This window comes from Microbacterium oxydans, assembly GCF_000956525.1.
In the GTDB taxonomy this organism is placed as follows: Bacteria; Actinomycetota; Actinomycetes; order Actinomycetales; family Microbacteriaceae; genus Microbacterium; species Microbacterium oxydans_A.
Map to the genome: position 1 here is coordinate 339,746 of NZ_JYIW01000026.1, position 113,275 is coordinate 453,020.

Below are 113,275 nucleotides of genomic sequence, written 5' to 3' on the forward strand. Positions count from 1 at the left end.
TCTGCCGCGAGCGCGTCGAGCGAGTCGACCAGCGAGTTCGGCACCTGCGGGATGCCCTTGGCCTCCTCGGGGGGAAGCTCGTAGAGGTCCTTGTCGACGGGCTCGTGGGGCTCGATGCGGTTCTTGATGCCGTCGAGGCCTGCCATCAGCTGCGCGGCGAATGCGAGGTACGGGTTGCCGGAGGCATCCGGAGCGCGGAACTCGATGCGCTTGGCCTTCGGGTTGGAACCCGTGATCGGGATGCGGATCGCGGCGGAGCGGTTACCGGCCGAGTACACCAGGTTGACCGGTGCCTCGAAGCCCTTGACCAGACGGTGGTAGCTGTTCAGCGTCGGGTTGGTGAAGGCGAGCACAGCCGGAGCGTGTGCGAGCAGGCCGCCGATGTACCAGCGAGCGATGTCGCTGAGCTGGCCGTAGCCTGCCTCGTCGTAGAACAGCGGCTTGCCGTCGTTCCACAGGGACTGGTGCGTGTGCATGCCAGAGCCGTTGTCGCCATAGAGCGGCTTCGGCATGAAGGTCGCGACCTTGCCCCACTCTTCACAGGTGTTCTTGACGATGTACTTGAACTTCAGGATGTCGTCCGCCGAGTGCACCATGGTGTCGAAGCGGTAGTTGATCTCCTGCTGGCCCGCGGTGCCCACCTCGTGGTGCGAGCGCTCGAGGATGAACCCGGCGTCGATCAGCTTGAGCGTGATGTCATCGCGCAGGTCTGCCGTCTTGTCGACGGGGGAGACGGGGAAGTATCCGCCCTTGTACGGGGTCTTGTTGGCGAGGTTTCCGCCTTCTTCCTCGCGTCCGGTGTTCCACGCGGCCTCTTCGGAGTCGACCTTGTAGAAGCTCTCGCCCGAGGTGACCGAGTAGCGCACGTCGTCGAAGATGTAGAACTCGGCCTCGGGGGCGAAGAACGCGGTGTCGGCGATGCCGGTGGAGGCGAGGTACTTCTCCGCCTTCTTCGCGACCTGACGCGGGTCCTTCGAGTAGATCTCGCCGGTGCGCGGGTTGTAGATGTCGAAGATCATCACGAGCGTGCTCGCCTCGCGGAACGGGTCGACGTATGCCGTCGTCACATCCGGGATGAGCTGCATGTCGGACTCGTGGATGCTGGCGAAGCCGCGGATCGACGAGCCGTCGAACAGCTGACCCTCCGTGAAGAACGCCTCGTCCACCGTCGACGCAGGAATGTTGAAGTGCTGCTGCACGCCAGGGAGATCGGTGAAACGGATGTCAAGGAACTTGACGTCGTTCTCCTTGATGTAGCTCAGGACTTCGGACGAATCTTTGAACATAAACGACTCCTGTGTAGCGGAACGATGGCTTCACGGCCATTCTGCACAGTACGGCTGAGTGATTTCTCCTGGGTGTCCGCTTTGTTTCGAGCTTGTTACGGCGAAAGAGGGAGTCAGGCCCTCGGTATTCTGGAGAGGTGACGGATGCTGCTGCGAACATGTACCCCGGTGAGCGACTCGGGCTCCCGGAATCAGGACCTCGAAGCATCGGCCGTCCCGGACGCCGGATCGGCGCCCTGCTGATCGACTACGTCGCCGCGACGATCGTCGCCACCGGTTTCCTCGGGTTCGACCAGTTCGCACTGCCGTCCGAAGCCGGCCTCACGCAGTTCGCGCCGATGTTCGTGTTCGCGCTCCTGCAGATCATCTTCATCCCGGTCGTGGGCGGGAGCCCTGGCCACCGCATCCTCGGCATGCGCGTCGTGCGCATCGACGGCAGCTGGATCGGCCTGTGGCGCCCGATCGTGCGCACCCTGCTGCTGGTCCTCGTGATCCCCGCGGTGATCTGGGACGGCGATCAGCGCGGTCTGCACGACAAGGCCGCCGGCACGGTGCTCATCCGCGCCTGAGGGGCTCGCTCAGTCCCGACGACTCACTCCTTGCCGCGGTTGCGTCGACGAGCCTCGCGCGGTGCACGGCCGCCGAGGAACGACCGGGCGGGGTCGACGGTGTAGCCGTGCCGGAGCGCTTCGCGGCCGATCAGCATTCGGAAGCCCATCTCGTCGCGATTGCTCAGCGTGACCTCCGCGAGCACCTCGCGGTCGACCAGACGGAGCAGCAGTTGCACGACGATCCGCTGCTGCGCGTGACCGGATGAGCTTCGCACGGCGCGTCGATCGTGGATCGGGGTCTCGACGACGACGGCATCCTCCTGGCTGTCCTGCCAGGGCTTCACGCGGAAGCGGACCCACGACTCGCCGTCCTGCTCGAACTCGACGATGTCGAAGGCATGCAGCGAGGAGGTGCGTGCTCCCGTGTCGATCTTGGCTTTGATCCAGTCGACGCCGAGATCTGGGAGCGCCACCCATTCTCGCCACCCCGTAAGAGTGTTTGAATGGGATGTCTTCGTCACTCGATACATCCTGGCAGGAATTCCCCGTGAAGCTCGCAGTACTCTCCCGTGCGCCGCAGGCGTATTCCACTCAGCGACTGCGTGCTGCCGCGCTGCAGCGCGGTCACAACGTCAAGGTGCTGAACACCCTGCGCTTCGCGATCGACCTCACGGCGGATGAACCGGACCTGCACTACCGCGGCAGGCAGCTCAGCGACTACGACGCGATCCTGCCTCGGATCGGCAACTCGATCACGTACTTCGGCACCGCAGTGGTGCGCCAGTTCGAGCAGATGGACGTGTACACGCCGAACACGGCGAACGGCATCTCGAGCGCCCGCGACAAGCTCCGTGCCAACCAGATCCTCTCCCGTCACAACATCGCCATGCCGCCGACGGCGTTCGTGCGCAATCGAGCCGACGTCCGACCTGCCATCGAGCGGGTCGGCGGCGCTCCCGTCGTGATCAAGCTGCTCGAGGGAACGCAGGGCATCGGCGTGATCCTGGCACCGCAGGTGAAGGTCGCAGAGGCCATCATCGAGACGCTGCACTCGACCAAGCAGAACGTGCTGATCCAGAAGTTCATCTCCGAGAGCCGGGGGCGCGACATCCGTGCGCTGGTGGTCGGCGATCGGGTCGTCGCCGCGATGCGTCGTTCTGCGGCCGGCGACGAGTTCCGTTCGAACGTGCATCGCGGCGGTTCGGTCGAGGCGGTCGAGCTCGACCCCGTGTACGAGCGCGCTGCAGTGCGTTCAGCGCAGATCATGGGTCTTCGCGTCGCCGGTGTCGACATGCTCGAGGGCGATGACGGTCCGCTGGTCATGGAGGTCAACTCCTCGCCTGGTCTGCAGGGCATCGAGACCGCGACCAAGCTCGACGTGGCCGGAGCGATCATCGACTACATCGCCGGACAGGTCGCCTTCCCCGAGATCGACGTGCGGCAGCGCCTGACGGTCTCCACCGGCTACGGCGTCGCCGAACTCATGGTGCACGGCGCGGTCGATCTGGTGGGCAAGACGCTGGGCGAGGCCGGGCTCTGGGAACGCGACATCACGGTGCTGACCCTGCACCGCGGGGTCAGTGTGATCCCGAACCCGCGCAAGCACGTCGTGCTCGAGGCCGACGACCGGCTGTTCTGCTTCGGCAAGCTCGACGAGATGCGGGGCATGGTCCCGGAGCGCCGCCGACGCCGGGCCAAGGTGCGTCGTCTGCCGCGGCAGCCGCTCTCTGAATGAGCACTGGCCACTGCGCGAGCACGGCCCGGTGAACGCAGAAGCGCGGCCGCCCCGAGAGGGACGGCCGCGCTTCTGCGTGGAGGCTACGGGTCAGCGCGGACGCTGGGCGCGCACCTTGGTCGGGTCGATGCCCTTCGGGATCGGCAGCGACGACAGCGACTGCGAGACCGACTCGATGCGACGGATGACGGCACCCATGGTCGCCTTGTCGATCGTCTTCGGAAGCTTCTTGATGGTCTTGGCGAGGTCGGCGATCGTGACCTCGTCATCGCCGTGGCCGACGTACAGCACGGTGACGGGTACGCCGTTGGCGACGCGCTGGACCTTGCTGCGCTCTTCGTTCACGAGACGCGTGAGACGACCGCGGGCACCTTCGCCGACGATCACGACACCGCCGCGGCCGACGGTGCGGTACACGGCTTCCTGCGTCTTCGGGTTGATGCCGACCGGCGTCTCGGATGCCTGCCAGCGGCGTCCGAGGCTCGTGCTCAGCACGTGACCGGTCGCGCCGGGCATGCCGTCGATCTTGGCGTACATCGCCGTGGTCGAGAGGCGGGTCATCAGGAACATCGCGCCGAGCACACCGAGCATGAGACCGGTGATACCCCACAGCACGAGGGTCCAGATCTGGAACGGGGGGATCAGATACCCGGCGATGAGTCCGAGCAGGACACCGCCGATGAGGATGCCGATCTGTGCCCAGGGCAGCCAGGAGTACACCTCACGCGTGAACCGGAAGAGGGACTTGATCTGGGAGAAGAACCCAGGACGCTTCTCGGGTTCGGGAGCACGTTTTGCCATAAGGTTCAGCCTACCGATTCCTGGGCGCTCTGATGGCGTCGTTCGCGCCCAGCGGAGGGCAGATGGGGGTCTCCGCACTCATCCTGCACACCGCGACATCTGCGGGGATGTGATTCACAGCCTGCCTGATGCACTCCATGATCGAGCGCGACCGGGTCAGATGGAGGCATGACGCGCACACCGGAGACTGACCAGGCACCGCTGCTCGGTCGTGCGCATCGAATGATCCGCGTGCTGGACAACGGTGACGGGCCGTTCCCCGGTGCGCTGGTGACTGATGGAGACACCGTCGCAGTGGCCAGGGATGCTGTGGCGCTCGGCGGATGGGAGGCGTGGCGGTTCGCAGGATCAGAACACGTCGCAGCACCGATGGATCTGGTGCGTCGTGCAGACGGTCACGACGTGCTGCTTCCCTGGTGCACGGAGCGAGTGGGCGTGTTCGTGGGGCGGCGCGCTGGGGCTGGGGAGCCGCTGACGCCGGGGGAGAGCAGCACGCTGGTGGTGAGTCTGCTGCGCGCGCTCGCGGAGCTCGGAGCGAACGACTGCACCGATGTCCGAGGCACGTGGTGGCTCACCGACGAGGGCAGGCCGGTCTTCGTGATCGGCGAAGGGGAACCGGCACGTGCAGAGGTCGCGTCACTCGTGATGCGGCTCGGCGAGCAGAATCGCGACCGGGCGCTGGGGCGTCTGCTCGCGGTGATGCACGCGGGGCTGGGGAAGAGCGTCGCCGAGCACCCTGGTATCCCGCCACTCCTGCTCGATCGGTGGGAGAACGAGATGCTCGAGATCGCGTCTCCGCGCGCGCTCCGGCGTGATGTGCTCGCGCCGGAACCGGCACAAGCAGTCACCAGGCCCGGCACCGTCGGGCGGTTGCCGGTGCCACCACGCAGAGTGGCGAGCCGGGTGCGCGCGAGATCTGGGGCTCGCGCGCGCTCGTCTCGACTCGTCACGACCTTCCGGCAGGCTGCGTCGGATCTCGTCGAGCGAACCGTCCGTGTGATCGCGCCGATCATCCGACGCCGGCATTCGACCGCGCGTCGTGCGGTGCCGATGGAGCTGGTCGCACAGTCCGCTGAGGCTGTCGTCGTCCCCACGAGTCGACGCCGTCCCCTCGTGTTGGCCGGAGCGGCCGCGGCGGTCGTCCTCGCGGTCGGCGTGCTGTGGCCGAGCGACGGCGACGACGATGCGGCGGCGGGGAACGATCGGATGCCTGCCGCGACGAGCTCGGAAAAGGTCGTGGAGCCGCTCGTGGCGACGCCGACATCGAGCGCGACGGCCGTCGATGAGGCGGTGACGAACACGAACGCGTCGAACGAGAGTGCTGACACGGCAGTCGATGACACGGCAGTCGATGACCCGGCAGTCGATGACCCGGTGCAGGCGGCGGCGGTGCTCTGGGAAGAGGCGGGCACGTGCCGGAAGGCGGAGGATGCCGTGTGCGATCGTGCGACCGTTCCTGGGGCGGTGGGTGTGATCGAGGCTCTCGACACCGGCCTGAAAACGCCGCCCGTCTTCGCGATGATCGATCAGTACGGCGATATCGCCGTGGTGCGAGCTGAGCAGGTCGGTGGTGAGCCGTCGCAGGAGTCGGGGGAGGGCTCTGGGGAGGCTGATGCGGCGGCACCGATCGGGAAGGTGCTCGTGCTCGCACGCCTCAACGAGAAATGGCTGATCCGCGACGCCTATGACGTCGCGGATCAGCCAGGATGACGCGGTGTGTCAGGCGCCGAGCTGTGCAGCGAACTGCGCGGACTCGAGGCGAGCCTTCACAGCGCCGAGGAAGCGAGCAGCGTCGGCACCGTCGATGATCCGGTGGTCGTACGAGAGTGCGAAGTACACGTACGAGCGGATCGCGATGGCGTCGGAGCCGCCGACCTTGACGAGACCGGGGCGCTTGACGACCGTGCCGGTACCGAGGATCGCCGACTGCGGCAGGAACACGACCGGCGTGTCGAACAGCGCTCCACGCGAACCGGTGTTGGTCAGCGTGAACGTGCCGCCGGCCAGCTCGTCGGGCTTGAGCTTGTTGTCGCGGGTGCGGGCGGCGAGGTCAGCGATCTCGTGCGCGATCTCCGCGATGTTCTTCGAAGCGGCGTCGCGCAACACCGGCGTGAGCAGTCCACGCTCGGTGTCGACGGCGATCGAGAGGTTCTCGGTCGCCGGGTACACGATCTTGTCACCGTCGACCGTGGAGTTCACGATCGGGAACGCCTGCAGCGCCTCAGCGGCAGCGAGCGCGAAGAACGGCAGGAACGACAGCTTGTCGCCGGTCTTCTCGAGGAAGGATCCCTTGACGCTGTCGCGGTACTCCGCGAGGGCGGTGACATCGATCTCGACCACCGTGGTGAGCTGCGCGGTCTGCTGCATCGATGCGACGGCACGCTCGGCCAGGACCTTGCGCAGTCGAGACATCGGCTGCGTGGTGCCACGCAGCGGCGAGACCTCGAGCGGAGCCGGAGCAGCGGGCGCCGCGGCAGCAGCCGGAGCGGATGCAGCGGACTCTGCTGCCTTCAGCACGTCCTCTTTGCGGATGCGGCCGCCGACACCGGTGCCGGTGACCGACGCCAGGTCGACACCCTGCTGGGAAGCGAGCCGCCGAACGAGCGGCGTGACGTACAGGTTGTCGCTGTCGCCAGCGGCCGGAGCAGCCGCAGCCGGAGCAGCGGGTGCGGGGGCAGACGCGGCGGGAGCCGGAGCAGCGGCGGGAGCCGGAGCAGCGGCGGGAGCCGGAGCAGCAGGTGCGGGAGCAGGGGCAGCCGGGGCCTCTGCGGCAGGTGCCGGAGCTGCGGCGGGAGCCTCAGCGGCAGGTGCTGCAGCCGGAGCGGCACCCGAGCCGACGCGTGCGAGCACAGCACCGACGGCGACGGTCTCGTCCTCGCCGGCGACGATCTCCTGGAGCACGCCGGCAACGGGCGAAGGGATCTCGGTGTCGACCTTGTCGGTGGAGATCTCGAGCAGCGCCTCATCGACCTCGATCGAGTCGCCGACCTGCTTGAGCCAACGGGTCACAGTGCCCTCGGTGACGCTCTCGCCGAGCTCGGGAAGCACGATGTCGGTCGCGTCGCCTGCCGGCGCAGCCTCTGCGGCGGGGGCGGGCTCAGCGGCAGGCGCCGGAGCAGCCTCCTGCGCGGGCGCAGCCTCAGCGGGAGCCGCCTCAGCCTCGGGCGCCGCGGCGGCCGGAGCATCCGCTGCCGGTGCTGCTGCGCTGCCGTCGCCGATTCGCGCCAGCAGGGCACCGACCTCGACGGTCTCGTCCTCGGCCACGAGGATCTCCTCGATGACGCCGCTGACGGGCGAGGGGATCTCGGTGTCGACCTTGTCGGTCGAGATCTCGAGCAGGCCCTCGTCAGCCTGCACGGTGTCTCCCACCTGCTTGAGCCAACGGGTGACCGTACCCTCGGTGACGCTCTCTCCGAGAGCGGGGAGGACCACGGATGTGCTCATGACTGAGTCTCCTTCAAGAAGTTGTATGACGCTTGTCTAGCTTAGTGACTCGGGCACCGGTTGGTGCTCAGAGGGCGTGCAGGGGCTTTCCGGCCAGAGCGAGGAAGGCTTCACCCAGTGCCTCGCTCTGGGTGGGGTGTGCGTGGATGAGGGGCGCGATGTCTTCGGGGTGGGCCTCCCAGGCGACAGCGAGCTGCCCCTCGGTGATGAGCTCGCCGACGCGGTCGCCCAGCAGGTGTACACCGAGGACGGGGCCGTCCTTGAGTCGCACGACCTTCACCAGGCCACTGGTTCCGATGATCTCGCTCTTACCGTTCCCGGCGAGGTTGTATTCGTAGGCGAGCACCGCATCTGCACCGTGCTCGGCGATCGCAGCGGCCTCGGTCACGCCGACCGACGCCACCTCCGGGCTGGAGTACGTGACCTTCGGGATCTGCGAGTCCGGGATGTTCGCGGGGCTGAGACCGGCGATGCGCTCGGCGACCGCGATGCCCTGCTGGAAGCCGCGGTGCGCGAGCTGCAGGCCGGGGACGATGTCGCCGACCGCCCAGAGGCCCTGCACGCCGGTGCGGAGCTCCTGGTCGACCGTGACGAATCCGCGGTCGAGCGTGACGCCTGCCTCCTCGAATCCGAGGTCGGCCGTCACCGGACCACGACCCACGGCGACGAGCAGATAGTCCGCCGTGAACTCCTTGCCGTCTTCGAGGGTCACGGTCACGGAGCTGTCGTCCTGCACCGCCGTCTGGAACCGCACGCCGAGCGAGTACTGGATGCCGCGGCGGCGGAACGCTCGCTCGAGACCCTTGCTCATCGCGATGTCCTCGTTGGGGACGAGGTGGGGCAGCGCCTCCACGATCGTCACCTCGGAGCCGAAGGAGCGCCAGACGCTGGCGAACTCGACGCCGATGACGCCGCCACCGAGGATGAGCACCCGCTCGGGGATGACGTCGAGGGCGAGCGCCTGCTCACTCGTGATGATCCGGCCGCCGATCTCGAGACCGGGAAGCGTGCGGCTGTACGACCCCGTCGCGAGGATCACATCGGTGCCAGCGTAGACGTCGTCGCCCACGCTCACCGTGCGGTCGGCGTTGAGGCGTCCGGTGCCGGCGACCGTCGTGATGCCGCGTGCCTTCACCAGCCCCTCGAGGCCCTTGAACTTCTTCGCGACGATGCCCTCACGATACGTGCGGACACCGACGGGGTCGACGCCGCCGAACGTCGCCGTCACACCGACGGACGCCGCGTCCCGCACGTGATCCGCGACCTCGGCCGCATGCAGCAGCGCCTTGGTCGGGATGCAGCCGCGGTGCAGGCAGGTACCACCGACCTTGTCCTTCTCGATCAGGGCGACCGACTTGCCGAGCTCACTGGCCCGGAGCGCGGCTGCATAGCCGCCGCTGCCGCCGCCCAGGACGACGATGTCGAAGGTGTGTGTGGTCATTGGTCATGCCTCCTGGTGGGATGCGTCTTCGGCGAAGGCGACGATCGATCGGACCATCGCCCCCGTTGGGCCCTTCTCCGTGAAACCGTACGGCGCGCCGGCGTGCTCGCCGGAACCCGCGATGTCGAGGTGCACCCAGGGGATGCGCGGCGCGTCGTCGGCATCCGACACGCGACCGACGAATCGACGAAGGAACAGGCCGGCGAACGATGCGCCTCCGGCCCGGTCGCTCATGTTCGCGTTGATGAGGTCCGCGATGGGGGAGTCGAGCGTGTCCTCCATGTACTCCGGGAGCGGCATCTGCCAGGCCGGCTCGTCGACCGAGCGAGCCACGTCGAGGAAGGTCGCGACGGTGTCGTCGTCGCCCATGACGCCGGTGTGGCGGTGGCCGAGCGCCATCACGATCGCGCCGGTGAGCGTCGCGACGTCGATGATCACGTCGGGGTTCTCGCGGCTCGCGGCGACGAGTCCGTCTGCCATCACGAGGCGACCCTCGGCGTCGGTGTTCAGAACCTCGACCGTGGTGCCGTCGAGCATCCGCAGCACGTCGCCCGGACGCGTGGCGCGCCCTGACGGCATGTTGTCGGCGATGCACAGCCAGGCGGTGACCCGCACCGACAGACCGAGTGTGGCGATCGCGCGGAGCGCGGCGAGGCTCGTGGCTGCGCCCGCCATGTCGAACTTCATGCCGACCATGGAGGCGGCGGGCTTCAACGAGAGCCCGCCGGTGTCGAAGGTGATGCCCTTCCCGACGATCGCGATGTGGCGGCTCGCGTCTGCGGGCGCGTAGTCGAGCCGGACCAGGCGCGGGGGACGGTCGGAACCCTGGCCGACGCCGAGGATTCCGCCGAAGCCCTGTGCTGCGAGTGCTGTCTCGTCGAGGATCTCGACCGTGACGGGCAGGTCCGCGACGCTCTCCGACGCACGTTCCGCGAGCTGTGCCGGGCTCTGCCATTCGGCTGGCACGTTCACGAGGTCCTTCACGAGTGCGACGGCGTCGCCGATGGCCTGTGCGCGCTGGATGGTCGCATCGTCGAGCTCTGCATGCACGGTGACGGCGGTGGCGCGGCCCTTGCCCTTCTCGGACCGGTACCCGTCGAAGCGGTGACCGCCGAGGACCGCACCCTCAGCTGCTGCCGCACCGAAGGACCCGAGTCCGGGGGCGAGCGCGACGGAGAGGTGGTCGAAGCCCGTGAAGCTGCGCACCGCGGCGCCCACTGCATTGCGCACGGCGAGTGCGTCGGCCTTCGAGCCGGCGCCGACGACCGCGAACGGCACCGAGGAGACCTCGGGCGCGTGCACCCGGGTGAACGAGGATGCGGAACCGGTGAATCCGATTCCGGCGAGGATGTCGGCGAGGCCGGGATATCCGTCGAGCGATGCCTGCGACTCCGAGATGTCGGGGACGACGAGCACTGCGGCATCTGCAGCGCTTCCGGGGAACTGATCGGTTGTGTGCGAGAGCACGGGAAGCGTCATGCTTCCATCCTAGGGATCGTCGCGTGTGCCGGGGCGCGAGGGAGTGCCCGCGTGTTCGCTCTCAGCATGACGTCACCCACCCCTGGGTCTGGAGTGCCTCGTAGCATGGAGGAATGCCCCCCTCCGGTGAGATCCATGAACGAGTAGCGAACGCCCCGGCCGTCCCCCGCGGACTCCCGCTGGTGGTGCTTCTGACCGGCTTCACGGATGCCGGCAACGCCGTGTCCGGGCTCATCGAGCACCTCCGTGAGACGGCCTCTCCCGAGCCGATCGTCGTCTTCGACAACGACGTGCTCCTCGACTACCGCGCCCGCCGCCCCGTCATCTCGTTCGATCAGGACCACTTGACCGAGTTCCGCCCGCAGAAGCTCGACCTCTCGTTGGCGAAGGACGCTCTCGGACAACCGTTCCTGCTGCTCTCCGGATACGAGCCCGATTTCGCCTGGAACGCCTTCGCCCGCACTGTGCTCGACCTCGCGACCGAGTTCGAGGTCGCGGGTGTCAGCTGGGTGCACTCCATCGCGATGCCGGTGCCGCACACCCGTCCGATCGGCACGACGGTCAGCGGCAACCGTCGTGACCTCACGGTGGCGCATTCCGTGTGGCGACCCCGCACGCAGGTCCCGGCGACCGCTGGCCATCTCCTCGAATTCCGTTTCGCGGAGCGCGGCGATCGAACGGTCGGTTTCGTGCTGCTCGTGCCGCATTACCTCGCAGAGACCGAGAACCCGGATGCCGTGATCACCGCCGCGCAGCGGCTCATGGCGGCGACGGGACTCGTGCTGGTGCTCGACGCGGTGCAGGAGCGTCGAGAGGACTACCTCGCCCGCGTCGACGAGCAGGTGCTGGGCAACGACGAGCTGCAGCAGATGGTGCAGAACCTCGAACGCCGGTACGACGCCTACATGGCTGGGCGCAATCCGGACGACGACTCCTACGACGAGGGCGGATTCAGCGAACGGGACCTCCCGAGTGCGGATGAACTCGCCGCAGAGCTCGAGCGTTACCTCGCCTCACGTCCCTCGGATGAGGACAAGCCGGGCCGCGGCTGAACGGGATCCGGACGAACTTCGTCCGAATGCGACTGCATCGGCACACGTGTGCGATACTAGGAGTCCGACCCGTTGTCAATCAGTGCTTTTCCAGACTGGACTTGACAAGGGTCTTACTAGTGTCCGAAATGTCCCGGGGTGGTCCTGCCGCCCCGTGAAAGGCGAAACGTGACTCCTGCCACGACAAACAAATCCCGGACGACGAAGAAGGCCGCCGAAGAGACGGCAGTCGACGCCCAGGTCGAGTCGAAGGATGCAGCCGAGAAGCCTGCGCCCCTGAGCGCAGCGAAGCGCGCAGCGGCCAAGCGTGCCCCCGTCAAGAAGAAGAAGGCCGATGACGTCGTCGAAGACGACGAGGCTCCCGCAGCGGGGACCGTCGAAGACGGTGCAGACGACGACGAAGACAGCAAGCCGAAGTTCACCGAGCCGCTGCCGACCGGCGCGATCGTCATCTCGTCGAGCGACGATGAAGACGTCCCCGTCTACTCGACGCAGATCACCGGCGCGACCGCCGACCCGGTCAAGGACTACCTGAAGCAGATCGGTAAGGTCGCCCTGCTGAACGCGGCCGAAGAGGTCGAGCTCGCGATGCGGATCGAAGCGGGTCTCTTCGCCGAAGAGAAGCTGTCGACCATGACGGCCGCCGAGAAGGCCGGCCAGCTCGGCCTCGACCTGCAGTGGGTCGCTCGCGACGGTCAGCGTGCCAAGAGCCACCTGCTCGGAGCGAACCTCCGACTCGTCGTCTCGCTTGCGAAGCGCTACACGGGCCGAGGGATGCAGTTCCTCGATCTCATCCAGGAGGGCAACCTGGGTCTCATCCGTGCTGTCGAGAAGTTCGACTACACCAAGGGATTCAAGTTCTCGACCTATGCGACCTGGTGGATCCGTCAGGCGATCACCCGTGCGATGGCCGACCAGGCGCGTACGATCCGTATCCCTGTGCACATGGTCGAGGTCATCAACAAGCTCGCCCGCGTGCAGCGTCAGATGCTGCAGGACCTCGGCCGCGAACCCACCCCCGAGGAGCTCAGCCGCGAGCTGGACATGACGCCCGAGAAGGTCGTCGAGGTCCAGAAGTACGGCCGCGAGCCCATCTCGCTGCACACGCCCCTCGGTGAGGATGGCGACAGCGAGTTCGGTGACCTGATCGAGGACACGGAAGCGGTCGTCCCGGCCGACGCCGTCGGCTTCACGATGCTGCAGCGTCAGCTCGAGCAGCTGCTCGACTCGCTCTCGGAGCGCGAAGCCGGTGTGATCCGCATGCGCTTCGGCCTCGGCGACGGACAGCCCAAGACGCTCGACCAGATCGGCGACACGTTCGGCGTGACGCGTGAGCGCATCCGTCAGATCGAGTCGAAGACGATGGCCAAGCTGCGCCACCCGAGCCGCTCGCAGTCGCTGCGGGACTACCTCGAATGAGCCAGGAGAATGAAGGCACCGCGAACGACGGCAAGGCGCTCGAGACGAGCGTCGACGGCACGAGGTACGCACGCATCCCGTTGCGTACCCGGGTCGTCATGCCTGACGACGACCTCGACGCCATCATCACCGAGTACGCGAAGGATCATGTGCAGGCGGGAGACCTCCTGTTCGTGACCGAGAAGATCGTCGCGATCACGCAGGGGCGGTCCTACCGTCTCGATGAGATCCAGCCGCGCAAGCTCGCGTTGTTCCTGTCGAAGTACGTCACTCGCACTCCGTACGGCATCGGTCTCGGCATGCCGGAGACGATGGAGATGGCGTTGCGCGAGTGCGGCACGCCGAGGATCCTGTTCGCTGCCGCGGTGTCGGCTGTCACGAAGGCCTTCGGTCGCCGTGGCGACTTCTACCGCGTCGCCGGAGACAAGGCGCGCGCGATCGACGGCCCGACCAAGCACACGATCCCGCCGTACAACCAGGCCGTCGTGCTGGGCCCGAAGAACCCCCGTGAGGTCGCTGCGCGTGTGAAGACGCTCATCGGCGGTTCCGCAGAGGTCGCGGTGGTCGACATCAACGACATCGGTGGAAACATCCTCGGATCGACGCTCGACAAGGACGGCGAACGCCGCCTGGTCAAGATCCTCAAGGACAACCCGCTCGGCCAGGGACTCGAGTCCACGCCGCTCGGCATCGTCCGGGCGGTCTGATCCCGCCGAACCACCCCCTTGAAGCCGAACCGGCCCCTTGCGTCTGGACGCAAGGGGCCGGTTCGTCTGTAAGGGGCCGGGTCGGCGGCTGTCGGCTCGGGATCAGAAGCCGATGACCTCGCGGTAGCGCGGCTTGTGACCGGTACGGATGCCGGTCACGCTCGGCTTGTTCTCGTACACACCGGCGCCCCAGTTGCCTTCCACGAGCACGGGGCCGTCGGGGGACACCACGATGTCCCAACCCACGTACTGCACCTGCGGGACGACGCGGGCGACCTGGTCGATGAACGCGCGAACCTCTTCCATATAGGGGAGCTGGAAGTCCGCGATGCGGAAGCCGGAGTCGGGGTGCGTCTCGTGGACGTGACCGTGCGAGTCGTACCCGGCGCCGACCGCGTGCCCATTCTCGTCGAGCATCGTGTAGAAGCCGCCGAAGGTCATCTGGTCGCTGACCGCGCCGCGGCCGAACTTCTGCGCCATCGCGAGGATGTGCGCCTTCTCACCGTCGAAGAACGCGGTGATGCGCGTGGTGTTGACCGTGCCTGGGCACACCGCCGCGAGGGCATCGTGCTGACGGATGACCTCTTCGATCAGCAGTTCGCCGCGGTCGAGGAGGCCCCGGTGGAACTCGGTCCAGTCCTCGACGTCTGCGGCGTGGTAGCGATGCACGCCCGTGCCGGCCTGGCCCACCGGCTCCTTCGTGACGATCGTGCCGAGGCGCTCGGTGAGCTCGCGCACGGCATCCGCGTTGCCCTCCTCGACGACGAGCCACTCACGGTGCAGGTGCTCGGAGAAGAGCTTGTCGAACTCGACCTTGTCCTGGAAGATCCAGCGGAAGTCCGGATGGTCGTACCGCTGAGACAGCTGATTCGAGACCGGGTGCGTCATGTACGTCTCACGCTCGGCACGGGTGAGCATCGCGAAGTCGTAGTCGATGTAGTCCTGGAACCCGACGTTGTGCCGTGCGGCCGACCAGAGCATGTCGACGACGATGCCCGGCACCGCCTTGTGGTGCTGAGCCGATGCCTCCTTCGCACGCTCGACGACCGATCCGACGTCGATGCGGCGGGCGCGGCCGAGCAGATAACGGATGCGGGGCGCGAGGGAAAGACGTGACATGGAGCTCCGAAGGGTTGGGGTTCCACCAGTCTACGGGGGCTCCACAGAGAAGCTGAGAGGACGGAAGCTAGGGTGGAACACGTGTGTGAGACGACTTCGAGCGCCCGGCCGCGCGCGGTGATCTCCCGTTCGGCCCTGGCGACAGCGGCGAGGCTCGCGGTCGACAGCGGCGGCGGACTCGCCGACCTGCGTCGCGACGCCTGGGGCCACGGGGTGCTCGCCGTCGCGCATGCCGTCACGGCTGCCGGCGCGGTGCAGGTGCTGGTCGACTCGACCGGCGAGGCCGAGGCGCTGGCGCTGGAGGGCATCGATGCGGTCGTCTCCGGGGAGCCCGATATCGAACCGGCTCGGCTCTACGGCCTGCCGGAATCCGATGGCACCCTGGTGACGCGCCCCGTGCTGCGTCTGGTCGGACACGTCCTTTCCACGAAGCGGCTGCGTGCCGGCGATGCCGTGTCGTACGGCTACACGCATCGTGCTGTCGTCGATACGAAGGTGGCGCTGGTCACCGGCGGGTACGCGCAGGGGATCGTGCGTGCGCTGGGGAATCAGGCGCACGTCGAGATCGAGGGGACGCAGCGACCGATCATCGGGCGGGTCGCCATGGACGTCTGTGTCGTCGATCTGGAAGGCGCCGACGTCGCAGTCGGCACCGAGGCGACGTATTTCGGCGGGACGGGTGCTGCGGCTCCCGCGCTCGCGCGCTGGGCGCAGGTCACCGGCCTCTCGATCGGCGAGCTCGTGACGGTCGCAGGCGCCCACGCCGAGAGAGGCTGGGAAGCATGATCCGCCCTGAGCTGCGTCTGAGTGCCAGCACGTTCCGCGACAACATCGATGCCGTCCGCGACCGCATCGCCCCGTCGATGCTGCTGCTCGTCGTGAAGGACGACGCGTACGGCCACGGGCTCGCGTGGGCCGTGGCCGAAGCCACCGCGGCAGGTGTGGAGTGGTTCGGGAGCTACGACATCCCGACAGCGCTCCGTGTTCGACGTGCGGCTGCGTCCGGCGCGCGGATCTTCGCCTGGGCGACCTCGACGGATACCGAGATCGACGATGCGCTCCTGAGCGACATCGACCTCGGCGTCGGAAGCGCGGAGTATCTCGAGCGGGTGATCGCTCGTGCGTTCGAGCTGGGGCGCCGCGCACGCGTGCACCTCAAGATCGACACCGGCCTGCACCGGAACGGTCTGCTGCCGGAGCAGTGGGATGCCGCGGTCGCGGTCGCTCGTGCGGCAGAGGCATCGGGTGCCCTGGAGCTGGTGGGGATCTGGAGCCATATCGCCGAAGCGAGTGATGCGGAGGACGACGACGCCCAGCTCGTGTTCCTCGACGCGATCCGTGTTGCGTCCGAGTCGGGTGCCACGCCGTCGCTGCAGCACCTCACCGCATCTGCGGCTTCGTGGTGGCGCCCGGAGCTGCGCGGCTCGCTCTCGCGCATCGGCGCGTTCTGCTACGGCGTGCGATCCGCAGACGGCCCCGAACTCGACGGTATCCGTCCCATCGCGTCGCTCGTCGCGAGCGTGGTCGAACTCGACGGCTCGGATGCGGTGATCAGCATCGGAAGCTTCGACGGGCTCCCCTCGACGCTCAGCGGGTCATCGGTGGGCACGCCGGCCGGCGCACGCGAGCTCCGCCGGATCGATCCCACCTCGAGCATCGTCGAGGGCTGGCCGCACATGGCCGTCGGCGACGAGGTGCGGATCTTCGGCGCGGGTGATCTCGGAGAGGTCAGCGCGACGACGCTCGCCGAGCGCATCGGGACGGTGGGCGAGGAGATCCTCACCCGCCTGAGCACAAGAGTGCGCCGGACCGTCAGCGACTGACGTTCCGGCGCAGGTGACGTGCGGCGCCCCTGCTCGGGGCGCTCTGCGTCAGACGGCTTCGATGAGACGCGAGGTCTCGTCGTGCCAGCTCGTTGCGACGCTGCGAAGCTTCTCTTCGTACTTGCGACCGTGGTGTGCGCAGAAGAGGAGTTCGGAGCCGTTGACTTCGGCGGCGATGTACGCCTGCGCGCCGCAGGAATCGCAGCGGTCCAAAGCCGTCAGTCGGAACTCGACGGTAGAGGTCTCACGTTCGGTTGTAGCGTTCATCTCGGTGCCTCCTCGAGGTGTCGGGTTCGCTGTTGGAGCGTGCTCAATACAACCACGCACAAGCTGCATGCATGCCCGGATCACGGCGTGTTTCGCTCAGCGCGTACGCGGAGCACCCCAGGTCGACCGTGCTGAGGAGTGTCTGCAGGCCGGAAGGCCCGGTCGAGAATAGACTCGGAGATTGTGACCGCCGAGTATTCCGCCCATCATCTCCAGGTGCTCGAAGGACTCGAAGCCGTCCGCAAACGTCCCGGTATGTATATCGGTTCGAACGGATCGCCCGGGCTCATGCACTGCCTCTGGGAGATCATCGACAACGCCGTCGACGAAGCCGTTGCGGGCAACGGCACCAAGATCGACATCATCCTGCACGCCGACGGCAGCGTCGAGGTGCACGACTTCGGCCGTGGCATCCCCGTCGACGTCGAACCGCGCACCGGCTTGACCGGTGTCGAGGTCGTCTTCACCAAGCTGCACGCCGGCGGCAAGTTCGGCGGCGGTTCGTACGCGGCCTCCGGTGGTCTGCACGGTGTCGGCGCATCCGTCGTCAACGCGCTCTCGGAGCGCCTCGATGTCGAGGTCGACCGTGGTAGCAAGACCTACGCCATGTCGTTCCACCGCGGAGAGCCCGGCATCTTCACGGATTCGGGGGAGAAGCGTCCTGACGCTCCGTTCCGTCCGTTCCAGGATGGGAGCGAGCTCCGGGTGGCGGGCAAGGCGCCTCGCGGCGTCACCGGTACCAGGGTGCGCTATTGGGCCGACCGTCAGATCTTCACCAAGGATGCGGCCTTCCAGCTCGGCGAGCTGGAGAACCGGGCACGCCAGACGGCGTTCCTGGTTCCCGGCCTCGAGATCGTGATCCGCGATCACCGCGGTGAGGAGCACATCGAGACCTCGTACCGCTACGACGGTGGCATCTCCGAGTTCGTCGACTATCTCGCATCCGATCCGCCCGTCACCGACAACTGGCGTATCCAGGGCTCCGGCACGTTCAAGGAGACCGTTCCGGTGCTCCAAGCAGACGGCCACATGATCGCGACCGAGGTCGAGCGCACGTGCGAGGTCGATATCGCCCTGCGCTGGGGAACCGGCTACGAGACGTCGATCCGCTCGTTCGTCAACATCATCGCGACGCCGAAGGGCGGTACGCACCAGCAGGGCTTCGAGCAGGAGATGCTCAAGGTGCTGCGGGCGCAGGTCGAGCAGAACGCCCGGCGCCTCAAGGTCGGCAACGACAAGCTCGAGAAGGACGACGTCCTGGCCGGCCTCACCGCCGTGCTCACCGTCAATGTCCCTGAGCCCCAGTTCGAGGGGCAGACCAAGGAGGTGCTCGGCACGCCGGCCGTGCGCCAGATCGTGGCGCAGGTGCTCCGCAAGGACCTCGGGCAGCGGTTCAGCTCGACCAAGCGAGACGACAAGATCCAGTCCACGCAGCTGCTCGACAAGATCGTCGCCGAGATGAAGGCCCGTGTCTCCGCGCGCGCTCACAAGGAGACGCAGCGGCGCAAGAACGCGCTGGAGTCGTCGACGCTGCCGACCAAGCTCGTCGATTGCCGTACCAACGAGGTCGAGCGCAGCGAGCTGTTCATCGTCGAGGGCGACTCGGCACTCGGGACGGCCAAGAACGCGCGCAACAGCGAGTTCCAGGCGCTGCTGCCCATTCGAGGCAAGATCCTCAATGTGCAGAAGGCCTCGGTCGGTGACATGCTCTCGAACGCCGAGTGCGCATCGATCATCCAGGTGATCGGAGCCGGCTCAGGGCGATCGTTCGACATCGACGCGGCACGGTACGGCAAGGTGATCCTGATGAGCGACGCCGATGTCGACGGCGCGCACATCCGTACGCTGCTGTTGACGTTGTTCTTCCGCTACATGCGTCCACTGATCGAGCATGGACGAGTGTTCGCAGCCGTGCCACCGCTGCACCGTGTGATCGTGATGAACCCGGGGTCGAAGCCGAACGAGACGATCTACACGTACAGCGAGCAGGAGATGCACGCCCTGCTCACGAAGCTGCGAAAGGCTGGCAAGCGCTGGCACGAGCCGATCCAGCGCTACAAAGGACTCGGTGAGATGGATGCCGAGCAGCTCGCCAACACCACCATGGACCGATCGGGGCGGCTCCTCCGCCGTGTTCGGATGGAGGATGCCGAAGCCGCCGGACGAGTGTTCGAGCTGCTGATGGGCAACGAGGTCGCGCCTCGTCGCGAGTTCATCATCGACTCGTCGGACCGGTTGTCGCGCGAGGCCATCGACGCCTGATCCGCGTCGGAGGCTCAGCGTCGGCTGATCCGCGCGGCGGGATCAGCGCTCGCGGTTCAGCGCGTCGCTGTCGGCTGTGCGATCAGGCGATCGTGCGGCCGATGCTGCCGATCACGCCCTCGATGGGCTGACCGGAGGCGTCGCGGCGTGCCCCTGCGTCGGGGAGTCGGCGGACGGCGCCGGTGGGGTCGACCGCCTGCGCCGGAGCGGGGCCCGCCCAGGCCACGGTGAGTCGATCCTCGCCCTTCAGGAACGAGTGCGCTCGCACGCCGCCGGTCGCACGGCCCTTGGCCGGGTACTCGGTGAACGCGGTGACCTTCGCCCTGCCGGCATCCGTGCCCGGCAGAATGCCCTCGGCGCCCGAGACCGTGGCGACCACTGCGGTGTCGGGGGCGTCCACGACGCCGAAGAACAACACAGACGATCCCGAACCGAGCTTGATGCCGGCCATGCCGCCCGCGGGGGCACCCTGAGGGCGAACGGTCGAGGCGGCGAAGTGCAACAGCTGCGCATCCGTCGTGATGAAGACGAGCTCAGCGTCGTCCGGCGCCTGCGCGGCACCGACCACGACGTCGCCGGCCTTCAGCCCGATGACCTCGATCTCGGGACGCACGGGCAGCGTGTTCGGCACGATGCGCTTGACGGTGCCCTGGAGCGTGCCGAGCGCGATCGGCGTCTCGCTGTCGAAGCGCAGGAAGCCGATGATCCGTTCGCCGCGCGTGGTGATGTTGAGGTAGTCGCGCAGCGGAGTACCGGCGGCCAACTGGACGGACGACGAGGGGACGGACGGGAGATCGACGGGGGAGAAGCGCACCACTCGCCCCGCGCTCGTGAGCGCGCCCACCTCGGAGCGCACTGTGGTCTCGAACGTCGTCAGGATCGCGTCGTGCTTGCTGCGTCGCGCGGGGACCGTGAGCTCCTGGCCCTCGCCGAGATCGATGCGCACGGCGCGCCCGGTCGTAGAGAGCACCAGGACGGTCGGCGCATCCGCGATCTGCAGGTCGACGGCGCCCTTGGAAGCGCGGGGCTTGGGCGGGGCGGCGTTCATGAGCAGCGTGCGACGCGGAGTGCCATAGGCCTCGGCCGCGGCGTCGAGCTCGGTGGCGACGGCGTTGCGCAGCAGAGCCGGGCTGCCGAGGAGCTCCTGGAGCTTCGCGATCTCGGCCTTGAGCGCATCGCGCTCGGCCTCGAGCTCGATACGCGAGAACTTCGTCAGGCGGCGAAGGCGCAGCTCGAGGATGTACTCGGCCTGGAGCTCGCTGAGATCGAACACCGAACGCAGTCGGCTGCGCGCCTGCTCCGAGTCGTCGGAGGAGCGGATGACCTGGATGACCTCGTCGATGTCGAGGATCGCGATCAGGAGGCCCTCGACGAGGTGCAGGCGCTCCTCGCGGCGAGCCAGGCGGTATCGGCTGCGTCGGGTGATCACCTCGAGCCTGTGGCCCACGTAGACGCTCAGCATCTCCTTGAGGCCGAGCGTGCGCGGCTGACCGTCGACCAGGGCGACGTTGTTGATGCTGAAGGAGTCCTCCAGCGGCGTCAGCCGGTAGAGCTGCTCGAGCACCGCGTTGGGGTCGAACCCGGTCTTGATGCCGATCGCGACACGAAGGCCGTGGTTGCGGTCGGTGAGGTCGGTGACATCGCTGATGCCCTGCAGCTTCTTGGACTGCACGGCGTCGCGGATCTTCTCGATCAGGCGCTCTGGACCGACCATGTACGGCAGCTCAGACACGATGATGCCGGTGCGCCGTGGACCGAGCGGTTCGACCGAGACCTTGCCGCGGACCTTCAGAGCGCCGCGTCCTGTCGCATAGGCATCCTTGACGCCGTCGAGGCCCATGAGCACGCCGCCGGCCGGGAAGTCCGGGCCGGGGACGAACTCCATCAGGTCTTCGGTCGTGGCGTCGGGGTGCTCGAGCAGATGCGTGGCGGCCGCGACGACCTCGATGAGGTTGTGCGGTGCCATGTTGGTCGCCATGCCGACCGCGATCCCGCTCGCGCCGTTGACGAGCAGGTTCGGGAACGCCGCAGGCAGCACGGACGGCTGCTGGAACTGGCCGTCGTAGTTCGGGATGAAGTCGACGACGTCCTCGTCGAGGTTCTCGGTGAGCGCGAGCGCAGCGGCTGCGAGGCGTGCCTCGGTGTACCGAGCGGCTGCCGGACCGTCGTCGAGCGAGCCGAAGTTGCCGTGTCCGTCCACGAGAGGCACGCGGAGCGCCCACTCCTGCGCCAGTCGCACGAGCGCGTCGTAGATCGCCGTGTCACCGTGGGGGTGGAGCTTTCCCATGACCTCGCCGACGACGCGGGCGCTCTTGACGTGACCGCGGTCCGGCCGAAGGCCCATCTCGGCCATCTGGTACAGGATGCGTCGCTGCACCGGCTTCAGGCCGTCGCGGGCATCCGGAAGTGCGCGCGAGTAGATGACCGAGTACGCGTATTCGAGGAACGAGCCCTGCATCTCGCTGGACAGGTCGATGTCCTGGATGCGTTCCTCGACGGGCTCGGGCGGCGGAGTTTTCGGCATGGACTTCCTGAGGGCGTGACTGGTGGCCTGTGTCAGACTGGCACGGATGTCACTCATGCTACCGTCCGAGTCGCCGTCGACCCGGAGCGTGGTCGGGGTGGCGGACGACCTCTTCTCGTCTCTGCGCGGCGAGTCCACCGAGCTGCCGGCGGCTCGTTCGGTCGTGCTCGTCGTGGTCGACGGCCTCGGCGCGATCAGCCTCCGTGCGCACGCGGGTCACGCCAGGGCGCTGACCTCCGGGATGGCGAAGAAGGATGTCGCACGCAGCGTGTTCCCGTCGACGACGGCTGCCGCGCTCACGAGCATTCTCACCCGCGAGCACCCGGGAGTTCATGGCCTCGTCGGGTACCGCGTGCTCGACCGCGGCCGGGACAGGCTGGTGAACCAGCTGACCGGATGGGAGACGGACGGGCTGGACCCGATGACGTGGCAACCCGTGCCGACGATCTTCGAGCAGGCCGCTGCAGCGGGGCATCCGTCCTTCGCCATCGGGGTCGCCGCCTACGCCAAGAGCGGCTTCACGAGGGCGACGCTCCGCGGTGCCGAGTTCGTCGCCGCCGAGACTCCTGCGGAGCGCGTGCAGGTCGCGTACGAGCTGGCTGAACGGCATCCCGGCGCACTCGTGTACTGCTATCTGCCCGAGGTCGACAAGGCGGGGCACAAGCATGGGATCGCCTCGGCGGAGTGGGTCGCCGCGCTCGAGGACATCGATGCGGCGCTCGCGCTCCGTGCTCCCGCTGGCGTCGGCGTGCTCGTGACCTCAGACCATGGCATGGTCGATGTGCCCTCACGGCGCCAGATGATCCTCGACGAGGGGCACCTCGCAGGGATCCGGCATGTCGGAGGGGAACCGCGGATGCTGCACGCCTACCTCGAGCCGGATGCCGACCACGAGGCGGTGCTCGCGCGCTGGCGCGCAGACCTCGACGGCGTCGCCGACGTCATCACGCGCGACGAGGCGGTCGCCGCAGGACTGTTCGGCTCGCGGGTCACCGACGCAGCAGCCTCGCGTATCGGCGACGTGCTCGCGATCGCTCGTGGCGTCTGGGCGATCTATGACGGGACCGCCGCCGACCAGCGCGGGCGGGGCATGGTCGGACAGCACGGCGCGCTCACGCCGGAGGAACGCACCGTCCCGCTGCTGCGACTCGGCGCTTTCGCGCGCTGAGCTCGCTGCGGCGACTACTCGTCGGTCTTCGCGCCGAAGACGATCTCATCCCACGACGGCATCGCATTGCGACGACGACGGCGTGCTCCGGAGTCTGACGGCGACTCCTGAGTCTCCGTCCGCTGCGTTTCCTCGACCGGCTCGACCGGTGCCGTCTCGAAGGCGTCGAAGAGCGCGATCGGCGCAGCCTCGGGAGCATCATGGGTGTCCGAGGCGTCGATCAGTGGAGCATTCTCGCGCTGTCCGCGGCGCCGCCGCAGTGCCTCGAGGAGGTCGGCCGTCTCAGGGTTCGTGGATGCCGATTCGGGCGCGCGCTTGATCGCGGCGTGCTGTGCTGCGGCGTTGGAGCGTTCAGGCAGCGACGGGTCCTCGACGTCAGCCTCGGGCGAGGGCACCAGGCGAGGACCGAAAGCGCCGGAGTCGAATCGGCTCTCGTCCTTGTACGGCGACGTGGTGCGTTCTGCATCGACGGCGCGCAGACGGGGGATCAGCCCCTCGGGGAGAGCTCCCTGACGGGACAGCTGCGTGGCATCGGCGTTCAGCGGCGACAGCGCGCTGCGGCGCGGGTCGAAGCTCCAGCGTGCGTCATGCTCGACCTCGCTCGCGGTGAATTCGAGCTTGACGATCCAGCCGGACTCGTCCTTCCAGCTCGCCCAGCGTTCGTCCGTGGCGACGACATCGGCCAGCTTCGCGCGCACTGCGGCGCCGAAGGTCGGCTGTGCGTCGGGTTCGACCTCGCTGCCGATCAGCACGGGGACGGCGAGTGCCTGCCCGATGATGTGCTCGCGCTCGGCGAGGACCGGGCCTTCGAAGCGGATGACGTCCTCGACGGTGATCCCGAGCAGTTCGGACACCTCGGGAGCGGTGAGTCCGGCGCGGATCTGAGCCTGGATGTCGCGAGGACTCGCGGCGAGGCGCTGGACGCCAGGCTCGGCCTGACGAGTGGCTCGTCGGATCTCGCGCTGCAGGACATCGTCGATGGGCAGCGCGAAGCGCTCGCCCGACTCGGTGGCGAGTACGAGCAGTCCTGCCTCTGTGCCGACGATCGTGACGTTTTCCATGCGAATGCCCCTCTGATGGGTGTCCGTTCATGGTGTCACGCGAGAAGGGCTGAGGGCGGGAATAGTCTGGGCGTGCCGTGAGTTTGCTCTGTCGCACCCGTCAGCATTTGCGTATTCGCTTCGGGTCGTGCAAACTGTGGCCGCCGAATACCCGACGGCGCACCACCCACTCGCACCATGAAAGTGGAGATCTACCGCATGGCAACCGACTACGACGCTCCCCGAAAGAGTGAAGACGACTCAGAGTCGATCGAAGCCCTCAAGGAGCGTGTTCCGGACAAGTCCTCCGGATCCTCCGGGGACGAAGACTCCGACAACCCTTCGAACTTCGACCTCCCTGGAGCCGACCTCTCCGACCTCGAACTGGATGTCGTCGTGCTGCCCGCGCAGCAGGACGAGTTCACCTGCATGAACTGCTTCCTCGTGAAGCACCGTTCGCAGCTCGACCACGAGGGTGCTTCCGGCCCCATCTGCAAGGAGTGTGCTGCCTGAGCACGCACACGTGAATCGCAACGCGCCCCCGACCTTCCGGTCAGGGGCGCGTCGTCATTTCCGGCCGTGGCTGCCGACTGCGTCGTCGCTCAGGACTGCGATGCGCGGATGGCGGCGGCCAGGCGGTCAGGGGTGCGGGTCGAGATCGTCCACGATTTCGCCGGGTCGTCGGGGTCGATGTTCGGCACCACCACGATGCCGTCGATGCCGCCCCGGATGACGTGCCAGCCTCGTGCCGGGAGGCCGGGTCCGCGAGCCTGTCGTGCCTCTTCGCCGGTCAGCGCGACCGGTTCGCCGAGGAATCTGGTGTCGATGTGCGCGCGTCCTGCGCGCAGCTCTGCGCCGTCGACGGCGACCACTGGGGTCGCTGCGATGAACAGGATGACGAGCAGCGCCGAGACGGCGGCGCCGGCCACCAGAGCCACGGTCGAGCCGACCGGGACGAAGATCAGCGAGACCATCGGACCGGCGAGTGCGACCGTCACCAGCAGCCTGAGGCTGGGGGAGAGCCGTTCGCGGTAGAGCGTCCGTGTACCTGTCGTGGGGTTCTGCATTAGCCTCATGGGGTGACCGATTCCGTTGATGTCCCCATTATCGCTCCTGTTCTGGATGGTGATGTCGTGGTCCCCGGATATGCGCACCCCGGCGACGCCGGTGCCGACCTCGTCGCGGCGGAAGCGCTGCGGCTCGAGCCTGGCGAACGCGCGCTCGTCGCGACCGGTGTCCGCATCGCGCTCCCGGAGGGGTATGTCGCCTTCGTCGTGCCGCGCAGCGGCCTGGCGGCGAAGCACGGCATCTCGATCGTGAACTCGCCCGGCACCGTGGACGCCGGTTATCGCGGCGAGATCAAGGTGAGTCTGATCAACACCGATACCCGCAGCGCGTACGATGTGGCCGTCGGCGATCGCATCGCGCAGCTGATCGTGATGCCCGTGTCACGAGCGACGTTCATTCCGGTCGACGAACTGCCCGACAGTGTTCGTGGCGAAGGCGGTTTCGGATCAACCGGATATCAGGCAGGGAAGAGCAATGACTGACAACACCCCCAACCCCGCGAAGTCCGCACCGGTCAACCGGGCGACGGACGGTCCTTTCGATGACTCGGAGGCGAATCCGGTTCGTCCGTACATCGACCTCGGCGGCATCAAGATCCTTCCGCGTGAAGGCCTGAACCTCCGCCTCGAGGTCGAGGAGCAGTCCAAGCGCATCGTCGCGGTCGGTCTCGACTATGCGGACTCCTCGTTGCAGGTGCAGCCGTTCGCCGCTCCGCGCTCCGGTGGCCTCTGGGACGAGACGCGAGTGCAGCTGCGCGACCAGGTCAAGGCGCAGGGCGGCCGTGTCGAGGAGCGCGATGGCGCGCTCGGCAAGGAACTCCTCGCGGAGGTCCCGGCGACCGCGAGCGAAGGTTCCGGCCTGCGTCTCGCACGCTTCATCGGCATCGACGGTCCTCGGTGGTTCCTTCGCGGCGTGATCGGGGGAGCCGCGGCATCCGACCCCGACGCGGCCGAGAAGGTCGAAGATCTCTTCCGGTCGATCGTCGTCGTGCGCGGTGGATCGCCCATGCCGCCGCGTGACCTGATCCCGCTGAAGATGCCGGCGACTCCCGGTTCCGCGTGAGCGTCCCAGAACCCGGCGCGGAGAAGGAGCAGTCGGCGTCCGACATCCTGGGCGCAGCTCTCGGTGGGGCCGCTCGTCGTGCCGGACTCGATCCGTCAGGCGAGGGGAGCACCTCGAAGGTCGTCTGGTCCGCGATGGGCGGTTGGCGCGGCATCCTCGAATCGGTCCTGCCGAGCCTCGCATTCGTCATCCTGTTCACCCTCAAGCCGCAGCCGCTGATCCTCGCGCTCGGCGTGTCGGTCGGGCTCGCCGCCGTCTTCACGATCGTCCGGCTGATCCAGAAGTCGCCACCGTCCGCCGCGATCGGTGGTCTCGTCGCAGCAGCCGCGGCCGCCGGACTCGCGCTGTGGACGGGCCGCGGCGAGGACAATTTCGTGCCGGGCCTCATCACGAATGCGGTCTACGGTTCGGTGCTGCTGGTCTCCGCGCTCATCGGCTGGTCGCTCATCGGCGTCGCCGTCGGCTTCCTGATGGGGGAGGGCACCGCGTGGCGTGCGGATCGCCGCAAGCGACGGGCCTTCCTGTGGCTCGGCATCGCCTGGGCTGCACTGTTCTTCGCCCGCCTCGTCGTGCAGCTGCCGCTGTATCTCGCGGGCGATGTGACCGCACTCGGCACCCTGAAGCTGATCATGGGTCTTCCGTTGTTCGCACCGCTGATCGCGGTGACGTGGCTGGTCGTCCGCGCGCTGTATCCCCGCGCGCCGAGTGACGAGGCCGTCTCCCCGGCGTGATAGATTTATCTTGATGTCAAGATAAATCGCAGGCTTCTGCCGCGGGGCGGAAAGGCGCAGACTGTTAGGTACGCCTTGCTAGCCGCAGAGCCTCCGAGGCGACCAAGATGGAAGCGCCTGTCGCTCCCATCAGATCAGAAGGAGACGGATCCGTGTCCACGGTGAACAGCTTCGGTGCCAAGAGCACCCTGACAGTCGGCAGCACCGACTATGAGATCTTCCGCATCGACACGGTGCCCGGTTTCGAGAAGCTCCCCTTCAGTCTCAAGGTTCTCCTGGAGAACCTGCTTCGCACCGAGGACGGCGCGAACGTGACGAAGGCGCAGATCGAGGCGCTGGGGTCGTGGGATGCTGCGGCAGAGCCCAACACCGAGATCCAGTTCACGCCGGCCCGCGTGGTCATGCAGGACTTCACCGGTGTGCCGTGCATCGTCGACCTCGCGACCATGCGCGAAGCCGTCACCGCTCTCGGCGGCGATGCGAACAAGATCAACCCGCTCTCGCCCGCTGAGATGGTCATCGACCACTCCGTGATCGCAGACCTCTTCGGCTCCGAGAACGCACTCGAGCGCAACGTCGAGATCGAGTACGAGCGCAACGGCGAGCGCTACCAGTTCCTCCGCTGGGGCCAGACGGCGTTCAGCGACTTCAAGGTCGTTCCTCCCGGAACGGGCATCGTGCACCAGGTGAACATCGAGCACCTCGCCAAGGTCATCTACGACCGCGACGTGAACGGTGTCCTGCGCGCCTACCCCGACACCTGTGTCGGCACGGACTCGCACACCACCATGGTCAACGGCCTCGGCGTGCTCGGCTGGGGCGTCGGCGGCATCGAGGCAGAGGCCGCGATGCTCGGCCAGCCCGTGTCGATGCTCATCCCGCGCGTCGTCGGCTTCAAGCTGAGCGGCGAGATCCCCGCCGGCGTGACCGCGACCGACGTCGTGCTCACGATCACCGACCTGCTGCGCAAGCACGGCGTCGTCGGCAAGTTCGTCGAGTTCTACGGTGAGGGCGTGGCATCCGTGCCGCTCGCGAACCGCGCGACCATCGGCAACATGAGCCCCGAGTTCGGGTCCACCGCGGCGATCTTCCCGATCGACGACGTGACGCTCGACTACCTGCGTCTCACCGGTCGCAGCGATGAGGCAGTCGCACTCGTCGAGGCGTACGCCAAGGAGCAGAAGCTCTGGCACGACGCCGCGCACGAGCCGACCTTCAGCGAATACCTCGAGCTCGACCTCGGCACCGTCGTGCCGTCGATCGCCGGCCCGAAGCGCCCGCAGGACCGCATTCTCCTCTCCGAGGCCAAGACGCAGTTCGAGCACGACATCCTCAGCTACGCTTCGGCATCGACGTCGGATTCCGTCGTCGACCTCGAGTCGAAGCACTCCTTCCCGGCATCCGACCCCGGTTCGGTGCCCGGCGAAGAGGAGCCGACCACCACCCGCCCGGTGCACATCAACAGCGGTGCACCCGCGAATGCGTCGAAGCCGGTGCCGGTCACGACCCCGTCCGGCGAGAAGTACATTCTCGACAACGGTGCCGTCACGCTCGCCGCCATCACGTCGTGCACCAACACGTCGAACCCTTCGGTGATGATCGCCGCCGGTCTCGTCGCTCGCAAGGCGCTCGAGAAGGGCCTGAAGCAGAAGCCGTGGGTCAAGACCACGCTCGGCCCCGGCTCGAAGGTCGTCACGGACTACTACGAGAAGTCCGGCCTCGACAAGGACCTCGAAGGCCTCGGCTTCTACACCGTCGGCTACGGCTGCACGATCTGCATCGGCAACTCGGGTCCACTGATCGAAGAGGTCTCCGCGGCCATCAACGACCACGACCTCGCTGTCACGGCGGTCCTCTCCGGAAACCGCAACTTCGAGGGTCGTATCAGCCCCGACGTGAAGATGAACTACCTCGCCAGCCCGCCGCTGGTCATCGCCTACGCGCTGGCCGGTTCGATGCACTTCGACTTCGAGAACGACTCGCTCGGCAAGGGCACCGATGGTGAAGACGTCTTCCTGAAGGACATCTGGCCCACCACGGCCGAGGTGCAGGAGCTCGTCGACTCGTCGATCTCGCGTGAGCAGTTCATCAAGCAGTACTCGACCGTCTTCGAAGGCGACGAGCGCTGGAAGAGCCTGCCGACGCCGGACGATGCGATCTTCCAGTGGGACGAGCAGTCGACCTACGTGCGCAAGGCCCCGTACTTCGATGGCATGACGATGGAACTCACCCCGGTGAAGGACATCGAAGGTGCGCGCGTGATGGCGACGCTCGGCGACTCGGTCACGACCGACCACATCTCGCCGGCCGGAAACATCAAGGCGGGCACCCCCGCCGCGCAGTACCTCACCGAGCACGGTGTCGACCGCAAGGACTTCAACTCCTTCGGCTCGCGTCGTGGCAACCACGAGGTGATGATCCGCGGCACGTTCGCGAACATCCGCCTGAAGAACGTCATGGTCTCGGCGGTCAACGACGGGCAGGTCGTCGAGGGTGGCTTCACCCGCGACTTCACGCAGCCCGGCGGCCCGCAGTCGTACATCTACGACGCGAGCATGAACTACCAGGAGCAGGGCACGCCGCTCGTCATCTTCGGTGGCAAGGAATACGGCTCCGGCTCGTCGCGCGACTGGGCGGCCAAGGGCACGAGCCTGCTGGGCGTCAAGGCGGTCATCACCGAGAGCTTCGAGCGGATCCACCGCTCCAACCTCATCGGCATGGGCGTCGTCCCGCTGCAGTTCCCCGCAGGGGAGAGCTGGGAGTCGCTCGGCCTCGACGGCACCGAGATCGTCTCGATCACGGGTCTCGAAGAGCTCAACACCGGTGTGACGCCGAAGACCGTCAAGGTCACGGCGACCCCGAGCGAGCACTCGCCCGAAGGCAAGCAGGTCGTGGAGTTCGACGCAGTCGTCCGCATCGACACCCCCGGTGAGGCTGACTACTACCGCAACGGCGGCATCCTGCAGTACGTGCTGCGTTCGCTGGTCTGATCTCTCAACAGTGAAGCGCCCCGTCAGGCCTCGGCCTGGCGGGGCGCTTCGCTGTTCGCGCTCGGGTGTTACGAGAACATCTGACGGAGGACGTCGATGTCGCCAGCGTCGAGCGCGTGAGAGATCACGTCGCTGTCGGCCTGGATGGTGAACATGCCGGCAAGACTGTCGGCCCAGCTCGCACGCATCGTGCCGATGTCGCTTGCGTCGGCCGCGGCGCCCATCGCCTCGACGGCCTGCTGGTACGGAATCTGCTGGAATCCACCGGGTGCGTCTGCCGGGTTGTGGTACGGCACCCAGGCGACGGCGGGGTCTGGGTCGAGGCGCAGCACTTGGCCGGGGTGAATCGTCCGCACGTGGTTGAGCGTCGGGATGTCCAACCCGTTCTGGATGCAGAGCCGCTCGCCGATCACCGCCGGCACATCACCGGCGGCGACGGTGTACGACGCGATGGTGCCGTCGTCGTCGACGCCCACGGTGCCGGCGGCGAGGTCGCGTGAACCTTGATCCTCGATCTCTCCACTGATGTCCGCATTCATCCTGGTGATGCGGATCCAGGCTGGATTCGTGCAGATGCCTGGCGCGGCGGACGGTTGCTCGATGATCGGATCGGCATCGGCTGGAGCAGGTGATGCCGTGATCGGCGAGTCAGCCGGTCCGTCAGCGGGCGCGACCGTGCAGGCGGCGAGCGAGGTGGCGAGCGCAGCGGCGGCGACCGTGAGTGCGAGCGTGCGGAGGTGCATGGTCACACTCTGGCAGCGGCCAGGACGATGTTCCAGTCCGAGCTGTCGAGAGGATCCGGCATCTTAGGCCGGGTCCCCTTCGTCGTGCCAGGGGGTGCGTCTCCAGGCTGATCCCCGGGGGAGCGCGATAGGATCGACGGGACGCTCGCGGCTCTGCGGGCGCCTCTGACGGAGCATGTAGGAGGTGCAGATGCCGATTCTTCCGAGCATCTCAGGACCCCGAGATCTGGACGCGCTGTCCGAGGATCTGCTTGTCGAACTCGCGGCCGAGATCCGCGACTTCCTGGTCGAGAACGTCTCCCGCACCGGCGGTCATCTCGGCCCCAACCTCGGCGTCGTCGAGCTCACGATCGCTCTGCACCGCGTCTTCTCCTCGCCGGACGACCCCTTCATCTTCGACACCGGTCACCAGTCGTACGTGCACAAGCTGCTGACCGGCCGTCAGGACTTCTCCAAGCTGCGACTCCGCGGCGGCCTCGCCGGCTACCCGCAGCGCAGCGAGAGCGCGCACGACGTCGTCGAGTCGTCGCATGCCTCCAGCTCGTTGAGCTGGGCTGATGGCGTCTCCCGTGCCCTCACTGCGACGGGACGCGCCGACCGGCACGTGGTCGCCGTGCTCGGCGACGGATCGCTGACCGGCGGCATGACGTGGGAGGCGCTCAACAACATCTCCGATGACAACGACCGCAACCTCGTGATCGTGGTCAACGACAACGGACGCTCCTACGCCCCGACGATCGGCGGCATGTCGCGCTACCTGAACCGCGTTCGGACGGCGGCGGCGTACAAGGAACTGCACCACAAGTCCGATCGACTGTTCCGCGCTTTCGGTCCCGTCGGTCGAGCGGTCTTCCGGGGCGTCCGAGGCGGAACCCACGGATTCCTCTCGCGCTTCACGAACAACGAGGCGCTGTACTCCAACCTCGACATCAAGTACCTCGGGCCGGTCGACGGGCATGACCTCCCTGCTCTGCTCGAGACCCTCGAACTCGCGAAATCGTACGGCGCCCCGGTGATCGTGCATGCGATCACCCAGAAGGGGCGGGGCTACCAGCCGGCGCGCGACGACGACGCCGACCAGTTCCATGCCGTCGGCAAGATCGACCCCATCACGGGAGAGACGCTCGGCACGGGCGGACGCGGGTGGACGGATGTCTTCTCCGAGGCGCTCGTCGGCGTCGGTGAGCGCCGCGATGACGTGATCGCGATGACCGCCGCGATGCTGCGCCCGACGGGGCTCGCTCCGTTCGCCGAGCGCTTTCCCGACCGTGTGTACGACGTCGGCATCGCCGAGCAGCATGCAGTGGCATCGGCTGCCGGCCTCGCTTTCGGTGGTCTGCACCCGGTCGTCGCCCTCTACGCCACGTTCATGGGTCGCGCCTTCGATCAGGTGCTGATGGACGTCGCCCTGCACCGTGCGGGCGTGACCTTCGTACTCGACCGCGCCGGTGTCACGGGCCCGGACGGCCCGAGCCACCACGGCATGTGGGACCTCGCGATGCTGCAGATCGTTCCGCACATCCGTATCGCCGCACCCCGTGACGGCGCCCGCCTGGCCGAGGCGCTTGACGAGGCCGTACTGGTCGACGACGCGCCCACTGTGATCCGGTTCCCGAAGGGCGAGGTCGCAGCGGATCTGCCGGCCGTCGAACGGCTGCACGACGGCGTCGATGTGCTCGAGCGCGGTGAATCGGAGGACGTGCTGCTCGTGGCCATCGGTCCGTTCGCGACGCTGGCGATGGATGTCGCCTCCCGTCTGCGGGCACAGGGGATCGGCGCCACCGTGATCGACCCGCGCTGGGCGATCCCGGTGCAGCCCTCGGTCGTGGCACTCGCGGCACGCCACCGTCTCGTGATCACCCTGGAGGACGGCATCCGCGTGGGCGGTATCGGCACGCGTGTCCGTCAGGTGCTCCGCGAGTCGGGCATCGACACGGCGGTCGACGAGCTCGGTCTTCCCGACGAGTTCATCGACCACGCGTCACGCGACGAGATCCTCGCGGACGCCGGATTGACCGCGTCGAAGATCGCGCAGGACGTCGTGTCCCAGGTGCTCGGTACCCGCATCCCGATCGCCCGCAACGCGGGCGAGACCGGCACGATCGACCTGCCGCTGCGCGAACGGCACTGAGTCGGAGCTCAGGCGGAACGCTCGGCGCGAGAACGTGCGAACGTCCACGCCCAGCCGCCAGCGACCGAGACGATGCACACCGCGACGATCGCGAGGGCGAGCGGTGCGCCCACGGCAGGGCTCGTCGATCGGCTGAGTACCTGCGTGACTGCGATCACCGCTGCGCCCACGCCGCCTCCCAACCCGGCGTATGCGGCCAGGTGCCTGGCGACGGAGTCGGTCCGCAGGAGGAGACGGCTGATGCCCCACGCGATCGGAGCGCCGAGGAGCATCGCGATGAGCGAGATCGCGCCGCCGATCGGCACGCCGTAGAAGAGCATGAGAAAAGCGAGCGCGAACGGGGAACCGTACGACCCGTCGACCTGCACCAGCCCGACGATGACGAGGGCAGCGGTCAGCGAGAGCATGAAGATGCCCCATGCAGCCCACGCGCCGCGCCAGAAGTCGCGCCTGGTGAAGTCCATCCGCAGACGCGCGGCGTCGCTGGGCGAGGCCAGCAGCACGTCTGGAGTCGCGCTCACGACCGCACCTCGGCGATGAGGCGGAGGAGTTCACGCGTGCTCGTATGGACCCCCGGCACCCGGACGAAGGGGAGCGCGATCGTGAGCAGCCGCAGACCGGCATCCATCAGGCGCGTCGTCTTCTCCTGGTCTGGTGAGCCGTCATAGGTCCACCGCAGGACGAGAGCGAGGTAGGTGACGAACAGGGCGTCGGGGAGCAGGGCGGCGATGTCGGCGGGCAGCCGATGCTGCGCGCCGTCAACGGCCTCGCGGAAGAGCGCGACGGTCATGTCGCGCGCCGTGTCGGAGTCGGCGGACATCGGGTTGATGGGGGAGTCCGGGGCGATCATGGCGCTGAGGAACCCGGGGGCGCTGCGCTGATACGGACCGAGGGTGTCGAGCCCTGTCTCGAAGACCACCCTGAGGCGATCGACGAGGCCGCGTTGTGCGGCCAGCGGTGCACGAGCTGCCTCTGCGTGTTCGCGCTGCACGCGCACATACAGATCCTGGACGAGATGGTTCTTCGACGGGAAGTAGTAGTAGGCGTTTCCGGATGAGACGCCTGCCCTCTCGGCGATCAGGCGCATGGTGGTGTCGGCGTAGCCGCGTTCGATGAAGGATTCGATCGCGGCCTCGCTGATCCTGGCTCGGGTGCGCTCGCTTTTGGACGCCGGAGGCTCGGTTTCGAACATGTTCAAAACACTACACGCCAAGATGCCCCCAGCGGCGTCGCGGCAGGTTCCCCAGCCCGTCGCTTCACTCGAGGGCGGCGAGGGCCTGTGCGACGATCGTCTCGACGCCTTGGCGCGCCCGCTCTCTGTCGGACTCGACCAGTCCGATGCGGGTGCGTCGATCGAGGACGTCATCGACGGTCATGGCGCCCTCTGTCCGAACGGCGAACTCGATCTGCGCCGACGATATCCCGGTGTCAGCGTGGACGTCGGCCGGGTACACGTCGCCAACGAGGGTGAGTGTCGCCGTACGACTCGGCGGTGCAGTCAGCCCACGCACCCTGACCGCCAGGTCGACGGCATCCTCGGCCATTCGGCGATAGGTCGTCAGCTTGCCGCCGAGCACCGTGACGAATCCGGCATCCGCTGTCGTCACCAGATGGCGACGAGACACGTCGGCCGACGATGCCGAACCGGTGTCGACCAGCGGCCGCAGCCCCGCGAAGGCGCCGCGTACCTGTTCGCGCCGCACCGGCACCTCGACCACGCGGTTGAGACTGGCCAGCAGGAACGCGATCTCCGACTCCGAGGGCTCGGCGACGTCGGGGATCGCGCCCGGCACGTCTTCGTCGGTCAGTCCGACGATCACCCTGCCCGACTGCTGCGGAAGCGCGAACACGTAGCGACTGATGGAGCCCTCATGCGGGATCGTCAGCGCAGCGGTGGGGCTCCCGAGGTCTCGTGCGTCGAGCACGATGTGCGTACCGCGGCTGGGACGCACCGTGATCGAAGCATCGAGTCCGCCTGCCCAGACGCCGGTGGCGTTCACCACGCTGCGTGCGCGAAGCTCGAAGCGCTCACCGGTGAGGGCCTCCTCGACGCTCGCGCCATCACCGCGGAGCTCGCGAGCTCGCACTCTGGTGAGGATCCGGGCACCCAGCCCGGCAGCCGTTCGGGCGACGGTCAGGACCAGCTTCGCGTCATCTGCCAGCTGGCCGTCGTACGAGAGCATGCCGCCGCGCAGCCTGTGCGGGTTCAGTGCCGGCGCCAATCGCAGCGCAGTGCGGGTGGAAACCGCCCTGGGTGCCGGAAGCACTGCGCGAGGCGTCCTGGCGTGCATCCGCAACGCATCGCCCATGGTCATCCCGAGTGCGCCCGCTGCCCGCTGCTGCAGCGTGACGCCTGGGCTGAAGGGCAGTAGCTGGCCCAGCGGGCGGATGAGATGCGGAGCGATCGTGGTCATCAGCAGGTGGCGTTCATGGGCGCTTTCGCGCGCGGTGGCGATGTCGCCGGTTGCCAGATAGCGCAGGCCGCCGTGGACGAGCTTCGAGCTGAATCGGCTCGTACCGAAGGCGAGGTCGTGCGCCTCGATCAGGGTGACGCTGAGCCCGCGCGCGGCAGCATCGAGGGCGACGCCCACGCCGGTGATGCCACCGCCGACGACGAGGACGTCTGCGACGTCGTCCGCCGCCAGCCGGAGCTCCCGGCGCCGACGCTCGGCGTTGAGGTCGGTGGAAGCGCTCGTCATGGTCGAAGGTGCCCGTCGAGAGCGGCGCGGAGCTCGCGCTCCCATGTCTGCTCGTCGATGAGATCGGCGACGGTGCCGTGCGACAGCACTGCGGACTGTGCGATCAGGAGCAGCATCACCGAGATCTCCGAGGGTTCGCCCTGTCGCACCGAGCCGTCGCGCTGCGCTGCCCCGATCGCGGCCGTGAGCCACTGCAGGATCATCCGTTGGCTGGAGCCGACGCGCTGCAGGGTGTATCGGGTGAAGGACTCGGGCTCGGCGTCGAGCAGCTCCCCGTACACGGCATCCGTGCGGAACAGCTCGATGAAGCGGAGGATGTCATCGACGAGCAGGGTCCGCGTCACGGCGGGCGCAGGGAAGCCGTCGAGGATCACGGTGATGCGACGGAGGAGCGCTGCGCGGACCACATCGTCGGCGTCGTTCCAGCTGCGGTAGATCGTCGGACGACTGAGCTCGGATCGGCGGGCGAGCTCGGCGATCGTGACGCCGCTCATCCCTCGACGCCGGATCAGGTCGTCAGCCGCATCGAGCACACGCGTCTGGGTTGCGTCCCAGGTCGGAGCGGCGAGGAGGATTGCTTGACGTTCTTCCATGATCTGTCACACTGTAACGCATGGATCACGAGAACGGCACGGTCGATGCTGACCGGCTGATGCGCTGGAACGGTTGGGGCGACCCTGCGAAGGCGAAGGATCTGCCGCTGGCCGTGCGCACACTGCTGCCGCTCCTGCTCGGCAGGATCCGCAAGCCTGCCGCCCCGGTCGAGCTCGTCGACGTACGGATCGCCGAGACCGCGCTCGACGCGGACGACATCGCCACCCTCGCAGTGATCGTGGGAACCGAGCACGTCGACGGCTCGGCACAGGCCAGGATCCGGCATGCCGGGGGGCGGTCGACCCCCGACCTCCTGCGACGGCGGGCGACGGAGCAGCGGGTGCCGGATGCCGTGGTGCGCCCGGCGACACACGATGAGGTGCGCGACGTGCTCGCCGTCGCTGCGACGCGGGGTATCGCGGTGATCCCCTTCGGCGGGGGCACCAGCGTGGTCGGCGCGCTCGACCCAGAACGCGGCGCCCATCACGCGGTCGTCAGCTTGGATCTGCGTCGGCTGTCCGGCCTCATCCGCCTCGACGAGCTGAGCGGACAGGCCACGCTCGCAGCCGGCACCACAGGACCCGATGCCGAGGCGCTGCTGCTCGCGCACGGACTCGAGCTCGGACACTACCCGCAGAGCTTCCGATACGCCACGATCGGCGGGTTCGCCGCTGCGCGCTCGTCCGGGCAGAACTCGGCTGGGTACGGTCGATTCGACGCCATGGTCACCGGCATCCGCGTCGCCACCCCGACCGGAGATCTCGACCTCGGTCGCGCGCCCGGTTCGGCGGCCGGCCCCGATCTCATCCGGGTGTTCCTCGGTTCCGAGGGGATCTTCGGCGTCATCACCGAGGTCACGGTGCGCGTGCATGCGGTGTCGCGTGATCGCGTGCTCGAGTCCTGGTCGTTCCCCGACTTCGCGTCTGGCGCCGAAGGGCTCAGGAGGGTCAGCCAGCACGGCGGGGGAGCGACCGTCATCCGCCTGTCCGATGAGGCCGAGACGGCCGTGAGCCTGGCGCAGGTGGGCCGTATCGGCAGGGCGTTGGCGAAGGGCGCGAGTGTCGTCACCGTGTATGAGGGAGACGATGTGCCCGATCGTCGCGAGCGTGTCTCAGCGCTGCTGCGTGAGGCGGGCGGCACATCCTCTGGCGAAGGCGCATCCGAGGACTGGCTCGCGGGCAGGTTCGACGGGCCGTACCTCCGCGACTCGCTGCTCGATGCCGGTGTCTTCTGCGAGACCCTCGAGACCGCCACGACCTGGTCGAACCTGTCGCACCTGCGAGCCGCGGTCACCGGCGCGCTGCGAGAGGGATTCGACTCGGCTGGGGCACGTTCATATGTGATGTGCCACGTCTCTCACGTGTACCCGACAGGCGCCTCGCTGTACTTCACGGTGTTGGCCGGGCTGCGCGGCGATCCGCTCGAGCTGTGGGCGGAGGTCAAGGCGCGCACCAACGATGCCATCATCGGCGCAGGTGGCACGATCAGCCATCACCACGCGGTCGGGCGCGATCACGCACCGTGGCTCGCCGAGGAGATCGGCGAGACCGGTATCCGCATCCTCGCTGCGATCAAGCGAGAACTCGACCCACATGCCATCATGAACCCGGGTGCCGTGATCCCGGCGGCTCCGGTCTCGGGCGAAAGGCGCTGACGTGGGCGAGCACATCGCGGTGCTGGCGAATCCGCACGCAGGCAAGGGCCGCGGCGCGCATGCTGCTGCCGCGGCCGTCGAGGGGCTGCGCGCCGCGGGGGTCGACGTGCGCGCGTACGCGGGTGAATCTCCGGAAGACACCGCACGCCTCGCTATGCAGGCTCTCAGCGAGGAGCCGGCGGCGCTCGTCGTCGTGGGTGGCGACGGGACGCTCTCCGGCATCCTGGAACTCCTGATCCGCAACACGGTGCCGGTCGCACTCGTCGCCGCCGGCACGGGCAACGACCTCGCCCGTGCGCTCGATCTGCCGCGCGACGATCCGGGCGCGGCTGCGCTGCTCGCGGTCCGGGGCACCCCGCGGTCGATCGACGTCGGCGAGGTGCGCAGCGACATCGGTACCCGCCTCTTCCTGACTGTCGCGGCCCTCGGGTTCGATGCCAAGGTGAGCGATCGGACCAATCGGCTGCGCTGGCCGCGCGGCGTGCTGCGGTACTACCTCGCGTTGCTGATCGAACTCGCTCGACTGCGACCGATGGCCTTTCGTCTGTCGGTCGACGAGGAGTCGCCGTGGGATGCGCCGGGCACGCTGATCGCGGTGGGCAACACCGCGAGCTACGGTGGCGGCATGCCGGTCTGCGTCGGAGCCGAAGCAGATGACGGGCTGCTGGACGTCGTGCACGTGCGACCGATCGGACGGCTGCGCCTGATCCTGCTGTTCCCCTCGCTGCTGCGTGCTCGCCACCTCGAGCGTCGCGAGGTCGCCCATCGCCGCGCCCGCAGCGTGACGGTCTCCGCCCCCGGGCTCGTCGTCTACGCCGACGGCGAGCTGGTGGGCGCGGGAACGGCAACGATCAGCCTGCGCCCCGCTGCCATCACCGTGCTCGTGCCGAGTGAGGCCTGAGATGGGCTTCGATGAGGACGTCGTGATCATCGGATCCGGGTTCGGGGGCTCGGTCGCCGCGCTCAGGCTCACCGAGAAGGGCTACCGCGTCAGGGTCTTCGAGGCCGGACGGCGCTTCGCCGACGCGGACTTCGCGAAGACGAGCTGGAACCTGCGCCGCTACCTCTGGGCTCCGGCGCTCGGATGCTTCGGCGTGCAACGCATTCACCGGCTGCCGCACGTCATGATCCTGGCGGGCGCCGGGGTCGGCGGCGGATCGCTCAACTACGCGAACACGCTGTACCAGCCCGGAACTGCGTTCTTCGAGGATCCGCAGTGGCATGGTCTCGCGGACTGGGAGCGCGAGCTCACCCCGCACTATGCCACAGCCAAGCGCATGCTCGGCGTCGTCGAGCACTACCCGCACACCGGGCCGGTCGAGCGGATCATGGCCGGCGCAGCATCCGATCTCGGCGTCGGGGGGACGTTCCGACACGCGCCGGTCGGGGTCTGGTTCGGCAAACCGGGGGAGCGCGTCGCTGATCCCTTCTTCGGCGGTGATGGCCCTGATCGCACGGGGTGCACGCTGTGCGGCAACTGCATGGTCGGATGCCGCGTGGGGGCGAAGAACACCCTGATGAAGAACTACCTCGCCCTCGCGGAGCGTCGGGGCGCTGTGATCGAGGCGTTGCGCACGGTCGTCGACATCCATGAGCTCCCCGGCGGAGGCTATGCGGTTACGACCGAGCGCAGCGGAGCCTGGTTCGCTCGCGCCCGCCGCACAGTGACGGCCGGGCAGGTCGTGCTCGCTGCGGGCACGTGGGGGACGCAGCAACTGCTGCATCGCATGAAGCACGATGGACGCCTGCCGCGCATCTCCGACGCCGTCGGCCGCCTCACGCGCACGAACTCCGAGGCGCTCGACGGCGCAGTGGCGACGCGGGTGCCTGCGTCGCTGCAGCTGGCGCGAGGGGTCGCGATCACGACCTCGTTCCACATCGACGAGCGGACGCATGTCGAGAACGTGCGGTACGGTCCAGGGTCGAACCTCATGGGAGCGCTGGCCTCGGTCGTGGTGCCGGGGGAACGTCCGCTGTGGCGGCGCCTCGGAAGTGTGCTGGCACAGGTGCTCCGGGCGCCGGTGCGACAGCTCCGGCTCGGGTCGCTGCATCGCTGGAGCGAACGCGGGATCATCGCACTCGTCATGCAGACCGCCGACAATTCGCTCACGCTGTCGCTGCGTCGCAGGTTCGGGCGCCTCGTCATGACGAGCGAGCAGGGGCACGGCGAGCCGAACCCGAGTCACCTGCCACAGGCACATCGGGCCGCACGGGCGATCGCGGCGCGGGTCGCGGCCGAGGGCGGCGTGTCCGCGGAGGCGCGCGGGTCCTGGCCGGAGGTCTTCGGCGTGCCGCTCACGGCGCACTTCCTCGGTGGAGCCGTGATCTCGGCATCGCCGGCGGAGGGCGTGATCGACGCGTACCACCGGGTGTGGGGACACCCCGGCGTGCACGTGGTCGACGGTTCCGCGGTTCCGGCGAACCCCGGCGTGAACCCCTCGCTCACGATCACCGCGCTCGCGGAGCGGGCGCTCTCGTACTGGCCCGAGGCCGACGGGGTGGACGAGCGACCAGCGCAGTCGGATCCGCGCCGAAGCTGACGTGCGAGCTCGCGCACCGCGCACAGGAACGACGAAGGGGCCGCGCCGAAGCGCGACCCCTTCATCTCGAGCAACCGGATCAGCGGTGCTCGATCCCGCGGATCTGCGGAGTGTGGAACGACCCGCCGAACGCGCGGTCGGACGCGCCTTCGCGGTCGAGGTACGGCGATGCGCCGCCGTCGATGAACGGCCAGCCGGCGCCGAGGATCAGGCACAGGTCGACGTCCTCGACCTCGGGCACGACACCCTCATCGAGCATGAGCTTGATCTCCTGCGCGAGTCCGTCCTGCACTCGACCGAGGATCGTCGAGGCGGATGCCGGCGCCGAGCCGACGGCGGGCTTCAGCAGCTTCTCTGCCTGTTTCGTCCAGCCGGTGACGCGGCCGCCCTTGTCCTTCTCGACGACCGAGTCCAGCGCTGCGAGAGCGTGGAAGTTCTCGTTCGCGTAGAAGCGGTCGGGGAACGCCTGCACCATCGTGTCCTGCACGTGCGCCGCGACCTTCCAGCCGACCAGGTCGATCAGCTGGAACGGCCCCATCGGCAGACCGAGCGGGCCGAATGCCTTCTCGACATCGGCGATCGGCGTGCCTTCGTAGACTGCGCGAGCAGCCTCGCCCATGACCTTCGCGAGGAGTCGGTTCACGACGAATCCAGGAGCGTCGGCGGTGAGCACGGCGTTCTTCCCCAGATTCTTCGCGACCACGAACGCGGTCGACAGCGCGGCATCGGACGTGGTCGGCGTCTTCACGATCTCGATCAACGGCATCACCGCGACCGGGTTGAAGAAGTGGAACCCGACCAGGCGCTCCGGGTGGGCGAGCTTCGAGCCGATCTCCTCGACCGAGAGCGACGAGGTGTTCGTCGCGAGGATCGCGTCTTCGGCGATGATCTGTTCGATCTCGCCGAACACCTGCTGCTTGACGCCGACCTCTTCGAAGACGGCCTCGATCACGAAGTCGCAGTCCGCATACAGGCTCTTGTCGGTGGTGCCGGTGACGAGTGCGCGCAGCTTGTTCGCGGTGTCGGAGTCGAGCCGACCCTTCGCCTCGAGCTTGCCGATCTCTTCGCGGATGTATGCCACGCCCTTGTCGACGCGCGCCTGGTCCAGGTCGGTGATGAGCACCGGCACCTGCAGCTTGCGCACGAACAGCAGAGCGAACTGGCTCGCCATGAGGCCCGCACCGATGATGCCGACCTTCGTGACCTTCTTCGCCAGCTCCTTGTCCGGAGCGCCGACCGGTCGCTTCGCGCGCTTCTGGACCAGATCGAACGCGTACATGGATGCCGCGAACTGGTCACCTGTGACGAGGTCGGCGAGTGCCTCGTCCTCTCGGGCGAACCCCTCGGCCTTCGTGCCGCTCTTCGCCTTGTCGAGCAGCTCGAGCGCCGCATACGGCGACTTCGGCACGGTACCGATCTTCGACTCCAGCATCCCGCGAGCCATCTTGATCGCGATCGGCCACTTCGTGAGGCGCTCGATCTTGCCGGGCTCGTTCTTCCGCTCGACCTTCTTGCCGCCGAGCACCGCGTCCGCCCAGGCGAGCGAGTTCTCGAGGTAGTTCGCGGCGGGGAAGATCGCATCGACGATGCCGAGGTCGAAGGCCTGCTGCGGCTTGAGCATCCGATTCTGCTTCAGCGGGTTCGAGATGACGACCTCGAGTGCGTTCTCGATGCCGATCAGGTTCGGCAGCAGGTATGCGCCGCCCCAGCCGGGGATGATCCCGAGGAAGACCTCGGGCAGCGCGATCGCCGCAGCCGACGCATCGACCGTGCGATAGCTCGAGTTCAGTGCGATCTCGAGACCGCCGCCGAGCGCGAGCCCGTTCACGAATGCGAACGACGGCACGCCGATCTCCGAGATCGAGCCGAGCACCTTGTGGCCGAGCTGCGCGATCAGTCGCGCGTTGTCGCGCGATCCGACCTTGCTGATGTCGGACAGATCGGCGCCGGCTGCCAGGATGTACTGCTTGCCGGTGATGCCGATGGCCTGGATCTCACCGGCCGCCGCGCGGGCCTTGAGGCCGGCGAGCGTCTCGCCGAGCTTCGTGAGCGTCGCGGGGCCCAGTGTGTTCGGACGCGTGTGATCGCGACCGTTGTCGAGGGTGACCAGCGCGAGTACCTTGCCTGATGCCAGACGGATGTCGCGGACTGGCGACTGCGTGATCACCTCGCCCTCGGTGAGCGCCTGGATCGGGGAGAAGTCGATGTCGTCGTAGCTCACTACTTCTTCTTCTTTCCGTTGTAGTGCGGGTTCTCCCAGATGACCGAACCGCCCTGGCCGAGACCGACGCACATGGCGGTGAGGCCGTAGCGGACGTCAGGTCGCTCGGCGAACTGCGCCGCGAGCTGGATCATCAGACGCACGCCGGATGCAGCGAGCGGGTGGCCGAGCGCGATCGCTCCGCCCCATTGGTTCACCCGGGGGTCGTCGTCGGCGATGCCGAAGTGGTCGAGCAGTGAGATGACCTGGATCGCGAACGCTTCGTTCAGCTCGAAGAGTCCGATGTCGGCGATCGTGAGTCCGGCCTTCTTCAGTGCCTTCTCGGTCGACGGGATCGGGCCGATGCCCATGATCTCCGGCTGCACACCGGCGAACGCGAACGAGACCATCCGCATCTTGGGTGCGAGTCCGAGCTCCTTGACCGCGCCGCCGCCGGCGAGCAGCGACATGGTGGCGCCGTCCGTGAGCGGCGACGACGTGCCAGCGGTGACCCTTCCGTGCGGGCGGAAGGGGGTCTTCAGCGCTGCGAGGTCTTCCATCGTCGTCTGCGGGCGTCGTCCCTCGTCTTCCGAAGCGAGACCCCAGGCGCCGTCGGCGCCCTTGATCGCGACCGACACGAGGTCTGGCTGGATCTTGCCGGCCTCGTACGCGGCCTGCACCTTGTGCTGGCTCAGCATGCCGAAGCGGTCGGAACGCTCTTTGGTCAGGTGCGGGAAGCGGTCGAAGATGCGCTCAGCAGTGACGCCCATGTTGAGTGCGCCCGGATCGACCATCTTCTCCGAGACGAAGCGCGGGTTGGGATCGGCGTTCGCGCCGATCGGGTGATGGCCCATGTGCTCGACGCCACCGGCGAGGGCGAGGTCGTACATGCCGACGCCGATCGACGCGCCCATGGTGGTGACGCTGGTCATGGCACCGGCGCACATGCGTTCCACGGCAAGACCGGGGACGGTCTGCGGGAGGCCGGCGAGGATGGCGACCGAACGGCCGAGCGTGAGGCCCTGGTCTCCGGTCTGCGAGGTCGCGGCGATGGCGACGTCATCGATGCGGTCCGCCGGGACGGCGGCGTTTCGCTCCATCAGGCCGATGGTCGCCTTCACGGCGAGGTCATCTGCGCGGGTGTTCCAGTACATGCCTTTTTCGCCGGCGCGCCCGAAGGGGGTGCGCACTCCATCGACGAAGAAGACGTCCGAGATCTCGGCCACTCTGCCTCCAAGTTTGTGCGGTGCCCTCAGTCTATGGAGGGCCGAAAACAGGGAGGAATCGGTTGGATCGAACCTACGAAGCGGGGGTCGGGGCCTCGTCGGGCACTTGACCAGCATCTACAAACGCGTCCGCGATCTTCTGTGCAGTCTGTGCAATCTGCCAGGGGCGCGCTCCGAGCGCGGTCAGCGCATCGCCGATGGCCTCCGGCGTCTCGAGCGCGAGATCCCAGGCGACGCGGCGCAGGAACTCCGGCGTCAGCAGGTTCTCGGTCGGCATCGACAGCTCTTCCGCGATCGCCTCGACGACCGGCCGCGCGGCCTTCAACCGTGCGTCGGCCTCGGGGTTGCGATCGGCCCAGGCGCGGGGGGGTGGGAGCGCATCGCTCGGCACCCGCTCGCGAGGGAGTTCCTCGCTGGCCCGGCCATCGACGAACGCCTGCCACCAGCGGTCCAGCTGGGTGCGGCTCGCGCGCCCCTGGAACTCCTTGATGCCGGCGAGGGCCTGCTTGCTCTGCGGGTTGCCGAGCAATGCCGCCATCAGCGAGCGGTCGGGGACCAGACGTCCGGGGGACACGTCCTGCTCCTGCGCGTAGGACTCTCGCGCCTGCCACAGTTCGCGGGCGACGGCGAGGTTGCGGGCGCCGCGAACCTGGTGCAGGCCGCTGAGTCGCCGCCAGGGGTCTTCCCGCGGCGGCCGCGGCGCACGGGAGAGGGTGGCGGCGAACTCCTCAGCGGCGAAGGAGGTCTTGTCCTGTTCGACGAGTTCCTCGACCAAGGCATCGCGGACGTCGACGAGGTGCAGCACGTCGAGTGCGGCGTATTCGAGCCAGGAGGCCGGCAACGGACGGGTCGACCAGTCGGCGGCCGAGTGCTCCTTCTTGAGCGTGATGCCGAGCGTGTGCTCGACCACGGCGGCGAGACCGACGCGTTCGTGCCCGAGCAGGCGAGATGCGAGCTCGGTGTCGAAGATCGTCGGCGGCTCGAGCTGCAGTTCGCGCAGCGAAGGCAGATCCTGGCTCGCGGCGTGCAGCACCCATTCCTCGGAGCCGATCGCGTCCTGGAGCGGTGCGAAGTCGCCGATCGCCGGCGGGTCGAAGAGGAAGACACCGGCGTCTCTGCGGAACACCTGCACGAGATATGCGCGCTGCGAGTAGCGGAAACCCGAGGCCCGCTCCACGTCGACGGCGACCGGGCCGGTACCGGCGGCGAGCGTCGCGCAGGCGGCGAGGAATTCCTCGGCATCCGAGATCACGGAGTATTCAGTCACGTACAGCCTTTCGCGCGCCGATCACGGCGATGCCCTCGGAACCCGGCGGAAGCCCCGCCAGCATTCCGACCAGCTCGGCCCATGCTTCGACGTGCGGTCGGAACGGGCCATCCGGAGTCCAGGACGCCCGCAATTCTATCTGTGCTCCGTCCCCTTCGACGGCGAGCCCGCCGAAACCCTTCGACAGGGTCTTGGTGGAGGTACCGGACGGGGAGTGGTACACGGCCTCTCGCGAGTCGAGCGCGTCGACCAGCCAGGACCACGTCACATCAGCCAGCAGCGGGTCGGTACCGATCTCGGTCTCCAGCGGTGCCTGCGCGAAGATGATGATCCGCCAGGCTCCGCCCCACGCCCCTGGCGCGTCCGGGTCGTGCAGCAGCACGAAGCGTCCAGTGCCGTACACCGACTCACCGTGGTCGTCAGGGCGCACGTCGGCGGCCAGCGCCAGCGCGAACGGCGCGAGCCCCTGAGGGGTCGCGATCTCGTGCACGACGATGTCGCCGCGGAAGGCGGTCTCACGCAGTTCAGCAATGGCGCTGTCGAAGAGCGACCCGGCTTCGGGGTGTGCGGTCACGGCAACAGGCTAGAGTCAGGAGGCGATGAAGAGTCTCAGGCACGCCGTTGCACTCCTTGTCCCCGCGCTGTTCGCCCTCGGGGGTGTGTTCGCGTACATCGTCCTCCGGGTGGCGAGACGCGTCGTCACGCCGGTGCGAGGGTCCACGGATGCCGAGATCATCGCGATCGACACCGGCGCGCAGACCATCGAGCTCGGACGCACGCTCGACACCGAGCTTCCTGGCCGATACGGGCTGTTCACCACCGGCACCTCCGGCTACGTGAAGCTCGGGGCGGTGCTCAGTGCCGACGCGACGAGTGTGCGGCGCAAGCTCCTGACGCAGATCGAGCCCGGCGCCCACGTCGACCGCGCTGCGCGCTTCAGCGGCTGGTACTACTCCTCGCCGTCCGAGCTGCACCTGCCGTCGCAGAACGTGCTGATCGGCTCGCCGGCGGGTCCGTGCCCCGCGTGGTTCTTCCCTGCGGAGTCATCGACCTGGGTGATCCAGGTGCACGGACGCGGGGCGACCCGCGCCGAGTGCCTTCGTGCAGTCCCCGTCCTGCACGCCGCGGGGCTGCCGTCGCTCGTGGTCTCGTATCGCAACGACGGTGAGGCTCCGCGCAGCCGAGGTGGCGCCTATTCGCTCGGCGCCGCCGAGTGGCGCGACGTCGATGCGGCGATCGCGTACGCGCTTCGACACGGCGCCGAGCGGGTGCTGCTGATGGGCTGGTCGATGGGTGGAGCGGTGGCGCTGCAGACCGCCGTCAACTCGGGGAATCGAGACCGCATCGCGGGGATGATCCTGGAGTCGCCGGTGGTCGACTGGCGCACGGTGCTGCGCTTCCAGGCGAACAAGGCCGGAATGCACGCGCCATTGCCGGATCTGGCCATGGGGGCGCTCTCCGTCCCGTTCACCGCGCGCATGAGCGGTGCCGAGGACGCGATCCATTTCGACCGCCTCGACATGGTCTCGCGTGCCGGCGAGCTCGCCGTCCCGATCCTGATCCTGCACAGCGAGGACGACGGGTTCGTGCCGGCTGATGCCTCGCACGCCCTCGCAGAGGCGCGCCCCGATCTCGTGACGATGCCGCGATTCACTGGCGCACGCCACACCAAGCTCTGGAACTACGATCAGACCGGCTGGACCACGGCGATCACCGGCTGGCTGCAGGAGCAGGGATTCAGCGCTTCTGCCTGACCTGCTTCTTCGCGCGCATCAGCATGCCGGTCATGCCGCCGATGCGCAACGGGGAGACCGACTTCGTGAGCCCGATGGACTGCGGGTAGTCGTCGGGGATCGCAAGGACCTCATCGGCTGTGAGGCCGGAGATCCCCTGCACGAGGATGCTGGCGAAACCGCGCGTCGTCGGTGCCTCGGCCGGAGCGGTGGCATGCATCGTCACGATGTCGTCGATGACCTCGACGTAGATGTAGACGGGGGACTGGCACTCGGCGACGCGCTCGCACATCTCCGGATGGTTCGCCACCTCGTCGGACACCGGAGGCAGCTCGTCGGCGAACTCCAGCAGGAGCAGCAGACGGTCCGGCTCCGGCGTCTCGAGGAACGCGTCGCGGATCTCGGCGAGGGTGTCAGGGACGTCCGTGGTGCTCATCCCTGACATTGTTCCACGCTCAGACGGCGCCGGGCTCGGCGCCGGTGACGATCGGCACGCGCACCGCGCTGCCCCACTCGGTCCAGGAGCCGTCGTAGTTGCGCACGTTCTCGAAGCCGAGCAGGTGCTTGAGCACGAACCAGGTATGGCTGGACCGCTCGCCGATGCGGCAGTAGGCGACGACGTCGTCGCCGTCTTCGAGACCGGCGCCCTCGCGGTAGATCGCATCGAGCTCTGCCCGGCTCTTGAAGCCGCCGTCCTCGGCGACGGCCTTGGCCCACGGCACGCTCTGCGCGGTCGGGATGTGGCCGGCCCGCAGCGTGCCCTCCTCCGGGTACGCGGGGGCGGTCGTGCGCTCACCGCTGTACTCCTCGGGGGAGCGCACGTCGATCAGCGGGCTGCCGATGTGCGCGAGCACATCGTCCTTGTAGGCGCGGATGACGGAGTCGTCACGCTCGACGATCGGGTACTCGGTCGCCGGTCGGTTCGTGGCCGCACGGGTGATCTCGCGGCCCTCGGAAATCCAGCGGTCGCGGCCGCCGTCGAGCAGACGGACGTCTTCGTGGCCGAAGAGGGAGAACACCCACAGCGCGTACGCCGCCCACCAGTTGTTCTTGTCGCCGTAGATCACCACGGTGTCGTCGCGCGCGATGCCCTTGCGGCTGAGCAGCTCGGCGAAGCCCTCGCCGTCGACGTAGTCGCGCACCACCGGGTCGTTCAGCTCGGTGTGCCAGTCGACCTTCACAGCGCCGGGAATGTGGCCGGTCTCGTAGAGGAGCACGTCTTCATCGGACTCGACGACCACCAGACCGGGCGTGTCGAGGTGCGCTGCGAGCCACTCGGTGGTGACCAGGCGGCCAGGTTCGGAGTACTCGGCGAACTTGGGTGAAGACGAATCGAACTCGATGGCCACAGGGATCTCCTCCAGGGGTGAGCGGACGATGGTGCGGTGCAGACGGCGTAATGTTGAGCCGTCCCTTCGACGATAGATCGCTGCTGTGCTGCCTGCACCCGATTCGTAAGACTTCGACACAGGTGAGCACCCAATCCAGGACTGTGATGACCGATACGCATTCCCGCACGGGCGTCGTGCACCTGACCGAGCGCCAGCCCACCGTCAGCGGTGCGGAGATGCTCGCGAGCCTGGTGCCGCCGCCGCAGTTCGATGGCGCGACCTTCGACAGCTACCGCGCTGACCCCGCGTACCCCTCGCAGGAGGAGGCGAAGGAGACGCTCATGCGCTTCGCCGGGCGCGGCGCGCCGGTCAAGCGCGGCGGACTGTTCAGCCGAGCGAAGAAGGAGCCGGACGCCAAGCCGGGCGTCTACCTCGATGGCGGGTTCGGCGTCGGCAAGACGCACCTCCTGGCCTCGATCTACCACGCGATGCCAGCCCGCCGGAAGTACTTCGGCTCGTTCATCGAGTACACGGCACTGGTCGGCGCACTCGGCTACAAGAACACGGTCGACCTGCTCAAGGGCGCCGATCTCCTCTGCATCGACGAGTTCGAGCTCGATGATCCGGGCGACACCATGGTGATGACGCGCCTGCTCGGCGAGCTGGTCCCGACGGGCACCAAGCTGGCGGCGACGTCCAACACGCCACCGAACGCCCTGGGTGAGGGACGCTTCGCCGCGCAGGACTTCCTCCGCGAGATCCACGCGATGTCCGATCGGTTCCAGACGCTGCGCATCGACGGCGTCGACTTCCGTCAGCGTGCGCTCGACGGTCACGCCGTCGTGCTCGACGACGACGCGTACACCGACGCCATCGCCGGCGCCGGCGTGGACGGCACAGCATCCGATGACGCCTTCGATGATCTCGTCCGCCATCTCGCGCAGGTGCACCCCTCCCGGTACATCCGGCTGATCGACGGGATCGGCCTCGTCGGACTCCGTGGCGTCCACCAGCTGACCGACCAGTCCGAGGCGCTGCGACTCGTCGCATTCGTCGACCGCGTGTACGACGCGCAGATCCCGGTGAGCGCCACCGGGCTCAGCCTGGACTCGGTCTTCTCGGACGAGATGCTGGCCGGCGGGTACCGCAAGAAGTACCTGCGCGCCATCTCTCGCCTCAACGCTTTGACACATTCTGCGCAAGCCTGAAGACCCGTGTAACGCGATGTTCACACCCAGGGGCCTCCTGTAACAACGGGGAAACAAACCTCACGCTTCCACGAAACGGTGCGTCGTCACACTGAAGCTCTCAATTACTTCGGATGTGAGGTTTTCCTATGGATGCTCCCGGCAACATCTCGTGGGCGATCACCGCGACAGCGTTGGTACTGCTCATGACGCCTGGCGTCGCCTTCTTCTACGGCGGTCTCGTCAAGGCGAAGAGCGTCGTCAGCATGATGATGATGAGCTTCGGCTCGATCGGCCTTGTCGCCGTGCTGTGGATTCTCTTCGGCTTCTCCATGAGCGCCGTCGACAGCCCGACCGCCTTCGCCGGCAACCCGTTCGCCGACATCGGCCTCTCGAGCCTCGCCTCTGGTGAGGGATCGAACGTCGCCCTGCTCGGTGTCGCCTACGGCGCCACGTTCGCGATCATCACGGTCGCCCTGATCTCCGGCGCAATCGCGGACCGCGCGAAGTTCGGCAGCTGGCTGATCTTCGCCGGCGTCTTCGCGACCGTCGGCTACTTCCCGGTCGCCGCATGGGTCTGGGGTGGCGGTTGGATCATGAACCTCGGCACCACGCTCTTCGGTGAGGACAGCGGGATCGGCGTGATCGACTACGCCGGTGGTACCGCAGTCCACATCAACGCAGGTGCAGCGGCTCTGGCACTCGCGCTGGTCCTCGGCAAGCGCATCGGCTTCCAGAAGGGCATCCTCAAGCCGCACAACGTGCCGCTGACGCTCCTCGGTGCCGCGCTGCTGTGGTTCGGCTGGTTCGGCTTCAACGCGGGTGCTGAGTGGCTCGCAGAGGACATGGGCGGCGTCGGACTCATCGGCATCAACACGCTCGGTGCGACGGCTGCGGCCATCCTCGGCTGGATCCTGGTCGAGAAGATCAAGGACGGCAAGCCCACCTCGGTCGGCGCCGCATCCGGTGCGGTCGCTGGACTCGTCGCGATCACCCCGGCATGCGCCAACCTGACGCCCGGCTGGGCCCTGCTGCTCGGCGCACTCGCCGGTGTCGTCTGCGCACTCGCGATCGAGCTGAAGTTCCGGCTCGGCTTCGACGACTCGCTCGACGTGGTCGGCATCCACCTCGTCGGCGGTCTGATCGGAACCCTGTACCTGGGCTTCTTCGCCACCGACTCCGGCCTGTTCGTCGGCGGTGACGCACGTCAGCTCGCGGTCCAGGTGATCGCCGCACTCGGCGTCCTGATCTACTCCTTCGTGGTCGCCTTCATCATCGGCTTCGCGATCCAGAAGACGATCGGCTTCCGCGTCACGAACGAGGACGAGATCGCCGGTGTCGACCAGGTCGTGCACGGCGAAGAGGGCTACGCACTCGCAGACGCCTGAGCGGCGGTTAGGGTGACCGTGTGACTTCTTCGCGCGGCATCCTCGCAACTCTCGCGGACATCCTGCGCTCGGCGCTGGGGCAAGATCGGGCGTCTCGGACCACACCAGGTCCGAGGCGCCCGACTGCGCGTGTGCGCACTGCGGCCGAGCGCGAGGCGGGCATTCCACCGGTCGGCGGGGCCGACCGAGGAACTGCGACCGTGCGCATCGATCCGGCCCGCATCACCTCCGTGCGCATCCAATACGCCCCTGCTCGCGACGGGGCTCCGGATGCCGGCGAAGTCATCTGGACCTGGGTGCCCTACGAGGAGAACGACGGACGGGGCAAGGACCGCCCCGTGCTGGTGATCGGACGTGCATCGGCAGACCGCGTCTACGCGGTGCGGATGACGAGCAAGCCGCACGACGGGGACCGCGACTACCTCTCGATCGGCGCCGGCGACTGGGACTCGCAGGGACGCGAGTCCTGGGTCGACATCGAACAGCTCTACAGCGTGCACGAACAAGGACTGCGGCGCGAGGCCGCAGTCCTGGATCGTCGCCGCTACGACCGGGTCAGTGCCGCGCTCACGCGGCGCTACGGGTGGTCTGCCGCGGGTTGAGCGTCGGGAACGCCTGCAGCACCATCTCGACGAGCTCGTCGAGCGGGCGGGTCAGGGGGTCCGTGGCCGGGAGCCCGGTCTCGAGCTCGATCTCGTCGATCGCGGCAGCGAGCTGCTCGGTCGACAGGTTCTCGTGGTTGACGGTGACGCCGATCACGCGCGTGTCCGCGAACGCCTCGATCAGCGCGATCTCACTGACGACGGTCGGCATCGCGACCATCGGGAAGTCGCCGAGCACCTTCCGACCGGGTGCGTGCTGCACGATGACGCCGGCGGGCTGGCTGCCGCGGAGGATGTGCGCCGAGGTGATGTACGCCGGGTGGCTGAGCGCGCCCTGACCCTCGACGATGATTACGTCGGGATCTTCACCCTCGAAGGCTGCGACGACCTGGTTCTCGACCTCGCCGGAGCAGAACTGGGGAACGAGTGCGTCGAGAGCGACGCCGTACTTGCCGCCCTGGATGATCGTCGTCTGACCTGTGCCGACCATGACGGCGTGGATGCCGCGTTCGTTCAGTGCGCGCACGAGCAGCGTCGACGTGGTGCGCTTGCCGATCGCTCCGTCGGTGCCGAGGATCGTGATCCGCGGGCAGGTGACGTCGAAGATGCGTCCGGAGAACAGGTGCAGATCCTTCTTGTCCTTCGGACGACGGACATCGGTGATCGTGACGCCTGCGAGCAGGCTGGCAGCGACGAACTCGGCGTCGTCGGTCAGGAACTCGTGGAGCCCGTTGATGATGTGCATGCCTCGGGCGATGCCGTCGAGCAGCACGGTCCGCTGATCGGCCGAGAGCAGTCCGTCGGCCGGCGCGACGCCGCAGATCAGGTAGTCGGGCACGAATCCGGCATGCGCGATGGCTGAGGCGAGGCCGTTGAGGATCGGGATGCCGTTGCTGGCGCCGTCGAGGACCATGCCGGCGTCAGCGCCTGCGTGCGTGGTGTCGATGACGCTGAGGATCGAGTACTTCTCCGAGTGGCGGACGAGACCGTTGGCGGTCTTGCCGTCCTGCTCGCCGAACTGACCCTCGCAGTAGACGATGGCGCTCGTACCGAGGGGCAGCTCGATCGGTGCGGCCCAGTCGTTCGCGGACGCGCTGAACGAAGGGATGGATGAGACGGGCATGACGCTCCTCAGGTCGACACAGAGGAGGCGACGGAGAACGAAATGGCCGAGAGATGGGCCCGTTGGTCGACAAGAAGTCTTCCCTGACGTCGGCAAGATGCCGACAGCCTCACCGTAGCAGTGCGGCCTGGGAGCGGGGCGGGAACTGTTCGGCGGTGACTCCGTCGGACTCGCGCAATCCATTCGGGTGGGTGCTTCGAACTAGCTGTGAGTCGCGCAGAGCGGCGCCACACTAGGAGGAATCATGCGTTTCATCCCCACCAAGGTCCACGGAATTCTCGACTACCTGGTCGGCATCGCCCTGATCGCCGCGCCCTGGCTCTTCGGGTTCTCGAGCGTCGGCGGAGCCGCTGTCATCATCCCGATCGTGCTGGGCGTCGGCCTGATCGTCTACAGCCTGTTCACCAAGTACGAGTGGGGCCCCTTCGGATTCATCCCGATGCCCGTCCACCTCGTGTTCGACATCGTCGCGAGCCTCTTCCTCGCCCTGTCGCCGTGGATCTTCGGCTTCTCGGGCGAAGCGCTGAATGTCTGGCTCCCGCACGTCGTCGTCGGCATCACAGTGATCATCGTCGTGATCTTCTCGAAGCCGCAGCCTGCGAGCACCCCGCGCACAGCACGCGCCTGACTCGTTGACTCGAAGCGCCTCTTCCGGACGGGAGGGGCGCTTCGCCATGTCCGGGGTCGGGAGATGTCAGCCTTCGGTCCAGAGTCGCTCGATCGGCAGGTCCGTGCCGATGACGCGGGATGCCGCGCGTTGACCGGAGCACATGGCAGCAGGGACGGTGGCTGGGTCGTCGGTCCAGGTGGCCTCACCGGCGATGTGCAGTGCTCCGGTGCCTGCGTCGCCGCCGATCGGGGTGGCCAGGTCGTCGTGGTCGGCTGTGGTGGCTCCGAGGGTCATGTAGGCGTAGGCGCCGTGCGAGTAGGGGTCATCCTGCCATGCGGTGCGGGTGACGTGCGTCGGCGCTGGGACGGCATCGCCGTAGAGACGACGGAGCTGGTCAAGCACGGACTCGGCGACGCGGTCGTCGTCCCAGTCGCGTGTGGCGATCGCGGCTGGGCCGGCGGCGAACGTGAGCAGCGTCGGTTCGTCATGCAGCGCGGTGAGGTCGTACCAGGAATGCCACCAGCGCGACTCCGGTCCCTGCTGGCGGATCGCGTAGACGCCTTCGTCCCAGAAGCGGGTCGGGAAACGCAGGAAGACCTTCTCGAAGGCGTTCATCTCGAGCCTGCTGAGCGCGCGGGCGTTGACCTCTGGGAGCGGCGGATCGATCTCGAGCGCGCCGGATTTCAGGACGCCGACCGGGACGGTCAGCACGGCCGAGTCGGCGGTGAACGTGCCGTGCGGTGTGCGCACCACGATGCCGTCGGACCAATCGATGCCCGTCACCGTGTGCTCGAGGCGCACGTCGAGTCCGTCCGCGAGGTGCGCGGGCATTCGGTCGTATCCATCAGGGAACACGACCTCGTCGCCGTCGATCGAGTCGTCGTCGAGGCCGTGGGCGGCAAGCTCCTCGATCCACGCACCGTACTGCTCCTCGGAGCGGTGCTCGAGATACTCCCGCACCCGCTGAGCGCGCTCTGCATCCCACGACTGGCGCGCGAGTGCGGTCTCGGTGACATCCCGGTACGAGGCGTCGGCATCCGACGCCCCGATCGTCTCGGCGAGCGCGGCGTCGATGGCGTGCACGTCCGCCGCGAAGGCGCGTGCCTCGTCCTCGGTCAACCGACGGGCATCCGGGCCGTAGTACGCGATCGGCCGGCTGTCGACCTGGTAGCCGCCGACCGTGAACTCGATGGTCTCCATGCCGAAGGCGGCTGCGGCATCCGCCACCGGACTCCCGATGACCCCGTGGATCCAGGATGCGCCGAGGTCGGTCGCGCCGTGCGAGCGGTCGGTGGTGACGCGGCCGCCGATGCGGTCTCTGGCCTCGAGGACGACGACCGAGCGTCCTGCGCCAGCCAGCAGTCGGGCCGCACTCAGGCCGGCGACGCCGGCACCGATCACGATCGTGTCGAGATGCTCCATGACGATCCCTTCCGCGGCTGCAGTGCCACAAGCCCCGCCTCCGACGATAGTCATCCGAGGCGCGGGCCGCGATAGCACCGACGGGGAGAGAATCAGCCGCGAAGCGCCTCGCTCAGCCAGCGCGCATACAGCTGCCAGGGTTCGCCCACCGCGCGCAGCGCAGCGACATGCGCCTGCAGCGCGCCCGTGAGAGTGAACCATTCGCCGCCTTCGCGGACGTCGGCGAATTCCCGGTGGCGGCGCTGTTCCTGCATTCGATTCCCGGACTCGAACGCGAGCAGCTCATCATGGCGGATGCTGCGGAGCCGTTGCCGCGGGTTGCGGCTCGTGCCGATCTTCACGCGCCGGTCGTAGCGGAGGTAGTAGACGACATCGACGCGGGGGAGCGGCAGGTCGGCATCGGGCACGTCGCCGTATCGCCAGCCGCATGCGTCGCACAGCCAGGCGCTCTCGAGCCGGATGCCCTGGAGCCCTCCGCAGAGATGGCAGGGCCCTGGGAGGCGCGCAGTGTTCGTCACGGGCAGAGGCTACGTCGGGCCTCGGACGTTCCGCGCGGTCGAATCCTGACGCAGGACCGCACAGATCGTCGCCGCTCGTGGCATCGTGGCTGGTGAGGGCACCGCATCGGACCATCGTCCTCGCTCAGCACCCCGGACAGGAGACCCGATGAAACTCGCACGACGTGCGCTCGATGCCGAGCCGTTCCACGCGATGGCCATCGGCGAGCGAGCAGCGGCGATCTCCGCGCAGGGCCATCACGTGGTCCGCCTCTCGATCGGGGAGCCCGACTTCGGGGCGCCGCCTGCGGTTCGCGAGGCGATGCGCGAGGTCATGGACGGGCGCGCACTGCCCTACACCGCGGTGCTCGGTCTTCCGGTGCTGCGGAGTGCGATCTCCGGGTTCTATCGCGAGAAGCACGGGGTCGACGTGGATCCTGGCCGCATCCTGATCACCTCGGGCGCATCGACGGCGCTGCTGGTGGTGACCGCGGCGACGACCGAGGCCGGCGACGAGGTGATCATCGCCGACCCCTCGTATCCGTGCAATCGCGAGCTCGTGCGGAGCTTCGGCGGCACGCTCGTGACGATGCCCGCAACCGCCGAGCATCGTTACCAGCTCGATGCGGCCTCGGTGGCATCCGCGTGGACCGATCGCACCTCCGCCGTGATGATCGCCAGCCCGGCGAACCCCACCGGCGCGTCCATCCCGCCCGCCGAACTGACCGCCATCTGCGAGCTCGCTCGCGATCGAGGGGCGTGGCGGATCGTCGACGAGATCTACCTCGACCTGGCCGATCCGGCGGAGGACGGCACGCCCGCGGCCACGGTGCTCGCGACCGACCCGGACGCGATCGTGATCGGCAGCTTCTCGAAATACTTCGGCATGACGGGCTGGCGTCTCGGCTGGGCGATCCTGCCAGAGCTGCTCGTCCCGGCCGTGGAGCGGCTCGCGGTGAACTACTTCCTCTCGGCATCGGCGCCGGCGCAACAGGCGGCACTCGCAGCGTTCACGCCGGAGTCGCTGGCGATCTGCGAGAAGCGTCGCGTCGAGCTCGCCGCCCGCCGGCAGATCGTGCTCGATGGGCTCGAGCACATCGGCCTGCGCGTGCCCGTGGTCCCGGACGGCGCGTTCTACGTGTACTTCGACGTGAGCGGCACCGGACTTGACGCATGGACGTTCTGCGAGCGCGTGCTCGAGTCCGCGCACGTGGCGCTCACACCTGGGCGAGACTTCGCCACAGCGACCGCCGACACCCACGTGCGGCTGTCGTATGCCGCGTCGCGAGAAGAGCTGGTCGAGGGGCTGCGGAGGATCGGTGCGTTCGTCGCAGAACTGGCCGCGGACTGAGCGCGCATCCGGGATGGGGTCGTCAACCGATATACCGCTGTTGCCTGCGTGACCTGAAGGCCTACGCTGAGCACCATGCGGGCGAGCGAGCTGGACGTTTCCGACATCGAACAGACGGTCTCCACCGGTGCTGTCCCGCCGGATGAGCGCCTCGACGATCTGCTGGATGCCGCGCACGCACGTGCGCTCGCGCACGAAGAAGGTACGGTCGCCGACTACATCCCGACGCTCGCAGACGCTGATCCGACGTCGTTCGGTCTCTGCATCGCAGACGTTCGTGGCGGGCTGCACGAGATCGGCGACACCCGCGCGCCGTTCTCGATCCAGTCGATCTCCAAGGCGTTCGTCTATGCGCTGCTGAGCGAGCAGGTCGGCCACGAGGAGGCGTTCGACATCGTCGGCGTGAACAACTCCGGGCTCGCGTTCGACTCGGTGGTCGCGATCGAACTGAACGACGGACATCCGATGAACCCGATGGTGAACGCGGGTGCGCTGGCCACGACAGCGCTGCTGCCGGGTGATGCCGACGAGAAGTGGGCGACGGTGCACGAGGGCCTCTCCCGATTCGCCGGACGCGAGCTGACGCTGGATGACGAGGTGTACCGCTCCGAGTCGGAGACGAATCAGCGGAACCAGGCGATCGCGATGCTGCTGCAGAGCTACGGACGGATCCGGCACGACCCCGCAGAGGTCGTCGACGTGTACACGCGACAGTGCTCGCTGCTCGTGGATGCGAGGGATCTGGCGGTGATGGGCTCGACGCTCGCGGATGGCGGCGTCAATCCGGTCACCGGTGAGCGGGTCGTGTCGGCCGAGGTATGCCGGGACACCCTGGCGGTCCTTGCGGCGAGCGGGCTGTACGAGAACTCGGGGGAGTGGCTGTTCGAGATCGGTCTTCCCGGCAAGTCCGGAGTCGCCGGCGGACTCGTCACGGTCGCGCCGGGCAAGGTCGGGATCGGCGCCTACGCCCCTCGGCTGGATGCTGCTGGCAACAGCGTGCGCGGACAGATCGCGACCGCGCACCTCGCCCGTTCGCTCGGCCTGAACATCTTCGCCTCCGATTCGCACTTCTCGGCAGGAGCACGCGCATGAGCACCGAATCCAATCCCGCAGCCCCGACGTCGACCGCGGGGGAGGTGCGCGCCTCCTGGGTGCCGATGATCGGACTCTTCCTCGCGCAGATTCTGATGTCGTACAACGTGTCTGCGCTGCCCGTGTCGCTGGGCGGGATGGTCGAGTCCTTCGGCGTCCCGCCGACCGACATCAGCACCGCGATCGTCACCTACGGCCTCGTGGTCGCCGCCCTCGTGATGGTCGGCGCGAAGATCGGTCAGCGCGTGGGCTGGGTGATCGTGTTCCGGGTCGTGGTGGCGGTGTTCGCGGCATCCGCCGTCCTGATGATCTCGGCGCAGACCGTGGAGTTCGTGATCCTCGCGCAGGCTCTCGCCGGCGCCTCCGCCGCGATCATCGTGCCCTCGCTCGTCGCGCTCATCGCCGAGAACTATCGCGGCGCGCAGCAGGCGACCGCGATCGGCTCGCTCGGCTCGGCGCGCGCACTCGCCGGCGTGAGCGCGTTCCTCATCGGCGGCACCCTCGCGACCCTTGTCGGCTGGCGTCAGGTGTTCGTCGTCGTCCTGTTGCTGGCGATCGCGGTGTTCATCCTCAGCTTCCGGCTGCGCGGCGAGCCGGGCAATCCAGCGATCAAGATCGACATCGTCGCCGCGATCCTCATCGGTGGCGGTATCGTCTCGCTCACGCTCGGCGTGAACAACCTCAATCGTTGGGGGTTGCTGAGCGCCCGACCGGATGCTCCGTTCGAGGTGCTGGGCCTCTCGCCCGCCCCGCTGCTCATCGTGCTCGGCCTGGTGCTCGTGCAGCTGTTCTTCCTGTGGACGCGCCGACGCACGAAGGCCGGCAAGGTGCCGCTGGTCAGCCTCTCGGTGTTCGGGTCGTCGCGCGAGCGCGCGGCTGTGTACGCCATGTTCATCGTCGTCGCGCTCGAGGCGGCACTGAACTTCAGCATCCCGCTCTACATCCAGATCGTGCAGGGGCGCACGCCCTTCGACACGTCGATGGCGATGCTGCCGTTCAACCTGACGGTGTTCTTCACCGCGATGCTCGTGGTGCGTTTCTACCCGAGGTTCTCGCCCCGCACGATCGGGATGTTCTCGTTCGGACTCACCACGATCGCGCTGGTCTGGCTCTCGTTCGTCGTGACGAACAACTGGGAGACGCTGCCGACGATCCTCGGCCTGTTCGTGTTCGGCGTCGGACAGGGCGCTCTCGTCACGCTCGTCTTCAACGTGCTGGTGACGGCCTCTCCGAAGACGCTCGCGGGAGACGTCGGGTCGGTCAGAGGGACGACGCAGAACCTCGCATCAGCGGTCGGCACGGCCGTCGCCGGGGCGCTGCTCGTCGGCATCCTGAGTGTCAACGTCGTCTCCGCCCTCGTCGACCACCCTGAGCTCCCGCAGGGTCTCGTGTCGCAGGTGGACCTCGAGCGCACGAACTTCGTCAGCAATGACCGGCTGAAGGAAGTGCTCGAGCAGACCGACGCGACGCCCGCTGAGATCGATGCCGCCGTGATCGTCAACGAGGAGGCGCGACTGAGCGCCCTGAAGACCGGACTGCTGGTGCTTGCAGCGGTGAGCGCGCTCGCGATCGTGCCGGCCAGCAGGCTGCCACGGTACCGACCAGGCGAGGTGCCGGAGTCGGTCGCGACGGGACGGGAGCCGGACCCGGTGGTCGACTGACCGGGGGAACAGAAAAGCCCCCGACGATGCGGGGGCTGACTGTGGGCGATACCGGACTCGAACCGATGACCTCTTCCGTGTGAAGGAAGCGCGCTACCAACTGCGCCAATCGCCCTAAGCCCTGAGGCTCGACAACCGATACTACCGGACGAGAACCGGCCCCATTGACCAGTTCGGGAGACACGCGCGAGATTCCGTTCCGGTTTGGCGACCGGCGGATCATCGGCTAATGTTTCATGAGTGCCCGGGACACCGGGAAACAAAATGCGGATGTAGCGCAGTTGGTAGCGCACAACCTTGCCAAGGTTGGGGTCGCGAGTTCGAGTCTCGTCATCCGCTCGAGTGCAGAGGGTCTTCTTCGGAAGGCGCTCCGTGCGTGGGGTCAATCCACACGGTGGCGTGGCCGAGCGGCTAGGCACCGGCCTGCAAAGCCGTTTACACGGGTTCGAATCCCGTCGCCACCTCGTCGCAGACAAACTGAATAGCCTGAATAGGCGCGATTGGCGCAGCGGTAGCGCGCTTCCCTGACACGGAAGAGGTCACTGGTTCGATCCCAGTATCGCGCACAGACAAACCCCCGGTTCTCCGGGGGTTTTTTCGTGCCCGGGGGAGTGCGGGCGCGGCGACGACCGTGAAGCGTTGCGTGTCGCGCTCTCAGGTGAGGTGCCCACCGGACGCCGCCGGAATCGACCCGCGGGCTAGTCGGTGAGAGCCGGGTCGATCATCGTGATCTCTCTGTCCATCATCACGGAGAGGACGAGGTCTCCCGACTCGGCATCCGACCCGACGATCTGGTATCCGGTCACCTGCCAGCCCTCGCCCTGTTGTTCGAGCCATTCGCTGCTGTGCATCCAGACAGGGCGCGAGAAGCTGAGGGACTGCTGCGTCGGGAGGGCGGGCGCGGGTGTGCGCCAGAACACGAACTGGGTCTCTTGCATGTCAGCACGGTGTCACGACACGACGAAGGCGACAACGGGCTTGCGGCGCACGCCACTTGGTCACTAGTGCGAGGAGGTCGCAAGATCGAAACCGCCGTCCGGTTCCCAGGTGCCGAACGGTGGCTCGACTTCGTACGAGACCGTTCGACCGCTGCGAGGAAAGAGCGGATGCTCGCGAAGCCTGGCTGCATCCGCTGAGAAGTCGGGGTCGACCGCGGTGGACGCCCTCGGGCCGACGAGCACGTCGTTGCCGACGCCCACGATGAGATCGGCGCAGTCCTCCCTGCCATCGGTGAGGATCGGGATCTGGACCGCTTCGGAGGTGCCTTCGCTCGCGACGCTCGCCGCCAACTGCACGAGTGCCTCTGCGACGTCGTCGGTGGTGATCAACTGCTGGCCCGCGTAGGAAACGATCTTCATGGGTTCGACGTTCTCATCGTTCGCACGCGCTGTCTGGGGGCTTGCATCGGTCACGATCGCCCGATACCGGACTGGAGTTGCGCAGAAGAGCCGAGTCGGCAGCGGATGCTACGTCGCTTCGTTGCCCGCGTCGAGGCCCGCGGGGATATCCAGCGTGGGATGCATGATGAGCGCACACCCCAGATGCACATGTCAACGGAGGCGAACCATGAATCTGCACGTTCAGGAGTTCATGCACGAAACCGCGCAGAATGACCCCGAGCCGTTCGCGGAGCACAGCTGATGGCGACGAACTCACGGCGCATGCGATGCCGACCGGAGGATGTGTTCGGGGTTCTGGCCGATGGCTGGCTGTACCCCGTGTGGGTCGTCGGTGCGACGCGGATGCGCGCTGTCGACCCGGAGTGGCCGAACCCGGGCGCCGAGCTGCACCACTCGGTGGGCGTGTGGCCGCTCGTCCTCGACGACACAACGCGCTCGGTCGAGTGGACACCCACTGATCGCTTCGTGCTGATCGCCCGAGGATGGCCGGTCGGTGAGGCGCAGGTCACCATTCGGGCCCGGACAGTCGAAGGCGGGTGCGTCGTGCGCATCGACGAGGAACCCGTGAAGGGGCTCGCAACGCTGATCCCGCGTTTCCTGACGACGCCGCTGCTGAAGTTCCGCAACACCGAGACCCTGCGCCGGTTGGCCTATCTCGCGGAGCGACGACGCGAGGCCTCCTGAGGACCCATACGGGCCAGCGATCTGCCGCCACGGACCCTTCTCCGTGGCGGCAGCCCGCCAGTGCAGGCCTTCCCTCCGCGGCGGCCGTCCAACGCGGCAGTCAGCGGCAACCTGCCATGTCGAACCTATGTCGAAGGCCAGATCGAATGAATGGGGTTGTCGACGCGCGAGAGGTGCGATAACGGCCCGTGCCGTTCGATCCGGAGCGGAAGACGGCCTCGAAGTCAAGGCCGTATTCTTCCCTGCGGACCGCGATACATTGCTTGTGGGCTGCAGCATGTGCGGTCCGGTCGATGGAGTCCCCAGCAACATCGACAGGTGGCCGCGAGCGGGTTCCCCAGACCCGCCGCGGTCACCATTCCGCGTCAGGCCGACTGCATCTGATCGATGAGGAGTTCGCCGGCGGAGTTGAGGCTCTCCATCATGCGTGCGATCCGCTTGGGATCGATCTTGGGCATCGTTGCGTCGTCGAAGGCGAGGATGAGCGGGATGCTCGGGTGGACCCAGGCAGTCAAGCGGCCCGCCGGATTCTTGTCGTCGGGGAGCCAGGTCATCATGAAGCTCTCCTGGCGACGCAGCTTCGTGCCGATGATGATCTTCAGGTGCGCCAGTGTGACATCCTCGATGTCGATCGGTGGCCGAGAGCTGTTGTACTCGAGTGTTCCCATGTGAAGCACCCTACGCTCTGATCGTCCTCCCGTATTCCGGTGGTGCTCGTCAGCTCTCCGGAGTCTCTTCACGCACCTCGTCGACGAGCTGGATGCCACCGGTCGAATTCGCCGAGTGCAGCAATTGCTCGATCCACCTCATGTTCAGCTGTGGCGGCTCCGATTCTTCGAACGTGAAGCGGAGCGGGATCGACGGATGCAGCCAGATGGTCGACCGACCTGGGTTCTCCGCATCCGCGTGCGTCCACGACACCGTGAAACTCTCGTTCCGCCGCAGCTTGGTGGCGATGACGACCTTCAGATGCGCGAGCGCGCGATCCTCGATGTGGATCGGTGCGGTGCCCGCGCCATAGTTCAGCGTGCCCATGCGCACCACGATAGTCCGGGCGTGCCGGTCCAGGAGTGAGCGCGACGCCGTGGCATCAGCGTCGCCGAGCGAGGGCCCGGGCTCGCCGAGCGGCGCGGCCCGCGAGGTCTCTGAGGCCACCGGCCGGTCCTTCGCGGCGCATCGTCACTGCGCCGTCCGCACCAGCGACGAGTCTGCAATCACGGCCGGCGAGCAACGGCGATGTGCCGGCACGCGCGAGGACCGACGGGTCGGCGGTCAGCGGCACCTCGAAGGACCAGCCTGCACGTCGGACGCGGACCGCGAGCGTCGCGCGCGGGGAGTGCCCGGCCTCACCGAAGATCTTCAACGGATCGATCGCAACCCGGACGGACTCGGCGCCACCGGGTCCGCGGCGACCCGCGAAGCGATGTGCCAGCCCGCTCTGAGGATCCTCGACCACGAGCTCCGCGGTGTCGCTTCGGAGCTCGCGAGTCGCGTCGAGCACAGCCGGCGGCAGGTCGCTGAGCCACGCCGGCGCCTGCCAGAGCTGCTGCTTCGGTTCAGCGCCCGTGGTCTCGAAGACGAGCGCATCGGCACCGTCGCTCGTCGTGCTGACACGGATGGTCAGGTGAAGCCCGCCGCCGCGGGACCAGGCGGCGGACGTGACCGTGGCACGGCAGTCGATCCCGGTCTCGAACTCTGCGAGTCGCAGCAGATCGTCGCGGCGGTCGGCGCGGAGCAGCGCGGCGCGGATCCGGTTCGGGAAGGTGAGCCCCGCGTCCACGCCCGGACCGAACCGTCGTTGCACGAGCGGCTCGACCACATCGAGGAATCGTGCGCGGTACTCCTGCGGATACCGCAGCATCTGCGTCCCGGTCAGACGCTTCAGGATCTTCCCCCGCAGCCAGTGCCGGAGCAGCCGATCTCGCAGCTTGCCGGGTTCGGTGTTCGCCTCGACGAGGTCGAGCACGGCCTCGAGATGCGGGAAGTAGGTCTCCGGCTCGATGCGCTGGGAACTCGCGCTGCCCGGCTCCTTCACCCAGGCGTAGCAGGGCTCGCTCGCGAGCACCGAGATCGTAGTCGCCTTGAAGTAGGCCTCCATGACGAAGAGATGGTCCTCGAGTCGGACTCGTCCGTTCGGGAAGTGGATGTCGTTGTCGCGGAGGAAGGAGGTGCGGAACATCTTGTGCGGCGTGAGCATCTCCAGGATCGGATCCTTGCCGAGCTGGGCATGCGCGATGTCACGGCTGAAGATCTGACGGGGGAGGGAACGGCCGATGCCCACCTCCTTGCCGATGATGACGTCGGAGGAGTGCCGGTCGGCGTAATCGCAGAGGTGCTCCAGCGCGCCCGGGAACAGGCGATCGTCCTGATCGACGAACTGCACGTATGTTCCCCGAGCCTCGGCGATGCCGTGGTTGCGCGGCGTGCCAGGCCAACCCGAATGCGGGAGATTCATCACGTGGATGAAGTCGCGGCTGCGCGCGACGTCGGCGAGGCGCCGCTGGGTGGACTCGTCGGAGCCGTCGTCGCACAGCAGCACCTCGAAGTCCGTCTTGGACAGGGTCTGCTGATCGAAGGACTCGATGAGTTCATCGAAGGTCGGCCCAGGATTGAAGACAGGGACGACGACACTCACACGTACGGGCACGGAAATCCATTCGGTCGAGAAGAACGCAGACCGCGCACGCGTCGGTCGAGCCGACACGCGTCACGGAGCAACCAGCATCGCACTCCTGCCCTCTGTTCATCCTGGGGGTTGCGTGTGCGATCAGCACCAGATAGCCGCGTTGGCACACGGACGGCCCACAGCGCAAGGGCCATCCCTTCTGCGTCCTCGCGACGTAGTGTCAACGTGTGAACGATTCCGGCACGCACTCCTCCGACGTCCTCTGGGCGTGCGTCGAGGAAGGATTCCATGTCGGGAGTCGCGGCGGCGACTTCCTCGGCTACGTCGATCGCCAGTCGGACGGACGCTACGTCGCGTTCGACGCACGGTCTCACGCGATCGGCAGCTTCGTCACTCTCGACGAGGCGACGGCCGCAGTCTCGTCAGGTACCGGCGCGACGACCGCTCCGGGTACCGACGAGGGCATGATGGGCACCGTTCAGCGATGACCGCGGAGAACGACCAGCTGACCTCGCTCGTCTACACGAGCACGGCATCCGCCCCATTCAGAGAGACCGCCCTCGCACATCTGCTCGAGGAGAGTCGGGAGCGCAACATCGCACAAGGCATCACCGGGTTGCTGCTCTACCGCGACGAGCGGTTCATCCAGGTGCTGGAGGGGCCAGCGCGCGCTGTGAGGCGCCTTGCCGCGACGATCCGCAGCGACCAGCGCCACCATGGCATGCGCGTGCTTCTCGAGGAACCGCTCGACGTCCGCCGCTTCGCGGACTGGACCATGGGGTACCGAACCTTGCAGAGCGTCGAGGCGCCGGCCGGGTTCCGGGACTCCTTCGCCGATCTCGAGGCCGGCGACACCGATGCGCGAGCACTGCGTGCACTGCGTGAGCTCACCGTGTGGTTCCGCGTCCGCTCGGGAGTGCTGGCGCCTGCCAGCCACGGCTGACTCCAGCGAAAGGACCCGATGCCCGCGGCAGCGCCGCATTCGCATCGGGTCCTCCCGAGTGGCTGATTGATCAGCCGCCGGACGGGTTCTCCACCGGCGTACCGTCGTCATCGGTCGTGTGGTCGGAGGCGTTGTCGTCCGATGTGTCGTGATCGGGTTCCTCGGGAGCACCACCGGAAGCGGTGTCCGCCTCTTCGTCGACGCCGGGCGTGCCCTGGGTGTTCTGCTGGTCGCTCATCGTGTTCTCCTTCGCTGTCGTTCCGGCGAAGATACGCTCGCGTTCGCGCTCCAGGCAGGGGGTTGACGGCGGTCCCGCTTCGGCTGGCGGATCCGGGGAAGCGGGCTCGGACCTGCTGCGTCTGTGGATGTGTACAACACGGCCTCAGAAGGTGTGGGTGCGGAGCTGTAGATGCCCGACAAGCGATTCCCACGTCTACCTATCCTTCGAGAGAATGGACTAATTCAGTCGGGGGGCTGAATACTCCCAATGACGGGTCGCGCGCTCGCGGAGCCGTCCGAGGGAGACGGCGGGATGCATGGGGATGTGTCCACGTGCGCGTCCACCCGCCGAAGCTCGAATCCCCCTCACGCCGCGACGCTGGCGTGAGGGGGATTCGCATGTCAGCGCCCTGCTTCGGAAGGGACGCTTCAGTCGGAGGTTCTGGTGGCGCGCCTGAACTCGTCGTATGCGGCGAGCGCCGCCTTGCGCGTCTCACCGAGATCGACCATCGGTTCGGCGGGTGCATCCGCCGCCCACTGGTTGATGTAGAGCCGCTGCGGGTCGAACTTCTTCGCCTGGAGCTCCGGGTTGAAGACCCGGAAATACGGTGCGGCGTCGGCACCCGACCCCGCCACCCACTGCCAGTTGAAGGGGTTGCTGGCGCCGTCGGCATCGACCAGGGTGTCCCAGAACCACTGCTCGCCCTGTCGCCAGTCGATCAGCAGGTTCTTCACGAGGAACGATGCAGTGACCATTCGCACGCGATTGTGCATGAACCCGGTGTGCCAGAGCTCGCGCATCCCTGCGTCCACGAGGGGGATGCCGGTATCGCCGCGCTGCCACGAGGCGAGTTCGGTCGGCCGGAGGCGCGGCCAGGGGAAGGCGTCGTACTCACGGCGGAGGTTCTGCGTCGCGAGGTCAGGGGAGTGGTAGAGCGTGTGCCAGGCGAACTCGCGCCAGCCGAGCTCCGACAGGAACCCGCCGGCACCATCGACAGAGACCGCCTCGTCATAGACCGTGAAGGGGCTGATCTCACCCCACCGGAGGTGCGGCGACAGCAGCGAGGTCGCTCCCGCAGACGGCTCATCGCGAGCACGGTCGTAGTTCGCGAGGTCCTCGTCGAGGAAGTGTCGCAGGCGCCGTCGCGCGGCCGGTTCGCCGGGCTCCCAGGTCTCGCGGAGACCACCGGCCCAATCCGGACGGGTCGGCAGCAGCTCCCAGTCATCGAGGGAATCGGATGCCGGGAGCCGGTCGGGGCCATCGATCGTTCGAGGTTCCGGCAGCGGCGCTCGTGGGGCCGGGAGCGCGAGGCAGGCCCGCCAGAACGGCGTGAAGACGGAATAGTGCGTGCCGCTGCCTGTCGTCACCGTCCACGGCTCGTGCAGGAGGGAGGCGGCGAACGACGCGACCTCGAGTCCGTCGGCCCGGAGCGACGACTTCAGCGACGCGTCGATCTCGCGTTCGGCACCGCCGTAGCGGCGGTTCCAGAACACGGCACCGGCGTCGGCATCCGCCACTGCTTCGCGCACGACGCGTTCTGCGGGCCCCCGACGAAGCACGAGCGCACCGCCCCGCTCGCGGAGTCGTTCGCCGAGCGACGCCAGTGAGTGATGCAGCCACCATCTCGCCGCGCCGCCGAGCGGACGGATTCCCTCCGACTCCTCGTCGAGGACGTACAGCGCGATGACCGGCTCGCCCCGATCGACGGCGGCTCGCAGCGCCGGGTTGTCGGCCAGGCGCAGATCATCGCGGAACCACACGAGTGAGCGGGACGTCATGGCACCATTCTCTCCGAGTTCACGGTCAGAGCTCGTCCGTCAGCGCCGGCGGCGGTTCCGGCGGCGCGGCGTCTCGCCGCCGGTCGACCACAGCGCCCAGGCGACCAGGAGCGGCTGCAGGAACAGCCTGCCGAATCGCCGGGCGTCCGTGTCGAGTCCCGGCGTCGAACGCTTCGTCTGCCACTGGTGGACGTTTCCGGGCATCACGGCCACGAAGAATGCCGCGGTCGCCCAGCCGAGACGGCGTCGCTCCTTCGGCAGTGCGAGAAGCCCTCCCGCGAGGGCGACCTCAGCTGCACCGGAGGCGATCACGATCGCGTCCTTGTCGAGTCGCGTCAGGCGGGTGGCCCAGTCGGGGACCACCACCCGGAACCCGCGAGTGCTGCGGAAGTGACTGACCCCGATCGCGCCGAGCGCGATCGCCAGGATCCATCGTGCGACTGCTCTGTCCATCCGTTCACGCTACAGGGGTCCGGGTCGGGTGAGCTCGTCCGGCGCTGACCTCACCCGATCCCGCCGTCACTCCGCCGAGGGCATCCTCGTGCGCTCCCACGAGCGGAAGTCGTCGACGATCTGCTGCGCGTGAGCGTGGTGGAGGTAGTGCTCTCCGTCGATCGGCACGACAGTGCCATCGTCGACGGCAGCCGCCTGCTCTTCGTGGAGCCCCAGCCAGGTCGGGTAGGTCGGGTTGTTCGCCACGACGAACAGCAGCAGCGGGAGGTCTTCGGGGAAGCTCGTGCCGAGGGCATCCTCGAAGTTCGCGCTGAGCAGGGACATCGCATTCAGATACGTCGGGCTCAGCGTGTTCCGGTTCGTGAGCAGGGCGATCTGCTCCTGCGTCTGCGCGGGGTACACGGCATCGTCGTAGCCCGTGCCGCGGAACGACGCGATGAGCCGAACCAAGCCGAGCTTCTTCGCAGCACCGAAGAGCCCGACCGGCAGCTCCGTGTCGGAGCCGGGCTGCCCCGGAACACTGCTGTCGATGCCGACGAACGCCCGCACCTCATCGGGGTACCGGTTCGCGAACTGGATGCCGTAGATGCCGGCGATGGAATGGCCCATCAGCACGTAGTCGTCGATGCCGAGCTGCTGGAGGGCGTCGTGCGTCTCGGTCACGATGTTGTCGGTGGTGCGGGCACGGTCCGTGCCGTCGCTGAGTCCATAGCCGAACGGCTCCACCACGATGACACGATGATCCTTCGCGAGGTCGTCGACGAGCGGCTGGAAGTCGAGCACGGGCGACGCGGTGCCGAACCCCGGCAGGAGCACGATGTCCTCCGGACCGTCGCCGGTGATCGAGACGTTCATCTCGTGCCCGTCGACCATGACTTTCTGGCCGTACGGTTCGATGCGGTCCTGCTCGACCGCGGTGGCCACCGCATTCCCGACGGTGGTCGCCGCCAGCCCGACTGCGATCACAGCGACGACGGACGTGAGCGCGATGAGCACTCTCTTGACAGGCTTCTTCATGCCGACCTCTCTCGACGCACGCGCTGTGCGTCCTGATTCCAGCGTGCCGTCCGGCCTCTCCTGCCGCGTCGCACTGCCGCAGACACTCGTGTACTGCGATCGCGGTACGCGCACCTCATCCCGGCGGTGGATCCGACGAGCGGCGTCGCGGGGAATACTGGAGAGATGCCGGCACCTCGTCCTCCAGGAATCGCGGCGCCGCTCGGCGACGCGATCGCTGTGGTCGTCGTCGTGCTGTTCGCCGTATCGCCGTTCCCGGACGACGCATTCCGTGCAAGCGGATGGTGGCTCATCGTCGCACTCGTCCCCGCAGCGGCGATGCCGTTCCGTCGCCGGCTTCCGCTCGTCGTGCTCGCGATCAGTCTGGTGTGCGCCGTGACCCTGGCGTTCGCCGGGGTCCTGTCGCCGAGCGGGCTCATCGCGGTCGCCATCAGCTCGTTCGCCGTCGTGGATCGGCGAGGGCGGCTGGTCGGCATCGCGGCGGTGAGCGCGGCGACGGCGATCGTCTTCTTCTCCAACGCTGTGCCGCTCGACGGCGACCTCTTCGATGCCCGCGCGCTCCAGTTCGTCTTCATCGTCGCGCTGGCCGGGGCCCTGGGCGATGCGACCCGGTCGCGACGTGAATTCGTCTCCGCGATGACCGAACGCGCGGAACGTGCGGAACAGGGGCGGGATGAGGAGGCGCGGCGGCGGGTCGCCGAGGAGCGGGTGCGGATCGCCCGTGACCTGCATGACGTCGTCGCGCATCAGATCTCGGTGATCAGCCTCAACGCGGGCGTTGCGTCCTCCGCGCTCGAGACCCGCCCGGAGCGCGCACGCGAGGCATTGAGCACGATCCGGCGTTCCTCGCGGACCGTGCTCGCCGATATCGGCGGGCTGATGGCGCTGCTCCGCTCCGATGATCCGGACGACGTCCGTGATCTTCACCCGCAGATCGGACTCGTCGGCCTCGGCGACCTGGTCACGCGATTCCGGGAGGTGGGGCTCGACGTCGATCTGCAGGATGCCCCCGATCGCCCTGCGCTCTCGCCGGCCAGCGATCACGTCGCCTACCTCGTGATCCTCGAAGGGCTGACCAACGCGCACAAGCACGGCGCCGATGACAGCGCGACCGTCCGCCTCTGGGCGGAGGACGGAGCCCTGCACATCGTCGTCGTCAACCGGATGGCCGCATCGTCGGACGCAGCATCGGAGAGCGGTGGCCACGGGTTGCGCGGCCTGCGCGAGCGCGTCGTCGCGGTCAGAGGCGAAGCGCAGACCAGTCGTGCCGGTGATGAGTTCCGCCTCGTGGTCCGGATCCCCCTCGATGGAGGGGCGCGATGATCCGGGTGCTCGTCGTCGACGACCAGCCGCTGGTCCGGCAGGCGGTCCGCGACATCCTCATCGACGGCGGCATCGAAGTGGTCGGCGAGGCTGCGAACGGGCGCGAGGCGGTCGCCGCAGCGCGCGAATCGATGCCGGATGTCGTCGTGATGGACATCAGGATGCCGGAGCTCGACGGCATCGCGGCCACTGCGCAGCTCATGAGCATGCAGCCTTCGACGACGACGCGCGTGCTCATCCTCACGACCTTCGAAGAGGACGACTACGTGGTCGCCGCGCTCCGCGCCGGTGCGAGCGGGTTCATCGGCAAGGGCGCTGAGCCGGAGGACATCGTCACCGCGGTGCGGGTGGTCCACCGCGGGGAGGCGCTGCTGTCGTCGGCCGCCACCAGAGCGCTGATCGAGCGCTCGGTGCTGCCGCAGCATCCGCGAGCTGACGCCTGGCAGCGCGAGCCGCTGCGCCAGCTCACCGAACGAGAACGAGAGGTACTGCTCCTCGTGGCGGGCGGAGCGTCGAATCAGGACATCGCGGAGGGGCTCGTGATCTCGCCGCACACCGCGAAGACCCATGTGAATCGCATCATGTCGAAGCTCCACGCGCGCGATCGGGCGCAACTCGTGATCCAGGCATACGAATCAGGGCTCGTCATCCCGTCGAGCGGCTCCGACCTGCGCGGCTGAGCACGACCCACTGCCACACTGGGCAGATGACCGTCGCGCGCATCGTGATCCTCTTCGTTCTCGCAGCCGTCGCCGAGATCGGCGGCGCCTGGCTGATCTGGCAGGCGGTCAAGGAGAATCGTGGCTGGACCTTCGCGGTGCTCGGCGTGATGGCGCTCGGCGCGTACGGGTTCATCGCCGCACTGCAGCCGGATGCGAACTTCGGGCGCGTGCTCGCGTCGTACGGCGGCATCTTCATCGCCGGATCGCTGGCCTGGGGGATCATCGTCGACGGGTTCAAGCCGACGGTGTGGGACTGGATCGGGTCGTCGATCGCCCTGATCGGCGCGGCGATCATCATCCTCGCGCCGACGGCGTCGAACGCGGCATCCGATACCGCCTCCTAGCGGTCAGGAGGGCCCGGCCATGCGAGTAACCTGGGTACCGACCCAGATGGAGAGTTTCTGTGCCTGAAAACGCCCGGCCGAATGACGGCTTCGCCCTGTTCACTGACCGAAACGTCGTCGCGATGCGCGTCAACGGCGATCTCAAGGATCTCGCCACGACGCTGACCGACACCGATGAGGTCGAAGCGGTCACGATCGACAGTGTGGACGGGCTGAACATCCTCCGCCATTCGGCTGCCCACGTGCTCGCGCAGGCCGTGCAGCGCATCAACCCGCAGGCGAACCTCGGCATCGGCCCGCCCATCACCGACGGCTTCTACTATGACTTCGGCGTGGAGACCCCGTTCACCCCCGAAGACATCAAGGCCATCTCGAAGGAGATGCAGCGCATCATCCGCGAGGGCCAGCGATTCGTCCGTCGCGTCGTGACCGACGATGAGGCGCGTGCCGAGCTGGCCGACGAGCCGTTCAAGCTCGAGCTCATCGGCCTCAAGGGCCCTGGCAAGGAGGTCGCCGAGGGCGCTTCCGTCGAGGTCGGCGAGGGCGAACTCACGATCTACGACAACACCACGCGTGACGGAGAGGTCGTCTGGAAGGACCTCTGCCGCGGGCCGCACCTGCCGAACACCCGCATGATCGGCAACGGCTGGGACCTCACTCGCATCGCCGCCGCATACTGGCGCGGCAGCGAGAAGAACCCGCAGCTGCAGCGCATCTACGGGACCGCCTGGCCGACCAAGGACGAACTGCGCGCCTACCAGCACCGCCTCGAAGAGGCAGCCAAGCGCGATCACCGCCGCCTCGGCAAGGAGCTCGACCTCTTCTCGTTCCCCGAGGAGATCGGCTCCGGTCTGTCGGTGTGGCACCCTCGGGGCGGCATGATCCGCGGCGAGATGGAGCAGCACGCCAGGAAGCGCCACATCGAGGGCGGTTACACCTACGTGTACACCCCGCACATCTCGAAGGAAGACCTCTTCCTGACCTCGAACCACCTCGTCACGTACAAGGACGGCATGTTCCCGCCCATCGTGATGGATGAGGAGCGCGACGACGAGGGCAACGTCACCAAGCAGGGCCAGGACTATTACCTGAAGCCCATGAACTGCCCCATGCACATCCTGATCTACAAGGAGCGTGCGCGGAGCTACCGCGACCTGCCGCTGCGGCTCGCCGAGAACGGCACGGTCTACCGCAACGAGCTCTCCGGCGCGCTGCACGGCCTGACCCGCGTCCGCGGCTTCACCCAGGACGATTCGCACCTGTTCGTCACGCCCGACCAGCTCGAAGAAGAGGTCGCGAAGGTCCTCGACTTCATCCTCTCGATGCTGCGCGACTTCGGTCTGACCGACTTCGAGCTCGAGTTGTCGATGAAGGACGACGAGAAGTCCAAGTGGATCGGCTCCGAGGAGTTCTGGGAGTCGTCGACCGATGCGCTGCGTCGGGTCGCCGTGGCCTCCGGCCTCAAGCTCACCGAGGTGCCAGGCGAGGCAGCGTTCTACGGCCCCAAGATCGACCTCAAGACGCGTGACGCGATCGGCCGTACCTGGCAGCTCTCGACCGTCCAGGTCGACCCGAACCTGCCGGAGCGCTTCGACCTCGAGTTCATGGACAAGGACGGGCAGAAGAAGCGTCCGATCATGATCCACCGTGCGCTGTTCGGCTCGATCGAGCGGTTCTTCGCGATCCTCCTCGAGCACTACGCCGGCGACTTCCCGGTGTGGCTGTCGCCGCTGCAGGTCGTGGGAGTCCCGGTCGCCGACGAGTTCGCCGACTACCTGGGCGAGGTCATCACCACGCTGCGGAACTCCGGTGTCCGTGCGGAGCTCGACGCCTCCGACGACCGGATGCAGAAGAAGATCCGCACGCACACGACCGGTAAGGTGCCGTTGCTCCTCATCGCCGGCGAGCAGGACCGCGCCGCAGGCACGGTCTCGTTCCGCTACCGTGACGGCACGCAGGAGAACGGTGTGCCCGTTGCGGATGCCGTGGCTCGCATCCAGGCCGCGATCGAGGCGCACACGCTCGTGCAGACAGCAGGGGACCTGGCGTGAGCCGTCGACGAGCTCAGGAATCCGGACGTGGCTGAGCCGGAGGACGCCGGGCTCTTCGCCGGCGTGCCCGACGAGTTCCAGCGGCTGTGGACCCCGCACCGGATGGCCTACATCCAAGCGGGGCCCGAGCCGCTGCGCGAGGAGTGTCCGTTCTGCGAGGCGCCGAAGCATCCGGACGCCGAGCGGCTGATCGTCGCACGCGGCGAGACCGCCTACGTGCTGCTCAATCTCTTCCCGTACAACTCCGGTCACCTGCTGGTGTGCCCGTACCGGCACATCGCGACCTACGACCAGGCGACGCCGGAAGAGGTTGCCGAGATCGGTGTGCTGACGCAGATCGGTATGCGGGTGCTTCGCGAGGTGTCGCGCTGCGACGGCTTCAACCTCGGGATGAATCAGGGCGCCGTGGCCGGTGCGGGTGTCGATGGGCACCTGCACCAGCACGTGGTGCCGCGGTGGACATCAGACGCGAACTTCTTCCCGATCATCGCCAAGACCAAGGCCCTCCCGCAACTCCTCGGCGAGGTGCGGGAGGCCGTGGCGAACGCCTGGCCGCGCTGACCGCGTTGCGTCGCTGAGCCTCTCGAAGCGTCGCACGTTGGGCCTGTCGAAGCGTCGCTCCTTGGGTCGCTGAGCCTGTCGAAGCGTCGCCGACGTCGGTCGGGGGCTCAGCCTCAGCGCACCTGGCGCGCGGCGAACTGCATCCGCGGGTTCGCGTAGAACTCCTGCGCCTCCACGAGCTGCAGCTCGCGGTCGCCCGAGTCGAGCGTGGCCTTGAGCAGGTCGTACACGCTGGATGCCGTGCGCTCGAGGGCGATCTGCGCGCTGCCGGTCTCGACGTAGTGCGCGGTGAAGAGCGCGGCGGTGACGTCGCCGGAGCCGTTCGCCTTCATCGGCAGGTGCGGGGTCTGCACGATCCATGCGCCGTTGTCGTCGACGGCGAGCATCTCGATCGTGCCGTCCTCGCGGTCGGGACGCTCGACGCTCGTGACGAGGATGGTTCGCGGACCCATCGCTCTCGCCAGATCGGCCGAGGCGAGCGTCGACTCGAGCGTGTCCGGCTCGGTCTCGGTGAGGAAGCCGAGCTCGAACTGGTTCGGCGTGATGATGTCGGCGACCGGGACGACCTTCTCGCGCAGCAGCACCGGGATCGCCGGGGCGACGAAGCATCCGGATTTCGCGTTGCCCATCACGGGATCGCAGGCGTACAGCGCCTTCGGGTTCGCTGCCTTCACGCGCGCGACGGCGTCGATGATCACATCGCCGATGCCCTCACCGCCCTGGTATCCGCTGAGCACGGCGTCGATCCGGTCGAAGACACCGCGGTCCTCGATGCCCGTGATGACCTCGCGCACGTCATCGGGGGAGATCATGGGCCCGCGCCAGGCGCCGTAGCCGGTGTGGTTGGAGAAGTTCACCGTGTAGACGGGCAGCACCTCGACGCCGATGCGCTGCAGCGGGAAGACCGCTGCCGAGTTGCCGACGTGGCCGTACGCGACGGCGGACTGGATGGAGAGGATCTTCATCTCTCGATCCTTTCATTCAGGGCGGGCTGCTGCCCGCGTCGGGTGGTCATCGGGTCACCTGTGCAGTGCCGACCGGGATGCCGGCCGCGGACACGAGGTCGGCGACGAGCGTGTCGGCATCGTCATCGGACAGATCATGCACGGTCAGACGCAAGTGGTGGGATGCATCGGCCCGCTCGCCGAGGGCGAAGTCGTCGCCGGTGCGGGCGAGCCAGCCGCGGCGCATCAGTCGTTCGGCGACGAGGCGCGCAGGCTGGGGGAGCTCGACCCAGAGGCTGAGGCCCTCGGTGTCGGGGATCGCGATGCCGTGCGCGCGCAGCCGTGAAGCGAACGCCTCGTTGCGCTCCGCATAGTGCGCGCCGGCGGCTGCGACTCGGGCGACCGCATCGGCATCCGTCAGTTGGGCCAGCGTCAGGCGCTGCAGCAGGTGGCTCACCCATGTGGTGCCGGGACTCAGCCGCATCGCCAAGCGTTCCGCGGTCTCGGGGTCGGTTGCCGCGATCGCGAGGCACATGTCCGGTCCGAGGAACTTCGAGACCGAGCGGATGAGCGCGAAACGGCGGTGTCCGGGGCTGATCAGGGTCTCGGAGGTGCGCTGGGACAGCATCGAGTAGTGATCGTCCTCGATCAGCAGCACGTACGGGTGCTCGACGAGGACGGCGCGGAGCTCTTCGGCTCGGCGGGCCGAGAGGCTCGCCCCGGTCGGGTTCTGGGCGCGTGGGGTGCAGATGATCGCGCGGACGCCTGCGGCGAGCGCCGCGCGCAGTCCGTCGACCGTCATGCCCTCGGAATCCACGGGCACCGGCACGGCGCGGTAGCCGCCGAGTCGCACGGTGTGGATGCTGGCGAGGAAACAGGGGTCCTCGAGTGCCACTGCGTCATCACGGGTCAGCGCCTGCGCGAGCAGACGTTCGACCGCGTCGACGGCGCCGCTGGTGATCGTGATCCGGAAGTCGCTGCCACCGAGATCCGGGGCGACCCATTCCCTGGCCCATCGCTCGAGTCCGCGGTCGATCACGGGCTCGCCGTAGAGCACGGGGCGGCCGGCGACCGTGGCGAGTGCGGTCGAGGGGTCCGGGATCAGTGCGGGATCGGGGTTTCCGGTGCCGACATCGCGCAGCACGGTGTCGGAGGCGTATCCCTCCTGGGCCACGGCATCCATCCCGGAGACGACGGTGCCTGCGCGTCCGCGGGAGATGACGAGACCTGCCTGCGCGAGCTGTCGATATGCGGCGACCGCGGTGTTCCGGTTGACGCCGAGCGTCGCGGCGAGCTCGCGCACAGGGGGGAGGAGCGCCCCGGAGCGCAGAACGCCTCGTTCGAGCAGCGCGCGCACACTGTCGGCGATCTCGGCCGCCGTCGTTCCTGTGATCTCGTCGCTCATCACCTCGATTCTAGGTCGTCCCGGACGGTGCTATCTTTTGACATAGATCAAAACTGACTTTGGATCGCGCAATGCGTGCGTGCTCCGTCCATCCGAGAGGACCGTCATGACCGTCACCGAACAGGCCACCACCGGATCCGCGCGTGTGAAGCGCGGGCTGGCCGAGATGCTCAAGGGCGGCGTCATCATGGACGTCGTCACCGCCGATCAGGCGAAGATCGCCGAGGATGCCGGTGCGGTCGCCGTCATGGCGCTCGAGCGGGTGCCGGCCGATATCCGCGCGCAGGGCGGCGTCTCCCGCATGAGCGACCCCGACATGATCGACAGCATCATCGATGCCGTCTCGATCCCGGTGATGGCGAAGGCGCGCATCGGGCACTTCGTCGAGGCCCAGATCCTCCAGGAGCTCGGCGTCGACTACATCGACGAGTCCGAGGTGCTGTCGCCGGCGGACTACGTGAACCACATCGACAAGTTCCCCTTCACGGTGCCCTTCGTGTGCGGCGCGACGAACCTCGGCGAGGCGCTCCGCCGCATCAACGAGGGCGCCGCCATGATCCGCTCGAAGGGCGAGGCCGGCACCGGCGATGTCTCGGAGGCGACCAAGCACATCCGCAAGATCCGTTCCGAGATCAACGTGCTGCGCTCCATGACGAAGGACGAGCTGTTCGTCGCCGCCAAGGAACTGCAGGCGCCATACGAACTGGTCGCCGAGATCGCCGAGACGGGCAAGCTCCCGGTCGTGCTGTTCGTGGCCGGTGGCGTCGCGACGCCGGCGGATGCCGCGATGATGATGCAGCTCGGAGCCGACGGCGTCTTCGTCGGCTCCGGCATCTTCAAGTCGGGCAACCCCGCCGAACGGGCCAAGGCGATCGTCAAGGCGACCACGTTCTTCGACGACGCGAAGGTCGTCGCGGAGGTGTCCCGTGGGCTCGGCGAGGCGATGGTCGGGATCAACGTCTCCGACCTGCCTGCACCGCACCGCCTTGCCGAGCGTGGCTGGTAACCCCCAGGTCGGTGTGCTCGCGCTGCAGGGCGACGTGCGCGAGCACGCCGCCCTGCTCGAGGGTCTGGGCGCCGACGTCGTGCTCGTCCGCCGTCCGGAAGAGCTCGACGCCGTCGCCGGTCTGGTGATCCCCGGCGGCGAGTCGAGCGTGATCGACAAGCTCTCGCGGCTGTTCGGAATGCAGGAGCCGATCCGCGCGGCGATCACCGCCGGCATGCCGATGTACGGCACATGCGCCGGCCTCATCCTGCTGGCGGACACCGTGCTCGACGGCATCGACGGGCAGGAGTCCTTCGGAGGGCTGGACGTCGCCGTTCGGCGCAACGCGTTCGGTCGCCAGACCGAATCCTTCGAGACGGAGCTCGACGTGCCTGTGCTCGGCGCACCGTCGGTGCACGCGACCTTCATCCGTGCGCCAGTCGTCGAGCGTGTCGGCGCCGGAGTCGAGGTCCTCGCGTCGCTGCCCGACGGCACTGTGGTCGCGGTGCAGCAGGGCAGCCTGCTCGGCACCAGCTTCCACCCCGAGGTCGACGGTGAGACGCGGTTCCACGAACGGTTCCTCGGTCTCGCAGAGTCATTCGCCCGCACGCGGCGTTCGACGCACGTCTAGGCGTCGACCAGGGCTCGGATCGCAGCCACCGTGCGGTCGATGTCGTCGGATGTCGTCGCCCACGACGACATCGAGCAGCGCTGCGTCGCTCGACCGCGCCATTCGGCTCCGGTCACCGCAGCAGTGCCCTCGTCGAGGATCGCTCGGCCGAGTGCGCGGGTGGCGTCGTCATCATCGAGCCGGAACATCACCTGGGTGTAGCCGACCTCGTTGACGACGTGCATGCCAGGGATGGACCGCAGTCCGGATGCCATCGCCTCGGCGTTCGCGTGCAGCCGGTCCAGGAGCTGCGCGACGCCGGAGCGACCGAGGCTGCGCAGTGCGGCCCAGGCCGGCACGCCGCGTGCACGTCGGGAGAGCTCCGGCGTCACGTCCCAGGGATCCAGTCCCGTGTACATCAGGTAGTCGCCGCCGGTGCGGAACGCGGCGATCGAGTCTGCGGGGTCTCGCACGATGGCCATGCCGCAGTCGTACGGCACGTTGAGGGTCTTGTGCCCGTCCGTCGCCCACGAGTCTGCCTCCTCCATGCCTGCTGTGAGCGTCCGAAGCGTCGGCGAGGCGGCAGCCCAGAGCCCGAACGCTCCGTCGACGTGCACCCACGCCGCGTGCGTCCTGGCGAGCGGGATCAGCGCCTCGAAGTCGTCGAAGGCGCCGGTATGCACCTCTCCTGCCTGCAGGCACACGATCACGGGACCGGTGCCGCTGCCGAGCTTTCGCTCGAGGGCGTCGGCCCGCATCCGTCCCTGATCGTCTGAGTCGATCACGATCAACTCAGCGCGTCCGATCCCGAGGAAGCGCGCCGCGCGATCGATCGAGCTGTGACGATCCGCGCCGACGACGAAACGCAACGGCGGCGCGTTCCTGAGCCCGCGTTCGCTCACGTCCCACCCGGTCCTGGCCAACACGGCTTGGCGCGCTGACGCGAGACAGGTGAAGTTCGCGAGCTGTCCTCCGGTGACGAACCCGACGCTCGCCGAGGCGGGCAGGCCGAGGAGATCCAGCATCCACCGCCCTGCGATCCGCTCCATGGCGACGGTGGCAGGAGCCAACGCCGACGAGCCGGAGTTCTGGTCCCACGCCGAGACGAGCCAATCAGCTGCGAGTGCAGCTGGATGCGTGCCGCCGATCACGAAGCCGAAGAATCGTCCGCCGGGGATCGCGACGAGACCGGGGTCGGCGCGGGTCGCGATCTGCTCGATCACCTGAGCCGGGTCGATGCCGTCTTCCGGAAGCGGTCCTCCGAACGCAGCCAGCATCTCGTCGAGACCAGCGCGCGGCCACACCGGTCGGTCGTCGAGGGTCTCCAGGAACTCCGTCGCGCGTCGGTGGGCGGCGTCGAGCGCACGCGTTCTGTCGTCGAAGCCGCTCTGGTCCATGGCTCAGGACTACACCCGCGAGCCATCGTGCACCAGACGTCCTCGATCACCCGGGACGGCCGGAGCCCCGCGAGGGTTTCGGCCGCCGGCAGGTGCGCCGGGTACGGTGGCGGCATGCGAACACCACTGAGGACGACCGGAGTCAGTGCGAGCGGAGGCACGGTCGAACTCGTGGGCAGACGCGGCGCGGACTGGGCTCACATCGCGACCACGCGTCGTCCGTTGGCCGAGGCGATCGCCGAGCTCGATTCGGCCGACCAGGCTGCCGCCCACGCGGACCCCGCGTACGACCGAGCGGTCGCGTCGAGCAGTCCCGCGGCGCCGCGCTTCGCGATCGGGCAGCAGATCCTCTGGCGCTACGGGCGGGTGATCGAGACGGCACGCGTCGTGCGCGATGACGACCGCGGGCTCGTGGCCTGGACCCCGTCGGCCTCGGCTCGCCTCGACGCGGTTCCAGCCGACGGCCGACACCCGCGTGAGGTTCCGCTCGAGGAGCGCTTCCTCGTGCCGTGGCATGCCGTCGAGCGCGCCTGGACGGGGCCGGGCATCCTGCGAGTCGCCCCGACCGGAAAGCCGTGGTCGGTGTGGTTCTTCCGGCGCGAAGACGGGACGGCCGACGGCGTGTACGTGAACATCGAGCTTCCGCACCGACGCATCAGCGGCGAGGAGGCGGCCGTGTTCACCCGCGACCTCGTGTTGGATCTGTGGATCGACGCCGAGCACCGCGGTGAGGAGGACGTCTGGCTCAAGGACGCGGACGAACTCGCAGCCGCGGTCGACCAGGGTCGGTTCTCGCCTGAGCAGGCAGAAGCGGTGCGTGTGCTCGCGGACCACGCGGGAGCAGAGCTCATCATGGATGCCGCCTGGCCGCTGGATGACGGGTGGGATCAGTGGGTGCCGGACGCGGATGCCGACGTCCCGCTCGAGTTGCCGGAGACAGCTGCGACAGCCGCCGCGCGTACGCGCTCCGGCAGGAGGAGTCTCGAGGGCTGAGCCACCCGGCGGGGGTCAGCGGGTGCGCCGGTGGGAGAGCAGCCAGTCGAAGAACTCCGGGTTCCCGTATGTCTCGGTCCAGGAGTCGTGCCCCACGCCCGGGTACCGCGTGAAGCGCACGTCGCCGCCGAGTGAACGGAGTTCGGTCACGATGTCGTCCGTGGCGGCGATCGGCACGACGTCGTCGGCGTCGCCGTGGAACGCCCAGACGGGCAGGCTCCGGATCGGCGCGGCGCTCTGCAACCACAGCCCGCCGCAGATCGGCGCGATCGCGGCGAAACGATCGGGATACCGTACCGCCATGCTCCAGGTGCCATACCCGCCCATGCTCAACCCGGTCACCGAGATGCGTGCGCTGTCGATCCGATGCGCCGCGACGACCTCGTCCAGCAGCCCGGACAGCGTCGAGAGTTCAGCGACCCACTGACTCGATTCGGCGCACTGGGGCGTGACGAGGACGAAGGGGAACTCGTGCCCGGCATCCGCCAGCCTCGGCGGACCGTGCAGTGCCGCTCGGTCGAGGTCGGAACCCCGCTCGCCCGCGCCGTGCAGGAACAGCACGAGCGGCCAGCGCCTGTCCGGATCGGCGTCGTAGTCCTCCGGCAGATGGACCAGGTATCGGAGGGTGTCGACGGGTGTCGGCTCGTCGTCGTGCACCTCGGATGAGCGGTCGGCAGGGGAGATGTGACGGGATCTGCGCATGTCTCCATCCTGCGCCACTCGCGCAGTTCGTTAGAATAGACGATGCCCTGGGTGCGAGCTTCTGGGCGGAGACGACGAGCGGAGACTTATGTCCGGGCATTCCAAGTGGGCCACCACGAAGCACAAGAAGGCCATCATCGACTCCAGGCGCGCGAAGTCCTGGGCCAAGCTCATCAAGAACATCGAGGTCGCGGCCAAGCTCGGCGGTGCCGACCTGCAGGGCAACCCGACCCTCTTCGACGCCATTCAGAAGGCCAAGAAGACCTCAGTCCCCAAGGACAACATCGACCGCGCAGTGAAGCGTGGCGCAGGCATCGGCGGCGAGGCCGTCGAGTACCTCTCGATCATGTACGAAGGCTACGGACCCAACGGCGTCGCCCTCATGATCGAGTGTCTGACCGACAACAAGAACCGTGCCGCCGCAGAGGTTCGCACCGCGCTCAGCCGCAACGGTGGAACGCTCGCCGACCCCGGCAGCGTCGCCTACAACTTCAGCCGCAAGGGCGTCATCGTCGTCGGTTCCGAGGGGACCACCGAGGACGACGTCATGATGGCGGCGCTCGAGGCCGGCGCCGAGGAGATCGAGCCGCACGCCGAGGGGTTCGAGATCGTCACCGAGGCGAGCGATCTGGTCACGGTGCGCAGCGCGCTGCAGGACGCGGGGATCGACTACGAGTCGGCCGACGTCGAATTCGTGCCGAACCTCAAGGTCGAGATCGACGCTGACACGGCTCGCAAGATCTTCCGTCTGATCGACGCGCTGGAAGACAGTGAGGACGTGCAGAACGTGTTCACGAACTTCGACCTCACCGCCGAGGTGCAGGCCGAGCTCGAGAACGACGACGCGTAGGCGCGGCGGGCGGGTCCAGCGGCCCCTCCGACGTAGCCTGGGGGAGTGACCTCTTCGCTTCGGGTGCTCGGCATCGACCCCGGCCTGACCCGGTGCGGTGTGGGCGTGGTCGACGTCGATCGCACCCGGCGCGGCACGCTCGTGCACGTCGGGGTGATCCGCTCATCTCCGGATGCCGAGATCGGTGACCGCCTCGCGATCGTCGCGGCCGGCATCCGCGAGGTGATCGCCGAGTATCGCCCTGATGCGGTCGCGGTCGAGCGTGTGTTCGCACAGCAGAACACCCACACCGTGATGGGCACCGCCCAGGCGAGCGGCGTGGCACTGCTGATCGCCGCTGAGCACGGACTCCCCGCCGCGACCCACACTCCGAGTGAGGTCAAGGCCGCGGTCACGGGCTACGGTTCGGCGGACAAGCGCCAGGTGCAGGCGATGATCGCCCGCATCCTGCGACTCGATGCGCCTCCGCAACCCGCGGATGCCGCGGACGCGCTCGCGATCGCCCTCTGTCATGCGTGGCGCCGTGGCGCCGCCGGTGCGCCAGGGCAGGCCGCGCTGACCCCGGCGCAGCGCGCGTGGGCCGACGCGGAGCGTGTCGCTCGAACATACCTACGATCAGCCCCGTAGGCTGAGGGAATGATCTCCTCCCTGCACGGTGTCGTCCTGCTCGCGACGACCGACCAGGTCATCGTCGAGGTGGGAGGTGTCGGATTCTCCGTCGCCGTCCCGGCCGATGTCGCTCACACCGCGACGGTGGGGGAGCGGATCCTCCTGCACACCAGCCTCATCGTGCGTGAGGATGCCCTGTCGCTCTACGGGTTCGCCGACCGCGAGGAGCTCGAGATCTTCGGGCTGCTGATCAGCGTGACGGGCGTGGGGCCGAAGTCCGCACTCGGCGTGCTCTCGCACCTCACGGTCGACCAGATCGCCGAAGCCGTCACCTCGGAGGACGACGCGCCCTTCCGCCGTGTCTCCGGCATCGGGCCGAAGACCGCGAAACTCATCGTCCTGCAGCTGGCGGGCAAGGTGCACCCGGTGGCGCCGAGTTCGCGGGCTGCGTCCGCAGGTCCCGCCGACATCACCACGCAGGTCACGGCCGCCCTGATCGGCCTCGGCTGGTCGGAGAAGGTCGCGGCCGAGGCGGCCGCACAGACGGCGGCGGAGGCGACGGATGCGGAGCGCAGTTCGGTCGCCGCGCTGCTGCGTCGCACGCTCGCCCTGCTCGGACCGGCACAGGGAGGCCAGTCGCGTGTCTGACGCCCTCGACGCCAACGAACCGGTCGACGAGACAGAGCTCGCTATCGAAGGCGCGCTGCGACCGACGAGCCTCGGTGAGTTCGTGGGCCAGCAGAAGGTGCGCGGCCAGCTGCAGCTGCTGCTCGACGCTGCACGCATCCAGAGCCGTCCGGCCGACCACATCCTGCTCGCGGGCCCTCCTGGGCTCGGCAAGACCACCCTCGCGATGATCGTCGCGCACGAGAGCGAGCGCCCGCTGCGCCTGTCCAGCGGGCCCGCCATCCAGCATGCCGGCGACCTCGCGGCATTGTTGTCGAGCCTGGTGCCGGGCGAGGTGCTCTTCATCGACGAGATCCATCGCATGGCTCGCTCCGCCGAGGAGATGCTCTACCTCGCGATGGAGGATTACCGCATCGACATCATGGTCGGCAAGGGAGCCGGCGCGACGAGCATCCCACTCGAACTCGCGCCGTTCACCCTCGTCGGCGCCACCACGCGATCCGGACTGCTGCCCAATCCGCTGCGCGACCGCTTCGGGTTCACCGGTCACCTGGAGTTCTACGAGGAGCACGAGCTGGAGCGCGTCATCGCACGCTCGGCGTTGGTGCTCGGCGTCGATGTGCCGACGGACTCGCTCAACGAGATCGCGCGCCGTTCCAGGGGCACGCCCCGCATCGCGAACCGGCTGCTGCGCCGCGTGCGCGACTACGCGCTCGTGCACGGCGACGGGGCGGCGACCATCGACGACGTCCGGGCAGCGCTCGAGCTCTACGACGTCGACCCCATCGGCCTCGACCGCCTCGACCGCGCGGTGCTCGAGGCACTCGTGCGTCGCTTCAAAGGCGGACCGGTCGGTCTGAGCACGCTCGCCGTCGCTGTCGGCGAGGAGGCCGAGACCGTCGAGAGCGTCGTCGAGCCGTATCTCGTCCGCATCGGCTTCCTCGGGCGGACGCCCCGCGGGCGTGTCGCGATGCCGGAGGCGTACACGCACCTCGGGGTGAAGCATCCGGACGGGATGCTTCAGCTCGATGACCTATAATCGCTGGAGACTTACGGTTATGTCTGTGCGCCCAAACGCTGGTGCGTGCACCGAGAAAGGCGCTGAACCATCATGGAAATCCTCCTCTTCGGACTCCTCGCAGTCCTCCTCGTCTTCATGATCTTCAACACGCGCAAGCGCACGAAGCAGATGAAGGCCGAGCAGGAGGAGAAGGCGACCAAGACGGTTCCCGGCGTGAAGGTGCTCCTGCAGGGCGGCATCTTCGGCACCATCGTCGCGTACGACCCCGAAGACCTCGACACGCCCGCGCTCGTGGAGATCGCTCCCGGAACCATCATCGAGGTGCACAGCCAGGCGATCCTCCGCATCGTCGAGCCGAAGGACGCCGTCGACGACGCCATCGCCGCAGATGCGATCGCTGATGACGTCGTCGCCGATGACGTCATCGAGGTCGAGACCGCTCAGGTCGTCGAGACCCCCGAGGAGACGCGCGCCCGTCTCGAGCGCGACGCAGACAACAAGTAGTCCCTCGCCTCCGCGCGGTCCCTCGGAACTCCGGTCTTCTAGAAAGCTGAACACACGTGGCTTCATCCTCTCCGGTCCGCCATGCCTGGCGGGTCCTGCTCGGTCTGCTGCTCGTCACGGGGGTGCTGTTCGGGATCAACTCCCTGGGCGTCTACGTCTTCAAGGACGGCAATGGAGGACCGGCGAGCTCGTGGTCGCCTGAACTCGCGCTCGACCTGCAGGGTGGCACCCAGATCGTCCTGAGCGCCGAGACCGAGGATGGTGCGGCCCCGACCTCGGAGCAGCTCGACCAGGCTGCGGCGATCATCCGCCAGCGTGTCGACGCGTCTGGTGTGGCCGAGGCCGACATCACGACCGAGGGCGGACGCAATATCGTCGTCCAGATTCCCGGCGTGGCCGATCAGCAGACGCGCGATCGGATCCAGTCCAGTGCGCAGCTCGAGTTCCGTGCCGTGCTCTATACGGACGTCGCCGCCACATCGTTCGTCGGTGAGGACGGAAACGAGACTCCGTACCCGACTCCTGCCCCCGACCTCGAGGCGACGCCCACTGCGGAGCCGACGGATGGCAGCGACCTGGCCTGGATCACACCGAAGCTTCAGGCGGAGTTCCTGGCCTACGACTGCAGCAATCCGCAGAACGACGCCTCGAAGGGCCCCCAGGACCAGCCGCTCATCGCGTGCGACCCCACGGGCGCTGAGAAGTACATCCTCGGTCCGACGGAGCTCACCGGCACCGCGATCGACAATGCCGTCGCCGGCCGCGACCCGCAGTCCGGTGCCTGGACCGTGCAGCTGACCATGAACGCCGACGGAGCCGACGCGTTCGGCAAGGTCAGCACCCGCCTGAACCAGAACCGCATCGACGGCCAGACGCCGCGTGACCGGTTCGCGTTCGTGCTCGACGGGTCGGTCATCTCTGCCCCGACGATGAACGGCCAGATCCTCGACGGCCGCCCGAGCATCTCCGGCAGCTTCACGCAGGAGACGGCCACGACGCTCGCCGACCAGCTGAAGTTCGGCGCGCTGCCGCTGAGCTTCGCCGTGCAGAGCGATGACACGGTCTCCGCGACCCTCGGCACCCAGCAGCTGCAGGTCGGCCTGATCGCTGGGCTGATCGGTCTCGCGCTCGTGGCGATCTACTCGCTGATCGTCTACCGTGCCCTCGGCTCGGTCATCATCGCCTCGATCGCGGTGATGGCGGTGCTCACCTACATCGTCATCTGCATCCTGGCGTGGCGTCTCGGCTTCCGCCTGTCGCTCGCCGGTGTCGCAGGCCTCATCGTGTCGATCGGCTTCACGGCCGACTCGTTCATCGTCTACTTCGAGCGAATACGAGACGAGCTCCGAGACGGCAAGTCGATCACCTCCGCGGTGGAGGACGGCTGGGGTCGTGCGCGTCGCACGATCTACATCTCGAAGTCGATCAACATCCTCGCGGCCGTGGTGCTCTACATCCTCGCCGACTCGACCGTGAAGGGCTTCGCGTTCACGCTCGGCCTGACGACCCTGATCGACGTCATGATCTTCGTGATCTTCACGCATCCCGTGATGCAGCTGCTCGCCAGAACGCGATTCTTCGGCGGCGGGCACAAGCTCTCCGGACTCGATCCTGAGGCACTCGGCGCGGTCTACCGCAGCCGCTCCCAGTTCCGCCCCGTGGCCACCGCCACGGTGGGCCGAGGGGCGAAGAACGCCCGCTCGCGCGGAGAGGCAGAACGCCGACAGACGATCGCAGAGCGCAAGCGCGCCGAAGCCCTCGCCGGCGAACCATCGAACAAAGCCGGAAGTGAGGGAGACAACTGATGCCTTCCATGAATGAGTTCGGCAACAACCTGTACTCGGGGAAGACATCCTTCCCGTTCGTCGGCAAGCGCCGTCTGTGGTTCATCATCGCGATCATCCTGGTGGTGGGTTCGGCACTCGTGCCGCTGATCCGCCCGATCCAGTTCTCGATCGAGTTCACCGGTGGATCCCAGTTCACGGTGCAGGCTCCCGACAGCAAGGACCAGGACACCGCGGCGAAGGCCGTGCGTTCGGTCGTCCCCGGCGCTGCTGCGAAGGTCGCCATCGTCAGCGGCACCGACGTCCGCGTGCAGACCGACCAGATGAGTGCCGAGGAGACCCAGCAGGTCGCCAATGCACTCGCTGAGGCGTACAAGGTGGATCCGGCCGAGGTCACGTCATCGTTCATCGGCCCGGCGTGGGGTGAGAACGTCACGAAGCAGTCGCTCTGGGGCCTCGCGATCTTCCTCGCGCTCACGTTCCTGATCCTCGCGATCTACTTCCGCACCTGGAAGATGTCGGCGGCAGCCATCATCGGTCTGCTCGACGTGCTCGTGATCACGGTCGGCGTGTACGCTCTCGCCGGCTTCGAGATCTCGCCCGCGGCGGTGATCGGCTTCCTGACGATCCTCGCGTATTCGCTGTACGACACGACGGTGGTGTTCGACAAGGTCAGGGAGAACACCACGGAGGACGGTGAGAACTCGTCCAGACTCTTCGGAGAGTCGGTCAACCTCGCGGTGAACCAGACGCTCGTCCGATCGATCAACACGTCTGTCGTGGCCGCGCTGCCGGTCGGCGCCGTGCTCTTCATCGGAGCCTTCTGGCTCGGTGCCGAGTCGCTCACCGACATCTCGCTGTCGATCTTCGTCGGCATCCTGGTCGCGACGTATTCGACGCTGTTCGTGGCCGCCCCGCTCTACTCGCTGTTCCGTGAGAACGAGCCGGCGCTGAAGGAACGCGATGCACGCGTCCGCGCGGCGCGCAGCAAGGCTGCCGTCGAGGCCTGAGCGTCGCCACCGCGCGGGCCGACCACCCGGTCGACGCGCGTAAGATTGATGAGTTCGGAGGTGAGTGGATGGCGGATGCACCGTCGACATCGCAGGGGTCAAGCCTGCGGCGTCTGGTACCCCGCATCTTCTCGCGCGCGTCCAGGGTCAACGATCTCGACAATCTGATCCGCACGGTCCGCGCCAACCACCCCAAGGGTGACTTCTCGGTCATAGAACGCGCGTATGCGGTCGCGAAGGAGAAGCACACCGGACAGCAGCGTCAGAGCGGTGAGCCGTACATCACGCACCCGCTCGCGGTCGCCCAGATCCTCGCCGATCTGGGTCTCGGTCCTCGTGCGATCGCCGCCGCCCTGCTGCACGACACCGTCGAGGACACCGGCTACGCGCTGACCGATCTGACCGCGGAGTTCGGCGACGAGGTCGCGATGCTCGTCGACGGCGTCACCAAGCTCGACAAGGTGAAGTACGGCGAGAGCGCTCAGGCAGAGACCGTCCGCAAGATGATCGTCGCGATGTCGAAGGACATCCGCGTGCTGCTCATCAAGCTCGCCGACCGCCTGCACAACGCTCGCACCTGGGGTTTCGTCCCGCCGGAGAAGGCGACGAAGAAGGCCAAGGAGACCCTCGAGATCTACGCGCCCCTGGCGAATCGACTCGGCATCCAGGCCATCAAGTCCGAGCTCGAGGATCTCTCGTTCGCGGTGCTGCACCCGAAGATCTACAACGAGATCCACAGCCTGATCGCGCAGCGCACACCGCAGCGCGAGAAGTACCTGACACAGGTCGTCGAGGAGATCGACGAGGACCTGCGTGATCTGCGAATCCGCGGCAAGGTCATCGGACGCCCGAAGCAGTTGTACTCGGTGTACCAGAAGATGGTCATCCGAGGTCGCGAGTTCGACGACATCTACGACCTCATCGGCATCCGCGTGATGGTCGCCTCCGTCCGCGACTGCTACGCGGTGCTCGGTGCGATCCATGCGCGCTGGACCCCGTTGCCCGGCCGGTTCAAGGACTACATCGCGACGCCGAAGTTCAACCTCTACCAGTCGCTGCACACGACCGTCATCGGTCCTGCCGGTCGCACGGTCGAGATCCAGATCCGCACGCACGAGATGCATCAGCAGGCCGAGTACGGCGTGGCGGCGCACTGGATGTACAAGGAGCGGATGAACGGCGGCGGCAAGACCGAGGTCCGCGCCTCCGACACCGACATGGCGTGGCTCGCGCATATCTCCGACTGGCAGGCGGAGACCGCCGACCCCGGTGAGTTCCTCGATTCGCTGCGGTTCGAGATCGGCGCGAAAGAGGTCTACGTCTTCACGCCGAAGGGCCGCGTGATCGGTCTGCCGGCCAGCGCGACCCCGGTCGACTTCGCGTACGCGGTGCACACCGAGATCGGCCACCGCACCATGGGCGCGAAGGTCAACGGGCGCCTTGTGCCGCTCGAGTCCGAGCTCAAGAGCGGCGACGTCGTCGAGGTCTTCACCTCGAAGAACCCGGATGCCGGTCCCAGCCAGGACTGGCTCGGCTTCGTCGCGAGCACGCGTGCTCGGAACAAGATCCGCGGCTGGTTCACGAAGGAGCGCCGCGAAGAGGCGATCGAGCAGGGCAAGGAGGCGATCGCTCGCGCGATGCGCCGTCAGAACCTTCCCCTGCAGAAGCTGATGAGCCACGATTCGTTCGCCGAGGTCGCACAGCAGCTTCGATATGAAGACGTCTCTGCGCTGTATGCGGCCGTCGGCGAAGGACACGTGTCGACGCAGTCGGTCCTCGAGAAGGTCACCGCGCTCGTCGAGGCGAACGATCCCAACACCGGGACGATCGATCTTCCGGGCAGCGTGCCGACGCGGGAGCCGCGCACGGGCGACTCCGGCATCCTCGTCAGAGGCGCGGCAGACATCCTCGTCAAGCTCGCGAAATGCTGCACCCCGGTGCCCGGCGACGCGATCGTCGGTTTCGTGACGCGTGGCAGTGGCGTCTCGGTGCACCGTTCGGACTGCGTGAACGTGAAAGCGCTGTCGTCGGAGCAGGACCGCTTCGTCGAGGTCTCCTGGGCGCCGACGAAGAAGAGCGTGTTCCGTGTGCAGATCCAGGTCGAGGCGCTCGATCGTTCAGGGCTGCTCTCCGATGTGACGCGTGTGCTCAGCGAGCACCACGTGAACATCCTCTCGGCGACGGTGAACACCAACGACGAGCGTCTTGCGATCAGCCGCTTCGTGTTCGAGATGGGCGACGCCGTGCACCTCGACCGCGTGCTGAACGCCGTGCGCCGCATCGATGCGGTCTACGACGTTTACCGCGTCACCACGTCCTGAGCGCCAGCCGCTCCAGTACCTCCCGGCCGGTGCGGGTGCCCGGCACCCGTTCGAGCGCTTCCAGCGTGCTGCGTGCCTCGTGCACGACCGCGGGCGCCACCTCTGCGAGGCGTTCGATCCAGTGCAGCGCGCCGGCATCGCGGTGCAGCGCGAGCACGAGGTCGAGCATGGTTCTGGTCGGGGTGACGACAGCGATGCCGCCGAGCTCCACGAGATCGACTGCATCCACCGCGGTGTCGTGGAATACCACCCGCAGACTCGGTCGCGGTCGCACCCGACGCACCCGTGCGCGCTGCAGGTGATGCACGGACGGGGGAGCGTCACCGGCGCCGTGGATCCACGCCGCCGTGGGGCCGGACGCCGCGGTGCCCTCCTGCACGAACCCGGCGACACTGCTGGCGCGCACATCCGGACTCTCGACGAGGTCAGCCGGGATGTAGGCGTCTCCGATGTCGATCACGTCACCGTCGAGCCGAGCGGCGCTCAGCTCGGGAAGGCTCAGGCGATGGCCGGGGACATACAGAAGCGCGGGGTGCATCACGCCAGTGTGGCGCAGCGCACCCCGCGCTCAGGATCGATTCGACCCGACTGTGGAGAAGTGATCAGCCGCCGAGGGCGTTCAACCACGTACGGCGAGCCTCGAGAGCATCCGCTGCTTCCTTGGCTGCCTTCTTGTTCCCGGCCTTCTCAGCCGCCGCGAGCTCGGACTCGAGCTTCTCGATGGCCTCGAGAAGCTGCGAGCTCATGTCGTTCGCGCGGGCCTTGGTCTCCGGGTTGTTCTTCTTCCAGTCGACCTCTTCGCGAGCCTTCAGGGCCTGCTCGATCACGCGGAGACGGTCGTCGAGCGCGCGCTCCTTCTCGCGAGGGAAGACGCGGCCGATCTCGTCCCACTGACGCTGAATGCCGGTGAGCAACGCGCGTGCGCGCTTGATGTTCGGCTCATCCGCGACGGCCTTCGCCTCTTCGAGGAGCGCCTGTCGTGCTTCGATCTTGGGTCCGGACTCGGCCTCTTCCGCGGCTGACTGCTCGGCGCGTGCCGCGTAGAGCGCGTCGCCGGCGGCCTTGAATCGTGCCCACAGTGCGTCATCCGCCTTGCGTCCGGCACGGCCGGCAGCCTTCCACTCGTCGAGGAGGGTGCGGTATGCGGGGATGCCGTCGATGCCACGAGGGGCAAGCGCCTCTGCGCGCTCGACCAGTCGCGACTTGGCGTCGCGAGCGGCCTTGTGCACGTCGTCGAGCTCGGAGTAGAACGCCCGGCGCTGCTTGTCGACCACGGCGCGTGCGTCGCGGAATCGCTTCCACAACTGCTGCGAGATGCCCTTCGACAGGCGGGGACCGGTCTGCTGCTGTGCCTGCCATGCGTCGAACAGCTCGCCCAGCTCGGCGGTGACCTGCTTCCACTGCACCTTGCTGAGGTCGCGAGCGGCGATCGCCTCGGCACGTTCGACGAGCACGGTGCGCTCGGCGATGGCCTGGTCGATGAGCTCCTTGGCCTGCGCCGCCTCCTGGGCGGTCGCCTCCGACAGCGACGAGGTCAGGGCGTTCAGGCGGTCACGGAGACCCGCCAGATCGCCGACCGCGGCTGCATCCGTCGCCTCTGCGAGCACGTGACCGGCCTGCTTGACCAGGTCGCTGGCTGCTGCCCCGCCGGCCTGGTGGCGCTGCTCGAGCGCGTGCACCTTGAAGGCGATGTCGTCGTACTTGCGCACGAAGTAGGCGAGCGCCTCGTCGGGTGTTCCGTCGGGGTACTGACCGACCACGCGCCAGGCATCGCCCTCGCGAACCTCGACCGTGCCGTCTTCACTGACGCGGCCCCATTCGGTGCCGTCGCTCGAGGGAGCTGCGGTGGGTGCTGAGGGGGCGACAGCCGGCGCGGCAACGCGCGGGGGTGCCGGAAGACGCGGCGGACCCGGCACGGGCGGACCCGGGACGGGGGGAGTCGGCTTCGTAGGTTCGGTGGCAGACAAGAGTGCTCTCCTTGCGCGGTCATCCCGCGGGAGGGGGAAGGGACGGGGTTCAGCCTAGTACGCGCACGGCTGCGGTGCCGGATGCGTCCTCGCATCCGGCACCCGACACTCGTTACCCATCCGTGATGTGATCGTTCGCTGCGTGAAACACATCGCGTCACATGCGAGAAACACGGGAGGCCTAGCGTCGCGAGTACGGCATGATCGCCGCCGACAGGAGCGCCATCGATGAACAGTCCCACCACCACCGAGATCCTGATCGTCGGTGCGGGGATGGCGGCGCGACGGTTCGCCGAGCAGCTGCTGACGCGAGCGTCCGAGCCGGTGCGCATCACCATGATCGGCGACGAAGGACGACAGCCGTACGACCGCACCAGGTTGAGCGATCTGTTCCTCGGCGCGGCGGAGGAGGACCTGACTTTCGATTCCTCGCTCTTCGAAGACGACCGGATCGAGCTGATCGTCGACGACCGAGTGCTGCGCATCGACCGTCGAGCGCAGACGGTGCTGACCCGATCACGGCAGACCCATCGCTACGACACCCTCGTGCTGGCCACCGGCGCCTACGCGGCCCGGATCGCGGTCGACGGCGCCGCGCTGCCGGGATGCTTCGCATATCGCACGCTCGATGACGTCGAAGAGCTCCGCGAGTTCGTCCAGGCGCGCAGCGCCGAGCTCGGGCGTGACCTCCGTGGTGTCGTGATCGGCGGCGGGGTGCTCGGACTCGAAGCGGCAGGCGCCCTGCAGACGATGGGGGTCGATGCGACGGTCATCCAGTACGCGGATCGACTCATGGCCACGCAGCTCGACGGCACTGCGGGCAGCATCGTGAAGCGGCACCTGCAGGCGCGCGGGATCGCGGTGCGCACCGGCACTCGAGCGACCAGGATCGACCCGGACGAATCCGGCGCGGTCACGGCGATCGAGTACCAGGACGGCTCGTTCCAGCGAGTCGACGTCGTGATCTTCACTGTCGGGATGCTCGCCCGAGACGAGCTCGCCCGCAACGCAGGGATCGACGTGCATCCGCTCGGCGGCATCGTGATCGACGACGGATGCCGTACCTCCGATCCCGCAGTGCTCGCGATCGGCGAGGTCGCCAGCTACGACGGACGCTGCGTCGGGCTGGTGGCAGCGGCGTACGAGATGGCCGACGTCGCTGTCGGGCGCCTGCTGGGTGAGGATGTCGCGTTCTCGGGGTACGACGAGTCAGCTGCGGTCACACTCGCCGGTGTCGAGGTGGTCAGCTTCGGCGACGCGCTCGCGAGCACGCCGGATGCGGTCGATGTGCTGTATGCGGACCCGATCGCCGGGGTCTACAAGAAGCTGGTCCTCGCGGAGGATGCGCACACCCTGTTGGGCGGGATCCTGGTGGGCGATGCGTCCGCCTATGGATCGCTGCGGCCGCTGGTGGGAGCGAGACTCGTGGGAGACCCCTCGTCGTACGTGCTGCCGGCGCGCGGCTGAGGCGGCCGCGTCGCGCGGGCTATCCGGCGGGCGTCTCGCCCGGGACGGGCGCCTCTGAGGGGGCCGGGGTCTCGGTCGGCGCGACCGTGGGGGTCGGCGTCGGCTCGGGTGCGGTCACCTGGGCGTGCACGACCTGACTCGCGATCGCGGCAGCGACGATCACGACGCCGACCACGATGCCCACCACGTTGTCACGCACGCGGCGACGGATCTGTCCGTCGTGCCAGCTGACGCGGGCCGCATGGATGCGAGCACGTTCCGCCTGTGCGCGCTGCTGTGCGTTCTTGGACCCGCGTGCCGCCATCTGCCCTGGTTCCCCTCACTGCGTCGCCGCTCGACGTCGCCTGAGAGCCTACCGTCGTGAACGTCGTGACCCCGCATTAGCCTGGAGTCATGACGTCCCCTGCCGCTCTGCTCTCCGGGCAGACGCCCCTCGCCGTGCGCATGCGCCCGGTGTCACTCGACGAGGTGGCAGGGCAGCGGCACCTGCTGCGCGCCGGATCGCCGATCGTCGCCCTCGCCGACCCTGACGCCACCTCACCAGGAGCGGTCTCGATCATCCTGTGGGGCCCTCCCGGCACGGGGAAGACCACGCTCGCGCAGGCGATCGCCCGCTCGTCCGGACGCCGTTTCGTCGAGCTCTCCGCGATCACGGCCGGCGTGAAGGACGTGCGCGAAGTCATGCAGGAGGCCATCACGCAGCGCGATCTCTACGGTCAGACGACGATCCTGTTCCTCGACGAGATCCACCGGTTCACGAAGGCGCAGCAGGACGCCCTGCTGCCCGGTGTCGAGAACGGCTGGGTGATCCTGATCGCTGCGACCACGGAGAACCCGTCGTTCTCGGTGATCTCGCCGTTGCTGTCCCGGTCGCTGCTGCTCACGCTGCAGGCGCTGACGGATGACGACATCGGTCTGCTCGTCGACCGAGCGGTGAGCGATGCTCGTGGGCTCAACGGCATGGTCTCGCTGGGCGACGAGGCGCGGTCCTCGCTCATCAGACTCGCCTCGGGAGATGCGCGACGCGCGCTGACCGGTCTCGAAGCTGGTGCGGCCGTCGCGCTCTCGCATGCGACCGAAGGCACGGGCGAGGCGAAGGGCGACAAGAAGGGGGAGAAGAAGGGCGGCTCGAAGAAGCCCGCGGATGTCCCTGAGGTCTCCGCCGATGACATCGCCCAGGCCGTCGATCGCGCGCTGCTGCGGTACGACCGTCAGGGTGACGAGCACTACGACGTGATCAGCGCGTTCATCAAGTCGATCAGAGGTTCCGATCCCGATGCCGCGCTGCACTACCTCGCGCGCATGATCGAGGCGGGGGAGGACCCCCGGTTCATCGCCCGGCGTCTCGTGATCTCCGCCTCCGAAGACGTCGGCCTCGCCGACCCGCAGGGACTCGTGATCGCCGTCGCCGCTGCCGACGCCGTCGCGTTCATCGGCATGCCGGAAGGACGCATCCCGCTCGCCGAGGCGACCGTGTACCTGGCCACCACCGCCAAGTCGAATGCCGCCTACACGGGGATCGACGCCGCGATCGCCGACATCCGCAAGGGCGGGTTCGGCCGCGTGCCGCTGCACCTTCGCGACGCGCACTATCCCGGGGCGAAGCGACTCGGCCACGGCCGCGGCTACGTGTATCCGCATGATGCGGAGTTCGGGATCGTGCCGCAGCAGTATCTGCCTGACGAGCTCGACGGGCGTCAGTACTACGTGCCGAAGACGCTCGGCGCAGAGCGCGATATCTCGGCTCGGCTCGAGAAGATCCGCCGGATACTCGGCGATCGATGACGCGCGGCCCGATCTGTTAGAATTGACCGGCTCGAAACCGAGTTTTCGGGCATCTCCTCGTTCATACCCCACCTTGCTGGCGCCCCGGCGTGCGCTCCAAGGCAGAACGCGGACGATACGTCCGTGAGTCGTGAAAGACGCGACCACGTCATCGGAAGGACAACTTCGTGACCACGAAGTCCCAGGACCGCCGCAAGGTCCGGCTCAGCCGTGCCCTCGGCATCCCGCTCACCCCGAAGGCCGCCCGCTACCTCGAGAAGCGTCCCTACGCTCCGGGTGAGCACGGCCGCACCAAGCGCAAGGCAGACAGCGACTACGCCGTCCGTCTTCGTGAGAAGCAGCGTCTCCGCGAGCAGTACGGCATCCGTGAGAAGCAGATGCGCAACACGTTCAACGAGGCTCGTCGTCAGGACGGCCTGACCGGTGAGAACCTGGTCGAGCTCCTCGAGATGCGTCTCGACGCACTCGTCGTGCGTTCGGGCTTCGCCCGCACCACGGCTCAGGCTCGCCAGCTCGTCGTGCACCGCCACATCCTCGTCGACGGCCAGCTCGTCGACCGCCCGTCGTTCCGCGTGAAGCCGGGTCAGCTCATCCACGTCAAGGCCAAGAGCGAGGGCACCGAGCCCTTCCAGGTCGCAGCAGCCGGCGGTCACGCCGAGGTCCTGCCTCCCGTTCCCGGCTACCTCGAGGTCGAGCTCGACAAGCTCCAGGCTCGTCTGCTCCGTCGTCCGAAGCGCGCCGAGGTCCCCGTGACCTGTGAAGTGCAGCTCGTCGTCGAGTACTACGCGGCTCGCTGAGTCTCGCGCATCACGCGCAATCACGCAGAAGGCGTCGGGGGTTCCCGACGCCTTCTGTCGTTTCCGCATACGATGGAGACACCGCGCCTTCGCGGATCAAGGGCAAGGATGACGTCATGAAGAACATGCAGTGGTTCCTGATCGGTGTGATCGGCGGCTTCATCGCTGCTCATTTCATGAACAAGGACCCGCGTGGCCACGACATCCTCGCCGAGGTCGACGCCCGGATCAACGGGTTCACCGCGATCATCGGCGACGCCTACCGCGAGCAGGAGGCACGGCTCACGGAGCCGGGCAACAACTGAACCATCGCCGCGCCCCGGTGCGGCAACTTCACGCAAGGACACCCGGACCTCTATGAAAACTGCGGACATCGCGCAGCGGTATCTCGACTTCTTCGAGAAGAACGACCACGTCATCGTTCCCTCCTCCTCGCTGGTCAGCGAGGACCCGACGCTGCTGTTCACAGTCGCGGGCATGGTGCCGATGATCCCGTATCTGACCGGGGTCGTTCCTGCTCCCCATCCGCGCATCGCGGATCTGCAGAAGTGCATTCGCACCAATGACATCGAAGAGGTCGGTCGGACCGCCCGCCACGGCACGTTCTTCCAGATGCTCGGCAACTGGTCGTTCGGCGACTACTTCAAAGAGGGCGCGATCCGCTACGCATGGGAGCTGCTCACCTCGTCCGAGTCCGATGGTGGCCTCGGCTTCGACGAGAAGGATCTGTGGGTCACGGTCTACGAGACCGACGACGAGGCCGAATCGATCTGGCGCGACATCATCGGTCTGAAGCCGGAGCGCATCCAGCGACTCGGTCGTGCCGACAACTACTGGAACACGGGTCAGCCCGGCCCCGGCGGCCCCGACTCGGAGATCTTCTTCGATCGTGGTCCCGCGTACGGCAAGGACGGCGGCCCCGCAGCCGACGACTCCCGCTTCCTCGAGATCTGGAATCTCGTGTTCATGCAGGACTTCATCGAGAACATCCGCGGCAAGACCGAGTTCGACATCGTGGGCGAGCTGCCGATGAAGAACATCGACACCGGCATGGGCCTCGAGCGCGTCGCGTTTCTCAAGCAGGGCGTCGAGAACATGTATGAGACCGACCAGGTGCGTCCGGTCCTCGATCGCGCGGTCGAACTCTCCGGCCGTCGCTACGGCGCCGACCATCAGGACGACGTGCGGTTCCGTGTGATCGCGGATCACGTGCGATCCTCCCTCATGCTGCTCTCCGACGGCGTCCGCCCGTCGAACGAGGGACGCGGATACATCCTGCGCCGTCTGATGCGCCGTGCGGTGCGCTCCATGCGCCTCCTCGGTGTCGATGAGCCGGTCTTCCCCGAACTGTTCGCCGCGTCTCGCGACGCGATGAAGTCGTCCTACCCGGAGCTCGAGAAGGACTGGTCGGTACTGTCCGCTTCCGCTTTCGCGGAGGAGGAGACGTTCCGCCGCACGCTGGCAGCCGGCTCCACGATCCTCGACCTCGCACTCGACGAGACGAAGAAGGGCGGCGGCGCAACGCTGAGCGGCCCTGAGGCCTTCCTGCTGCACGACACCTACGGCTTCCCGATCGACCTCACGCTCGAGGTCGCCGAAGAGGCCGGGCTCTCCGTCGACCGCACTGCGTTCGACTCGCTCATGCAGGAGCAGCGCTCGCGCGCCAAGGCCGATGCCCTCGGTCGCAAGCGCCAGCTCGCCGATGTGTCGATCTACCGCGATCTGCGCGCGCTCGGCGAGACCGGCTTCGACGGCTACACGGCACTCGAGGTCGAGTCGCGCATCCTCGGCATCCTCGTCGACGGCCTGCCCGTCCGCAGCGCGGCCGAGGGACAGATCGCCGAGGTCGTGCTCGCCGAGACCACCCTCTACGCCGAGTCCGGTGGCCAGGTCGCCGACAAGGGAACGATCGTCGGACCGGGCTTCGAACTCGAGGTGCTCGACGTGCAGCGTCCGGTGCCCGGCCTCATCAGCCACACCGTCGAGGTCACGCGCGGCAGCGTCGCGGTCGACGATGCCGCCACCACGGTGGTCGATGCAGCCAACCGCCGCGCCGCCCGGCAGGCGCACTCCGCGACGCACCTCGTGCACGCGGCGCTCCGCGACACGCTCGGCCCGACGGCGACGCAGGCCGGGTCGCTGAACCGCGCCGGCTACATGCGCTTCGACTTCAACTGGTCGCAGGCGCTCTCCGGCGACACCCGCTCCGAGATCGAGGAGATCACGAACCGCGCCGTCCAGGACGCACTCGAGGTCACCACTCGCGTGATGTCCCTCGACGAGGCCAAGGCCGCGGGAGCGATGGCACTGTTCGGCGAGAAGTACGGCTCGGTCGTGCGCATGGTCGACATCGGCGGTCCCTGGTCCCGCGAGCTCTGTGCCGGGACGCACGTCAACTCGAGCGCCGAGATCGGCCTCGTCAGTGTCGTCGGCGAGTCGTCGGTCGGTGCATCGAACCGTCGCATCGAGGCGCTCGTCGGCGTGGACGCCTTCCGGGAGCTCGCGGCAGAGCGTGCGCTCGTCTCGCAGCTCACCAGCTCCCTCAAGACGCCGAAGGAGCAGCTCCCGGAGCGCATCGCCGATCTCGCGGCGAGCCTCAAGGCCGCAGAGAAGCACATCGCGCAGTTCGAGGCCAAGGAGCGCGCAGGACAGGTGCCGGCGATCGCGGATGCCGCCGTCACCGTCGGAGCCTTCCACCTCGCAGCGGAGTCGCTCGGCGAGGCCGCTTCGGCCGATGACGTGCGCGAGCTCGCGCTCGGAGTGCGAGAGCGACTCGGATCGCACGCTGCGATCGTCGCGCTCGGCGCTGTCGTGAACGGCCGCCCTGTCGTGGTCGTCGCGACGAACGAGACGGCTCGTGCTGCCGGTGCGAAGGCCGGTGCGCTCGCGAAGCGCGCTGCCGGGGTGCTCGGCGGTGGCGGTGGCGGTCGCGATGACGTCGCGCAGGGCGGCGGTGCGGATGCTGCGGCACTGCCCGCGGCGCTCGACGCCATCGCACAGGAGCTGCACACAGCGTGAGCGGGTTCCGCCGCGGCGTGCGGCTCGGGATCGATGTCGGCCGTGCCAGGGTCGGGGTCGCGCGTTGCGACCCCGACGGGATGCTGGCCGTGCCTGTCGAGACCGTGCCACGCTCCGAGACGTCGATCGACCGTCTGGTCGAACTCGTCGCCGAGTACGAACCGCTCGAGTTCGTGGTCGGGCTGCCCGTGAATCTGCAGGGCACCGACACCGCATCGACGGTCGACGCGCGCGAGTTCGCTGCGGCGTTGCAGGGCCGCACCGGCGTCCCTGTTCGGCTCGTCGACGAGCGTCTGAGCACGGTGACCGCACACGCGGCACTGCGCTCTTCCGGGAGATCACAGAAGAACTCTCGTAGCATTGTGGATCAGATCGCCGCTGTCGTCCTTCTGCAGCAGGCGATCGACATGGAGAAGAGCACCGGGAACCCGGCCGGTGCGACCATTCCCCACGACGAGGAGTCCGCCTGAACATGTCCGAACGTGAGAGTGCTTCCCCCCAGCACGATCCGGACGCCCGTCTGGGCGACCTGTTCGAGAACCTTCCAGACCCGACGCAGCAGAGCCCGACGGTGGACAACAGCGCCCCGACGCCCGGCTCACGCCGTGCGGCACGCGAGGCGGCCACCGGTCGCGCGCCGACGCCTGCCGATGGAACGCCTGACCCGCAGTCCGAGCCGCAGGTCGCTCCCGTGCGAGCCTCGGCCGATGCGGCGGACGACGGAGCGCCTTCTGCGACGCCGGTACGCGACGCCGCGGATGACGGAGGTACTCCGACGAGGGCTGTTCCGACGGTCGCGCCGGCAGTCGCCGATCCGCAGCCGGTGCTCGGCGGCGGTCTCGACGATCTGTTCGCGCCGCATGAGGACGAACGCGCCGCATCGCGCAAGCCGAAGCGGAAGCGCAGGACCGGCTGCCTCGTGGCGCTGGTCATCGTGCTCGCGATCTTCGGCGGCATCGCCGCCGGCGGCGCCTGGGTGTGGAACACCTACGGCGAGCGGATCAGCGAAACGCTCGGCTGGGGCGAGCCGAAGGACTGGGACCCAGGGATGGCGACCGGTGAAGCGCTCGTCACGATCAAGACCGGTGACACCGGTGGGCCCGTCTCGGTCGCGCTCTTCGAAGCGGGCGTCACGAAGACCGAGGACGTCTTCTACGACTATCTCGTCAAGGAGGCGCCCGGGGTGACGTTCTACCCCGGCGTGTACAAGCTCCAGGAGAAGATGACGGCCGAGGCCGCACTGGCAGCGCTGCAGGACGAGAAGAACAAGATGGACAACACCGTTTCGGTCGCCGAGGGCGGCACGATCGTGTCGTCCCTGCCCGGCATGGCCGAGACGCTCGGACTTCCGCTCGCCGACTTCGAGGCCGCGGTCGCTGATCCGTCGGTGTACGGGGTCGCCGCGCAGAACCTCGAGGGCTGGCTGTTCCCCGCGGTCTACACCTTCGACCCCGGTGTCACGGCGACGCAGGTGATCCAGCGCATGGTGGACCGCACTCGCGAGGCGCTCGCGGGTGCAGGGGTGCCCGATGCCGATGCCGAGCGCATCCTGACGATCGCGTCGATCGTCCAGCGCGAGGGCCGCACCGACGATTTCTCCAAGGTCGCCAGGGTCATCCAGAACCGTCTCGACATCGGCATGAAGCTGCAGATGGACTCGACCGCGCAGTATGGCTACGGCTCGCTGCACGAGGGAGTGGTGTCGAGCTCGGCCGAGGCGCTCGAGGATCCCAACCCGTGGAACACGTATGTGAACGCGGGACTCCCGGTCACCCCGATCGCGAGTCCGAGTGACGCTGCGATCAAGGCTGCGATGAGCCCCGCAGAGGGCCCGTGGATCTACTTCGTCACGGTCAACCTGTCGACGGGCGAGACGCAGTTCTCCGAGACCTACGAGGAGCACCAGCAGGGCATCAAGAAGTGGCAGTCCTGGTGCCGGGAGAATCCGGACGCCGGATGCTGACGCGGTGAACGCGTCCCGTCTTGCGGTCTGGGGCGACCCGATCGCACACTCCAAGTCGCCGGCCCTGCATGCAGCTGCGTACGACGTGCTCGGTCTGGACTGGGAGTATGAGCGGCGGCAGGTGTCGGCAGCGGAATTCGCCGGCGTGCTCGATTCGCTCGACTCTTCCTGGCGCGGCCTCTCGCTGACCATGCCGCTGAAGGAGGAGGCCTTCCGCGCCGCGGCCGCGCGTGACCGGCACGCCGCGCTGACCGGTGCGGTGAACACCCTGCTGCTCGGTCCTGAGATCGCCGGGTTCAACACCGACGTTGGCGGCATCGTCGACGCCCTGGCCGAGGCCGACGTCACCGACGTGCGATCGGTGCGGATCCTCGGAGCCGGCGCGACAGCGGCATCCGCAGTCGTGGCTGTCGCTGAGATCGGCGCGCGCGAGGTGGACGTCCGCGCGCGGCGTCCGCAACGAGCCGCAGGCCTGGTCGAGCTGGGAGGGCATCTGCAGGTCGCCGTCACGTGCGACGCGCTGAGCGCGCCGACCACGCCGGTGGACCTCACGATCGCGACGCTGCCGAGTGGCACCGAGCTCGACGGCGACCTGGCGGAGCGTCTCGCGAGCGACGGGGGAGTGCTCTTCGACGCCGCGTACGCGCCGTGGCCGTCTGCCCTGGCATCGGTGTGGGGTGATCGGCCGGTGATCTCGGGGCTCGGGATGCTGCTGCACCAGGCGGTGCGTCAGATCCGTGTCTTCCGTCATGGCGACCCGGTGGTCGAGCTCCCCGACGAGGCACGCATCCTCGCCGCCATGCGCGCCGCGCTCTGACCTGCCGGCGCCGCGTGCCGACATGCGGCGCAGCGCATGGTCAAACGCATGGGAGACTGGAGCAATGCTCCGCGTGCTCACAGCCGGCGAATCGCACGGCCCAGAACTCATCGCCGTGATGGAGGGTCTGCCCTCCGGCGTCCCGGTGTCGTCCGAGGCCATCCAGGCCGACCTCGCCCGTCGCAAGCTCGGCTATGGCCGCGGTTCGCGCATGAAGTTCGAGCAGGACGAACTCACCATCTCCGGCGGCGTCCGTCACGGCAAGAGCCTCGGCAGCCCCGTCGCACTGCGCATCGGGAACACCGAGTGGCCGAAGTGGATCGAGGTCATGAACCCCGAGCCGATCGCGCTCACCGACAAGTCGCGTGGTCGCAGCGCTCCGTTGACGAGGCCGCGCCCCGGGCATGCCGACCTGGTCGGCATGCAGAAGTACGACTTCGACGAGGCCCGTCCGATCCTCGAGCGCGCCAGCGCGCGCGAGACGGCTGCCCGCGTGGCGCTCGGCGCCATCGCGCGCTCGTTCCTCGGCGAGCTCGGCATCCGACTGGTCAGCCACACGCTGTCGATCGGCCCGGTACGCGTGCCGGACGGCTCGCCGTTGCCGACCCCGGATGACGTGGACGCCCTCGACGCCGATCCGCTCCGCTGCTTCGACGCCGAGACGTCCGCACGCATGGTCGCAGAGGTCGATGACGCGAAGAAGGACGGCGACACGCTCGGCGGCATCGTCGAGGTGCTGGCGTACGGTCTGCCGCCGGGGCTCGGCTCCCACGTGCACTGGGACCGCCGCCTCGACGCGCGTCTCGCACAGGCACTCATGAGCATCCAGGCGATCAAGGGCGTCGAGGTCGGCGACGGCTTCGAGACCACGCGTCGTCGCGGCTCCGCAGCGCACGACGAGCTCTTCGCGACCAGCGACGGCATCACGCGCGGGTCGGACCGTGCCGGCGGGACCGAGGGTGGCATGTCCACCGGCACCGTGCTGCGCGTCCGTGCGGGCATGAAGCCGATTGCGACGGTCCCGCACTCGCTGCGGACCATCGACATCGCCACCGGCGAGGACGCCACGGCGCACCACCAGCGCTCCGACGTCTGCGCAGTGCCGGCGGCGGGCGTCGTCGCCGAGGCCATGGTCGCGGTCGAGCTCGCGAACGCGGTGCTCGAGAAGTTCGGTGGCGACAGCATCCGCGAGACCCGGCGGAACCTCGAGGGATACCTCGAGGGGATCCCGGAGGAGCTGCGCACGACCCCCGCGTCCGAGGCGGCGCTCATCGCGCATGACGAGCGAGGCTGAGCCGCTCACGCTGGTGCTCGTCGGCCCCATGGCCGCGGGCAAGACCAGCGTCGGACGCCGTGTGGCCCGGCGTCTCCGCGTCGCGTTCATCGACACCGACAAGCGGATCGTCGCCGAGCACGGCCCGATCCCGGAGATATTCGCGGCGCATGGCGAGGAGCACTTCCGTGCGCTCGAACGAGCCGCCGTCGCTGCTGCTCTCGAGGAGGGCGGCGTGATCTCGCTCGGCGGCGGGGCGGTGACGGACGCCGGCACCCGAGAACTGCTGCGCGCGCACCCCGTGGTCTTCCTCACGGTGTCACCGGAGTCGGTCGCCGGTCGTATCCGCGGTGGTGGGCGCCCGTTGCTCGCCGGTGAGGTGGACCCCGTCGAGCGCTGGAAGGCGATCTTCGCCGAACGACGTGACTGGTACGACGAGGTCGCATCCACCACCTTCGACACCTCTCGGCTGCCGATGCAGCGCATCGCCGAGGACATCGTGACATGGAGAAGAGAACACCGATGAGCACGACCACCATCAGCGTGACCGGCAACGACGCGTACGACATCACGATCGGGCGCAGCATCCTGGACCGCGTCTCCACGGCGCTCTCGCCCACGGTGCGGAAGATCCTGGTGGTGCACCCGCCGACCCTGGCTGCGCGCGCCGGGGAACTCCGCGACCGACTGCTCGCCGACACCGAGAACGGTCCTCGCGAGGTGCTGCTCGCCGAGATCCCCGATGCCGAGCAGGGCAAGCGGATCGAGGTCGCGGCGTTCTGCTGGCAGGTGCTCGGCCAGGCCGACTTCACCCGCACCGATGCGGTCATCGGGTACGGCGGCGGCGCGGTCACCGACCTCGCCGGGTTCGTCGCCGCGACGTGGCTGCGCGGCATCGAGGTCGTGCAGGTGCCGACCACCGTGCTGGGACTCGTCGATGCCTCCGTCGGTGGCAAGACCGGCGTGAACACCGCCGAGGGCAAGAACCTCGTCGGCGCCTTCTGGGCGCCGCGCGCCGTGATCGGCGACCTCGATGAACTGGCGAGCCTGAGCCCGAACGAGGCGACGGCGGGGTACGCCGAGGTGGTCAAGGCCGGCTTCATCTGGGCGCCCGAGATCCTCGACATCATCGAGGCGGACCCGGCGCGAGCGATCGACACCACCACCGAGGAGTTCCGTCGCACGGTCGAGCTCGCGATCGACATGAAGGCCAAGGTCGTCTCCGAAGACTTCCGTGAGGCCGGTCAGCGCGAGATCCTCAACTACGGGCACACGCTCGGACACGCGATCGAGCACTCGGAGCGCTACAAGTGGCGACATGGTGCCGCGATCTCGATCGGCATGCTGTTCGCGGCCGAACTCTCGCGCCTGGCTGGCCGGCTCCCTGACGCTGCGGCCGTCCGGCATCGCACGGTCCTCGAGTCGCTCGGTCTGCCGACCTCGTATCGCGCCGGGGCGTGGCCGGCGCTGCTGGCCACGATGCAGCGCGACAAGAAGAGCCGTGGCGGCATGCTCCGCTTCATCCTGCTCGACGACATCGCCAAGCCGACCGTGCTGCAGGCACCGGACGAGTCGCTGCTGTTCGCCGCCTACCAGGAGGTCGCGGGATGACCCGTCGAATCCTGCTCGTCAACGGACCGAACCTGAACCTGCTCGGCACCAGGGAGCCGGATGTCTACGGCACCGCAACGCTCGCCGACGTCGAGGAGCTCACCGCCGCGACGGCAGCAGAAGCGGGCGTCGAGGTGCGGGCGCTGCAGAGCAATCACGAGGGCGTGCTGATCGACGCGATCCACGCCGCCCGCGAGGACTGCATCGGCATCGTCATCAACCCGGGTGGGCTCACGCACACCTCGGTGGCACTGCGCGATGCGCTCACCGGAGTGGCCCTGCCGTTCGCCGAGGTCCACATCTCCGATGTCTATGCACGCGAGGAATTCCGCCACCACTCGTACCTGCACGACGTCGCCGCGGTGCGCGTGATCGGCGAGGGCGTGGGCGGCTACGCGAGCGCGGTGCGGCAGCTTCTCGCGCTGATCCCGTAGAATCGACTGTCGGCCCTCACTGAGCGCGTCTCAGCGTGGCCGAGACAATCACACACGAAACGGACCCCGCAGCGCATGGCATCTACCGCAGACATCAAGAACGGCGTCGTTCTCAGCATCGACGGACAGCTTTGGAACGTCATCGAGTTCCAGCACGTCAAGCCCGGCAAGGGTGGCGCGTTCGTGCGGACCAAGCTGAAGAACGTCCTCTCGGGCAAGGTCGTCGACCGCACGTACAACGCGGGCGCCAAGATCGAGATCGAGAACGTCGATCGCCGCGACTTCACGTACCTCTACGCCGACGGCGACGGCTTCGTGTTCATGGACACCTCCGACTACGACCAGATCACCGTCGGCGGTGCCACGGTCGGCGACGCGAAGAACTTCCTGCTCGAGAACCAGCAGGTCACGATCGCGCTGAACAACGGCAACCCGCTCTACATCGACCTTCCGGCATCCGTCATCCTCGAGGTGACGTACACCGAGCCCGGCCTGCAGGGCGACCGCTCGTCGGCCGGCACGAAGCCCGCGACCGTCGAGACCGGCTACGAGATGCAGGTTCCGCTGTTCGTCGAGACCGGCACGAAGATCAAGGTCGACACCCGCACGGGTGAGTACCTCGGTCGCGAGAAGTAAGGCGTGGGCGCTCGGACGAAGGCGCGCAAGCGCGCTCTCGACATCCTGTTCTCCGCTGACGTGCGCGGAGACGAGCTCTCGGTGACGCTTGCCGCCGAGGCGAAGCGTGCGGCGAACGAGCCGGCCCGCGAGGCCTCCTGGCTGTACGCACGCGAGATCGTCGATGGCATCGTGGACCACCGCGATGAGATCGACGAGCAGATCACGACGCACAGCCGCGACTGGAAGCTCGAGCGCATGCCGGCCGTCGACCGCGCGCTGCTCCGCATCGGCGTCTGGGAGCTGCTCTACAACGCCGAGGTGCCGACCGCCGTCGCGATCGACGAGGCGGTCGAGCTCGCGAAGGAATTCTCGACCGACGACTCCGGCGCCTTCGTGCACGGCGTCCTCGCCAGGGTCGACCGCGCCGCCTGATCCGTCTCGCACGAGTCGCTGTCCCCATGTCGGATGCCGCGGGAAGGATGCTGGCATGCCCGCACCTCACGTCGACCTCCGTGATCTCATGCAGATCACGGATGCCGGTGGCTACGCGCGCGGTCTGGCGTACTTCCGCGAGGGGAACGTGCTCGATCTCGTCTGGGACGAGGACCGGCAGGAACTCGAAGCCCATGTGAAGGGCAGCCGCGACGCGACCTACGTCGTCGAAGTCGGGTTCGTGTCGTCGAACGGCAAGAGCCACGCCAGGTCGACGCGGTGCTCGTGCCCGGTTCGTTCCCGGTGCAAGCACGTCGTCGCTGCGCTCCTCGCCTCGAATGTGCACGAGTACTCGCAGCAGAACGGCGCGCGGACGACCGCGCCCGTTGAATCGCCCGCTGCCGCCGTCCCGCCGCCGCCCGCCACCTCCTGGCGCGCGCTCGTCGATCCGACGAGCACCGTGCAGACGCAGGCGCTCGCGCTCGGAGTCGAGCTGCGGCATCGAGAGCCACGAGGTGATAACCACTGGGCGCCCCGAGCGGTGCGTCCGGCGACCCCGCGAGACCTCGCCAGGTCGACCGGAGAGCTGCTTCTGGCGATCCGTCCGCTGATGCGCAGCCACCAGACCGGCGCATGGATCCAAGGCCACGCGACCTGGGACATCGTGCGACGGGATGCGGCGCAGTTCGGACGCGCGCAGAACCGCTGGTTCAGCGACCTGCTCAGCATCTCGCGCGACTCGCTGCTGTCGGGCAACGCTGGCGACTGGCTGGTCGTCGATCAGATCGAGTCGGGCCTGCTGTGGGGACACCTGCGTGCGGGCGCTGCGCTCGGCATCCCACTGGTCGCCAGTCAGAAGCACTCCACCGTGCACCTCGCAGACACCGCCGAGATCTCCGCGACGATCGCACGCGATGAAGCGGGGGCGTTGACGGTTGCCGCAGCAGCGACGATCGACGGGAGCGCGGTCGCAGCCGGCGACGTGCACCCCATCGGGCGCTCGGGCGTGTATTCGGCCGTGCTGCACGGCAGCCGGATGCAGATCACGCTCGCCGAGGTGCCGCTCAGCCAGCAGGTGCGCGCGCTCCTGGAGGCGCAACGGCCGATCGCCGTGCCGGCTGAGGACGAGGAGGCCTTCGTCACGGAGGCCTATCCTTTGCTCGCGCGCCGCACCGTGGTGCAGACGATGGGCGATGTCGCGCTGCCCGAGATCCCGGCACCCGAACCGGTCCTGACCGTGGTCTTCGAGCGGGGTGACGTCGTGAGCTACTCGTTCACGTGGTCGTATCGCGGCTTCGGGACCGTGTCGTACGCGCCCGGTCCGGCCGCTGTCCGCGACACCGACGCCGAAGCGGCGCGACGCGCAGAGCTCGAGACGGTCTGGCAGGAGCACATGGCCACCCGGTTCAGGCCGTCCGGCTCGTTCCACGACATCGACGCCGCGGCGTTCGTCGCGCAGACCGTGCCCGCCTTCGAAGCCGCGGGCGTCACGATCGTCACGACGGGCGCGCGCAAGGAGTACCGCGAGCTCACCGGCGTTCCCGAGGTCACCGTCTCGACGGTGGAGACGACCGACTCGGACTGGTTCGATCTCGGCATCCTCGTGACGATCGACGGGCGCAGCATCCCGTTCGGACCGCTGTTCACCGCGCTCAGCAAGGGGAAGAAGAAGCTGCTCCTCTCGGACGGCGGCTACTTCACGTTGAACCACCCGGCGCTCGACCGGCTCCGTGAGCTCATCGACGAGGCCGGCGAACTCGACGAATGGGAGACCGGACCACGGATCAGCCGCTACCAGACGGATCTCTGGGAGGAGTTCGAGGATCTCGCCGACGAGGCGCTCCCGGCCGTCAGCTGGCGCTCGACAGCCGAGGGGCTGCGGCAGTCCACCGGCGTCCCGACGACGCCGGTGCCTGCGTCACTGCGCGCGGAGCTCCGGCCGTACCAGAAGTCCGGATACGACTGGCTCGCCTTCCTCTGGCGGCATCGGCTGGGCGGCATCCTGGCGGACGACATGGGGCTCGGCAAGACGCTGCAGCTGCTGACCTTCGTGCAGCACACGCGGGACATGGGGGAGCGGCGCCCGTTCCTCGTGCTCGCCCCGACATCGGTGCTCAGCACCTGGAAGACCGAGGCCGCGCGCTTCACACCCGAGCTCCGGGTCGCTCTGGTCGAGAGCACCAGTGGCACGCGTCGAGGAACGGTGACGGATGCCGCCGCGGGCGTCGACATCATCGTGAGCTCCTACACCGTGGCGCGGCTCGATGAGAAGGAGTTCGGCGCGGTCGAATGGGCCGGCCTCATCCTCGACGAGGCACAGTTCGTCAAGAACCCGAAGACGAAGCTGCATCGCGCGATCTCGACGTTCGACGCCGATGTGACCTATGCCGTGACCGGCACGCCGATGGAGAACAGCCTGTCCGATCTGTGGTCGCTGCTGAAGCTCGCAGCCCCCGGTCTGTTCCCATCGGCACGGAAGTTCCGTGATCGCTACATCCAGCCGATCGAGAAGGGCAAGGTCCCCGAGAACGAGGAGGGCGGCGAGTACCGTCAGCGTCGGCTCGCACAGTTGCGCCGGCGCATCCGTCCGCTCATGCTGCGCCGCACGAAGGAGCTCGTCGCTCCGGATCTGCCGCCGAAGCAGGAACAGGTGCTCGAGGTCGAACTGAGCGCATCGCATCGGGCGTTGTACGACGTCGTGCTGCAGCGCGAGCGCCAGAAGGTGCTGGGGCTGATCGACGATCTCGACCGCAACCGGTTCATCGTCTTCCGTTCTCTGACCCTGCTGCGAATGCTGAGCCTCGCACCCGAACTGGTCGACGAGAACGACGCCGACATCGGATCCAGCAAGCTCGACACCCTGCTCGAGCGGGTGGCTGAGTTGCAGGCGGAGGGACACCGTGCCCTGGTGTTCAGCCAGTTCACGTCGTTCCTGGATCTCGCCGCCGCGAGGCTCGAAGCGGCCGGCATCCCGTACGCGCACCTCGATGGTTCGACCAGACGGCGGCACGAGGTGGTGGAGGGGTTCAAGGCGGGGGAGCAGCCGGTGTTCCTGATCAGCCTGAAGGCCGGTGGCTTCGGTCTCACGCTGACCGAGGCCGACTACGTGTTCCTGCTCGATCCGTGGTGGAACCCTGCTGCCGAGGCACAGGCGATCGACCGCACCCACCGGATCGGCCAGACCAGTCAGGTCTTCGTCTATCGGATGATCTCGGCCGGCACCATCGAGGAGAAGGTGCGGGAGCTCCAGCAGCGCAAGGCGCGTCTGTTCACCGCCGTCATGGACGATGAGGCCCTGTTCGCGCAGTCGCTCACCGCCGACGACATCCGCGGGCTGTTCGAGGATTGAGCGGGTTACTTCCGGCCCGTCCGACCGGGCGCACAGAGAGCCTTCGGTAGAATCGAGGCCGTCCACAGCGAGCGTCGAACAGGCGCCGAGGATGCACCAGGAGGAGCGCAATGCGGATCACGGGACTCGGCCACGCCGGGATGTTCATCGAGACGGTCGGCGGAAACATCATCTGCGACCCCGTGCTCGGACCGTCCTTCTTCGGCTCGTGGTTCCCATTCCCCGACAACCGCGCCCTCGACTGGGAGCGGTTCGGCCGCGAGGCGGACTTCCTCTACATCTCGCACCGGCACCGAGACCACTTCGACCCCAAGCTGCTCGAGCGCTACATCCGCAAGGACATCGAGGTGCTGCTGCCCGAGTATCCGATCGATGATCTCGAGCGCGACATCCGTGCACTCGGCTACACGAACATCACCTACGCACCCGCCGGCGAGATCATCCAGCGCGGCGAGCTGAAGCTCATGATCACCCCGCTGCGCGCGCCGAGCGACGGACCGATCGGTGACAGCTCGCTGAGCGTCGACGACGGCACCGGTTCGATGCTGAACCAGAACGACTCGCACCCCCTCGACCTCGAGAAGCTGCTCGACTTCGGCACGCCGGACGCGTACTTCACACAGGTCTCGGGCGCGATCTGGTGGCCGATGGTCTACGACCTCCCGCTCGACGCCAAGCAGAACTTCGCTCGCCTGAAGCGTGAGGCGCAGAACAAGCGCGCCATGTACTACATCGAGAAGGTCGACGCTCCGCACGTCTTCCCGATGGCCGGCCCGCCGATGTTCCTGCGCGACGAATTGTTCGACTTCAACGGCCTCGGCAAGAACGGCGAGTCGATCTTCACGGATCAGAAGCAGTTCCTCGCGCACATGCGGGAGCTCGCGCCCAAGTACGACGGTCGGCTCTTCGTGCCTGGCACGGTCGTGACGGTCGACGGCGGCCAGGTGACGAGCGAGCAGACGCTGTACTCCGAGGCGGAGCTCACCCACATCTTCGATGAGAAGTGGGACTACCTCGAGTCGCAGCGCGCGAGCCGGCAGCAGGAGATCCGCGACGAAGAGGCTTCGCGCGCAGAGCCCCTGCCGCCGGCGGAGATCCTCGCGGCGATCAAGGAGTGGTGGGAGCCACTGCTGAAGAAGTCGCGCACGATCCGCCTCGGTGTCGGCGGGTGCGTGCGGTTCCACATCGGCGACCTCGACATGGTCGTCGACTTCCCGAGGGCCAAGGTGCGCGAGTACGCGGGGGAGGACTGCGTGTACTGGTACACGATCCCCGCCGACCTCGTCTCGACGAACATCCGCGACCACGAGATCGACTGGTCGAACTCGATATTCCTGTCGATGCAGTTCTCGGTCGGCCGGAGCGGCAAGTTCAACGAGTTCCTGACGACGTTCCTCAAGTGCCTCTCGGTCGACCGCATCGAGTACGTCGAGAACTGGTACCAGGAGCAGACCGACCAGACCGAGGACGCCGAGATCGGCGACTGGCTCGTGCAGCGTCGCTGCCCGCACCTGCGGGCCGACCTCACGAAGACCGGCAAGGTCGATGAGGACGGCGTGCTGACCTGCAGCATGCACGACTGGAAGTGGGATCTGAAGACCGGTCGCTGCCTGTCGACCAGTGGGCATCCGATCCGGTCCTCGAAGATCGACGACGGCGTCACGGAAGCGGCGCTGCGCCCGGCGAGCTGACCGGCACCGCCGATGCGGCGCGTGTGCGTCGCAGGCGTCGTCGGCGTTCGGGGTCTCCGATAGACTGACGGAGCAAGCAACCTTTAACACCGTCCTGTGAGGCGGAGAAGGGAGCGGCCGATGAGCACACGAACTGTGCTGCATGAAGCCGATATCTCGCGGGCACTGACCCGTATCGCACATGAGATCCTCGAGTCCAACCGAGGTGCCGAGAACATCGTCCTGCTGGGCATTCCGACCCGCGGCGTCACACTCGCTCGTCGTCTCGCCACGCTCATCAGCGACATCGCGCAGGTCCCGGTCGCAGTGGGCGCTCTCGATGTCACGCTGTTCCGCGACGATCTCGCCAAGCACCCGACGCGGTCACCCCGCCCGACCGAGATCCCCGCCGGCGGCATCGATGGCAAGGTCGTGGTCCTGGTCGATGACGTGCTGTTCTCCGGACGGAGCATCCGCGCCGCGCTCGACGCGATCCAGTCGATCGGTCGACCATCCGCGGTGCGTCTGGCGATCCTGGTGGACCGCGGTCACCGCGAGCTGCCCATCCGTCCGGACTTCGTCGGCAAGAACATCCCCTCCGCCCGCACCGAGCGAGTGAACGTCCGTCTCACCGAGGACGACGGCACCGAGGAGGTGACGATCGGCGCATGAGGCATCTCCTCGACACCCATACGCTCGACCGCGCCACTGCGCTGCGCATCCTCGACGTCGCCGAGGACATGGCCGACACCCAGTCCCGCGAGGTCAAGAAGCTCCCGACCCTGCGCGGCAAGACGGTCGTCAACCTCTTCTTCGAGGACTCGACGCGCACCCGCATCTCGTTCGAGGCCGCAGCCAAGCGCCTCTCCGCCGACGTCATCAACTTCGCCGCCAAGGGCTCCAGCGTCTCGAAGGGCGAGAGCCTGAAGGACACCGCCCAGACGCTCGAGGCCATCGGGGCGGATGCCGTCGTGGTGCGCCACCCGGCATCCGGCGCTCCCCAGACGCTCGCGACGAGCGGCTGGATCTCGGCCGGCGTCGTCAACGCCGGCGACGGCACGCACGAGCATCCGACCCAGGCGCTGCTCGACGCCTTCACGATCCGCAAGCGCCGCTTCGGCGCCGAGAGCCGTGGCCGCGATCTGGCCGGGGTGCGTGTGGTGATCGTCGGCGACGTGCTGCATTCCAGGGTCGCCAGGTCGAACGTCTGGCTGCTCGCGACGCTCGGCGCCGAGGTCACCCTGGTCGCTCCGCCCACGCTCGTGCCGCAGAACGTCTCGCTCTGGCCGGCGCGCGTCGTGTACGACCTCGACGCAGCACTGGCCGAGGGTCCTGACGCGGTCATGATGCTGCGGATCCAGCTGGAACGCATGAACGCCGCGTATTTCCCGACTGAGCGGGAGTATTCGCGGCGGTGGGGCCTTGACGCACTGCGAGTGGCTGGTCTTCCGGACGGTAGCATTGTGATGCACCCCGGTCCCATGAACCGCGGCCTGGAGATCTCCTCCGAAGCTGCCGATTCCGCCCGCTCCACGGTGCTGGAGCAGGTCGCGAACGGGGTGTCCGTGCGCATGGCGGTGCTGTACCTGCTGCTTGCAGGAGAACGAGACGACGAACGAGGGGGAGACCTGTGAGCGAGACCCTCGTCATCACCGGTGCACGGCTGTCGGGTGCGGAGAGCGCCGACATCATCGTCGAAGGCGGTGTCATCACGGAGATCGGTACCGGGCTCAGCCGCACGGGAGCCCGGGTGATCGACGCGCACGGACTCGTGGCGCTGCCCGGTCTGGTCGATCTGCACACGCATCTGCGGGAGCCCGGATACGAGGCATCCGAGACGATCCTCACCGGCACCAGGGCCGCAGCCGCTGGTGGCTTCACCGCCGTGTTCGCGATGCCGAACACCTCGCCGGTGGCCGATACGGCCGGTGTCGTCGAGCAGGAGCTCGCGCTCGGCGAAGCGGCCGGCTACGCCACCGTGCAGCCGATCGGCGCAGTCACCGTCGGGCAGAAGGGCGAGCGACTGGCAGAGCTCGGCGCCATGGCGACCTCGCGGGCCAAGGTCCGCGTGTTCAGCGACGACGGCTTCTGCGTCTTCGACCCGCTGATCATGCGCCGTGCCCTCGAGTACGTGAAGTCCTTCGACGGCGTCATCGCGCAGCATGCACAGGACCCCCGCCTCACAGAGGGCGCCCAGATGAACGAGGGCGTCGTCTCCGCTGAGCTCGGCCTGGCCGGCTGGCCGGCCGTCGCCGAGGAGTCGATCATCGCCCGCGACGTGCTGCTCGCCGAGCACGTCGGATCGCGACTGCACGTCTGCCACCTGTCGACGGCAGGATCGGTCGACATCATCCGCTGGGCGAAGAAGCGCGGAATCGCGGTCACCGCCGAGGTCACCCCGCACCACCTGCTGCTCACGGACGACCTGGTGCGCGGCTATGACGCTCGGTTCAAGGTCAACCCGCCGCTGCGGCGGGAAGAGGACGTGCTCGCGGTGCGCGAGGGTCTCGCCGACGGCACGATCGACATCGTCGCGACCGACCACGCCCCGCATCCGAGCGAGAACAAGGCGTGCGAGTGGCAGGCTGCCGCCAACGGCATGGTCGGACTCGAGAGCGCGCTGCGCGTCGTGCACCAGTCGATGGTCCAGACCGGACTGATCGGCTGGGCGGATGTCGCGCGCGTCATGAGCGCGACGCCGGCACAGATCGGTCGGCTGTCGGGGCACGGCACGCCGCTCGAGGTCGGCCAGCCCGCGCAGATCACGCTCTACGACGCCTCGGTCGACGGGGTCTTCACCGAGGCCGACCTGCACGGCCGAAGCGTGAACTCGCCCTACCTCGGTCGCGCGCTGCCCGGCCGAGTCGAGTTCACCGTGCACGGTGGCCGTCTCACGGTCGACGGCGGCGCGCTGGTCGAGGGAGTGAACGCATGAGCACGCGCGACATCGCCATCGCGATCACGATCGTGGTCGCCCTCCTCGTCCTGCTCACGATGCTGCTCGCATGGCGACGACGACTCCGACGCGACGCCGGCCTGTCGGCACCGCTCGGTGTACCGGAGCACGCGGAGGTCCTGCGCCGCGACGAGGTGCTGTACGTCTCGACGACGCGTCACGACCAGCCGCTCGAGCGTCTCGCGGTCTCACCGCTCGCGTATCGCGCACGCGG

The 113,275-nt window shown here is 67.9% G+C and carries 107 protein-coding genes and 4 tRNA genes (2 of these 111 cut by a window edge); 69 read left to right on the top strand and 42 right to left on the bottom strand.

The features are described 5' to 3' along the window. On the bottom strand, positions 1-1,286 hold the 5' portion of the coding sequence (gene glnA, locus RS83_RS14250) for a type I glutamate--ammonia ligase (RefSeq protein ID WP_045280171.1). Its footprint begins 139 nt before the window's first position; 1,286 of the gene's 1,425 nt are visible here — the first part of the coding sequence; it begins with the start codon at positions 1,284-1,286; its stop codon lies beyond the left edge, outside the window. A gap of 158 nt (positions 1,287-1,444) precedes the next feature. Between glnA and RS83_RS14255 the strand changes: the two genes are divergently transcribed. After that, the gene (locus RS83_RS14255) at positions 1,445-1,855 is read left to right on the top strand and encodes an RDD family protein (RefSeq protein ID WP_045280857.1); all 411 of its coding nucleotides are present in this window, start codon (positions 1,445-1,447) and stop codon (positions 1,853-1,855) included. A gap of 23 nt (positions 1,856-1,878) precedes the next feature. Here the strand turns inward: RS83_RS14255 and RS83_RS14260 are convergent, their stop codons facing one another. Beyond that, complete coding sequence (locus tag RS83_RS14260; RefSeq protein WP_045280172.1) at positions 1,879-2,367, bottom strand: ATP-dependent zinc protease; 489 nt, start codon at positions 2,365-2,367, stop codon at positions 1,879-1,881. A 17-nt stretch (positions 2,368-2,384) separates the two neighbouring features. Here RS83_RS14260 and RS83_RS14265 point away from each other — a divergent pair, with 17 nt between their 5' ends. Beyond that, a complete protein-coding gene (locus RS83_RS14265) occupies positions 2,385-3,572 on the top strand; it encodes a RimK family alpha-L-glutamate ligase (RefSeq protein WP_045280173.1) in 1,188 nt (395 codons plus the stop codon). A 90-nt stretch (positions 3,573-3,662) separates the two neighbouring features. On the opposite strand, the gene RS83_RS14270 is transcribed toward RS83_RS14265, so the two are convergent. Beyond that, entirely contained in the window at positions 3,663-4,373 is a 711-nt protein-coding gene (locus tag RS83_RS14270) for a DUF4191 family protein (RefSeq protein WP_045280174.1), read from the bottom strand. Positions 4,374-4,541: 168 nt separating this feature from the next. On the opposite strand from RS83_RS14270, the gene RS83_RS14275 reads away from it, so the two are divergent. Further along, the gene (locus tag RS83_RS14275) at positions 4,542-6,083 is read left to right on the top strand and encodes a hypothetical protein (RefSeq protein ID WP_045280175.1); all 1,542 of its coding nucleotides are present in this window, start codon (positions 4,542-4,544) and stop codon (positions 6,081-6,083) included. Positions 6,084-6,092: 9 nt separating this feature from the next. Here RS83_RS14275 and sucB read toward each other — a convergent pair whose 3' ends face one another. The 3 genes from sucB to RS83_RS14290 form a co-directional block, all read right to left on the bottom strand. Further along, on the bottom strand, positions 6,093-7,817 hold the full coding sequence (gene sucB, locus RS83_RS14280) for a 2-oxoglutarate dehydrogenase, E2 component, dihydrolipoamide succinyltransferase (RefSeq protein WP_045280176.1): 1,725 nt from the start codon (positions 7,815-7,817) through the stop codon (positions 6,093-6,095). Between the two features lie 67 nt (positions 7,818-7,884). Further along, positions 7,885-9,258 carry a dihydrolipoyl dehydrogenase gene (gene lpdA, locus RS83_RS14285; RefSeq protein WP_045280177.1) on the bottom strand — a complete coding sequence of 458 codons (1,374 nt, stop codon included), beginning with the start codon at positions 9,256-9,258 and terminating at the stop codon, positions 7,885-7,887. A 3-nt stretch (positions 9,259-9,261) separates the two neighbouring features. Next, positions 9,262-10,737, bottom strand: a complete 1,476-nt coding sequence (locus RS83_RS14290; RefSeq protein WP_045280178.1) for a leucyl aminopeptidase — start codon at positions 10,735-10,737, stop codon at positions 9,262-9,264. Between the two features lie 113 nt (positions 10,738-10,850). Here RS83_RS14290 and RS83_RS14295 point away from each other — a divergent pair, with 113 nt between their 5' ends. From RS83_RS14295 to RS83_RS14305, 3 genes are all read left to right on the top strand, one after another. After that, entirely contained in the window at positions 10,851-11,789 is a 939-nt protein-coding gene (locus RS83_RS14295; RefSeq protein ID WP_045280179.1) for a proteasome assembly chaperone family protein, read from the top strand. 168 nt (positions 11,790-11,957) lie between these two features. Further along, a complete protein-coding gene (locus tag RS83_RS14300) occupies positions 11,958-13,208 on the top strand; it encodes an RNA polymerase sigma factor (RefSeq protein ID WP_045280180.1) in 1,251 nt (416 codons plus the stop codon). Next, positions 13,205-13,915: a coenzyme F420-0:L-glutamate ligase gene (locus RS83_RS14305; protein ID WP_045280181.1), complete on the top strand. Its 711-nt coding sequence runs from the start codon at positions 13,205-13,207 to the stop codon at positions 13,913-13,915. The genes RS83_RS14300 and RS83_RS14305 overlap by 4 nt, the downstream gene beginning before the upstream one ends. A gap of 102 nt (positions 13,916-14,017) precedes the next feature. Here the strand turns inward: RS83_RS14305 and RS83_RS14310 are convergent, their stop codons facing one another. Continuing rightward, positions 14,018-15,034 carry a sugar-transfer associated ATP-grasp domain-containing protein gene (locus RS83_RS14310; RefSeq protein WP_045280182.1) on the bottom strand — a complete coding sequence of 339 codons (1,017 nt, stop codon included), beginning with the start codon at positions 15,032-15,034 and terminating at the stop codon, positions 14,018-14,020. A gap of 81 nt (positions 15,035-15,115) precedes the next feature. Here RS83_RS14310 and RS83_RS14315 point away from each other — a divergent pair, with 81 nt between their 5' ends. Beyond that, the gene (locus RS83_RS14315) at positions 15,116-15,820 is read left to right on the top strand and encodes an alanine racemase (protein ID WP_230114333.1); all 705 of its coding nucleotides are present in this window, start codon (positions 15,116-15,118) and stop codon (positions 15,818-15,820) included. After that, on the top strand, positions 15,817-16,857 hold the full coding sequence (locus RS83_RS14320) for an alanine racemase (RefSeq protein WP_045280183.1): 1,041 nt from the start codon (positions 15,817-15,819) through the stop codon (positions 16,855-16,857). The genes RS83_RS14315 and RS83_RS14320 overlap by 4 nt, the downstream gene beginning before the upstream one ends. A gap of 48 nt (positions 16,858-16,905) precedes the next feature. Here RS83_RS14320 and RS83_RS14325 read toward each other — a convergent pair whose 3' ends face one another. Further along, complete coding sequence (locus tag RS83_RS14325) at positions 16,906-17,124, bottom strand: DUF7455 domain-containing protein (protein ID WP_045280184.1); 219 nt, start codon at positions 17,122-17,124, stop codon at positions 16,906-16,908. A 183-nt stretch (positions 17,125-17,307) separates the two neighbouring features. Between RS83_RS14325 and RS83_RS14330 the strand changes: the two genes are divergently transcribed. Then, positions 17,308-19,386: a DNA gyrase/topoisomerase IV subunit B gene (locus tag RS83_RS14330; protein ID WP_082071677.1), complete on the top strand. Its 2,079-nt coding sequence runs from the start codon at positions 17,308-17,310 to the stop codon at positions 19,384-19,386. A gap of 82 nt (positions 19,387-19,468) precedes the next feature. Here RS83_RS14330 and RS83_RS14335 read toward each other — a convergent pair whose 3' ends face one another. After that, entirely contained in the window at positions 19,469-21,910 is a 2,442-nt protein-coding gene (locus RS83_RS14335; protein ID WP_045280185.1) for a DNA gyrase/topoisomerase IV subunit A, read from the bottom strand. A gap of 46 nt (positions 21,911-21,956) precedes the next feature. On the opposite strand from RS83_RS14335, the gene RS83_RS14340 reads away from it, so the two are divergent. Further along, positions 21,957-23,078: an alkaline phosphatase family protein gene (locus tag RS83_RS14340; RefSeq protein ID WP_045280186.1), complete on the top strand. Its 1,122-nt coding sequence runs from the start codon at positions 21,957-21,959 to the stop codon at positions 23,076-23,078. A gap of 14 nt (positions 23,079-23,092) precedes the next feature. On the opposite strand, the gene sepH is transcribed toward RS83_RS14340, so the two are convergent. Then, on the bottom strand, positions 23,093-24,139 hold the full coding sequence (gene sepH / locus RS83_RS14345) for a septation protein SepH (RefSeq protein WP_045280187.1): 1,047 nt from the start codon (positions 24,137-24,139) through the stop codon (positions 23,093-23,095). A 198-nt stretch (positions 24,140-24,337) separates the two neighbouring features. Between sepH and RS83_RS14350 the strand changes: the two genes are divergently transcribed. Continuing rightward, on the top strand, positions 24,338-24,631 hold the full coding sequence (locus RS83_RS14350; RefSeq protein WP_045280860.1) for a DUF4193 domain-containing protein: 294 nt from the start codon (positions 24,338-24,340) through the stop codon (positions 24,629-24,631). 89 nt (positions 24,632-24,720) lie between these two features. Here RS83_RS14350 and RS83_RS14355 read toward each other — a convergent pair whose 3' ends face one another. After that, positions 24,721-25,185: a DUF3093 domain-containing protein gene (locus RS83_RS14355; RefSeq protein WP_045280188.1), complete on the bottom strand. Its 465-nt coding sequence runs from the start codon at positions 25,183-25,185 to the stop codon at positions 24,721-24,723. Between the two features lie 12 nt (positions 25,186-25,197). Here RS83_RS14355 and dut point away from each other — a divergent pair, with 12 nt between their 5' ends. The 4 genes from dut (at position 25,198) to RS83_RS14375 (ending at position 29,969) form a co-directional block, all read left to right on the top strand. Further along, positions 25,198-25,668: a dUTP diphosphatase gene (gene dut, locus RS83_RS14360; RefSeq protein WP_045280189.1), complete on the top strand. Its 471-nt coding sequence runs from the start codon at positions 25,198-25,200 to the stop codon at positions 25,666-25,668. Next, positions 25,661-26,248, top strand: a complete 588-nt coding sequence (locus RS83_RS14365) for a DUF3710 domain-containing protein (RefSeq protein WP_045280190.1) — start codon at positions 25,661-25,663, stop codon at positions 26,246-26,248. Before dut ends, RS83_RS14365 begins: the two co-directional genes overlap by 8 nt. After that, the gene (locus RS83_RS14370) at positions 26,245-26,979 is read left to right on the top strand and encodes a DUF3159 domain-containing protein (protein WP_045280191.1); all 735 of its coding nucleotides are present in this window, start codon (positions 26,245-26,247) and stop codon (positions 26,977-26,979) included. Before RS83_RS14365 ends, RS83_RS14370 begins: the two co-directional genes overlap by 4 nt. A gap of 152 nt (positions 26,980-27,131) precedes the next feature. Beyond that, the gene (locus tag RS83_RS14375; RefSeq protein ID WP_045280192.1) at positions 27,132-29,969 is read left to right on the top strand and encodes an aconitate hydratase; all 2,838 of its coding nucleotides are present in this window, start codon (positions 27,132-27,134) and stop codon (positions 29,967-29,969) included. Positions 29,970-30,037: 68 nt separating this feature from the next. Here RS83_RS14375 and RS83_RS14380 read toward each other — a convergent pair whose 3' ends face one another. After that, positions 30,038-30,712, bottom strand: coding sequence for a hypothetical protein (locus tag RS83_RS14380; protein WP_045280193.1), 675 nt, complete (start codon positions 30,710-30,712; stop codon positions 30,038-30,040). A 190-nt stretch (positions 30,713-30,902) separates the two neighbouring features. Between RS83_RS14380 and dxs the strand changes: the two genes are divergently transcribed. Then, positions 30,903-32,843, top strand: coding sequence for a 1-deoxy-D-xylulose-5-phosphate synthase (gene dxs, locus RS83_RS14385; RefSeq protein ID WP_045280194.1), 1,941 nt, complete (start codon positions 30,903-30,905; stop codon positions 32,841-32,843). 8 nt (positions 32,844-32,851) lie between these two features. Here the strand turns inward: dxs and RS83_RS14390 are convergent, their stop codons facing one another. The 4 genes from RS83_RS14390 to RS83_RS14405 all read right to left on the bottom strand — a co-directional run bounded on the left by RS83_RS14390 (position 32,852) and on the right by RS83_RS14405 (position 36,135). After that, entirely contained in the window at positions 32,852-33,364 is a 513-nt protein-coding gene (locus tag RS83_RS14390; RefSeq protein WP_045280195.1) for a hypothetical protein, read from the bottom strand. Further along, on the bottom strand, positions 33,361-34,035 hold the full coding sequence (locus RS83_RS14395; RefSeq protein ID WP_045280196.1) for a TetR/AcrR family transcriptional regulator: 675 nt from the start codon (positions 34,033-34,035) through the stop codon (positions 33,361-33,363). Before RS83_RS14395 ends, RS83_RS14390 begins: the two co-directional genes overlap by 4 nt. A gap of 64 nt (positions 34,036-34,099) precedes the next feature. Then, entirely contained in the window at positions 34,100-35,542 is a 1,443-nt protein-coding gene (locus RS83_RS14400) for a glycerol-3-phosphate dehydrogenase/oxidase (RefSeq protein WP_082071678.1), read from the bottom strand. Next, positions 35,539-36,135 (bottom strand): TetR/AcrR family transcriptional regulator, encoded by a 597-nt coding sequence (locus tag RS83_RS14405; protein WP_045280198.1) that lies wholly within the window; start codon positions 36,133-36,135, stop codon positions 35,539-35,541. Before RS83_RS14405 ends, RS83_RS14400 begins: the two co-directional genes overlap by 4 nt. Positions 36,136-36,155: 20 nt before the next feature. Here RS83_RS14405 and RS83_RS14410 point away from each other — a divergent pair, with 20 nt between their 5' ends. The 3 genes from RS83_RS14410 to RS83_RS14420 are packed head-to-tail and all read left to right on the top strand — an operon-like array spanning position 36,156 to position 40,330. Then, positions 36,156-37,790, top strand: a complete 1,635-nt coding sequence (locus tag RS83_RS14410) for an FAD-binding oxidoreductase (RefSeq protein ID WP_231587790.1) — start codon at positions 36,156-36,158, stop codon at positions 37,788-37,790. Between the two features lies 1 nt (position 37,791). Further along, positions 37,792-38,691: a YegS/Rv2252/BmrU family lipid kinase gene (locus tag RS83_RS14415; RefSeq protein ID WP_045280199.1), complete on the top strand. Its 900-nt coding sequence runs from the start codon at positions 37,792-37,794 to the stop codon at positions 38,689-38,691. Position 38,692: 1 nt separating this feature from the next. After that, the gene (locus RS83_RS14420; protein WP_045280200.1) at positions 38,693-40,330 is read left to right on the top strand and encodes a GMC oxidoreductase; all 1,638 of its coding nucleotides are present in this window, start codon (positions 38,693-38,695) and stop codon (positions 40,328-40,330) included. 79 nt (positions 40,331-40,409) lie between these two features. On the opposite strand, the gene RS83_RS14425 is transcribed toward RS83_RS14420, so the two are convergent. The 4 genes from RS83_RS14425 to RS83_RS14440 form a co-directional block, all read right to left on the bottom strand. After that, positions 40,410-42,551 (bottom strand): 3-hydroxyacyl-CoA dehydrogenase NAD-binding domain-containing protein, encoded by a 2,142-nt coding sequence (locus tag RS83_RS14425; RefSeq protein ID WP_231587791.1) that lies wholly within the window; start codon positions 42,549-42,551, stop codon positions 40,410-40,412. Continuing rightward, positions 42,551-43,756 (bottom strand): thiolase family protein, encoded by a 1,206-nt coding sequence (locus tag RS83_RS14430; protein WP_045280201.1) that lies wholly within the window; start codon positions 43,754-43,756, stop codon positions 42,551-42,553. The genes RS83_RS14425 and RS83_RS14430 overlap by 1 nt, the downstream gene beginning before the upstream one ends. 73 nt (positions 43,757-43,829) lie before the next feature. Further along, positions 43,830-45,023, bottom strand: a complete 1,194-nt coding sequence (locus tag RS83_RS14435; RefSeq protein WP_045280202.1) for a ribonuclease D — start codon at positions 45,021-45,023, stop codon at positions 43,830-43,832. Continuing rightward, on the bottom strand, positions 45,016-45,597 hold the full coding sequence (locus RS83_RS14440; RefSeq protein ID WP_045280203.1) for a DUF3000 family protein: 582 nt from the start codon (positions 45,595-45,597) through the stop codon (positions 45,016-45,018). Before RS83_RS14440 ends, RS83_RS14435 begins: the two co-directional genes overlap by 8 nt. A 25-nt stretch (positions 45,598-45,622) precedes the next feature. On the opposite strand from RS83_RS14440, the gene RS83_RS14445 reads away from it, so the two are divergent. Then, entirely contained in the window at positions 45,623-46,777 is a 1,155-nt protein-coding gene (locus tag RS83_RS14445; protein WP_045280204.1) for an alpha/beta hydrolase family protein, read from the top strand. Here the strand turns inward: RS83_RS14445 and RS83_RS14450 are convergent. Both RS83_RS14450 and RS83_RS14455 read right to left on the bottom strand, forming a co-directional pair. Then, positions 46,761-47,192 (bottom strand): SufE family protein, encoded by a 432-nt coding sequence (locus RS83_RS14450; RefSeq protein ID WP_045280205.1) that lies wholly within the window; start codon positions 47,190-47,192, stop codon positions 46,761-46,763. The two genes, RS83_RS14445 and RS83_RS14450, sit on opposite strands and share 17 nt — an antisense overlap. Before the next feature lie 19 nt (positions 47,193-47,211). Continuing rightward, positions 47,212-48,105: a sulfurtransferase gene (locus RS83_RS14455; protein WP_045280206.1), complete on the bottom strand. Its 894-nt coding sequence runs from the start codon at positions 48,103-48,105 to the stop codon at positions 47,212-47,214. A gap of 146 nt (positions 48,106-48,251) precedes the next feature. Here RS83_RS14455 and zapE point away from each other — a divergent pair, with 146 nt between their 5' ends. From zapE to RS83_RS14470, 3 genes are all read left to right on the top strand, one after another. Continuing rightward, positions 48,252-49,295: a cell division protein ZapE gene (gene zapE / locus RS83_RS14460; protein ID WP_045280207.1), complete on the top strand. Its 1,044-nt coding sequence runs from the start codon at positions 48,252-48,254 to the stop codon at positions 49,293-49,295. 128 nt (positions 49,296-49,423) lie between these two features. Then, on the top strand, positions 49,424-50,662 hold the full coding sequence (locus RS83_RS14465) for an ammonium transporter (RefSeq protein WP_045280208.1): 1,239 nt from the start codon (positions 49,424-49,426) through the stop codon (positions 50,660-50,662). Between the two features lie 20 nt (positions 50,663-50,682). Continuing rightward, complete coding sequence (locus RS83_RS14470) at positions 50,683-51,264, top strand: type II toxin-antitoxin system PemK/MazF family toxin (RefSeq protein WP_082071679.1); 582 nt, start codon at positions 50,683-50,685, stop codon at positions 51,262-51,264. Here the strand turns inward: RS83_RS14470 and RS83_RS14475 are convergent. After that, positions 51,230-52,387: a DUF1611 domain-containing protein gene (locus RS83_RS14475; protein WP_082071680.1), complete on the bottom strand. Its 1,158-nt coding sequence runs from the start codon at positions 52,385-52,387 to the stop codon at positions 51,230-51,232. The two genes, RS83_RS14470 and RS83_RS14475, sit on opposite strands and share 35 nt — an antisense overlap. 244 nt (positions 52,388-52,631) lie before the next feature. Between RS83_RS14475 and RS83_RS14480 the strand changes: the two genes are divergently transcribed. Continuing rightward, positions 52,632-53,015 (top strand): SPW repeat domain-containing protein, encoded by a 384-nt coding sequence (locus tag RS83_RS14480; protein WP_045280209.1) that lies wholly within the window; start codon positions 52,632-52,634, stop codon positions 53,013-53,015. Between the two features lie 66 nt (positions 53,016-53,081). On the opposite strand, the gene RS83_RS14485 is transcribed toward RS83_RS14480, so the two are convergent. Further along, positions 53,082-54,419 (bottom strand): flavin monoamine oxidase family protein, encoded by a 1,338-nt coding sequence (locus RS83_RS14485; RefSeq protein ID WP_045280210.1) that lies wholly within the window; start codon positions 54,417-54,419, stop codon positions 53,082-53,084. A 92-nt stretch (positions 54,420-54,511) separates the two neighbouring features. Then, on the bottom strand, positions 54,512-54,937 hold the full coding sequence (locus RS83_RS14490) for a GIY-YIG nuclease family protein (protein ID WP_045280211.1): 426 nt from the start codon (positions 54,935-54,937) through the stop codon (positions 54,512-54,514). Between the two features lie 148 nt (positions 54,938-55,085). Between RS83_RS14490 and RS83_RS14495 the strand changes: the two genes are divergently transcribed. From RS83_RS14495 to RS83_RS14505, 3 genes are all read left to right on the top strand, one after another. Beyond that, on the top strand, positions 55,086-56,267 hold the full coding sequence (locus RS83_RS14495; RefSeq protein ID WP_045280212.1) for an aminotransferase class I/II-fold pyridoxal phosphate-dependent enzyme: 1,182 nt from the start codon (positions 55,086-55,088) through the stop codon (positions 56,265-56,267). Between the two features lie 75 nt (positions 56,268-56,342). Next, positions 56,343-57,359 (top strand): glutaminase A, encoded by a 1,017-nt coding sequence (glsA, locus tag RS83_RS14500; RefSeq protein WP_045280213.1) that lies wholly within the window; start codon positions 56,343-56,345, stop codon positions 57,357-57,359. Then, positions 57,356-59,020: an MFS transporter gene (locus tag RS83_RS14505; RefSeq protein ID WP_045280214.1), complete on the top strand. Its 1,665-nt coding sequence runs from the start codon at positions 57,356-57,358 to the stop codon at positions 59,018-59,020. Before glsA ends, RS83_RS14505 begins: the two co-directional genes overlap by 4 nt. 42 nt (positions 59,021-59,062) lie before the next feature. On the opposite strand, the gene RS83_RS14510 is transcribed toward RS83_RS14505, so the two are convergent. Beyond that, positions 59,063-59,135, bottom strand: a tRNA-Val gene (locus tag RS83_RS14510). A 151-nt stretch (positions 59,136-59,286) separates the two neighbouring features. On the opposite strand from RS83_RS14510, the gene RS83_RS14515 reads away from it, so the two are divergent. The 3 genes from RS83_RS14515 (at position 59,287) to RS83_RS14525 (ending at position 59,586) form a co-directional block, all read left to right on the top strand. Then, positions 59,287-59,359: transfer RNA gene (locus tag RS83_RS14515), tRNA-Gly, on the top strand. Between the two features lie 54 nt (positions 59,360-59,413). Then, a tRNA-Cys gene (locus RS83_RS14520) sits at positions 59,414-59,484 on the top strand. Positions 59,485-59,514: 30 nt separating this feature from the next. Next, positions 59,515-59,586, top strand: a tRNA-Val gene (locus tag RS83_RS14525). A gap of 132 nt (positions 59,587-59,718) precedes the next feature. Here RS83_RS14525 and RS83_RS14530 read toward each other — a convergent pair. Continuing rightward, positions 59,719-59,958 (bottom strand): hypothetical protein, encoded by a 240-nt coding sequence (locus RS83_RS14530; protein ID WP_045280215.1) that lies wholly within the window; start codon positions 59,956-59,958, stop codon positions 59,719-59,721. 63 nt (positions 59,959-60,021) lie between these two features. Then, positions 60,022-60,378 (bottom strand): hypothetical protein, encoded by a 357-nt coding sequence (locus RS83_RS14535; RefSeq protein ID WP_045280216.1) that lies wholly within the window; start codon positions 60,376-60,378, stop codon positions 60,022-60,024. Between the two features lie 282 nt (positions 60,379-60,660). Here RS83_RS14535 and RS83_RS14540 point away from each other — a divergent pair, with 282 nt between their 5' ends. Further along, positions 60,661-61,104 (top strand): SRPBCC family protein, encoded by a 444-nt coding sequence (locus RS83_RS14540; RefSeq protein WP_045280217.1) that lies wholly within the window; start codon positions 60,661-60,663, stop codon positions 61,102-61,104. A gap of 365 nt (positions 61,105-61,469) precedes the next feature. On the opposite strand, the gene RS83_RS14545 is transcribed toward RS83_RS14540, so the two are convergent. The 3 genes from RS83_RS14545 to RS83_RS18385 are packed head-to-tail and all read right to left on the bottom strand — an operon-like array spanning position 61,470 to position 63,751. Continuing rightward, positions 61,470-61,772, bottom strand: coding sequence for a hypothetical protein (locus RS83_RS14545; protein WP_045280218.1), 303 nt, complete (start codon positions 61,770-61,772; stop codon positions 61,470-61,472). 49 nt (positions 61,773-61,821) lie between these two features. Beyond that, complete coding sequence (locus tag RS83_RS14550; RefSeq protein ID WP_045280865.1) at positions 61,822-62,139, bottom strand: hypothetical protein; 318 nt, start codon at positions 62,137-62,139, stop codon at positions 61,822-61,824. A 55-nt stretch (positions 62,140-62,194) separates the two neighbouring features. After that, positions 62,195-63,751: a glycosyltransferase family 2 protein gene (locus RS83_RS18385; RefSeq protein WP_197072139.1), complete on the bottom strand. Its 1,557-nt coding sequence runs from the start codon at positions 63,749-63,751 to the stop codon at positions 62,195-62,197. A 206-nt stretch (positions 63,752-63,957) separates the two neighbouring features. On the opposite strand from RS83_RS18385, the gene RS83_RS14560 reads away from it, so the two are divergent. Together RS83_RS14560 and RS83_RS14565 are read left to right on the top strand one after the other, a co-directional pair. Continuing rightward, the gene (locus RS83_RS14560) at positions 63,958-64,218 is read left to right on the top strand and encodes a hypothetical protein (protein ID WP_045280219.1); all 261 of its coding nucleotides are present in this window, start codon (positions 63,958-63,960) and stop codon (positions 64,216-64,218) included. Next, positions 64,215-64,673 carry a BLUF domain-containing protein gene (locus RS83_RS14565; protein ID WP_045280220.1) on the top strand — a complete coding sequence of 153 codons (459 nt, stop codon included), beginning with the start codon at positions 64,215-64,217 and terminating at the stop codon, positions 64,671-64,673. Before RS83_RS14560 ends, RS83_RS14565 begins: the two co-directional genes overlap by 4 nt. A 70-nt stretch (positions 64,674-64,743) precedes the next feature. Here RS83_RS14565 and RS83_RS19015 read toward each other — a convergent pair whose 3' ends face one another. The 4 genes from RS83_RS19015 to RS83_RS14580 form a co-directional block, all read right to left on the bottom strand. After that, entirely contained in the window at positions 64,744-64,911 is a 168-nt protein-coding gene (locus RS83_RS19015; RefSeq protein ID WP_197072140.1) for a hypothetical protein, read from the bottom strand. Positions 64,912-65,321: 410 nt separating this feature from the next. Continuing rightward, entirely contained in the window at positions 65,322-66,671 is a 1,350-nt protein-coding gene (locus RS83_RS14570) for a cryptochrome/photolyase family protein (protein ID WP_045280221.1), read from the bottom strand. A 39-nt stretch (positions 66,672-66,710) separates the two neighbouring features. Beyond that, positions 66,711-67,124, bottom strand: a complete 414-nt coding sequence (locus tag RS83_RS14575; protein ID WP_045280222.1) for a membrane protein — start codon at positions 67,122-67,124, stop codon at positions 66,711-66,713. A 66-nt stretch (positions 67,125-67,190) separates the two neighbouring features. Next, the gene (locus RS83_RS14580; protein WP_045280223.1) at positions 67,191-68,141 is read right to left on the bottom strand and encodes an alpha/beta fold hydrolase; all 951 of its coding nucleotides are present in this window, start codon (positions 68,139-68,141) and stop codon (positions 67,191-67,193) included. A gap of 165 nt (positions 68,142-68,306) precedes the next feature. Between RS83_RS14580 and RS83_RS14585 the strand changes: the two genes are divergently transcribed. The 5 genes from RS83_RS14585 (at position 68,307) to RS83_RS14605 (ending at position 73,142) form a co-directional block, all read left to right on the top strand. Continuing rightward, the gene (locus tag RS83_RS14585; RefSeq protein WP_045280224.1) at positions 68,307-69,464 is read left to right on the top strand and encodes a sensor histidine kinase; all 1,158 of its coding nucleotides are present in this window, start codon (positions 68,307-68,309) and stop codon (positions 69,462-69,464) included. Continuing rightward, positions 69,461-70,144 carry a response regulator transcription factor gene (locus RS83_RS14590; protein WP_045280225.1) on the top strand — a complete coding sequence of 228 codons (684 nt, stop codon included), beginning with the start codon at positions 69,461-69,463 and terminating at the stop codon, positions 70,142-70,144. Before RS83_RS14585 ends, RS83_RS14590 begins: the two co-directional genes overlap by 4 nt. A 26-nt stretch (positions 70,145-70,170) precedes the next feature. Further along, a complete protein-coding gene (locus tag RS83_RS14595) occupies positions 70,171-70,530 on the top strand; it encodes a YnfA family protein (RefSeq protein ID WP_045280226.1) in 360 nt (119 codons plus the stop codon). 122 nt (positions 70,531-70,652) lie between these two features. After that, a complete protein-coding gene (thrS, locus tag RS83_RS14600) occupies positions 70,653-72,581 on the top strand; it encodes a threonine--tRNA ligase (RefSeq protein WP_045280867.1) in 1,929 nt (642 codons plus the stop codon). A gap of 27 nt (positions 72,582-72,608) precedes the next feature. After that, positions 72,609-73,142 (top strand): HIT family protein, encoded by a 534-nt coding sequence (locus RS83_RS14605; RefSeq protein WP_045280227.1) that lies wholly within the window; start codon positions 72,609-72,611, stop codon positions 73,140-73,142. A 113-nt stretch (positions 73,143-73,255) separates the two neighbouring features. On the opposite strand, the gene pdxY is transcribed toward RS83_RS14605, so the two are convergent. Beyond that, positions 73,256-74,107 carry a pyridoxal kinase PdxY gene (gene pdxY / locus RS83_RS14610; RefSeq protein WP_045280228.1) on the bottom strand — a complete coding sequence of 284 codons (852 nt, stop codon included), beginning with the start codon at positions 74,105-74,107 and terminating at the stop codon, positions 73,256-73,258. A gap of 46 nt (positions 74,108-74,153) precedes the next feature. After that, on the bottom strand, positions 74,154-75,491 hold the full coding sequence (locus RS83_RS14615; RefSeq protein WP_045280229.1) for an aminotransferase class I/II-fold pyridoxal phosphate-dependent enzyme: 1,338 nt from the start codon (positions 75,489-75,491) through the stop codon (positions 74,154-74,156). A gap of 106 nt (positions 75,492-75,597) precedes the next feature. Between RS83_RS14615 and pdxS the strand changes: the two genes are divergently transcribed. Together pdxS and pdxT are read left to right on the top strand one after the other, a co-directional pair. After that, positions 75,598-76,497, top strand: coding sequence for a pyridoxal 5'-phosphate synthase lyase subunit PdxS (pdxS, locus tag RS83_RS14620; protein WP_045280230.1), 900 nt, complete (start codon positions 75,598-75,600; stop codon positions 76,495-76,497). Next, positions 76,487-77,107: a pyridoxal 5'-phosphate synthase glutaminase subunit PdxT gene (pdxT, locus tag RS83_RS14625; RefSeq protein ID WP_045280231.1), complete on the top strand. Its 621-nt coding sequence runs from the start codon at positions 76,487-76,489 to the stop codon at positions 77,105-77,107. The genes pdxS and pdxT overlap by 11 nt, the downstream gene beginning before the upstream one ends. Here pdxT and RS83_RS14630 read toward each other — a convergent pair. Beyond that, entirely contained in the window at positions 77,104-78,483 is a 1,380-nt protein-coding gene (locus RS83_RS14630; protein ID WP_045280232.1) for a pyridoxal phosphate-dependent decarboxylase family protein, read from the bottom strand. The two genes, pdxT and RS83_RS14630, sit on opposite strands and share 4 nt — an antisense overlap. Positions 78,484-78,597: 114 nt before the next feature. Here RS83_RS14630 and RS83_RS18390 point away from each other — a divergent pair, with 114 nt between their 5' ends. Further along, positions 78,598-79,476, top strand: a complete 879-nt coding sequence (locus tag RS83_RS18390) for a DUF402 domain-containing protein (protein WP_197072141.1) — start codon at positions 78,598-78,600, stop codon at positions 79,474-79,476. A 15-nt stretch (positions 79,477-79,491) separates the two neighbouring features. On the opposite strand, the gene RS83_RS14640 is transcribed toward RS83_RS18390, so the two are convergent. Continuing rightward, positions 79,492-80,178, bottom strand: coding sequence for an alpha/beta hydrolase-fold protein (locus tag RS83_RS14640; RefSeq protein WP_045280233.1), 687 nt, complete (start codon positions 80,176-80,178; stop codon positions 79,492-79,494). An 88-nt stretch (positions 80,179-80,266) separates the two neighbouring features. On the opposite strand from RS83_RS14640, the gene RS83_RS14645 reads away from it, so the two are divergent. The 8 genes from RS83_RS14645 (at position 80,267) to RS83_RS14680 (ending at position 88,904) form a co-directional block, all read left to right on the top strand. After that, a complete protein-coding gene (locus RS83_RS14645) occupies positions 80,267-81,028 on the top strand; it encodes a YebC/PmpR family DNA-binding transcriptional regulator (protein ID WP_045280234.1) in 762 nt (253 codons plus the stop codon). 45 nt (positions 81,029-81,073) lie between these two features. Beyond that, a complete protein-coding gene (ruvC, locus tag RS83_RS14650; protein ID WP_045280235.1) occupies positions 81,074-81,655 on the top strand; it encodes a crossover junction endodeoxyribonuclease RuvC in 582 nt (193 codons plus the stop codon). A 9-nt stretch (positions 81,656-81,664) separates the two neighbouring features. Next, the gene (gene ruvA / locus RS83_RS14655; protein ID WP_045280236.1) at positions 81,665-82,285 is read left to right on the top strand and encodes a Holliday junction branch migration protein RuvA; all 621 of its coding nucleotides are present in this window, start codon (positions 81,665-81,667) and stop codon (positions 82,283-82,285) included. Further along, on the top strand, positions 82,278-83,303 hold the full coding sequence (ruvB, locus tag RS83_RS14660; RefSeq protein ID WP_045280237.1) for a Holliday junction branch migration DNA helicase RuvB: 1,026 nt from the start codon (positions 82,278-82,280) through the stop codon (positions 83,301-83,303). Before ruvA ends, ruvB begins: the two co-directional genes overlap by 8 nt. Before the next feature lie 72 nt (positions 83,304-83,375). Next, complete coding sequence (locus tag RS83_RS14665) at positions 83,376-83,789, top strand: preprotein translocase subunit YajC (RefSeq protein ID WP_045280238.1); 414 nt, start codon at positions 83,376-83,378, stop codon at positions 83,787-83,789. A gap of 56 nt (positions 83,790-83,845) precedes the next feature. Then, on the top strand, positions 83,846-85,594 hold the full coding sequence (gene secD / locus RS83_RS14670) for a protein translocase subunit SecD (protein ID WP_045280239.1): 1,749 nt from the start codon (positions 83,846-83,848) through the stop codon (positions 85,592-85,594). Then, positions 85,594-86,583, top strand: coding sequence for a protein translocase subunit SecF (secF, locus tag RS83_RS14675; RefSeq protein WP_045280240.1), 990 nt, complete (start codon positions 85,594-85,596; stop codon positions 86,581-86,583). Before secD ends, secF begins: the two co-directional genes overlap by 1 nt. A gap of 68 nt (positions 86,584-86,651) precedes the next feature. Next, positions 86,652-88,904 carry a RelA/SpoT family protein gene (locus RS83_RS14680; protein WP_045280241.1) on the top strand — a complete coding sequence of 751 codons (2,253 nt, stop codon included), beginning with the start codon at positions 86,652-86,654 and terminating at the stop codon, positions 88,902-88,904. Here RS83_RS14680 and RS83_RS14685 read toward each other — a convergent pair. Continuing rightward, positions 88,891-89,442, bottom strand: a complete 552-nt coding sequence (locus RS83_RS14685) for a type IV toxin-antitoxin system AbiEi family antitoxin (protein WP_156153221.1) — start codon at positions 89,440-89,442, stop codon at positions 88,891-88,893. The two genes, RS83_RS14680 and RS83_RS14685, sit on opposite strands and share 14 nt — an antisense overlap. Before the next feature lie 64 nt (positions 89,443-89,506). Continuing rightward, on the bottom strand, positions 89,507-90,871 hold the full coding sequence (locus tag RS83_RS14690) for a DUF349 domain-containing protein (protein ID WP_045280242.1): 1,365 nt from the start codon (positions 90,869-90,871) through the stop codon (positions 89,507-89,509). Positions 90,872-91,099: 228 nt separating this feature from the next. Here RS83_RS14690 and RS83_RS14695 point away from each other — a divergent pair, with 228 nt between their 5' ends. Next, positions 91,100-92,338: an NAD(P)/FAD-dependent oxidoreductase gene (locus RS83_RS14695; RefSeq protein ID WP_052679138.1), complete on the top strand. Its 1,239-nt coding sequence runs from the start codon at positions 91,100-91,102 to the stop codon at positions 92,336-92,338. Positions 92,339-92,357: 19 nt separating this feature from the next. On the opposite strand, the gene RS83_RS14700 is transcribed toward RS83_RS14695, so the two are convergent. After that, the gene (locus RS83_RS14700) at positions 92,358-92,642 is read right to left on the bottom strand and encodes a hypothetical protein (RefSeq protein ID WP_045280243.1); all 285 of its coding nucleotides are present in this window, start codon (positions 92,640-92,642) and stop codon (positions 92,358-92,360) included. 89 nt (positions 92,643-92,731) lie between these two features. Here RS83_RS14700 and RS83_RS14705 point away from each other — a divergent pair, with 89 nt between their 5' ends. From RS83_RS14705 to RS83_RS14795, 19 genes are all read left to right on the top strand, one after another. Further along, on the top strand, positions 92,732-94,123 hold the full coding sequence (locus tag RS83_RS14705; RefSeq protein ID WP_082071683.1) for a replication-associated recombination protein A: 1,392 nt from the start codon (positions 92,732-92,734) through the stop codon (positions 94,121-94,123). A 167-nt stretch (positions 94,124-94,290) separates the two neighbouring features. After that, positions 94,291-94,920 carry a 30S ribosomal protein S4 gene (gene rpsD / locus RS83_RS14710; protein ID WP_045280244.1) on the top strand — a complete coding sequence of 210 codons (630 nt, stop codon included), beginning with the start codon at positions 94,291-94,293 and terminating at the stop codon, positions 94,918-94,920. A gap of 116 nt (positions 94,921-95,036) precedes the next feature. Continuing rightward, on the top strand, positions 95,037-95,225 hold the full coding sequence (locus RS83_RS14715; protein WP_045280245.1) for a hypothetical protein: 189 nt from the start codon (positions 95,037-95,039) through the stop codon (positions 95,223-95,225). Positions 95,226-95,277: 52 nt separating this feature from the next. Beyond that, entirely contained in the window at positions 95,278-97,938 is a 2,661-nt protein-coding gene (gene alaS / locus RS83_RS14720; protein WP_045280246.1) for an alanine--tRNA ligase, read from the top strand. Continuing rightward, complete coding sequence (gene ruvX, locus RS83_RS14725) at positions 97,935-98,408, top strand: Holliday junction resolvase RuvX (protein ID WP_045280247.1); 474 nt, start codon at positions 97,935-97,937, stop codon at positions 98,406-98,408. The genes alaS and ruvX overlap by 4 nt, the downstream gene beginning before the upstream one ends. Positions 98,409-98,410: 2 nt before the next feature. Further along, positions 98,411-99,901 (top strand): endolytic transglycosylase MltG, encoded by a 1,491-nt coding sequence (gene mltG / locus RS83_RS14730; RefSeq protein WP_045280248.1) that lies wholly within the window; start codon positions 98,411-98,413, stop codon positions 99,899-99,901. A 4-nt stretch (positions 99,902-99,905) separates the two neighbouring features. Beyond that, on the top strand, positions 99,906-100,718 hold the full coding sequence (locus RS83_RS14735; protein WP_082071684.1) for a shikimate dehydrogenase: 813 nt from the start codon (positions 99,906-99,908) through the stop codon (positions 100,716-100,718). A 64-nt stretch (positions 100,719-100,782) separates the two neighbouring features. Next, positions 100,783-102,012, top strand: a complete 1,230-nt coding sequence (gene aroC, locus RS83_RS14740; RefSeq protein ID WP_045280250.1) for a chorismate synthase — start codon at positions 100,783-100,785, stop codon at positions 102,010-102,012. Continuing rightward, positions 101,996-102,517 (top strand): shikimate kinase, encoded by a 522-nt coding sequence (locus tag RS83_RS14745; RefSeq protein ID WP_045280251.1) that lies wholly within the window; start codon positions 101,996-101,998, stop codon positions 102,515-102,517. Before aroC ends, RS83_RS14745 begins: the two co-directional genes overlap by 17 nt. Beyond that, positions 102,514-103,602 (top strand): 3-dehydroquinate synthase, encoded by a 1,089-nt coding sequence (aroB, locus tag RS83_RS14750; protein ID WP_045280252.1) that lies wholly within the window; start codon positions 102,514-102,516, stop codon positions 103,600-103,602. Before RS83_RS14745 ends, aroB begins: the two co-directional genes overlap by 4 nt. Then, a complete protein-coding gene (gene aroQ, locus RS83_RS14755) occupies positions 103,599-104,036 on the top strand; it encodes a type II 3-dehydroquinate dehydratase (protein ID WP_045280253.1) in 438 nt (145 codons plus the stop codon). Before aroB ends, aroQ begins: the two co-directional genes overlap by 4 nt. Positions 104,037-104,111: 75 nt before the next feature. Next, positions 104,112-104,672: an elongation factor P gene (efp, locus tag RS83_RS14760; RefSeq protein WP_045280254.1), complete on the top strand. Its 561-nt coding sequence runs from the start codon at positions 104,112-104,114 to the stop codon at positions 104,670-104,672. A 3-nt stretch (positions 104,673-104,675) separates the two neighbouring features. Next, positions 104,676-105,086 (top strand): transcription antitermination factor NusB, encoded by a 411-nt coding sequence (gene nusB / locus RS83_RS14765; RefSeq protein ID WP_045280255.1) that lies wholly within the window; start codon positions 104,676-104,678, stop codon positions 105,084-105,086. A 55-nt stretch (positions 105,087-105,141) separates the two neighbouring features. Beyond that, positions 105,142-108,435, top strand: a complete 3,294-nt coding sequence (locus RS83_RS14770; protein ID WP_052679139.1) for a DEAD/DEAH box helicase — start codon at positions 105,142-105,144, stop codon at positions 108,433-108,435. A 110-nt stretch (positions 108,436-108,545) separates the two neighbouring features. Beyond that, positions 108,546-110,126, top strand: coding sequence for a Rieske 2Fe-2S domain-containing protein (locus tag RS83_RS14775; RefSeq protein WP_045280256.1), 1,581 nt, complete (start codon positions 108,546-108,548; stop codon positions 110,124-110,126). A 120-nt stretch (positions 110,127-110,246) separates the two neighbouring features. Then, positions 110,247-110,777, top strand: coding sequence for a bifunctional pyr operon transcriptional regulator/uracil phosphoribosyltransferase PyrR (pyrR, locus tag RS83_RS14780; protein WP_045280257.1), 531 nt, complete (start codon positions 110,247-110,249; stop codon positions 110,775-110,777). Further along, positions 110,774-111,739, top strand: a complete 966-nt coding sequence (locus tag RS83_RS14785) for an aspartate carbamoyltransferase catalytic subunit (protein WP_045280258.1) — start codon at positions 110,774-110,776, stop codon at positions 111,737-111,739. The genes pyrR and RS83_RS14785 overlap by 4 nt, the downstream gene beginning before the upstream one ends. After that, positions 111,736-113,040, top strand: a complete 1,305-nt coding sequence (locus RS83_RS14790) for a dihydroorotase (protein ID WP_045280259.1) — start codon at positions 111,736-111,738, stop codon at positions 113,038-113,040. Before RS83_RS14785 ends, RS83_RS14790 begins: the two co-directional genes overlap by 4 nt. Further along, a protein-coding gene (locus RS83_RS14795; protein ID WP_045280260.1) for a hypothetical protein crosses the window boundary here: on the top strand, positions 113,037-113,275 show its beginning. 289 nt of this gene lie beyond the right edge of the window; the window shows 239 of its 528 coding nt (coding positions 1-239); the start codon lies at positions 113,037-113,039; the stop codon falls past the right edge of the window. The genes RS83_RS14790 and RS83_RS14795 overlap by 4 nt, the downstream gene beginning before the upstream one ends.

What these genes read in the sequence shown, in the direction of transcription:
- RS83_RS14255 (WP_045280857.1), top strand. Translation starts at nt 1,445, where the DNA reads ATGTACCCCGGTGAGCGACTCGGGCTCCCGGAATCAGGACCTCGAAGC.
- RS83_RS14260 (WP_045280172.1), bottom strand. Translation starts at nt 2,367, where the DNA reads ATGTATCGAGTGACGAAGACATCCCATTCAAACACTCTTACGGGGTGG.
- RS83_RS14270 (WP_045280174.1), bottom strand. Translation starts at nt 4,373, where the DNA reads ATGGCAAAACGTGCTCCCGAACCCGAGAAGCGTCCTGGGTTCTTCTCC.
- RS83_RS14275 (WP_045280175.1), top strand. Translation starts at nt 4,542, where the DNA reads ATGACGCGCACACCGGAGACTGACCAGGCACCGCTGCTCGGTCGTGCG.
- sucB (WP_045280176.1), bottom strand. Translation starts at nt 7,817, where the DNA reads ATGAGCACATCCGTGGTCCTCCCCGCTCTCGGAGAGAGCGTCACCGAG.
- lpdA (WP_045280177.1), bottom strand. Translation starts at nt 9,258, where the DNA reads ATGACCACACACACCTTCGACATCGTCGTCCTGGGCGGCGGCAGCGGC.
- RS83_RS14290 (WP_045280178.1), bottom strand. Translation starts at nt 10,737, where the DNA reads ATGACGCTTCCCGTGCTCTCGCACACAACCGATCAGTTCCCCGGAAGC.
- RS83_RS14295 (WP_045280179.1), top strand. Translation starts at nt 10,851, where the DNA reads ATGCCCCCCTCCGGTGAGATCCATGAACGAGTAGCGAACGCCCCGGCC.
- RS83_RS14305 (WP_045280181.1), top strand. Translation starts at nt 13,205, where the DNA reads ATGAGCCAGGAGAATGAAGGCACCGCGAACGACGGCAAGGCGCTCGAG.
- RS83_RS14310 (WP_045280182.1), bottom strand. Translation starts at nt 15,034, where the DNA reads ATGTCACGTCTTTCCCTCGCGCCCCGCATCCGTTATCTGCTCGGCCGC.
- RS83_RS14320 (WP_045280183.1), top strand. Translation starts at nt 15,817, where the DNA reads ATGATCCGCCCTGAGCTGCGTCTGAGTGCCAGCACGTTCCGCGACAAC.
- RS83_RS14325 (WP_045280184.1), bottom strand. Translation starts at nt 17,124, where the DNA reads ATGAACGCTACAACCGAACGTGAGACCTCTACCGTCGAGTTCCGACTG.
- RS83_RS14335 (WP_045280185.1), bottom strand. Translation starts at nt 21,910, where the DNA reads ATGCCGAAAACTCCGCCGCCCGAGCCCGTCGAGGAACGCATCCAGGAC.
- RS83_RS14340 (WP_045280186.1), top strand. Translation starts at nt 21,957, where the DNA reads ATGTCACTCATGCTACCGTCCGAGTCGCCGTCGACCCGGAGCGTGGTC.
- sepH (WP_045280187.1), bottom strand. Translation starts at nt 24,139, where the DNA reads ATGGAAAACGTCACGATCGTCGGCACAGAGGCAGGACTGCTCGTACTC.
- RS83_RS14350 (WP_045280860.1), top strand. Translation starts at nt 24,338, where the DNA reads ATGGCAACCGACTACGACGCTCCCCGAAAGAGTGAAGACGACTCAGAG.
- RS83_RS14355 (WP_045280188.1), bottom strand. Translation starts at nt 25,185, where the DNA reads ATGCAGAACCCCACGACAGGTACACGGACGCTCTACCGCGAACGGCTC.
- RS83_RS14365 (WP_045280190.1), top strand. Translation starts at nt 25,661, where the DNA reads ATGACTGACAACACCCCCAACCCCGCGAAGTCCGCACCGGTCAACCGG.
- RS83_RS14380 (WP_045280193.1), bottom strand. Translation starts at nt 30,712, where the DNA reads ATGCACCTCCGCACGCTCGCACTCACGGTCGCCGCCGCTGCGCTCGCC.
- dxs (WP_045280194.1), top strand. Translation starts at nt 30,903, where the DNA reads ATGCCGATTCTTCCGAGCATCTCAGGACCCCGAGATCTGGACGCGCTG.
- RS83_RS14395 (WP_045280196.1), bottom strand. Translation starts at nt 34,035, where the DNA reads ATGTTCGAAACCGAGCCTCCGGCGTCCAAAAGCGAGCGCACCCGAGCC.
- RS83_RS14400 (WP_082071678.1), bottom strand. Translation starts at nt 35,542, where the DNA reads ATGACGAGCGCTTCCACCGACCTCAACGCCGAGCGTCGGCGCCGGGAG.
- RS83_RS14405 (WP_045280198.1), bottom strand. Translation starts at nt 36,135, where the DNA reads ATGGAAGAACGTCAAGCAATCCTCCTCGCCGCTCCGACCTGGGACGCA.
- RS83_RS14410 (WP_231587790.1), top strand. Translation starts at nt 36,156, where the DNA reads ATGGATCACGAGAACGGCACGGTCGATGCTGACCGGCTGATGCGCTGG.
- RS83_RS14420 (WP_045280200.1), top strand. Translation starts at nt 38,693, where the DNA reads ATGGGCTTCGATGAGGACGTCGTGATCATCGGATCCGGGTTCGGGGGC.
- RS83_RS14445 (WP_045280204.1), top strand. Translation starts at nt 45,623, where the DNA reads ATGAAGAGTCTCAGGCACGCCGTTGCACTCCTTGTCCCCGCGCTGTTC.
- RS83_RS14450 (WP_045280205.1), bottom strand. Translation starts at nt 47,192, where the DNA reads ATGAGCACCACGGACGTCCCTGACACCCTCGCCGAGATCCGCGACGCG.
- zapE (WP_045280207.1), top strand. Translation starts at nt 48,252, where the DNA reads ATGACCGATACGCATTCCCGCACGGGCGTCGTGCACCTGACCGAGCGC.
- RS83_RS14465 (WP_045280208.1), top strand. Translation starts at nt 49,424, where the DNA reads ATGGATGCTCCCGGCAACATCTCGTGGGCGATCACCGCGACAGCGTTG.
- RS83_RS14475 (WP_082071680.1), bottom strand. Translation starts at nt 52,387, where the DNA reads ATGCCCGTCTCATCCATCCCTTCGTTCAGCGCGTCCGCGAACGACTGG.
- RS83_RS14480 (WP_045280209.1), top strand. Translation starts at nt 52,632, where the DNA reads ATGCGTTTCATCCCCACCAAGGTCCACGGAATTCTCGACTACCTGGTC.
- RS83_RS14485 (WP_045280210.1), bottom strand. Translation starts at nt 54,419, where the DNA reads ATGGAGCATCTCGACACGATCGTGATCGGTGCCGGCGTCGCCGGCCTG.
- RS83_RS14495 (WP_045280212.1), top strand. Translation starts at nt 55,086, where the DNA reads ATGAAACTCGCACGACGTGCGCTCGATGCCGAGCCGTTCCACGCGATG.
- glsA (WP_045280213.1), top strand. Translation starts at nt 56,343, where the DNA reads ATGCGGGCGAGCGAGCTGGACGTTTCCGACATCGAACAGACGGTCTCC.
- RS83_RS14505 (WP_045280214.1), top strand. Translation starts at nt 57,356, where the DNA reads ATGAGCACCGAATCCAATCCCGCAGCCCCGACGTCGACCGCGGGGGAG.
- RS83_RS14530 (WP_045280215.1), bottom strand. Translation starts at nt 59,958, where the DNA reads ATGCAAGAGACCCAGTTCGTGTTCTGGCGCACACCCGCGCCCGCCCTC.
- RS83_RS14535 (WP_045280216.1), bottom strand. Translation starts at nt 60,378, where the DNA reads ATGAAGATCGTTTCCTACGCGGGCCAGCAGTTGATCACCACCGACGAC.
- RS83_RS14540 (WP_045280217.1), top strand. Translation starts at nt 60,661, where the DNA reads ATGGCGACGAACTCACGGCGCATGCGATGCCGACCGGAGGATGTGTTC.
- RS83_RS14545 (WP_045280218.1), bottom strand. Translation starts at nt 61,772, where the DNA reads ATGGGAACACTCGAGTACAACAGCTCTCGGCCACCGATCGACATCGAG.
- RS83_RS14550 (WP_045280865.1), bottom strand. Translation starts at nt 62,139, where the DNA reads ATGGGCACGCTGAACTATGGCGCGGGCACCGCACCGATCCACATCGAG.
- RS83_RS14565 (WP_045280220.1), top strand. Translation starts at nt 64,215, where the DNA reads ATGACCGCGGAGAACGACCAGCTGACCTCGCTCGTCTACACGAGCACG.
- RS83_RS19015 (WP_197072140.1), bottom strand. Translation starts at nt 64,911, where the DNA reads ATGAGCGACCAGCAGAACACCCAGGGCACGCCCGGCGTCGACGAAGAG.
- RS83_RS14570 (WP_045280221.1), bottom strand. Translation starts at nt 66,671, where the DNA reads ATGACGTCCCGCTCACTCGTGTGGTTCCGCGATGATCTGCGCCTGGCC.
- RS83_RS14575 (WP_045280222.1), bottom strand. Translation starts at nt 67,124, where the DNA reads ATGGACAGAGCAGTCGCACGATGGATCCTGGCGATCGCGCTCGGCGCG.
- RS83_RS14580 (WP_045280223.1), bottom strand. Translation starts at nt 68,141, where the DNA reads ATGAAGAAGCCTGTCAAGAGAGTGCTCATCGCGCTCACGTCCGTCGTC.
- RS83_RS14585 (WP_045280224.1), top strand. Translation starts at nt 68,307, where the DNA reads ATGCCGGCACCTCGTCCTCCAGGAATCGCGGCGCCGCTCGGCGACGCG.
- RS83_RS14590 (WP_045280225.1), top strand. Translation starts at nt 69,461, where the DNA reads ATGATCCGGGTGCTCGTCGTCGACGACCAGCCGCTGGTCCGGCAGGCG.
- RS83_RS14595 (WP_045280226.1), top strand. Translation starts at nt 70,171, where the DNA reads ATGACCGTCGCGCGCATCGTGATCCTCTTCGTTCTCGCAGCCGTCGCC.
- thrS (WP_045280867.1), top strand. Translation starts at nt 70,653, where the DNA reads ATGCGCGTCAACGGCGATCTCAAGGATCTCGCCACGACGCTGACCGAC.
- pdxY (WP_045280228.1), bottom strand. Translation starts at nt 74,107, where the DNA reads ATGAAGATCCTCTCCATCCAGTCCGCCGTCGCGTACGGCCACGTCGGC.
- RS83_RS14615 (WP_045280229.1), bottom strand. Translation starts at nt 75,491, where the DNA reads ATGAGCGACGAGATCACAGGAACGACGGCGGCCGAGATCGCCGACAGT.
- pdxS (WP_045280230.1), top strand. Translation starts at nt 75,598, where the DNA reads ATGACCGTCACCGAACAGGCCACCACCGGATCCGCGCGTGTGAAGCGC.
- RS83_RS14630 (WP_045280232.1), bottom strand. Translation starts at nt 78,483, where the DNA reads ATGGACCAGAGCGGCTTCGACGACAGAACGCGTGCGCTCGACGCCGCC.
- RS83_RS18390 (WP_197072141.1), top strand. Translation starts at nt 78,598, where the DNA reads ATGCGAACACCACTGAGGACGACCGGAGTCAGTGCGAGCGGAGGCACG.
- RS83_RS14640 (WP_045280233.1), bottom strand. Translation starts at nt 80,178, where the DNA reads ATGCGCAGATCCCGTCACATCTCCCCTGCCGACCGCTCATCCGAGGTG.
- RS83_RS14645 (WP_045280234.1), top strand. Translation starts at nt 80,267, where the DNA reads ATGTCCGGGCATTCCAAGTGGGCCACCACGAAGCACAAGAAGGCCATC.
- ruvA (WP_045280236.1), top strand. Translation starts at nt 81,665, where the DNA reads ATGATCTCCTCCCTGCACGGTGTCGTCCTGCTCGCGACGACCGACCAG.
- RS83_RS14665 (WP_045280238.1), top strand. Translation starts at nt 83,376, where the DNA reads ATGGAAATCCTCCTCTTCGGACTCCTCGCAGTCCTCCTCGTCTTCATG.
- secF (WP_045280240.1), top strand. Translation starts at nt 85,594, where the DNA reads ATGCCTTCCATGAATGAGTTCGGCAACAACCTGTACTCGGGGAAGACA.
- RS83_RS14680 (WP_045280241.1), top strand. Translation starts at nt 86,652, where the DNA reads ATGGCGGATGCACCGTCGACATCGCAGGGGTCAAGCCTGCGGCGTCTG.
- RS83_RS14685 (WP_156153221.1), bottom strand. Translation starts at nt 89,442, where the DNA reads ATGCACCCCGCGCTTCTGTATGTCCCCGGCCATCGCCTGAGCCTTCCC.
- RS83_RS14695 (WP_052679138.1), top strand. Translation starts at nt 91,100, where the DNA reads ATGAACAGTCCCACCACCACCGAGATCCTGATCGTCGGTGCGGGGATG.
- RS83_RS14700 (WP_045280243.1), bottom strand. Translation starts at nt 92,642, where the DNA reads ATGGCGGCACGCGGGTCCAAGAACGCACAGCAGCGCGCACAGGCGGAA.
- RS83_RS14705 (WP_082071683.1), top strand. Translation starts at nt 92,732, where the DNA reads ATGACGTCCCCTGCCGCTCTGCTCTCCGGGCAGACGCCCCTCGCCGTG.
- RS83_RS14715 (WP_045280245.1), top strand. Translation starts at nt 95,037, where the DNA reads ATGAAGAACATGCAGTGGTTCCTGATCGGTGTGATCGGCGGCTTCATC.
- alaS (WP_045280246.1), top strand. Translation starts at nt 95,278, where the DNA reads ATGAAAACTGCGGACATCGCGCAGCGGTATCTCGACTTCTTCGAGAAG.
- mltG (WP_045280248.1), top strand. Translation starts at nt 98,411, where the DNA reads ATGTCCGAACGTGAGAGTGCTTCCCCCCAGCACGATCCGGACGCCCGT.
- aroC (WP_045280250.1), top strand. Translation starts at nt 100,783, where the DNA reads ATGCTCCGCGTGCTCACAGCCGGCGAATCGCACGGCCCAGAACTCATC.
- RS83_RS14745 (WP_045280251.1), top strand. Translation starts at nt 101,996, where the DNA reads ATGACGAGCGAGGCTGAGCCGCTCACGCTGGTGCTCGTCGGCCCCATG.
- aroB (WP_045280252.1), top strand. Translation starts at nt 102,514, where the DNA reads ATGAGCACGACCACCATCAGCGTGACCGGCAACGACGCGTACGACATC.
- aroQ (WP_045280253.1), top strand. Translation starts at nt 103,599, where the DNA reads ATGACCCGTCGAATCCTGCTCGTCAACGGACCGAACCTGAACCTGCTC.
- efp (WP_045280254.1), top strand. Translation starts at nt 104,112, where the DNA reads ATGGCATCTACCGCAGACATCAAGAACGGCGTCGTTCTCAGCATCGAC.
- RS83_RS14770 (WP_052679139.1), top strand. Translation starts at nt 105,142, where the DNA reads ATGCCCGCACCTCACGTCGACCTCCGTGATCTCATGCAGATCACGGAT.
- RS83_RS14775 (WP_045280256.1), top strand. Translation starts at nt 108,546, where the DNA reads ATGCGGATCACGGGACTCGGCCACGCCGGGATGTTCATCGAGACGGTC.
- pyrR (WP_045280257.1), top strand. Translation starts at nt 110,247, where the DNA reads ATGAGCACACGAACTGTGCTGCATGAAGCCGATATCTCGCGGGCACTG.
- RS83_RS14785 (WP_045280258.1), top strand. Translation starts at nt 110,774, where the DNA reads ATGAGGCATCTCCTCGACACCCATACGCTCGACCGCGCCACTGCGCTG.